Origin of the sequence: Streptomyces sp. NPDC006372, assembly GCF_040612515.1 — a bacterium.
Taxonomy (GTDB): domain Bacteria; phylum Actinomycetota; class Actinomycetes; order Streptomycetales; family Streptomycetaceae; genus Streptomyces.
The window spans coordinates 1-102,798 of the sequence record NZ_JBEXQJ010000028.1 but is presented as its reverse complement, the minus strand read 5'-3'; the positions used below and the strand labels follow the sequence as shown (position 1 = coordinate 102,798).

General features: G+C 70.4%; 96 protein-coding genes, 1 tRNA gene and 2 pseudogenes. 53 read left to right on the top strand and 46 right to left on the bottom strand.

Features of this window, described 5'->3' with window-relative positions; translation table 11 throughout:
- The 3 genes and pseudogenes from ABZ016_RS31840 to ABZ016_RS31830 form a co-directional block, all read right to left on the bottom strand.
- Positions 1 to 265, bottom strand: a pseudogene (locus ABZ016_RS31840) (two-component sensor histidine kinase); the annotation flags it as partial.
- Positions 262 to 1,002 carry a response regulator transcription factor gene (locus ABZ016_RS31835; protein ID WP_003992913.1) on the bottom strand — a complete coding sequence of 247 codons (741 nt, stop codon included), beginning with the start codon at positions 1,000 to 1,002 and terminating at the stop codon, positions 262 to 264. The pseudogene ABZ016_RS31840 and the gene ABZ016_RS31835, both read right to left, overlap by 4 nt.
- Before the next feature lie 133 nt (positions 1,003 to 1,135).
- On the bottom strand, positions 1,136 to 1,813 hold the full coding sequence (locus ABZ016_RS31830; protein WP_356920155.1) for a spermidine synthase: 678 nt from the start codon (positions 1,811 to 1,813) through the stop codon (positions 1,136 to 1,138).
- Between the two features lie 147 nt (positions 1,814 to 1,960).
- On the opposite strand from ABZ016_RS31830, the gene ABZ016_RS31825 reads away from it, so the two are divergent.
- The 3 genes from ABZ016_RS31825 (at position 1,961) to ABZ016_RS31815 (ending at position 6,106) form a co-directional block, all read left to right on the top strand.
- A complete protein-coding gene (locus tag ABZ016_RS31825; RefSeq protein ID WP_356920154.1) occupies positions 1,961 to 2,932 on the top strand; it encodes a rhomboid-like protein in 972 nt (323 codons plus the stop codon).
- Positions 2,933 to 3,023: 91 nt separating this feature from the next.
- Entirely contained in the window at positions 3,024 to 5,438 is a 2,415-nt protein-coding gene (gene lon, locus ABZ016_RS31820; RefSeq protein ID WP_356920153.1) for an endopeptidase La, read from the top strand.
- A 176-nt stretch (positions 5,439 to 5,614) separates the two neighbouring features.
- Positions 5,615 to 6,106, top strand: a complete 492-nt coding sequence (locus tag ABZ016_RS31815; RefSeq protein WP_356920152.1) for a MarR family transcriptional regulator — start codon at positions 5,615 to 5,617, stop codon at positions 6,104 to 6,106.
- Between the two features lie 46 nt (positions 6,107 to 6,152).
- Here ABZ016_RS31815 and ABZ016_RS31810 read toward each other — a convergent pair whose 3' ends face one another.
- Positions 6,153 to 6,938: a protein phosphatase 2C domain-containing protein gene (locus ABZ016_RS31810; protein WP_356920151.1), complete on the bottom strand. Its 786-nt coding sequence runs from the start codon at positions 6,936 to 6,938 to the stop codon at positions 6,153 to 6,155.
- A 368-nt stretch (positions 6,939 to 7,306) separates the two neighbouring features.
- Between ABZ016_RS31810 and ABZ016_RS31805 the strand changes: the two genes are divergently transcribed.
- From ABZ016_RS31805 to ABZ016_RS31785, 5 genes are read left to right on the top strand one after another with little or no spacing between them, the layout of a single operon-like run.
- Positions 7,307 to 10,306: a nitrate- and nitrite sensing domain-containing protein gene (locus tag ABZ016_RS31805; protein ID WP_356920150.1), complete on the top strand. Its 3,000-nt coding sequence runs from the start codon at positions 7,307 to 7,309 to the stop codon at positions 10,304 to 10,306.
- Positions 10,303 to 10,830, top strand: a complete 528-nt coding sequence (locus ABZ016_RS31800) for a roadblock/LC7 domain-containing protein (RefSeq protein WP_356920149.1) — start codon at positions 10,303 to 10,305, stop codon at positions 10,828 to 10,830. The genes ABZ016_RS31805 and ABZ016_RS31800 overlap by 4 nt, the downstream gene beginning before the upstream one ends.
- Entirely contained in the window at positions 10,827 to 11,246 is a 420-nt protein-coding gene (locus ABZ016_RS31795; RefSeq protein WP_356920148.1) for a DUF742 domain-containing protein, read from the top strand. Before ABZ016_RS31800 ends, ABZ016_RS31795 begins: the two co-directional genes overlap by 4 nt.
- Positions 11,227 to 11,874 carry an ATP/GTP-binding protein gene (locus ABZ016_RS31790; RefSeq protein WP_356920147.1) on the top strand — a complete coding sequence of 216 codons (648 nt, stop codon included), beginning with the start codon at positions 11,227 to 11,229 and terminating at the stop codon, positions 11,872 to 11,874. Before ABZ016_RS31795 ends, ABZ016_RS31790 begins: the two co-directional genes overlap by 20 nt.
- Positions 11,875 to 11,887: 13 nt before the next feature.
- Complete coding sequence (locus ABZ016_RS31785; RefSeq protein ID WP_356920146.1) at positions 11,888 to 13,150, top strand: styrene monooxygenase/indole monooxygenase family protein; 1,263 nt, start codon at positions 11,888 to 11,890, stop codon at positions 13,148 to 13,150.
- On the opposite strand, the gene ABZ016_RS31780 is transcribed toward ABZ016_RS31785, so the two are convergent.
- From ABZ016_RS31780 to ABZ016_RS31765, 4 genes are all read right to left on the bottom strand, one after another.
- Positions 13,114 to 14,328 (bottom strand): NlpC/P60 family protein, encoded by a 1,215-nt coding sequence (locus ABZ016_RS31780; protein ID WP_356920145.1) that lies wholly within the window; start codon positions 14,326 to 14,328, stop codon positions 13,114 to 13,116. The two genes, ABZ016_RS31785 and ABZ016_RS31780, sit on opposite strands and share 37 nt — an antisense overlap.
- Positions 14,329 to 14,434: 106 nt before the next feature.
- Entirely contained in the window at positions 14,435 to 14,734 is a 300-nt protein-coding gene (locus ABZ016_RS31775) for a hypothetical protein (protein ID WP_356920144.1), read from the bottom strand.
- 10 nt (positions 14,735 to 14,744) lie between these two features.
- Entirely contained in the window at positions 14,745 to 15,398 is a 654-nt protein-coding gene (locus ABZ016_RS31770; RefSeq protein WP_356920143.1) for a helix-turn-helix domain-containing protein, read from the bottom strand.
- 314 nt (positions 15,399 to 15,712) lie between these two features.
- Complete coding sequence (locus ABZ016_RS31765; RefSeq protein ID WP_356920142.1) at positions 15,713 to 16,651, bottom strand: diiron oxygenase; 939 nt, start codon at positions 16,649 to 16,651, stop codon at positions 15,713 to 15,715.
- A 123-nt stretch (positions 16,652 to 16,774) separates the two neighbouring features.
- Here ABZ016_RS31765 and ABZ016_RS31760 point away from each other — a divergent pair, with 123 nt between their 5' ends.
- Positions 16,775 to 17,887 (top strand): ferritin-like domain-containing protein, encoded by a 1,113-nt coding sequence (locus ABZ016_RS31760; protein ID WP_356920141.1) that lies wholly within the window; start codon positions 16,775 to 16,777, stop codon positions 17,885 to 17,887.
- Between the two features lie 27 nt (positions 17,888 to 17,914).
- Here ABZ016_RS31760 and ABZ016_RS31755 read toward each other — a convergent pair whose 3' ends face one another.
- From ABZ016_RS31755 to ABZ016_RS31730, 6 genes are all read right to left on the bottom strand, one after another.
- Positions 17,915 to 18,424: a DUF3291 domain-containing protein gene (locus ABZ016_RS31755; RefSeq protein ID WP_356920140.1), complete on the bottom strand. Its 510-nt coding sequence runs from the start codon at positions 18,422 to 18,424 to the stop codon at positions 17,915 to 17,917.
- A gap of 45 nt (positions 18,425 to 18,469) precedes the next feature.
- A complete protein-coding gene (locus tag ABZ016_RS31750; RefSeq protein WP_356920139.1) occupies positions 18,470 to 19,945 on the bottom strand; it encodes a penicillin-binding transpeptidase domain-containing protein in 1,476 nt (491 codons plus the stop codon).
- Positions 19,942 to 21,306: an FtsW/RodA/SpoVE family cell cycle protein gene (locus ABZ016_RS31745; RefSeq protein WP_356920138.1), complete on the bottom strand. Its 1,365-nt coding sequence runs from the start codon at positions 21,304 to 21,306 to the stop codon at positions 19,942 to 19,944. Before ABZ016_RS31745 ends, ABZ016_RS31750 begins: the two co-directional genes overlap by 4 nt.
- A 152-nt stretch (positions 21,307 to 21,458) precedes the next feature.
- On the bottom strand, positions 21,459 to 22,715 hold the full coding sequence (locus tag ABZ016_RS31740; RefSeq protein WP_356920137.1) for a HAMP domain-containing sensor histidine kinase: 1,257 nt from the start codon (positions 22,713 to 22,715) through the stop codon (positions 21,459 to 21,461).
- Positions 22,712 to 23,464, bottom strand: a complete 753-nt coding sequence (locus ABZ016_RS31735) for a hypothetical protein (protein ID WP_356920136.1) — start codon at positions 23,462 to 23,464, stop codon at positions 22,712 to 22,714. The genes ABZ016_RS31740 and ABZ016_RS31735 overlap by 4 nt, the downstream gene beginning before the upstream one ends.
- 130 nt (positions 23,465 to 23,594) lie before the next feature.
- Positions 23,595 to 24,098, bottom strand: a complete 504-nt coding sequence (locus ABZ016_RS31730; protein ID WP_356920135.1) for a dual specificity protein phosphatase family protein — start codon at positions 24,096 to 24,098, stop codon at positions 23,595 to 23,597.
- Positions 24,099 to 24,197: 99 nt separating this feature from the next.
- Here ABZ016_RS31730 and ABZ016_RS31725 point away from each other — a divergent pair, with 99 nt between their 5' ends.
- Positions 24,198 to 25,001, top strand: coding sequence for a nuclease-related domain-containing protein (locus ABZ016_RS31725; protein WP_356920134.1), 804 nt, complete (start codon positions 24,198 to 24,200; stop codon positions 24,999 to 25,001).
- A gap of 102 nt (positions 25,002 to 25,103) precedes the next feature.
- Here ABZ016_RS31725 and ligD read toward each other — a convergent pair whose 3' ends face one another.
- Positions 25,104 to 25,985: a non-homologous end-joining DNA ligase gene (gene ligD / locus ABZ016_RS31720; RefSeq protein ID WP_356920133.1), complete on the bottom strand. Its 882-nt coding sequence runs from the start codon at positions 25,983 to 25,985 to the stop codon at positions 25,104 to 25,106.
- A gap of 54 nt (positions 25,986 to 26,039) precedes the next feature.
- Here ligD and ABZ016_RS31715 point away from each other — a divergent pair, with 54 nt between their 5' ends.
- Complete coding sequence (locus ABZ016_RS31715) at positions 26,040 to 27,128, top strand: Ku protein (RefSeq protein WP_356920168.1); 1,089 nt, start codon at positions 26,040 to 26,042, stop codon at positions 27,126 to 27,128.
- A 293-nt stretch (positions 27,129 to 27,421) separates the two neighbouring features.
- Here ABZ016_RS31715 and ABZ016_RS31710 read toward each other — a convergent pair whose 3' ends face one another.
- Positions 27,422 to 27,901, bottom strand: a complete 480-nt coding sequence (locus ABZ016_RS31710) for an Asp23/Gls24 family envelope stress response protein (RefSeq protein WP_356920132.1) — start codon at positions 27,899 to 27,901, stop codon at positions 27,422 to 27,424.
- 108 nt (positions 27,902 to 28,009) lie between these two features.
- A complete protein-coding gene (locus tag ABZ016_RS31705) occupies positions 28,010 to 28,606 on the bottom strand; it encodes a TetR family transcriptional regulator C-terminal domain-containing protein (RefSeq protein ID WP_356920131.1) in 597 nt (198 codons plus the stop codon).
- Positions 28,607 to 28,704: 98 nt separating this feature from the next.
- Between ABZ016_RS31705 and ABZ016_RS31700 the strand changes: the two genes are divergently transcribed.
- Positions 28,705 to 28,956, top strand: a complete 252-nt coding sequence (locus tag ABZ016_RS31700; protein WP_356920130.1) for a hypothetical protein — start codon at positions 28,705 to 28,707, stop codon at positions 28,954 to 28,956.
- Positions 28,957 to 28,962: 6 nt separating this feature from the next.
- On the opposite strand, the gene ABZ016_RS31695 is transcribed toward ABZ016_RS31700, so the two are convergent.
- Together ABZ016_RS31695 and ABZ016_RS31690 are read right to left on the bottom strand one after the other, a co-directional pair.
- On the bottom strand, positions 28,963 to 30,087 hold the full coding sequence (locus ABZ016_RS31695; RefSeq protein WP_356920129.1) for a histidine kinase: 1,125 nt from the start codon (positions 30,085 to 30,087) through the stop codon (positions 28,963 to 28,965).
- The gene (locus ABZ016_RS31690; RefSeq protein ID WP_356920128.1) at positions 30,084 to 30,761 is read right to left on the bottom strand and encodes a response regulator transcription factor; all 678 of its coding nucleotides are present in this window, start codon (positions 30,759 to 30,761) and stop codon (positions 30,084 to 30,086) included. Before ABZ016_RS31690 ends, ABZ016_RS31695 begins: the two co-directional genes overlap by 4 nt.
- Before the next feature lie 453 nt (positions 30,762 to 31,214).
- Between ABZ016_RS31690 and ABZ016_RS31685 the strand changes: the two genes are divergently transcribed.
- Positions 31,215 to 32,300, top strand: coding sequence for a DUF418 domain-containing protein (locus ABZ016_RS31685; RefSeq protein ID WP_356920167.1), 1,086 nt, complete (start codon positions 31,215 to 31,217; stop codon positions 32,298 to 32,300).
- Between the two features lie 153 nt (positions 32,301 to 32,453).
- On the opposite strand, the gene ABZ016_RS31680 is transcribed toward ABZ016_RS31685, so the two are convergent.
- The 4 genes from ABZ016_RS31680 to ABZ016_RS31665 form a co-directional block, all read right to left on the bottom strand.
- Entirely contained in the window at positions 32,454 to 33,599 is a 1,146-nt protein-coding gene (locus ABZ016_RS31680; protein ID WP_356920127.1) for a DUF6596 domain-containing protein, read from the bottom strand.
- Complete coding sequence (locus ABZ016_RS31675; protein WP_356920126.1) at positions 33,592 to 34,014, bottom strand: YciI family protein; 423 nt, start codon at positions 34,012 to 34,014, stop codon at positions 33,592 to 33,594. The genes ABZ016_RS31680 and ABZ016_RS31675 overlap by 8 nt, the downstream gene beginning before the upstream one ends.
- A 215-nt stretch (positions 34,015 to 34,229) precedes the next feature.
- A complete protein-coding gene (locus tag ABZ016_RS31670; protein ID WP_356920125.1) occupies positions 34,230 to 34,814 on the bottom strand; it encodes a DUF6529 family protein in 585 nt (194 codons plus the stop codon).
- 31 nt (positions 34,815 to 34,845) lie between these two features.
- A complete protein-coding gene (locus ABZ016_RS31665; protein ID WP_356920124.1) occupies positions 34,846 to 35,205 on the bottom strand; it encodes a hypothetical protein in 360 nt (119 codons plus the stop codon).
- On the opposite strand from ABZ016_RS31665, the gene ABZ016_RS31660 reads away from it, so the two are divergent.
- Positions 35,204 to 35,395, top strand: coding sequence for a hypothetical protein (locus ABZ016_RS31660; protein ID WP_356920123.1), 192 nt, complete (start codon positions 35,204 to 35,206; stop codon positions 35,393 to 35,395). The two genes, ABZ016_RS31665 and ABZ016_RS31660, sit on opposite strands and share 2 nt — an antisense overlap.
- Before the next feature lie 311 nt (positions 35,396 to 35,706).
- On the opposite strand, the gene ABZ016_RS31655 is transcribed toward ABZ016_RS31660, so the two are convergent.
- From ABZ016_RS31655 to ABZ016_RS31630, 6 genes are all read right to left on the bottom strand, one after another.
- Positions 35,707 to 36,564, bottom strand: a complete 858-nt coding sequence (locus ABZ016_RS31655) for a hypothetical protein (RefSeq protein ID WP_356920122.1) — start codon at positions 36,562 to 36,564, stop codon at positions 35,707 to 35,709.
- Positions 36,565 to 36,777: 213 nt separating this feature from the next.
- Positions 36,778 to 37,848 carry a cysteine synthase family protein gene (locus ABZ016_RS31650; protein ID WP_356920121.1) on the bottom strand — a complete coding sequence of 357 codons (1,071 nt, stop codon included), beginning with the start codon at positions 37,846 to 37,848 and terminating at the stop codon, positions 36,778 to 36,780.
- Between the two features lie 288 nt (positions 37,849 to 38,136).
- Entirely contained in the window at positions 38,137 to 39,501 is a 1,365-nt protein-coding gene (locus ABZ016_RS31645; protein ID WP_356920120.1) for a hypothetical protein, read from the bottom strand.
- A complete protein-coding gene (locus ABZ016_RS31640; RefSeq protein ID WP_356920119.1) occupies positions 39,498 to 40,613 on the bottom strand; it encodes a glutathione synthase in 1,116 nt (371 codons plus the stop codon). Before ABZ016_RS31640 ends, ABZ016_RS31645 begins: the two co-directional genes overlap by 4 nt.
- A complete protein-coding gene (locus ABZ016_RS31635; protein WP_356920118.1) occupies positions 40,573 to 41,805 on the bottom strand; it encodes an ATP-grasp domain-containing protein in 1,233 nt (410 codons plus the stop codon). Before ABZ016_RS31635 ends, ABZ016_RS31640 begins: the two co-directional genes overlap by 41 nt.
- Before the next feature lie 208 nt (positions 41,806 to 42,013).
- Positions 42,014 to 42,823: a phytanoyl-CoA dioxygenase family protein gene (locus tag ABZ016_RS31630; RefSeq protein ID WP_356920117.1), complete on the bottom strand. Its 810-nt coding sequence runs from the start codon at positions 42,821 to 42,823 to the stop codon at positions 42,014 to 42,016.
- Positions 42,824 to 43,158: 335 nt separating this feature from the next.
- Between ABZ016_RS31630 and ABZ016_RS31625 the strand changes: the two genes are divergently transcribed.
- The 3 genes and pseudogenes from ABZ016_RS31625 to ABZ016_RS31615 form a co-directional block, all read left to right on the top strand.
- Positions 43,159 to 44,457, top strand: coding sequence for an MFS transporter (locus tag ABZ016_RS31625; RefSeq protein ID WP_356920116.1), 1,299 nt, complete (start codon positions 43,159 to 43,161; stop codon positions 44,455 to 44,457).
- A gap of 35 nt (positions 44,458 to 44,492) precedes the next feature.
- Positions 44,493 to 45,125, top strand: a complete 633-nt coding sequence (locus ABZ016_RS31620) for a hypothetical protein (RefSeq protein WP_356920115.1) — start codon at positions 44,493 to 44,495, stop codon at positions 45,123 to 45,125.
- A 95-nt stretch (positions 45,126 to 45,220) separates the two neighbouring features.
- Positions 45,221 to 45,956 (top strand): annotated as a pseudogene (locus ABZ016_RS31615) (IS701 family transposase); the annotation flags it as partial.
- An 83-nt stretch (positions 45,957 to 46,039) separates the two neighbouring features.
- Here the strand turns inward: ABZ016_RS31615 and ABZ016_RS31610 are convergent.
- Both ABZ016_RS31610 and ABZ016_RS31605 read right to left on the bottom strand, forming a co-directional pair.
- A complete protein-coding gene (locus tag ABZ016_RS31610) occupies positions 46,040 to 46,798 on the bottom strand; it encodes an HNH endonuclease signature motif containing protein (protein ID WP_356920114.1) in 759 nt (252 codons plus the stop codon).
- A gap of 189 nt (positions 46,799 to 46,987) precedes the next feature.
- Positions 46,988 to 47,059 (bottom strand) — tRNA-Arg (locus ABZ016_RS31605).
- Positions 47,060 to 47,174: 115 nt separating this feature from the next.
- Here ABZ016_RS31605 and ABZ016_RS31600 point away from each other — a divergent pair.
- The 26 genes from ABZ016_RS31600 to ABZ016_RS31475 all read left to right on the top strand — a co-directional run bounded on the left by ABZ016_RS31600 (position 47,175) and on the right by ABZ016_RS31475 (position 75,415).
- Positions 47,175 to 47,702 carry a response regulator gene (locus tag ABZ016_RS31600; protein ID WP_356920113.1) on the top strand — a complete coding sequence of 176 codons (528 nt, stop codon included), beginning with the start codon at positions 47,175 to 47,177 and terminating at the stop codon, positions 47,700 to 47,702.
- A gap of 358 nt (positions 47,703 to 48,060) precedes the next feature.
- Entirely contained in the window at positions 48,061 to 49,113 is a 1,053-nt protein-coding gene (gene nrtL / locus ABZ016_RS31595; protein ID WP_356920112.1) for an ArgS-related anticodon-binding protein NrtL, read from the top strand.
- A gap of 11 nt (positions 49,114 to 49,124) precedes the next feature.
- Complete coding sequence (gene lysA / locus ABZ016_RS31590; protein ID WP_356920111.1) at positions 49,125 to 50,516, top strand: diaminopimelate decarboxylase; 1,392 nt, start codon at positions 49,125 to 49,127, stop codon at positions 50,514 to 50,516.
- 147 nt (positions 50,517 to 50,663) lie between these two features.
- Positions 50,664 to 51,956, top strand: coding sequence for a homoserine dehydrogenase (locus ABZ016_RS31585; protein WP_356920110.1), 1,293 nt, complete (start codon positions 50,664 to 50,666; stop codon positions 51,954 to 51,956).
- Between the two features lie 6 nt (positions 51,957 to 51,962).
- Entirely contained in the window at positions 51,963 to 53,021 is a 1,059-nt protein-coding gene (gene thrC, locus ABZ016_RS31580; RefSeq protein WP_356920109.1) for a threonine synthase, read from the top strand.
- Between the two features lie 363 nt (positions 53,022 to 53,384).
- The gene (gene thrB / locus ABZ016_RS31575) at positions 53,385 to 54,314 is read left to right on the top strand and encodes a homoserine kinase (RefSeq protein WP_356920108.1); all 930 of its coding nucleotides are present in this window, start codon (positions 53,385 to 53,387) and stop codon (positions 54,312 to 54,314) included.
- 402 nt (positions 54,315 to 54,716) lie between these two features.
- Entirely contained in the window at positions 54,717 to 56,741 is a 2,025-nt protein-coding gene (gene rho / locus ABZ016_RS31570) for a transcription termination factor Rho (RefSeq protein ID WP_356920107.1), read from the top strand.
- A gap of 187 nt (positions 56,742 to 56,928) precedes the next feature.
- Positions 56,929 to 58,728 carry a trypsin-like serine protease gene (locus tag ABZ016_RS31565; protein ID WP_356920106.1) on the top strand — a complete coding sequence of 600 codons (1,800 nt, stop codon included), beginning with the start codon at positions 56,929 to 56,931 and terminating at the stop codon, positions 58,726 to 58,728.
- A gap of 209 nt (positions 58,729 to 58,937) precedes the next feature.
- A complete protein-coding gene (locus ABZ016_RS31560) occupies positions 58,938 to 60,074 on the top strand; it encodes an LCP family protein (RefSeq protein WP_356920105.1) in 1,137 nt (378 codons plus the stop codon).
- 170 nt (positions 60,075 to 60,244) lie between these two features.
- Complete coding sequence (gene rpmE / locus ABZ016_RS31555; RefSeq protein WP_003992975.1) at positions 60,245 to 60,466, top strand: 50S ribosomal protein L31; 222 nt, start codon at positions 60,245 to 60,247, stop codon at positions 60,464 to 60,466.
- Between the two features lie 107 nt (positions 60,467 to 60,573).
- Positions 60,574 to 61,650, top strand: a complete 1,077-nt coding sequence (gene prfA, locus ABZ016_RS31550; protein ID WP_356920104.1) for a peptide chain release factor 1 — start codon at positions 60,574 to 60,576, stop codon at positions 61,648 to 61,650.
- 43 nt (positions 61,651 to 61,693) lie between these two features.
- Entirely contained in the window at positions 61,694 to 62,539 is an 846-nt protein-coding gene (gene prmC / locus ABZ016_RS31545; RefSeq protein ID WP_003992977.1) for a peptide chain release factor N(5)-glutamine methyltransferase, read from the top strand.
- 70 nt (positions 62,540 to 62,609) lie between these two features.
- Positions 62,610 to 63,257: an L-threonylcarbamoyladenylate synthase gene (locus ABZ016_RS31540; protein WP_356920103.1), complete on the top strand. Its 648-nt coding sequence runs from the start codon at positions 62,610 to 62,612 to the stop codon at positions 63,255 to 63,257.
- Positions 63,254 to 63,934, top strand: coding sequence for a protein-tyrosine-phosphatase (locus ABZ016_RS31535; RefSeq protein ID WP_356920102.1), 681 nt, complete (start codon positions 63,254 to 63,256; stop codon positions 63,932 to 63,934). Before ABZ016_RS31540 ends, ABZ016_RS31535 begins: the two co-directional genes overlap by 4 nt.
- 127 nt (positions 63,935 to 64,061) lie before the next feature.
- A complete protein-coding gene (gene glyA / locus ABZ016_RS31530; protein ID WP_356920101.1) occupies positions 64,062 to 65,300 on the top strand; it encodes a serine hydroxymethyltransferase in 1,239 nt (412 codons plus the stop codon).
- Between the two features lie 129 nt (positions 65,301 to 65,429).
- Positions 65,430 to 66,776 carry an MraY family glycosyltransferase gene (locus ABZ016_RS31525; RefSeq protein WP_356920100.1) on the top strand — a complete coding sequence of 449 codons (1,347 nt, stop codon included), beginning with the start codon at positions 65,430 to 65,432 and terminating at the stop codon, positions 66,774 to 66,776.
- Between the two features lie 297 nt (positions 66,777 to 67,073).
- Positions 67,074 to 67,511, top strand: a complete 438-nt coding sequence (locus tag ABZ016_RS31520; protein WP_356920099.1) for a hypothetical protein — start codon at positions 67,074 to 67,076, stop codon at positions 67,509 to 67,511.
- A 273-nt stretch (positions 67,512 to 67,784) separates the two neighbouring features.
- Entirely contained in the window at positions 67,785 to 68,552 is a 768-nt protein-coding gene (atpB, locus tag ABZ016_RS31515; RefSeq protein ID WP_345660976.1) for a F0F1 ATP synthase subunit A, read from the top strand.
- Between the two features lie 69 nt (positions 68,553 to 68,621).
- Positions 68,622 to 68,861, top strand: a complete 240-nt coding sequence (locus ABZ016_RS31510; RefSeq protein WP_003992984.1) for an ATP synthase subunit C — start codon at positions 68,622 to 68,624, stop codon at positions 68,859 to 68,861.
- A gap of 38 nt (positions 68,862 to 68,899) precedes the next feature.
- Positions 68,900 to 69,448 (top strand): F0F1 ATP synthase subunit B, encoded by a 549-nt coding sequence (locus tag ABZ016_RS31505; RefSeq protein ID WP_345660200.1) that lies wholly within the window; start codon positions 68,900 to 68,902, stop codon positions 69,446 to 69,448.
- Entirely contained in the window at positions 69,445 to 70,260 is an 816-nt protein-coding gene (locus ABZ016_RS31500) for a F0F1 ATP synthase subunit delta (protein ID WP_356920098.1), read from the top strand. The genes ABZ016_RS31505 and ABZ016_RS31500 overlap by 4 nt, the downstream gene beginning before the upstream one ends.
- A 124-nt stretch (positions 70,261 to 70,384) precedes the next feature.
- Positions 70,385 to 71,974 (top strand): F0F1 ATP synthase subunit alpha, encoded by a 1,590-nt coding sequence (gene atpA, locus ABZ016_RS31495; RefSeq protein ID WP_356920097.1) that lies wholly within the window; start codon positions 70,385 to 70,387, stop codon positions 71,972 to 71,974.
- Between the two features lie 20 nt (positions 71,975 to 71,994).
- Positions 71,995 to 72,912, top strand: a complete 918-nt coding sequence (locus ABZ016_RS31490) for a F0F1 ATP synthase subunit gamma (RefSeq protein WP_356920096.1) — start codon at positions 71,995 to 71,997, stop codon at positions 72,910 to 72,912.
- Positions 72,913 to 74,349 carry a F0F1 ATP synthase subunit beta gene (atpD, locus tag ABZ016_RS31485; protein ID WP_356920095.1) on the top strand — a complete coding sequence of 479 codons (1,437 nt, stop codon included), beginning with the start codon at positions 72,913 to 72,915 and terminating at the stop codon, positions 74,347 to 74,349.
- Between the two features lie 111 nt (positions 74,350 to 74,460).
- A complete protein-coding gene (locus tag ABZ016_RS31480) occupies positions 74,461 to 74,838 on the top strand; it encodes a F0F1 ATP synthase subunit epsilon (RefSeq protein ID WP_356920094.1) in 378 nt (125 codons plus the stop codon).
- A 130-nt stretch (positions 74,839 to 74,968) separates the two neighbouring features.
- The gene (locus tag ABZ016_RS31475; protein WP_356920093.1) at positions 74,969 to 75,415 is read left to right on the top strand and encodes a DUF2550 domain-containing protein; all 447 of its coding nucleotides are present in this window, start codon (positions 74,969 to 74,971) and stop codon (positions 75,413 to 75,415) included.
- An 8-nt stretch (positions 75,416 to 75,423) separates the two neighbouring features.
- On the opposite strand, the gene ABZ016_RS31470 is transcribed toward ABZ016_RS31475, so the two are convergent.
- From ABZ016_RS31470 to ABZ016_RS31460, 3 genes are all read right to left on the bottom strand, one after another.
- The gene (locus tag ABZ016_RS31470) at positions 75,424 to 77,250 is read right to left on the bottom strand and encodes a glycoside hydrolase family 18 chitinase (protein WP_356920092.1); all 1,827 of its coding nucleotides are present in this window, start codon (positions 77,248 to 77,250) and stop codon (positions 75,424 to 75,426) included.
- A 119-nt stretch (positions 77,251 to 77,369) separates the two neighbouring features.
- Positions 77,370 to 78,020, bottom strand: coding sequence for a response regulator transcription factor (locus ABZ016_RS31465; RefSeq protein WP_356920091.1), 651 nt, complete (start codon positions 78,018 to 78,020; stop codon positions 77,370 to 77,372).
- Positions 78,017 to 79,210 (bottom strand): histidine kinase, encoded by a 1,194-nt coding sequence (locus ABZ016_RS31460; protein WP_356920090.1) that lies wholly within the window; start codon positions 79,208 to 79,210, stop codon positions 78,017 to 78,019. The genes ABZ016_RS31465 and ABZ016_RS31460 overlap by 4 nt, the downstream gene beginning before the upstream one ends.
- A 153-nt stretch (positions 79,211 to 79,363) precedes the next feature.
- Here ABZ016_RS31460 and ABZ016_RS31455 point away from each other — a divergent pair, with 153 nt between their 5' ends.
- Positions 79,364 to 79,945 carry a hypothetical protein gene (locus ABZ016_RS31455; protein WP_356920089.1) on the top strand — a complete coding sequence of 194 codons (582 nt, stop codon included), beginning with the start codon at positions 79,364 to 79,366 and terminating at the stop codon, positions 79,943 to 79,945.
- Entirely contained in the window at positions 79,942 to 80,130 is a 189-nt protein-coding gene (locus tag ABZ016_RS31450; RefSeq protein WP_356920088.1) for a DUF5708 family protein, read from the top strand. The genes ABZ016_RS31455 and ABZ016_RS31450 overlap by 4 nt, the downstream gene beginning before the upstream one ends.
- Here ABZ016_RS31450 and ABZ016_RS31445 read toward each other — a convergent pair.
- Genes ABZ016_RS31445 through ABZ016_RS31435 form a run of 3 tightly spaced genes read right to left on the bottom strand, consistent with a single transcriptional unit; the run spans position 80,127 to position 82,262 of the window.
- Complete coding sequence (locus ABZ016_RS31445; protein WP_356920087.1) at positions 80,127 to 80,699, bottom strand: cob(I)yrinic acid a,c-diamide adenosyltransferase; 573 nt, start codon at positions 80,697 to 80,699, stop codon at positions 80,127 to 80,129. The genes ABZ016_RS31450 and ABZ016_RS31445 overlap by 4 nt on opposite strands.
- Before the next feature lie 13 nt (positions 80,700 to 80,712).
- The gene (locus ABZ016_RS31440; protein WP_356920086.1) at positions 80,713 to 81,462 is read right to left on the bottom strand and encodes an ABC transporter permease; all 750 of its coding nucleotides are present in this window, start codon (positions 81,460 to 81,462) and stop codon (positions 80,713 to 80,715) included.
- Between the two features lie 17 nt (positions 81,463 to 81,479).
- Entirely contained in the window at positions 81,480 to 82,262 is a 783-nt protein-coding gene (locus ABZ016_RS31435; RefSeq protein WP_356920085.1) for an ATP-binding cassette domain-containing protein, read from the bottom strand.
- Between the two features lie 79 nt (positions 82,263 to 82,341).
- Here ABZ016_RS31435 and ABZ016_RS31430 point away from each other — a divergent pair, with 79 nt between their 5' ends.
- The 4 genes from ABZ016_RS31430 to ABZ016_RS31415 all read left to right on the top strand — a co-directional run bounded on the left by ABZ016_RS31430 (position 82,342) and on the right by ABZ016_RS31415 (position 87,183).
- Positions 82,342 to 82,983 carry a TetR/AcrR family transcriptional regulator gene (locus ABZ016_RS31430; RefSeq protein WP_356920084.1) on the top strand — a complete coding sequence of 214 codons (642 nt, stop codon included), beginning with the start codon at positions 82,342 to 82,344 and terminating at the stop codon, positions 82,981 to 82,983.
- Between the two features lie 126 nt (positions 82,984 to 83,109).
- Complete coding sequence (locus ABZ016_RS31425) at positions 83,110 to 83,958, top strand: 3-hydroxyacyl-CoA dehydrogenase family protein (RefSeq protein WP_356920083.1); 849 nt, start codon at positions 83,110 to 83,112, stop codon at positions 83,956 to 83,958.
- A gap of 149 nt (positions 83,959 to 84,107) precedes the next feature.
- A complete protein-coding gene (locus tag ABZ016_RS31420) occupies positions 84,108 to 84,431 on the top strand; it encodes an STAS domain-containing protein (protein WP_003993003.1) in 324 nt (107 codons plus the stop codon).
- A gap of 265 nt (positions 84,432 to 84,696) precedes the next feature.
- A complete protein-coding gene (locus tag ABZ016_RS31415) occupies positions 84,697 to 87,183 on the top strand; it encodes an ATP-binding protein (RefSeq protein WP_356920082.1) in 2,487 nt (828 codons plus the stop codon).
- A gap of 65 nt (positions 87,184 to 87,248) precedes the next feature.
- Here ABZ016_RS31415 and nucS read toward each other — a convergent pair whose 3' ends face one another.
- Positions 87,249 to 87,920, bottom strand: a complete 672-nt coding sequence (gene nucS, locus ABZ016_RS31410) for an endonuclease NucS (protein WP_356920081.1) — start codon at positions 87,918 to 87,920, stop codon at positions 87,249 to 87,251.
- Between the two features lie 256 nt (positions 87,921 to 88,176).
- On the opposite strand from nucS, the gene ABZ016_RS31405 reads away from it, so the two are divergent.
- Entirely contained in the window at positions 88,177 to 88,569 is a 393-nt protein-coding gene (locus tag ABZ016_RS31405) for an SCO5389 family protein (protein ID WP_030246492.1), read from the top strand.
- A gap of 81 nt (positions 88,570 to 88,650) precedes the next feature.
- Here the strand turns inward: ABZ016_RS31405 and ABZ016_RS31400 are convergent, their stop codons facing one another.
- On the bottom strand, positions 88,651 to 89,679 hold the full coding sequence (locus ABZ016_RS31400; protein ID WP_356920080.1) for an LLM class flavin-dependent oxidoreductase: 1,029 nt from the start codon (positions 89,677 to 89,679) through the stop codon (positions 88,651 to 88,653).
- 266 nt (positions 89,680 to 89,945) lie between these two features.
- On the opposite strand from ABZ016_RS31400, the gene ABZ016_RS31395 reads away from it, so the two are divergent.
- Complete coding sequence (locus tag ABZ016_RS31395) at positions 89,946 to 90,278, top strand: ATP/GTP-binding protein (RefSeq protein WP_356920079.1); 333 nt, start codon at positions 89,946 to 89,948, stop codon at positions 90,276 to 90,278.
- An 18-nt stretch (positions 90,279 to 90,296) separates the two neighbouring features.
- Here the strand turns inward: ABZ016_RS31395 and ABZ016_RS31390 are convergent, their stop codons facing one another.
- The 7 genes from ABZ016_RS31390 to mce all read right to left on the bottom strand — a co-directional run bounded on the left by ABZ016_RS31390 (position 90,297) and on the right by mce (position 100,214).
- Positions 90,297 to 91,193: an ABC transporter permease subunit gene (locus ABZ016_RS31390; protein ID WP_356920078.1), complete on the bottom strand. Its 897-nt coding sequence runs from the start codon at positions 91,191 to 91,193 to the stop codon at positions 90,297 to 90,299.
- Positions 91,190 to 92,521 carry an ATP-binding cassette domain-containing protein gene (locus tag ABZ016_RS31385; RefSeq protein ID WP_356920077.1) on the bottom strand — a complete coding sequence of 444 codons (1,332 nt, stop codon included), beginning with the start codon at positions 92,519 to 92,521 and terminating at the stop codon, positions 91,190 to 91,192. Before ABZ016_RS31385 ends, ABZ016_RS31390 begins: the two co-directional genes overlap by 4 nt.
- A gap of 130 nt (positions 92,522 to 92,651) precedes the next feature.
- Entirely contained in the window at positions 92,652 to 93,422 is a 771-nt protein-coding gene (locus ABZ016_RS31380) for an ABC transporter permease (RefSeq protein WP_356920076.1), read from the bottom strand.
- Positions 93,423 to 93,424: 2 nt separating this feature from the next.
- The gene (locus tag ABZ016_RS31375; protein WP_356920075.1) at positions 93,425 to 94,387 is read right to left on the bottom strand and encodes an ABC transporter ATP-binding protein; all 963 of its coding nucleotides are present in this window, start codon (positions 94,385 to 94,387) and stop codon (positions 93,425 to 93,427) included.
- Between the two features lie 85 nt (positions 94,388 to 94,472).
- Positions 94,473 to 95,408 carry a cellulose-binding protein gene (locus ABZ016_RS31370; protein WP_003993012.1) on the bottom strand — a complete coding sequence of 312 codons (936 nt, stop codon included), beginning with the start codon at positions 95,406 to 95,408 and terminating at the stop codon, positions 94,473 to 94,475.
- Positions 95,409 to 95,592: 184 nt separating this feature from the next.
- Positions 95,593 to 99,540 (bottom strand): polarized growth protein Scy, encoded by a 3,948-nt coding sequence (gene scy / locus ABZ016_RS31365; protein ID WP_356920074.1) that lies wholly within the window; start codon positions 99,538 to 99,540, stop codon positions 95,593 to 95,595.
- Positions 99,541 to 99,773: 233 nt separating this feature from the next.
- Entirely contained in the window at positions 99,774 to 100,214 is a 441-nt protein-coding gene (gene mce / locus ABZ016_RS31360) for a methylmalonyl-CoA epimerase (RefSeq protein ID WP_356920073.1), read from the bottom strand.
- Between the two features lie 148 nt (positions 100,215 to 100,362).
- Here mce and ABZ016_RS31355 point away from each other — a divergent pair, with 148 nt between their 5' ends.
- Both ABZ016_RS31355 and meaB read left to right on the top strand, forming a co-directional pair.
- Positions 100,363 to 101,565: an acetyl-CoA C-acetyltransferase gene (locus tag ABZ016_RS31355; protein WP_356920072.1), complete on the top strand. Its 1,203-nt coding sequence runs from the start codon at positions 100,363 to 100,365 to the stop codon at positions 101,563 to 101,565.
- 40 nt (positions 101,566 to 101,605) lie between these two features.
- Positions 101,606 to 102,562, top strand: a complete 957-nt coding sequence (gene meaB / locus ABZ016_RS31350; RefSeq protein WP_356920071.1) for a methylmalonyl Co-A mutase-associated GTPase MeaB — start codon at positions 101,606 to 101,608, stop codon at positions 102,560 to 102,562.
- The last annotated feature ends 236 nt before the right edge of the window (positions 102,563 to 102,798 follow it).

The following is a 102,798-nucleotide window of genomic DNA, read 5'->3' as shown; positions in this document are numbered from 1 at the left end:
AGCGGGCCACGGCCGTCATCTCGTCCAGCGGCGCGGTGAGCGAATGGGCCACGAACTGCGTGATGAGGAGTGTGGCGATCATCGAGAAGACCGTGATGAAGCGCAGCTCCGTCTTCGTGTGCACCGCTATCACCGACAGGCCCGTGGTGATCAGCACCGCGATGACGACCAGCGCACCCAGCTTGGTCTTGATCGAGAACGGGCTCACCCCGCCCCAGGGTTCCGGGTCCCCGGGGCCTCTCCGTGCGGCCGGCCCGCCGCTCATGGCGTCGGGGTCTCCAGGGCGTAGCCCACGCCGTGCACCGTACGGATCCGCTCCGCGCCGATCTTCCGGCGCAGCGCCTTGATGTGGCTGTCGACCGTGCGGGTGCCGGAGGCGTCCGCCCAGTCCCAGACCTCGGCGAGCAGCTGCTCGCGCGAGAGCACCGCGCGCGGGGTGTTCGCCAGGCACACCAGCAGGTCGAACTCGGTCGGGGTGAGGTGAACATCCTCACTCCGCACCCGCACCCGGCGCTGCGCGTGGTCGATCTCCAGCTCGCCGAGCCGCAGGATGCCGCTGCGCGGCGTCGCGGCGGCGAGCGCGGCCCGCTCCACGCGGCGCAGCAGCACGTGCACGCGCGCCGCCAGCTCCCGCATCGAGAACGGCTTCGTCATGTAGTCGTCGGCGCCGACCCCGAGCCCGACCAGCATGTCGGTCTCGTCGTCGCGCGCGGTGAGCATCATCACCGGCACCGGGCGGGCGGCCTGCACGCGGCGGCAGACCTCCAGACCGTCGAAGCCGGGCAGCATGATGTCGAGGATCAGCAGGTCGGGCTGCCAGGCCTCGGCCGTGTCGACCGCGGCCGGACCGTCACCCGCCGTTTGCACGAGGAATCCCTCGGCGCGCAGGCGGGTCGCGATGGCATCCACGATCGTGGCGTCGTCCTCGACGACGAGAACCCGGCGCTGTGCGCCCGGGGTAGCCGTCGCCGAACCGTTGTGGGAGGTGTGTGTCTGCTCCATCGCCCGCCCCTGGGGTGTGCTTTCCGGAATCAGTGGGGTGATTCCTGACTGGCTGTGCCTGCGCATGGTGTGCGATTGACGCTTGAATGATCGGCGTCAGAGGAGCAGCGTACGGGGAGTCAGCACACCTTTGCTATCCAGGGCTGATGCCGAGGTGTACGACGTCCGGAACGCCCCGGGCAACCGGGATCTCTTCGGTACGCACCTGTTGGAACCCGGCATTCCGCAAGGTTTCTTCGAATTCCGGAGACGGCTGGGCGGACCAGACGGCCAGCACCCCGCCAGGTCTCAACACCCGTGCGCAGCTTGCGAGTCCGGCTTCGCGATAGAGATTTTCGTTGCCCTCCGTGACCGTCCAGTCGGGGCCGTTGTCGATGTCGAGGCAGAGGGCGTCGTATGTGTCGGATGTCTCATTGACGTAGGCCACGAGATCGGTTTCGACGATTCTCGTGCGGGGGTCGGCGAGGGCTCGGGCGGAGATCTCGGAGAGCGGGCCGCCGCGATGCCATCCGACGATCGCGGACTCGCGTTCCACGACCGTGATCCCTCCCCAGCGCGGGTCGTCCGCCGCGTGCGCGAGGGAGAAGCCGACGCCGAGTCCGCCGATCAGCACGTCGGGGTGGGCCCGGCCGGCCAGGGCGTCCAGGGCCGCGTCGACCAGCCGCCGCTCGGAGCGGCCGTCGGAGGTGTCCATCAGGAAGCAGCCGTTCGCGATGATCTCCAGGCGGCCCTCGTGCCGCCGCAGTACGACCTCGCCGTGCGGGCCCTCGCGACGGTCCAGTACATGAGGAATGTCGTTCGAGGTGGGCATGGGAGCATCCTGGCAGGTGCGGGATGTGCGGCGCGGGGAATTTCCCCGTGGCCAGGAGGTTGCTGTGAAAGGGCCGTCGAGTGGCGTCCCTCACAGACAGGGGGACGAGGGTCGCGAAGGCTTTGCCGTGACGGAAGGAGCGCCGCCGTGGACCGCACCGCACCGGCCGACGCAGCGGCCACGCCGCCACCGGCGGACACACCCGTTTCCCGTGTTCCCGATGGGTTCGGGCTGCTGGACGGGGTGCCGCGCCAGCGCACCGGCGGGGCGGATGGCCGGGGTTCCACGGCGGACGGCGGTTCGGCAGCAGTGGACGCCGACCCCCAGGCCCCGGGTGCCGAGGTGCTCGGGAGCGGTGTACCGCTGCCGACGGACGGCGGGCCCTGGGCTGCGGGCACCGGCGTGCCCGAGCCGGAGGCCCCCGGTGGCTCGGTGTCGGCGTGGGGCTCGTGGCTCCGGCGTCGGCTCGGGGCCGTGCGGCCCTGGCGGCTGCTCCCCACCCCCACGGGCACGCCGTTCACGTTCGGGTACGCCCTCCTGCTCTGCGTCACCTCGCTGATCTCCGCCTACGCGGACCCCGCTCTGGTGCATGCCCTGCTGCAGGGGTCCAGTACCGATGTGGCGCACCTGGTGCGGGCGCCGGAGTTCGTGCTGGTGGGCAGTGCGCTGTGGGTCGCGGGTGGGGTGGCCTCGCCGTTCGCGATCGGGTTCGTGCTCGTGCTGACCGCGCTGGAACGCCGGGTCGGGGGCCTGCGCACGGCCGGTGTCTTCCTGCTCGGGCACGTCCTGGCCACCCTGGCGACCGAGGTCCCGGTGGGGATCGCGGTGCTGGCCGGACACCTGCCCGACAGCTCACTGCACCGGCTCGACTACGGCGTCAGCTTCGGAGTCGCCGCCGGCATCGGCGCGCTGGCCGGTCTGCTGCCGCTGTGGCTGCGCGTGCCGCTGCTCGCCGGCTTCGGCTGGATGCTGCTCCAGGACCTGCTCGCCTTCGCCGACCCGTTGACGAACTGGGGCCACCCGATCGCCCTGGCCATCGGTCTCGCGACCTGGCCGCTGCTGCGCCGCCGGCACCACGAGCAGGCCTCTCACCGCGGCAAACGCCCCGCCCCGTCCTAGATCGCTCACAGCGAACACGCGTCGGGGAACATCCGACCCCCTCCCGGGCATTGAGTCGGCATAGCTCAACTTGACTGCCGAAGGGGAGATCATGGCTTCGACGTCCACACCGCTCACCCTGCCCGTGCTGCCGCTCGACGACGAGGTCGTGCTGCCCGGGATGGTGGTCCCGCTGGACCTGAGCGATTCCGAGGTCCGCGCCGCGGTGGAGGCAGCCCAGGCCGCGGCCAAGACACAACCAGGAAAGCCGAGGGTGCTCCTGGTGCCCCGCGTCGACGGGACGTACGCGAACACCGGTGTCCTCGGCACCGTCGAACAGGTCGGCAGGCTCGCCGACGGTGACCCGGGTGCCCTGATCCGGGGCCGGAGCCGGGTCCGTATCGGTGCGGGGACCACGGGTCCCGGCGCGGCCCTCTGGGTCGAGGGCACCCGCCTCGACGAGACCGTGCCCGAGCCGCTGCCCGGCCAGGTCGTGGAACTGGTCAAGGAGTACAAGGCGCTCGCCACCGCCTGGCTGCGCAAGCGCGGTGCCTGGCAGGTCGTCGACCGAGTTCAGGCCATCGACGACGTCTCCGCGCTCGCCGACAACTCCGGCTACTCGCCGTTCCTGACCACCGAACAGAAGGTCGAACTGCTGGAGACCGCCGACCCGGTGGCCCGGCTGAAGCTCGCCACCCAGCAGCTGCGCGAGCACCTCGCCGAGCAGGACGTGGCCGAGTCCATCGCCAAGGACGTCCAGGAGGGCGTCGACAAGCAGCAGCGCGAGTTCCTGCTGCGGCGTCAGCTCGAAGCGGTCCGCAAGGAGTTGCGCGAGCTGAACGGCGAGGAGGAGGGCGAGGAGTCCGACGACTACCGCGCCCGCGTGGAGGCCGCCGACCTGCCCGAGAAGGTGCGCGAGGCCGCGCTGAAGGAGGTCGACAAGCTGGAGCGCTCCTCCGACCAGTCGCCCGAGGGCTCCTGGATCCGCACCTGGCTCGACACGGTCCTGGAGATGCCGTGGAGCGAGCGCACCGAGGACGCGTACGACATCCAGGGCGCCCAGGCGGTCCTCGACGCCGAACACTCCGGCCTGGAGGACGTGAAGGAGCGGATCACCGAGTACCTGGCGGTGCGCAAGCGGCGCACCGACCGGGGTCTGGGCGTGGTCGGTGGGCGGCGCGGCGGTGCCGTGCTCGCGCTCGTCGGGCCGCCCGGCGTCGGCAAGACCAGCCTGGGCGAGTCCGTCGCCCACGCGATGGGGCGTAAGTTCGTGCGCGTCGCCCTCGGCGGCGTCCGCGACGAGGCCGAGATCCGCGGTCACCGGCGTACGTACGTCGGTGCCCTGCCCGGCCGGATCGTCCGCGCCATCAAGGAGGCCGGGTCGATGAACCCGGTCGTGCTGCTCGACGAGATCGACAAGGTGGGTTCGGACTTCCGGGGCGACCCGGCCGCGGCCCTGCTCGAAGTGCTCGACCCGGCGCAGAACCACACCTTCCGGGACCACTACCTGGAGGTCGAGCTGGACCTGTCGGACGTGGTCTTCCTCGCGACCGCCAACGTCCTGGAGGCGATCCCGGAGGCCCTGGCCGACCGTATGGAGATCGTCCGCCTGGACGGCTACACCGAGGACGAGAAGGTCGTCATCGCCCGCGACCACCTGCTCCCGCGCCAGCTGGAGCGGGCCGGGCTCGGTCAGGACGAGGTGGCCATCGACGAGAGCGCCCTGCGCAAGCTCGCCGGCGAGTACACGCGCGAGGCGGGCGTCCGCAACCTGGAGCGGTCCGTCGCCAGGCTGCTGCGCAAGGTCGCGGCGCAGCACGAGCTGGGTGAGCGGGAGCTGCCGTTCACCGTCGCCGAGGGTGATCTGCGCGGCCTGATCGGCCGGCCGCACCACGTGCCCGAGTCCGCCCAGGACCCGGCCGAGCGGCGGACGTCGGTGCCGGGCGTGGCGACGGGCCTCGCGGTGACGGGCGCCGGTGGTGACGTGCTGTACGTGGAGGCGTCGCTGGCCGACCCGGAGACGGGCGCGGCGGGTCTGACCCTGACCGGTCAGCTGGGGGACGTGATGAAGGAGTCCGCGCAGATCGCGCTGAGCTTCCTGCGCTCCCGCGGCGCCGAGCTCGAACTGCCGGTGGGCGATCTGAAGGACCGGGGCGTGCACATCCACTTCCCGGCGGGCGCGGTCCCCAAGGACGGCCCCAGCGCCGGCATCACGATGACCACGGCCCTGGCCTCGCTGCTGTCCGGACGCCTGGTGCGCACGGACGTGGCGATGACCGGCGAGGTCTCGCTGACCGGCCGGGTCCTGCCGATCGGCGGGGTGAAGCAGAAGCTGCTCGCCGCGCACCGGGCCGGTGTCACCACCGTGATCATCCCCAAGCGCAACGAACCCGACCTGGACGACGTCCCGGCGGAGGTGCTGGACAAGCTCGACGTCCACGCCGTCACCGACGTCCGCCAGGTCCTGGAGCTGGCGCTCGCACCCGCCGCCGCGGGCGCGGCGCCGGAGGTTCCGGTGGCCGCGTGACGGAGGTCATCGGATGAGGGAAGGCCCGGGTCCCGTGAGGGAGGCCCGGGCCTTCACCGTGTGGTGGCCCTGTGTACACGGGCGCTGCACCCTGCGGAATACTTGCCGAGCTGCGCCGGCGGCGGCGGATGACGGAGAATTCCAGGTAGCGGGCGAGAACCGAGGCAGGGGCTGACGTGCACGAGGAAGGCAACGACGACGGACACCGGGACGCCGGTCTGGCCGGGAGCGGTGTGGACCAGCCCGCGTTCCTCGCGCTGGAGCGGGAGCTGACCGTGCTGTTGCGGCGGGCCCGGGCCAACCAGGGCGAGATGGCCCGGGAGGTCCACCCCGACCTGGAGTCGTCCGCGTACGGCCTCCTCGTCAGGCTCGACGAGTGCGGCAAGCAGCGGGCCACCGGACTGGCCGCCTACATCGGCGTCGGCAAGGCCACGATGTCCCGCCAGTTGCGCGCCCTGGAGGACCTCGGCCTGGTCGCCCGCGAGCCCGACCCCGCCGACGGCCGCGCCTGGCTCGTCGCCCTCACCCAGGAGGGCCACGACCGGGTCCGCCGGGTCCGCGAGGCCCGCCGCGCCCGCTACGCCGGCCGCCTGGCCGACTGGGACACCGGCGAGGTCACGGAACTGGCCCGGCTGCTGCACCAGCTCAACCGCGGCATGGAGAGGTGACACCCCGCGCCGATCGGGCGGTGTCCAGGCGCTGGGGGGCCTCCCCCTAGAACTCGACGAACACCGCCGTCGCGTCATCGTGTGTCTTGCTGCGGCGCAGGAACGTCCGCGCGGTGTCGGCACGTTCCAGCGTCCGGACGCGGTCGACCAGCGCCTGCGGCCCCTCCTTGCGGACGAGCTGGAAGCAGTCCGTCCAGTCGCCCTCCTGGAAGCGCTCCACCCAGCGTGCGGCGCCGTCCGTCAGCGCGGTCAGGGCGCGGACCTCGTGACGCGGAAGCGTTCCGGTCACCGCGCGCCGGGACACCGAGGGGTCGGCCGCCGCCGTGAAGAAGCCGCCCTCCTTGTTGCGGACCGTGGAGTCCACCAGCGCGTCCGTGGCCAGGGCGGAGCGGGGGAGCAGGGAGAGCCGGTCGTCCAGGAAAGGCGTCACCGCGCCGTCCGGCGACTCCACGAGGAGAACGGAGTCCGACAGGACCAGGTACTCCACCTTCGCGGGGGACCAGCGGGCGACCACCACCGTGGCCTGAGGTGTACGAGGGTGAGAAAGGTCACAGGTTGAAGCGTGCGCCTCGGCGGTACGCGCGATGGCCTGGGACAAGGCGTCGACCAGGGGAACATCGGGGAGTGAAACGGTCAGTTCGGTCAGGGCTCCGCCGAGGCGCGCCGTGAACCAGGGGACGGAATGCAGGCAGCCCGTCCCGTCCTTCGGTGGCGTGACACCGTCCAGGACGACGACCGAACCGCCCTGTCCGGAGGCCGGTAGTCCGACACTTGCGAAGTCCTCGTTGGGGCGGTCCGCGTCTCCGGGCTGCGAGGCGAGTTCAGTACGCATCCAGCCAGTCTGCACGAGCCCTTCACAAGGCCCGCAAAAGGCTGGCAATGATCGCAGGGCCGGTACAGCAATGCAGGTCAGGCGCCCCGTTTGGGATGGAATACTTTGTTCCGGGAAGACGTGGTGGCGAATACTGCCACCCCCCGACTCCGGCGTCCAACCGGCCTGCCGTGCAAGGCTCGTGCAAGGGCCAGCGGAACTTGCCCCTCAACTCTCCTCCGGGGTTCACTCCTTCGGGTGGCGGGTCAGGTGATGCGCGTGCGCTGTCCACCGGCGCTGGGAGGGTCGGGAAGTGTACCCGGAGTACGCGCCAGTTGACGGAGCGTCATCCGGGCCCAAGAGTTCACGAGTCAGGAATGCGAGCACCGGTGCAGAAGACGCGGCCTCGTCGCACAGGCAAGCAGACGGCCCCCGTTCAGGACGCTGAGTCGACGCCCCCCACCGGCAAGGGCCGCCCCACTCATGTGCGCAACCGGCTCATCGTGGCCGTGGCCGTGGTCGCCGCGGCCATCGCCGGTGCGGGCACCCCGTCGGTCCTCGCCGCCTCCGGACAACTCCACGACTCGCAGGAACTCGTGACGCTCGCGGAGCAGACGCAGGACGCCCTCGCCCTCGCGCACTCCCTCTCCGACGAGCGCGACGATGTCACCTCGTACATCGCGGCCGGCCGCCCCAAGTCCAAGGCGCCCTCCGAGCAGCGCAGCGCCCGCGTGGACCGGCAGGTCGAGGAACTGCGGTCGGACACCGACACCTCCGCCGCGCTCCGCTCCGACCTGGACGAGATATCGACGGTGCGCCGAGCGGCTCTCACCGGCAAGAGCAGCGCCCTCGAAGCGCACCAGGCGTACTCCACCGCCATCACCGAACTCCACCGGCTCGCCGAGCAGCTGGCGCAGCAGACGCCGCCCCGGGCCGGCTCCGGCAGCTACGCCCTGGCCGAGCTGGACTCCGCCGTCCAGCAGGCCGCCGCGGCCCGGGGGCTGCTGCTCGCCGCCCTGAGCGTGCCGCGCAGCACCGGAACGGGCATCGACCCCGTCACCGGCCTGCCGACCGAGACCTCCACCTCCTCCGACGCCGACGCCCGGCAGCGCGACGCCCTCAGCGCCGCCGCCCAGCAGGCCCGGCTGCGCTCCGACGCGGCTCTCGCCGACTTCCGCGGCACCGCGCCCAAGGAGGCCCGCGGCTCGTTCGACTCCACGGTCACCGGCACCGAGGTCAACTCCGCCGACAAGTACCTCGCCACCCTCACCGACCAGCCGACCCTCGCCGACGGCGACCTCTCCACCAGCACCAAGAAGGTGGACGCCGCCCTCTCCGCCCGGATCGACCTGATGCGCGGCGTGGAGTCCGCCCTCTACGACCGCCGCACCAAGGACCTCGAGGCGCTGCGCGACGACGACGTCACCGCGCTGGAGATCCGCATCGCCGTCCTCGGCGCCCTGATGCTGCTCGCCGTCGGCGTCGCCACGGGCATGGCGCGCAGCCTCACGCGTCCCCTCGCGGTCCTGCGCCTCGGTTCGAAGCGCCTGGCCGAGGCCGAGGACCCGGGGGCCGAGGAGCCGGTGAAGTTCACCGGCCGCAACGACGAGTTCGCCCAGGTCGTCCGCTCGGTCAACGCCCTGCACGCGCACGCGGCCGGACTCACCGAGCGGATCACCACGCTGGAGTCCGACCGCAAGCACCTCGTCGGCCAGCGGCAGAAGATGGCCGACGCGCGTGAGGAACTGCGCGGCGAACTCGCCGAGTCCGCGGCCCAGCTGGAGCGGCTGCGCACGGCCATCGGCGGCACCTTCGTCAACCTCGCGCTGCGCACCCTCGGACTCGTCGAGCGGCAACTGGCCGTCATCGAGAACCTGGAGGAGCGCGAGCAGGACCCGGACCGCCTCTCCACCCTGTTCAAGCTCGACCACTTCGCGACGGTCATGCGCCGGCACAGCGAGAACCTGCTGGTCCTCGCCGGCACCGAGCACGTCCAGCACGCCGCGGGGCCCGTGCCGCTGGTGGACGTCGTGCGCGCCGCGGTCAGCGAGATCGAGCGGTACGAGCGGGTCCGGATCGCCGCGCTGCCGCCGCACGCGCACATCGCCGGGTTCGCCGCGGACGACCTCTCCCACCTGCTGGCCGAACTCCTGGAGAACGCCACCTCGTTCTCCCCGCCCGACCTGCCCGTCGAGATCTCCGGCTGGCTGCTGGAGAACGGGGAGGTCATGCTCTCGGTCCAGGACGAGGGCATCGGCATGACCGAGGACCGGCTGGAGCGGCTGAACGCCCGCCTCGGCGACTTCGACCCGGAGGCGCCGTACGACCAGGAGGGCGAGGACGGTCTCGGCCTCGGCCTGTACGTCGTGGCCCGCCTCGCCCACCGCCACGGTGTGCGGGTGCAGCTGCGCGAGCAGAAGCAGGGCGGTGTCGCGGCGGTCGTCGTCCTGCCCCGCACCCTGCTCGCGGCGGCCACGCCCGCGGCGGTCCCGGCGTCCGGCCCGCTCTCGAGCACGACCCAGAGCTTCTCCCTCCCCGGTGCCGACGCCGAGGCCAACTCCAACGTCCTGTACGGCCGCGCGAGCGGTGGGGACCCGCTGGTGGCGCTGGCGGAGAAGGCGGTACAGCAGGACGAGGCCGCCGGGCCGGCAGCGTCCGCGGGGTCGATCGAATCCGCGGGGTCCGTCGAGACCGCCGGGCATCCGGAACCGGCGGACGAGGCCCGGCCGGCAGCAACGCCGCACGCCGAGGCAGGGACCGGACCGACCGCGCCCGCGGAACCCGCCCCCGCGGAAGCCGAAGCCCCGGTCGCCCCGCTGGAGACGCCCGCCGAGACCACGATGGAGCTGCTGATCCCGGCGCAGCAGACCGACTCGCCCACGGCGCCGCATGCGGCGACGGCATCCGAAGCACAGCGGGAACCCGCCCCGGCCCGGCAGGACGAGCCTGAGCCGGCGTGGCAGGCGCAGCCGCACCCGGCTCACCACCGCCCCGCAGCCGCCGACGGCGAGTCCGCCCCGCAGGCGCCACCCGCACACGACCACGAAACCCGCACGGGGGGTGCGGGTGGGAACGACCACGCCGAAGGCGAAGCCGAGGCGGAGGCCGACGTCGAACACGAACGCGTCACCGACAAGGGCCTCCCCAAGCGCACTCCGAAGATCACCGCCCAGACCACCGAACCACGCCGCCGCAGCGGCTCCGTGGACGCCGAAGCCCTCCGCCGCCGCCTCGGCGGCTTCCGCCAGGGCGCCCAGGCCGGCTACCGCGAGGTGGAGGCGGAGATCGCCGAGCAGACGGCCTCGCACAAGCGGCCGGCCACCGGCACATCAGGACCAGCTGAATCCGAAGAAGCCACGGGGGGCACAGTCGAGGAGGCAAGCAGTTGACCGCTCCCAGTACCTTCGGACTGATCGGACTGAGCAGTGAGGCCCGCAACCTGCACTGGCTGCTGACCAACCTCGTCGAGGAGGTCCCCGGCATCCTCTCGGTCGCGGTCGTCTCGTCCGACGGACTGCTCCTGCTGTCGTCCGACGACCACCGCAACAAGGAGGCGCGGGACGCCCTCCAGGCTCGCGGCACCAAGCGGAGCGGCCCGCGCGGCTCCGCCGCCGACCTGGCCACCATCGTCTCCGGCATCGGCAGCCTCACCGTCGGCGCCGCCAAGCTGATGGACTTCGGCGGGGTCAGGCACACGATGATCGCGATGGACGAGGGCAGCCTGTTCGTGATGTCCATCAGCGACGGATCGCTGCTCGGCGTCCACGGCAGCGCGGACTGCGACATGAGCGTGGTGGCCTACCACATGGCACTGTTCGTGGGCCGCGCCGGCCACGTCCTGACGCCCGAACTCCGCAGCGAACTCCGTAAATCCCTCGAGGATTCCCAGACGACGACGGGGAGGGCCCGATGAGTACGCCCAAGCATCATCTCCCGGTCCGCGGGGGTGACCGCAAACCCGCCCGGGTCCGCCCCTACTCGCTCACCGGCGGCCGGACCCGCTTCGGCCACGTCCTCCTCGTGGAGACGTTCGTGGCGAGCACGGCCGCGCTGGAGGCCCCGGAGGAGCGCCGGGAACTGACGAACGGCTCCCTCTCCACCCGCGTGATGCCGGAGCTCCAGGCCATCGTCGAACTGTGCCGCCGGATGCGTACGGTGGCCGAGATCGCCGCGCTGCTGAAGATGCCGCTCGGCGTGGTCCGCGTGCTCCTCAGCGACCTCGCGGACCAGGGAAAGATCCGTGTGTACGGAACGGGAACGGGCCATGGCACGGGCCGCCCGGACCGAGCTCTGCTGGAAAGGGTGCTGAGTGGACTCCGTCGTCTCTGACGCCGCTCACGGCGTCTCTGGTACAACCCCGTTCGTTCAGCCCGACGAGAACATGCACGCCTGGCAGACGGACCGCACCCGCGCTCCCATCGCCACGAAGATCGTGGTGGCGGGCGGTTTCGGCGTGGGCAAGACCACACTCGTCACCGCCGTCTCGGAGATCACGCCCCTGCAGACCGAGGCGCTGATGACCGAGGCGAGCGAGGCCACCGACGACCTCACCGCCACGCCGGGCAAGTCCACCACCACGGTGGCCATGGACTTCGGGCGGATCACGCTCGACGACGACCTGGTGCTCTACCTGTTCGGCACGCCGGGCCAGCAGCGGTTCTGGTTCATGTGGGACGACATCGTGCGCGGCGCCATCGGCGCCGTCGTCCTGGCCGACACGCGTCGTCTGAAAGACAGCTTCCCGGTACTGGACTACTTCGAGAGTTCCGGACTGCCGTACGTCGTCGCGGTCAACCATTTCGACGGCAGCGAGATGTTCGACGCGGAGGACGTGCGGGAGGCGCTGACCATCCCGCGACACATACCTGTCATGATCATGGACGCGCGTCGCCGGATCTCCGTGATCGAGACCCTCCTGGCCCTCGTGGGCCACGCGCTCGACGAAACCCCCGAGTAGAGGAAAGCCCCGCATGCGGAAGATACTCGTCGTCGGAGCCGGTCAGTCCGGGCTCCAGATCGCTCTCGGCCTCCAGACGCAGGGGTACGAGGTCACCCTGATGTCCAACCGGACGGCGGACGAGATCCGTACCGGCCGGGTCATGTCGACGCAGTGCATGTTCCACACGGCCCTGCAGCACGAGCGCGATCTCCAGCTGAACTTCTGGGAGTCCCAGGCCCCGAAGATCGAGGGGCTCGGCGTCTCGGTCGCCGCACCCGGCTCCTGGGCCGAGGGGCCCGCGGCCCGTGCGATCGACTGGCTGGGCCGGCTCGACGGGTACGCGCAGTCGGTCGACCAGCGGGTGAAGATGGCCGGCTGGATGGAGACGTTCGCGCAGCGCGGCGGGCAGCTCGTCATCCACGGCGCGGCCGTCGGCGACCTCGACTACTTCTCCCGCACGTACGACCTGGTGCTCGTCTCGGCCGGCAAGGGCGAGCTGGTCCAGATGTTCGCCCGCGACCCGGAGCGCTCCCCGTACAGCGAGCCGCAGCGCGCGCTGGCCGTGTCGTACGTCCACGGCCTCGGCCCGCGCCCCGAGCACCCGGACACCGAGGGGGTCCGCTGCAACCTCGTGCCGGGCGTCGGCGAGCTGTTCGTCATGCCGACCCTCACCACCTCCGGCCGCGCCGACATCCTGTTCTGGGAGGGCATACCCGGCGGCCCGCTCGACGTCTTCAACGGCGTCAAGGACCCGGCGGAGCACCTCTCCCTGACCCTGGAACTCATGGAGCGGTACGTCCCCTGGGAGTACGCGCGGGCCACCAAGGTCGAACTGACCGACGCCGGCGGCACCCTCGCCGGCCGCTACGCCCCCACCGTCCGCAACCCGATCGGCCGTCTCCCCGGCGGCGGGCTCGTGCTGGGCGTGGCGGACGTCGTCGTGGCGAACGACCCGATCACCGGGCAGGGCTCGAACTCCGCGTCCAAGTGCGCCGCCGCCTACCTCTCCTCGATCGTCGAGCACGGCGACAAGCCGTTCGACGAGGAGTGGATGCGGGCCACCTTCGACCGCTACTGGGACACCGCCCAGCACGTCACCAAGTGGACCAACGCGATGCTCGCGCCGCCGCCGGAGCACATCCTGAACCTGATCGGCGCCGCCGGCGAGCTCCAGCCGGTCGCCGACCGGTTCGCCAACGGCTTCAACAACCCGGCCGACTTCGAGAACTTCTTCTACGACCCGGAGAAGGCGCAGGCCTACCTGGTCGAGGTGTCCGGCGCGGGCGCCGCGTAGTCTCCGACCTCCGCGTATCCCTCGTCCGACCCGTCCGTGGCGCCCTCGGGAAGCTCCGGTGGCTCGAACCGCCGCAGGGGCTTCCCGTCCGGGTCGGGGCGTACCGCGCCCAGGACCGGGTTGGCCGCGATCGGTGACACCTTCACCGTCGCGCCCGGCCGGGGCGCCTGCACGACCATGCCGTTGCCGAGGTACAGCGCCACGTGCGTGGCCTCGGGGAAGTACACGACCAGGTCACCCGGGCGCAGCTCGGTCAGCGGGATCCGCTTCAGTTCCTTCCACTGCTCCTGGCTGGTCCGGGGGACGGGCGTCCCGGCGTCCGCCCACGCCTGCGAGGTCAGCCCCGAGCAGTCGTACGTCTTCGGGCCCTCCGCGCCCCACTCGTACGGCTTGCCGATCTGCCGCACGGCGTAGCGCAGGGCCCGGCCGCCCCCGGCCGTCGGTGTGCGGGCTCCGCTGAGCGCGCCGGACGCCATGAGCTCCTTCTGCGCCGTCCTGATCCCGTTCCTCTCGAACTCGGCGAGGGCGGCGAGCTGGTCCCGGTTGAGGGAGGCGAGCAGTTCCTCGACCTCCCGCAGACGGTCGCGGACCTCGTCCCGTTCCTTCCTGCGCTGTTCGGTGAGGGCGAGCTGCTGGTCCAGGGCCGTGCGGGCCCTGCGGGCCAGGTCGTGGGCCCTTTCCTCGTCACCGGTCAGCCGGCCGATGGTGTCCGCCCGCTCCTGCGCGAGCCGGCCGATCACATGCCCCTGGTCGATCGCGCGCTGGGGATCGCGGGCCAGGAGCAGTCGTACGTACGGGGAGATGTCGCTGCTGCCCTGGTACTGCTGCCGGGCCAGGCGGCCGGCCGCGCCCCGGCTGTCGTGCAGGGAGAGCCGGGCGCGCGCGAGGGCGCGGTCCAGGCGGTCGGTCTCGGCGCGCTGCTTCTCCAGCCGGTCCTCGGTGGTGTTGTAGGCCTCGGTGGCCTTCTCCGCCTCGCGGTAGAGCTTCTGAAGGTCTTTCAGGAGGCGGGCTACGGAAGCCGTGTCGGGGCCGGGGGCAGGGCTGGGGCCGGGGACGGCGGGGGCGGGTACGGGACCGGGACTGGGCTCGGGGACGGCAGTCGCGGGTACTGCGAGGACGGCTCCGGCTGCCGTCGCCGCGATGCAGGCCAGAGCCAGACGCCCGAGTTTTCCTGACATTCCATCACCTCCGATGCGAGGGTGGCCCTTTGCCACCGGACATCGTGAGGATCAGGGGTGTGCGAGCGGTGCGCGCGCCGAGTGTGCGCGGTTCGGCGCAACGAGGTCACCCGTCGGCGTCGTCCGGCTTGCCGGGCGGCGTGGCGTCTGGCTTTGACCAGGGCCAGTTGAGTCGCCGGGGCTGGACGCCCTCAGGGGCGTACTCGTACTTCCAGCGCTGGGTCATCCGGACCCTGCCCTCTTCCCGGGGTACGCGGCGGTAGACCAGGACGGTCGGCGGACCGCCCTCGGGGTCGGGGACAGGGATGCGGTACGTCTTCGGCGGGTGGCCGGTGACGCCGAGCAGGACGGGCAGGACCCTGCCGTCCATGGGGCCGCCCTCGAAGGGGGTGTCTTCGCTCTTCACGGGACCAGTGTCAGACATCCTCGGCGAGCGCCCGGACCAGGGCGTCGGTCCGCGGGTCGCGGCGGGCGGTCACGCTCAGCATGGCCACGAACTGCTCGACCAGCCAGTCGCGCAGGTCCGTGGCCGGCGGATCCTTGTCCTCGTCGAGCCAGATGAGTGACGAGGCCTCCACGGCGGTGATCCACATCCGGACGGTCATGCGCAGACGCGGGCCGGGCGCGGTGACGTCGAGGTGCTGGAAGATGTGCTCGGCGGCGACGCGGCGTACGCCGTCGACGATGGCGGTGGTGCGCGACGTCTCGACGACGCTGCCGCCCTGGAGGAGGGCGCTGAAGCCGGCGTCGTGCTCGTCCACGAAGCTGAGGTAGCGGTCCAGGGCGCGGGAGAGGCGGGGGAGGAGGGGGCCCTCGCGGGGTTCGTCGAAACAGTGCCGCAGCTCGTCGGCGGCGGACCTGAGGGCGGCCTCGTACAGCTGCTGCTTGCCGCCCGGGAAGTACCGGTACACCAACGGCCGCGACACCCCGGCCGCCTCCGCCACGTCGTCCAGGGACACGTCCTCCGGTGCCCGGTGCGCGAAGAGGTTCAGCGCCGCAGTGAGCAGCTGACTGCGACGCTCCTCGACACTGAGGCGCCGGTAGGCGGGGGTGGGGGCGGTTGGCGTCATGTCCGGCAGCGTAACCGTCCGCTGCCCGCCTGACCCGGGCGGTGGGTCGGGGCCGCGCCGGGGGGTGTCCGTCCTCGGAACGGCGCGATGGACTCGGACACCGACTGACTCCCCGTTGACGCGCCAACCGCTGCGGGCGGACACCCCCCGACACGTCCCCTTCCGTGCGTACGCGAATGCGGGTGCATCGTGGTCGCTCTGGCTGCGGGCCGCCGTCCCGCCTAGCTGCGGGCAATCGTGCCGCTGGGGCGGCACGCAACAACACCGAGCTCCGGAACCCGGCAGCACAGAACCCCGGCCCAAGCGACGCAGTCCTACCCCAGCAACCCCGACGACTTCCACAACCGCCGCCCCACCCCCCGCAGCACCCCGATGTCATCCAGAAAGTCGGTCAACCGCTTCGACCCCGTCTGCATCACCTCACGCCGATGCCCACTCTCCCGCACCTGCGCGAGCGCCTCCCGCTTGTCCAGCCCCACGTTCGTGTACACCTCGGGATTCACGAACGCCACCGAGAAGACACGGGCGAACTCCCCGGACGTGACCCGCGTGAACTCCTGGGACCACCTGGGCGCCGTCACCATCTGGCGGCGCAGTTCCTCCCGGGCGTAGCGCACGTGCCGGGCCTCCTCCACGACGTGGATGCGGGTGACACCGCGGATCAGCGTCTGGACCCGCTCGTCGGGGAACGTCAGGCGCTGCATCCAGTCGAGCACCTCCTCCCCGAGCAGCGTGGCCGTGAAGGAACCCGGTGTGGTCGAGATCGTCTTGAAGAGACGGCCGAGGTGCTGGTGCACACGGCTCACCGGGTACCAGGGCGTACCGCCGCGGGATATCAGCCGGGCGAACATCTTGGAGTGCCGGCACTCGTCCTCGATCTCGGTCAGCGCGTAACGCACGTGCGCGCTCGTCGCCGCCTTGTCGTAGATGTGACGGACCAGCAGCTGCATGAGGATGATCTCGAACCAGATGCCGAGCGACGCCAGCGCCGCGGCCTCGTGCTGGGACAGCAGGATGCGCTGTTCCTCGCTCATCCGCTTCCACAGCGGGGTGTCGTACAGCGACACCAGCTCCGGCGGCCAGAACCACTTGCCCTCCTCGAAGGGCGCGTCCCAGTCCAGCTCCTCGTCCGGGTCGAAGGAATGCTTGGCGGAGGAGTCGAGCAGCCGCTGGGCCACCTGCTCCCGGTCCTTGAGCAGGCCCAGGGCATCGAGCAGGCCGTCGAGCGCGTCGGCTTCCGTCAGGGTCGTCATGGCTGCCCACCTCGTTGTGCACACGTCACCGTCCCTCCTTATGAGACTGCCTGTCAGCAAGCTCGTCAATCCCTCGCGCGCCACTTGTTGACCCGGCGTCTACTACCTGTGAACCTGCGGGACATGCCGACCTTCGACGTGTACTCCGAAGTACCGGAAGAGCCCGTTTGGCGGGTTCCGGCGACCGGCGCGGCCCGTTTCAACTGGGAGTACGACGACGGCCGTGACCGCCTCCTGGCCCTCTACCAGAAGGGCAAGGACAAGCAGTGGGACGGCCAGAAGCGGATCGACTGGGAGCTGGAGGTCGATCCGTACGATCCGCTGGGGACCCCGGACGAGGCGATGTCCCTCTACGGCACCCGGCACTGGGCGAAGCTCTCGGACCGGGACAAGGGCGAACTGCGCCGGCACTACGCCTCCTGGCAGTTCAGCCAGTTCCTGCACGGCGAGCAGGGCGCGATGATCTGCGCCGCCCGGATCGTGGAGTCGGTCCCCAACCTGGACGCCAAGTTCTACTCGGCGACCCAGACGATGGACGAGGCCCGGCACGCCGAGATCTACGGCCGTTTCCTGCACGAGAAGATCGGGCTGCTGTACCCGATCAACGACAACCTCCAGGCCCTGCTCGGCGACACCCTGCGCGACTCGCGCTGGGACATGCCCTACCTCGGGATGCAGGTCCTGATCGAGGGGCTGGCGCTCGCCGCCTTCGGGATGATCCGGGACACGACCGACAAGCCCCTTCCCAAGCAGATCCTCGCCTACGTCATGCAGGACGAGGCCCGGCACGTGGCCTTCGGGCGGATGGCCCTGCGCGACTACTACAAGCAGCTCACCGATGCCGAGCTGCGTGAGCGCGAGGAGTTCGTGATCGAGGGCTGCTATCTGATGCGCGACCGGCTGCGCGGGGTCGAGGTGCTGGAGAACTTCGGCATCCCCAAGGCCGAGGCGGAGGCCTGCAGTGAGCAGTCCGAGTTCCTCGCCCTCTTCCGCAAGCTCCTCTTCAGCCGCATCGTCCCCTGCGTCAAGGACATCGGCCTGTGGGGCAGACGGCTCCAGCAGGCCTACGTCGACATGGGCGTCCTGGAGATGGGCGACTCCGACCTTGACCTGCTGATGTCCCGGGACGAGGAGATCGCCGAGAAGCTGGACGCCGAGCGGTTCGCGGCGGAGGAGCGGGAGCGGGTGGCGGAGGTGCGGGGGGCCATCGAGGCCGGAGAGCGGCTCGACGGTTGAGGGTCCGTTCGGTCACATGGCAGGACCTCAGACCGAACAGCCCAGCCCCTCCGGCACCTCGCGGAGCAGCGGCGTCGCCCCCTGGGGCGGGAACGACGTGCGCAGGGTGAAGGCGTACGGGGTCGGGCCGTGGGTGCGCAGGTGCAGGAGGCGGGACTCCGCCTCGGCGACCGTGGGGCGGTGACCCGCCGGGACCCACCAGAGCGTGGCCATGGCCTCCTGGACGCGCTCGAACCACTCACGGCGACGGGCCAGCATCTCCCGGTGCCTGCCTCGGTACATGAACGCGGTCAGGGCGTCGGTGTCGCGCCAGACCGACATGTTGATGATGAGCCAGGAGTCACCGAAGACCGAGATGTCGGTGGCGTCGCCGTTGTCGTCCTGCAGGCGCCAGACGAAGCCGTCGGCCGCGTCGGCGTCCGCGTTGACCGGGTCGAGGCTGTCGACGAAGTCCTTCAGCAGCGGGGTGTCCAGCGGCGCCTTGAGGCGGGCGATGTTGACCTGGGCGAGCTCGTACGCGGCGGCAGAATGGGTCATGGACCGAACGGTAGGTCGGGAGATCCCTGTCGCGGTACCCCCGTCTCACGAACTGGGCACCCGTTCCCGGGAGTTGAGTACCGCCTTCATCACCGCCCGTGCGATCGGCGCCGCGTCGCCGCCGCTGATGTGCCCGCGGTCCGACCTCGCGTCCTCCAGGACCACCGCGACCGCCACCCGCGACGCCGCTTCGTGGTAGCCCTGCGCCCAGGCGACGAACCAGGCGTACGGCGTACCGGAGTTGCCGGGGCCGTGCTGGGCCGTGCCGGTCTTGCCGCCGACCTTGGCGCCGGGGATCGCCGCGACGCGTCCCGTGCCGTTCCTGACCACGTCCCGCATCAGCGCGCGCAGCCGGCCGGCGGTCGAGGAGGACATCGCCCGGCGGACCGGGCGCGAGCCGGCCGTGGCGAGGGTGCTGCCGCCCGGCCGGGTCGTCCGCTCCACCAGATACGGCTCCCGCACCTCACCACGGTTCGCGACGGCGGCCGCGACCATCGCCATCTGGAGCGGTGTGGCGCGCGTGTTGTACTGGCCGATCGACGACAGCGCGAGCTGCGCCCGGTCGAGCGAGGAGTCGAAGGTGGACCGTGCCACCGGGAAAGGAACTCTCAGCACGTCGTTGTTGAAGCCGAAGGCGTGTGCCTTGGCCGCCATCCCCGTCGCGCCCACCTCCACGCCGAGCTTCGCGAACACCGTGTTGCAGGAGAACGTGAACGCCTCCCGGACCGTCGCGTCCCTGCAGCGCCTGGACTCGTTCGTCAGGCGCGTCCTCGTCCCGGGCAGGGTGTAGGGGTCGGGGGAGCCGGTCGGCGCGTCCAGGTTCGTGATCAGGCCGGCGTCCAGCGCGGCCGCCGCGGTGACGACCTTGAAGGTCGAGCCCGGTGGGTACGTCTGCCGTACCGCCCGGTTGAGCATCGGGCGGTCCCGGTCGGCGTTCAGCCGCCGCCACGCCCTGGACGCCGCGGTTCCGTTGCCGGACAGGGGCTGGGGGTCGTAGGACGGGGCGGAGACCAGGGCCAGGATCCGGCCGGTCGACGGATCCAGTGCCGCCACCGCGCCCTTGCGCCCGGCGAGCCCTCGGTACGCCGCCTGCTGTGCGGCCGGGTCGAGGGTCGTCACGACGTCGCCGCCCCGGTACCGCGCCCGCGTGAAGTCGTTCCACAGCGGGAACGGCACCAGCATCGGATGCGTGCCGGAGAGCACGTCGTCCTCGGCGTTCTCCAGGAGCGTCGTCCCGTACAGCTGGGAGGCGAAGCCGGTGACCGGGGCGTACAACGGGCCGTCGGCGTAGGTCCGTTCGTAGCGGAGGTGCTCGCGGGTGTCCTTCGAGCCGGTGACGGGCCGGCCGCCGACCAGGATGTCCCCGCGCGGCTGCTCGTAACGGGCGATGTCCGGGCGCCGGTTGGCGGGGTTGCCGTCGTACGCCGGGGCCTGGACGACCTGGACGCGGGCGGCGTTGAGCAGCAGGGCCACCAGCAGCAGGGCGCAGAAGAACCCGGCGTGCCGGATGTGCCGCGTCACGGGGTGCCCCGCCCGTCGTGCTGTCGCCGGGCCGAGTCGCTCACCCGGACCAGCAGGGCCACGATCGCCCAGTTGGTGACCACCGACGAGCCGCCCTGTGCCAGGAACGGCATCGCCATGCCGGTCAGCGGGATCAGACCGGTCACGCCGCCCGCGATCACGAACACCTGGAGCGCCACGAGCGAGGCGAGGCCGACCGCCAGCAGCCGTCCGAAGGGCTCGCGCAGGGCGAGGCCGGCCCGGTAGCCGCGTTCCACCAGCAGACCGTAGAGGAGGAAGATCGCGGACAGGCCCGCGAGGCCCAGCTCCTCACCGGCGGTGGCCAGAATGAAGTCCGACTTCACCGCGAAGCCGATCAGGACCGAGTGGCCGAGGCCCAGGCCCGTACCGAGGAGACCGCCCTCCGCGAAGGCGAACAGCGACTGGGCGAGCTGGTTCGCGCCCTCGCCCGACTCGATGGAGGCGAAGGGGTGCAGCCACGTCTCGATCCTGCTGTGCACGTGCGGCTCCAGCCGGCCCACGGCGACCGCACCCAGCGCGGCCAGCAGCAGACCGACGGCGATCCAGCCGGTGCGGCCGGTCGCGACGTAGAGGAGGACGACGAACAGCCCGAAGAACAGCAGCGACGTGCCGAGGTCGCGTTCCAGGACCAGGACGCCGACGCTCACCAGCCAGACGGCGAGGATCGGGCCGAGGACCCGCCCGGTGGGCAGCTGGAGTTTCCAGACGCGGCGGCCGGTGTAGGCGAGGGCGCTGCGGTTCGCGGCCAGGTACGCGGCGAAGAACACCGCCAGCAGCACCTTCGCGAACTCGCCCGGCTGAATGGAGAACCCGGCGACCCGGATCCAGATGCGGGCGCCGTTCACCGCTGGGAACAGGATCGGCAGGGTGAGCAGCACGAGCGCGGCGACGACACAGACGTACGTGTAGCGCTGGAGCACCCGGTGGTCGCGCAGCAGCAGGACGACCAGGATGAACAGCGCCACGCCCAGCGTCGACCACACCAGTTGGGCCGGTGCCGCCCGGTCGCCCGGGGTCTCCAGGTCGAGCCGGTAGATGAGCACCAGGCCGAGCCCGTTGAGCAGCACGCCGATGGGCAGGAGCAGGGGGTCGGCGTAGGGCGCCCGCAGGCGTACGGCCAGATGCGCCAGGAGCGCGAGCACGCCTAGCCCGGCGCCGTAACCGGCGGCACCGGGCGGGAGGGTGCCGTGCTGGGCGAGGCCGACGGCGCAGTAGCCGTACACGGACAGCAGTACGGCCAGGACGATGAGGGCGAGTTCGACGCCACGGCGCCGGGGGAGGCGGCGGACGGCGGGCGCCGGCGGGCCCGCCGTCGCCACGGTGATTCCGACCTTGCTCATGCCCGGAATCTACATAAATGAGGCGCATTGTGTGCTTTGATCTGGCCGAGTGTCAGCACCGGCGCACAGAGGGCGTCCTGAAGGGGAGCGGGGAACTGCGCGAACAACCACGACCGGCCCGCGGCCGGAGGACGGTTCGCGGTCCCGAGCTCCTACCGCCCTTCCAGCGTCAGCGTCGCCACCGCCCCGCCGTCCGGGGCATTGGCGAACAACAGCCGCGCCCCCAGCACCTCCGCCTGTCCCAGGGCGATGGTCAGCCCCAGCCCATGCCCCTTCGCACCCCCCTCCGTCCGGAACCGCTGCGGCCCGTGCGCCACCAGGTACTCCGGAAAACCGTCCCCGTGATCGCGCACGGTGACCACCGGTCCGTCCACCGTCAGAACGACCGGCCCCCGCCCGTGCTTGTGCGCGTTCGCCACGAGATTTCCCAGCACTCGCTCCAGCCGGCGCCGGTCCGTCTCCACGGACACGTCCCGCACGACCCTGACCTCCGTGCCCTTGCCCGTGCCCCGCACCACCCGCTCGGCCAGCGGCCCCAACCGCTCGGTGTCCAGCTCCAGCCGTTCCCGGCCGGTGTCCAGCCGGGAGATCTCCAGCAGGTCCTCGGTGAGCGTGCGCAGTGCCGCGACCCGGTCCCGCACCAGCTCCGTCGGGCGGCCCGCCGGCAGCAGTTCGGCCGCCGCGTGCAACCCGGTCAGCGGGGTCCGCAGCTCGTGCGCCACGTCCGCCGTGAACCGCTGCTCGGCGAGCAGCTTGCTCTGCAACGACGACGCCATGGAGTCCAGCGCCGCGGCGACCGCGGCCACCTCGTCCTGCGGGCGCGCCGGAACCCCGGAGCGCGGCCGCGTACGAGGATCGTTCACACGTGCGTCCAGGTCACCCGCGCTGATCCGCCGGGCCACCAGAGCCGTGGTGTGCAGGCGCCGCGTCACACGGGTCACCGCGAAGGCACCGACCAGCAGCGTCGCCCCGATCGCCAGGCCCGACGACCACAGGATCGCCCGGTCCAGGCCCTCGATGGTGCGCGCCTGCTGGGAGTAGTCGACCGCCACCGCCAGGGCCCGGTCGCCGTCGGCGGGCCCTGCCGCCCACATCGTGGGGCGCCCCGCGAAGTCGGCGACCATCGTGCCGTGGTCCCCGGCGACCGCCAGCTCCCGCAGCTGCCGGGGCAGGCCCGGGGGATCCAGCCCGGCACCCCGCCTGAGCGGGTCGCCGGCCTCGTACCGCTCCGTCGTCATCGCCAGCCGCTGCAGCGCCTGGTCACGGGCCTGGCCGACGGTCTGGTTCGTCACCTGCACGTGCACCAGGACGCCGAGCAGGGCGGCCAGCGCGCAGCACATCACCGTGATGAAGGCGGCGGCCTTCGCGGCGAGCGTCCCGGACCACCGGGGGAGGGCGGGTCGTCTCATCCGGTACTCGCCGAGGGGGAGGCAGAGGGCGAGGCGGCGGGTGGGACGGAGGGGTGGTGGGAGTGTTTCCGCGGGCCGGTGCGCAGCATCTCGTCGTGAGTGAGGAGCATGGCCCGCTCCTCCCGGTCCCAGGTCCACTGCAGGCGGTACTCGTAGCCGGCGACCTCGGACGGCGAGCGGATGACGAGCGAGCGCCCGGCCAGCTCGACGCCGCTCAGCGCGTCCTCCCACGCCATGACCTGCATGAGCCGGTGCTTCTCGACGGTGTAGACGCGCACCGCGGTGGTCTTGCCGGGCAGCAGCGGGAAACCCAGCGTCAGGTCGTCGTGCCCGTCGCCGGTCAGGTCCCGGTAGTACGGCCTGAGGACCGGGCACCGGCCGTGCCCCGGCCCCTCGCGGCAGTCGGCCATCCGCCGGGCCGTGTCCCGGTAGGGCGCCTTGCCGCCCTCGTAGTCGCCCGCGTGCGCGGCGATCTCGGCCCGGACGATCCTGACCGGGTCCACGTCGCGGATGTCGTCGTCGCGGGGGACGGTGACACCCTTGACCACCTCGGTGTTCACCTCGCCGATCTCGAAGGCGGGACTGGACGCCGGGGTCAGCTCCGGCCAGAGCCGGGCCGGACCGACCGCCGTCGGGGTCGCGCCGGCGCCCTCGAGACCGCCGGCGTCCCCGCAGCCGGCCGCGCAGGCCAGCAGGAGGGCGAGGACGGCGGCGCGGCGGGCGGCTCTTCCGGGGCGGCGGGCGGGCACTGGACTCCTGCGGTTCGAGAGTGATCACACGACTCGGACCGACCGTCGGCCCCGTTCACCTTATTCGTACGGAAGTCCCATTTGCGCGCGAGGGAGCCCCTTCATGCACGCGAGGGGCCCGTTCGCCGCGCTAATCGGTCAGCTCCTCCAGCAGCCGGGCCGTGGCCAGTCCGGCCCGCAGATAGTCGACGAACAGGTCGTTGTGCAGCGCCCAGGGCGAACGGCGGTCCCGGATCAGCCGGATCGCCGCGTCTGCGGAGTGCCCCTGGCGCATCAGCGCGTGCGCGACGACCAGGCCGGAGCGGTTGTACCCGTGGTAACAGCGAACGAGGACCTTGCGGCCCGCGTCCAGCGCCTCGCACGCGGCCTCGGCCAGCCGGATCACCCCGGCGAGCTGCGTCCCGTCGAGAGGTCCGTCGGGGATGGGCCAGACGTGGTGCGCGACGCCCGGATCGGGCCCGTGCCCGGGCAGCCGCAGCAGCGTCTGCACGAGATCGAACTCGTCCCGTACGATCGCGAACTCCAGCCGGCCCACGCCGGCCGCGTACTCGTGGCCGCCCATCCACAGCCCGGGGACCACCTCGTTCCACGGGCTCTGCGGAGCCGGCACATCGGGTTTCCTGCGGGTACGCAACGGCGCCTCCCCAGCATCACCGCCCAACTCCTTCCAAAGGTAACCGGGTTCTTGCCCCCGCAGCACCCCGCCTGTTCCCATGGACTGGGGTGATGGTGCATGGACGGACTGCGCGTCATACCGACCTGGCGACAGGGCCAGGAGCGGCTGTACGTCTGCCTCCCGGACGGCCGGAACATCGCCTGGTACGACCGGGAGGCGGCCCGGGTCAACCTGCTCGGCGAGGACCGCCAGGACGACGTGCTCCGGGCCCTCGGGCCCTTCATCACCGGCTCGGTGACGGTGGGACCGCCCCCGGTGCCGACCCCCGCCGAACTCGCCCGGCTGGCCCTGCACCCCGACGACGACCTGGCCCCCAACCGCCCCGGCGAGGCCCTCCTCGTCGCCCTCGACCGCGATCCCGGCCCCACCCGCCGGCTGCGCCCCGACCCGCGCCGCAGGGCCCTGGAGGCCGAGCAGGCCGTCGGGGAGGCCCTGGACCGCCTGGACGGCGCCGGCTGGCACGCCCTGCACTCCGTCCCGCTGCCCGGCGGCAGCCGCATCCACCACCTGCTGATCGGCCCCGGCGGGTTGTTCGCCCTGCACACGCTGTACGCACGCAAGCAGCGCGTGACGGTGGCCGACCCCATGGTCACCCTGGGTCGCCGCATGTCCGACCCCCTGCTCAGCCGCCTCCGCGCCGACGCCGACCGCGCCTCGTACGCCCTGACGGCGGAGGTCCGCCCGGTGCTCACCCTGGTGGAACCGGCGTCCGTGTCGGTCCCGGCCGCACCGCGTGAGGTCCGTGTCCTGACCGATCCGGACGTCCCGGCCCTGGCCGGCCACGGCGGTGTCCTGAAACCGGCGGACGTGGAGGCGCTGCACGCGATGGCACGGGACCGGAACACCTGGATGCGGGTGTGAGGCACGCCCCCGGGGGCGCGGGAACTGCGCGATCAGCCACGACGCACCCCGCGGCCGCCCCATGACCCTCACCCCCGAGCCACTGGGCGCTCAGCCTGCTTCCTACGGCAGTCGCCCCGCCCGATCCGGATCCAGCAGCGGGGCGAGCAGGTCCCCGTAGTCCTGCACCCGGGGTGCGATGTCCGTCGCCCGGAGATCCAGACGGCCCGGTGAGCGGCACTCCTCGACCTCCTCCCAGGTCACGGGGGCCGAGACGGTCGGTTCGGGGCGGGCCCGAAGGGTGTAGGGGGTCGCCGTGGTCTTCCGCGCGGCGTTCTGGCTCCAGTCGACGAACACCTTCCCCGGCCGCAGGCTCCGGGTCATGCGGTGCAGCGCGAGCCGGGGCATGGCCTGCTCCGCCTCGACGGCCAGCGCCTTGGCGTACTCGGACACCCGCTCCGAGGACGCCCCGCGCACGGCGGCGAGCAGGTGCAGGCCCTTCGAGCCGGAGGTCTTGGCGTGGGCCTCGATGCCGTCCGCGGCCAGCCGTTCCCGCAGCCACAGCGCGACCTCGCAGCACTGCACGATGCCGGCGGGCGCCCCCGGATCGAGGTCGAAGACGATCCGGTCGGCCTCGTCCGGCGTGCCGACGAGCCACTGGTGGGTGTGGAACTCGGTCACCAGGTTCGCCGACCACATCAGGCTCGGCAGGTCCTGCACCAGGACCATCCGCGAGGGCCCCTCGACCCGCGGCACCTCGGCGGTGGTGACCCACTCGGGCGTACCCGGGGGGACGTTCTTCGTGAAGAACACCTGGCCGTCCGGCCCGTCCGGGTAGCGCAGGAAGGACACCGCCCGGTCCCGCAGGTGGGGCAGCAGGACCTCGGCGACGGTCGCGTAGTAGTGCAGCACCTCGCCCTTGGTGAAGCCGGTGGCGGGATACAGCACCTTCTCCAGATTGCTGAGCGCGAGCCGTCGCCCCTCCACCTCTGTGATAGGCGCCATACGATAAGAATCCCACGCAAATCATGACGAACGCTCCCGACAGTGACCGGAAGGGTGCTGCACGTGAGATCCATCTGGAACGGCGCCATCTCCTTCGGCCTGGTCAGCATTCCGATCAAGCTGGTGAACGCCACCGAGAGCCACTCGATCTCGTTCCGCCAGATCCACACCGAGGACGGCGGCCGCATCCGCTACCGCAAGTTCTGCGAGCTGGAGGACCGCGAGGTCACCCAGGGGGAGATCGGCAAGGGCTACGAGGACGCGGACGGCACGATCATCCCGATCACCGAGGAAGACCTCTCCAGCCTGCCGATCCCGACGGCCAAGACGATCGAGATCGTCGCCTTCGTCCCGGCCGACCGGATCGATCCGCTGCAGATGGACGCCGCGTACTACCTCCAGGCGAGCGGCGCCCCCGCGGCGAAGCCGTACACCCTGCTCCGGGAGGCGCTGAAGCGCAGCAACAAGGTGGCGATCGCGAAGTTCGCCCTGCGGGGGCGGGAGCGCCTGGGCATGCTCCGTGTGGTCGGTGACGCCATCGCCATGCACGGCCTGCTGTGGCCGGACGAGGTCCGCGCCCCCGAGGGACTGGCCCCCGACGCCGACGTCACGGTCCGCGACAAGGAACTGGATCTGGCCGACGCCCTGATGGACACCCTCGGCGAGGTCGACCTGGAGGACCTGCACGATGAGTACCGCGAGGCGGTGGAGGAGGTCATCGCCGCGAAGGCCGCCGGCGAGACACCGCGCCAGGCCCCGGAGCCGGCGACGGGCGGCAAGGTCCTGGACCTGATGGCGGCCCTGGAGAGCAGCGTCCGCGCGGCACGCGAGTCCCGGGGCGAGGAGGCCGACGAACACGCCGAGGTCAAGTCGCTCCCGCAGCGCAAGACGGCCCGCGCGGCCCCCAAGCAGACCGGCGGCAAGAAGTCGACGTCCACCGCGAAGAAGACGGCGGCCAAGAAGACCACGGCGGCGGCGAAGAAGTCGACCGCCAAGTCGGGGCAGGGCACGAAGAAGACCGCGTCGAAGAGCACCACGGCGAAGAGCACCGCGGCGAAGAGCACCGCGGAGAGCACGACGAAGAAGACGACCGCGAAGAAGACGACCGCGAAGAAGACGGCCTCCCGCAAGCGCTCGGCCTGACTCGCCCCCCCCGCTACGGTCCCGCACCGATCGCCCGCACGCCTGCCGACCCGCCGCCCCGGCCCTCACCGAGAGGCCCGCCTGCGCCGGCCCCCGGCCGCTCGGCCCGGCAACTCGGGCCCCCGGCTACTACTCGGCGGCCCCTGGCGAAGCTGCTCGCCCGGCGCAGCGCGTCATTCCTCGTCGTGCCGTAGCGGCGTCGTCGTGCCGAAGTGACGCCGGCGAGCACGACGGCCAGACACGGCTCGCGGGCGTCCCGCGAACCGGCGTCCGGGCTGCCCGCCCCGCAGGGCTCAGGCCACGCGCCGCTGCTCCGGTTCGGACTCGTCCTCCTCGTCCGGCAGATGGACGTCGTCGACGGCGATGTTGACCTCCACGACCTCCAGGCCGGTCATCCGCTCGATCGCGTTGACGACATTGGTGCGGACGTCCGCGGCGGTGTCGGTGATGGCGGCGCCGTACTCGACGACCACGTCCAGGTCGACGGCGGCCTGACGCTCACCGACCTCCACCTTCACTCCCTGCGTGACGCCGGTGCCGCCACCGGGCACGCGCTGGCGCACGGCCCCGAAGGCCCTGGTCATCCCTCCGCCGAGGTTGTGAACCTCGGGTACCTCCCGGGCCGCCATGCCCGCGATCTTCGCTACGACGGTGTCCGCGATCGCGGTGTTCCCGCGGGTCTCCGCGGGTCCGCCCGCATCACGGCGTGGGGCCCCGTCCTGCTTGCCCGTCGTGGAGGTTGTGGTGTTTCTGCGCTGTGTGGTCTCCGTCATGACCGTCACCTCGATGATCGGTGCGGGATATGAGCAGCGTCGTTCCTAACCACCGTAGAACAATGGTACGCAGGGGGCGAAAGTGGTGGGAAATTCATGAACCGGTACTTATCGAAACAGGCGGTCGACGTGGTGCTGCAACACGGCCAGAGCCGCCTCCGGGGACTGGTGCCCCGCGACGACGTGCACGGTGAGGCCGTCGGCCACGGCGAGCAGGGAGTGCGCCTCCTGGGTGGGGTCGAGGTGCTGTGGGATCTCCCCGGTGTCCTGGCCGTACCGGACGAGCCACGTGACGAGGTCGTGCAGCTTGCCGTAGGTGTCGCGCAGGACGGCCGCCAGTCTCTCGCCCGCCGGGGCATGGCTGACGAAGGCCAGCCAGACATGCGCCTGCGTCCTCGACTCCTCGTCCAGCAGGGCGAGTTCGGTGAGGGTGTGGGTCAGCAGGGTGGATGCGGCCTGTGGGGCGGAGGTCGCGGCGATGCGCTCCTCGGCGCGTTCGCCGACCCGCCGTGAGATGTGCTCCAGTGCGAAGAGCAGCATCTCCTCCTTGCTGCGGAAGCACCGCTGTACGGCCCCCATGGACACGTCGGCCTCGGTGGCGACGTCACGCAGGCTGACGGCCTCCATCCCCGACCGTGCGATCAGGGCGCAGACCGCGTCGGCGATCCGCAGCCGCCGTGCCTCGTAGTCGACCTGTTTGGGCACGCTCCGCTCCTCCCGCTTTTCCGATGCACTTGCATCGTATCCCTTTTCGCTGCACGATGTGATGCGACCGCATCGAAAAAACGCGAGGGGAAGTTCTCATGCCGAAGCAGCAACTCAAGAAACCGGACACCAGCCCGGGCCAGGGCCTGCTCTGGTTGTTCGGCACCCTCCTGGCCGTTCAGGGCTTCGGCTCGGCCGTCACGGAGGCCGGCTGGAACACCAGCTTCGGCGTCGCGGGCCTCCTGCGCGCGGCCCACGTACCGGAATGGGGGAACCTCCTGGTCGGCTGCGCGGGCACCGTCCTGCTGACGGTGGCGGCCCGCCGTCACTTCACGAAGAGCCACCGGTGAGGTCGTTCACCCCGTGCGGTCCGGGATGCGGAGCCGCACCTCATAGCCACCGTCGGCGGTGGGGCCGGACTCGAGGATCCCGTCGAGGAGTTCGGCGCGTTCCCTGAGACCTACGAGACCCTGGCGGGAGCCGGGCAACGGCAGGGAAGGCCGGGTGGCCGGGGTGTTGGTGACGGTCACGCCGAAGGCGGCGCCGCCACCGTCCCGCCAGAGCCGCACGGTCGCGGAGGCGCCCGGCGCGTGCTTGCGCACGTTGGTCAGCCCCTCCTGCACCGTGCGGTAGATCGCGCGCTGGGCCGGGGTACCGATGTCGTGCGGGAGTTCACCGACCAGGTCCGCCTCGATACCACTGGTGGTCACCAGCCGGTGCAGATCGGCGAGAGTGGGCTGGGGCGTGAGTTCGGTGGCCCGGCCGCCGGAGGCCCGCAACAGGGTCACCATGTGGCGCAGTTCGTCCAGCGTGTCGACGCTGAGCGTGCGGATGGTGCGCGCGCCCTCTCTGAAGTCCGGGTCCGTGGCCGCCACTTGGAGCGCACCGGCCTGGACCGCGATCAGGCTGACCTGGTGGGAGACCACGTCGTGCATCTCGCGGGCCAGCTGGGCGCGTTCACGGGCGAGCACGGCCTGCGAGTGCAGCAGCCGCTCGTGCTCGCGCGCCTCCTCGATCTGGACCAGCCGCCGCGCCAGGTCCTGCCGTGCCTGCACGAGCTGGCCCAGCAGGACGGGGGCAGCGGCCGTGGCGAGCGTGTAGAAGAAGTAGACGACGGTCCAGGTGCGGTCGTGCGGGGAAAGGTCGTCCAGCGGCCAGGGCGCGGCGGAGGCGACCGCGAACAGCAGCGCGCACAGCACCAGCAGACGGCGGTCACGGGATCGCTCGGCCAGCGTGAACAGCGCGGCGAACGGCGCGAACACGATGTCCAGCATGAGGCTGGCGGGCAGGGTGAGCGCGAAGACCGTCAGCGGGAAGCGCCGGCGCACGGCGAGCGCCCCACAGGCGACCGCGGCCAGGGCCTGCGCGCTACGGCTCGCCTCCCCCAGGCTGAGCAGGACGTCCACGACGGCGACCGCGACGACCACGGCGTCGACAACGGGATGGGGAATCCGCGCCCGCCATGCCCGGGCCGCGGTCATCGCCAGGGCTCCGCGCGCCGCGGCCCGTCGTCGAGCAGTCCCGCCCGCTGCGCGAGCAGCGCCGCCTGCACCCGGCTACCGACCCGCAGCTTGGCGAGGATCGCGCTGACGTGGTCCTTGACCGTGCCCGCGCTCAGATGGATCCGGCCGCCGATGTCGGCGTTGGACAGTCCCTCGGCGATCAGCACGAGCACCTCGCGCTCCCGTTCGGTCAGCCGTCCGACCCGGGTCGCCTCGACGTCGTCGACGGCCACCGCGGCACCGGGGTGCCCCTGCCACACCACGCGCGACGCCTTCGGCGACATCACCACCCCACCGGCCGCCAGCGTCCGTACCGACTGGGCGAGTTGCTCGGGCTCGGTGTCCTTGAGCAGGAATCCGGCCGCGCCGGAACGCAACGCGGTCACGATGTACTCGTCGGCGTCGAACGTCGTCAGCATCGCCACCACCGGCGGCTCCGGAAGGGCGCGCAGCCGCCGCAGCACGGTCAGCCCGTCGACGTCCGGCATCCGGATGTCCAGCAGCACGACGTCGGGACGCTCCCGCCGCACGGTCTCGACCGCCGCGCCGCCCGCCGTCGTCGCGACGACCTCGACGTCGTCGGCCGCGTTCAGGATGAGCTTGAAGCCGGACCGCACCAGGGCCTCGTCGTCCACCACCACTACCCGGATCACGTGCGTTCCGCCCTGTCGTCGTCGCGCGCACGCCGCCCTCCGCCACGCGCCGTGCCGATTGTCACCGCTTTGACGGTAGAACGGGGAATCCGTCACCAGGCGGCCCGACGGGACACTCCAGCCACCCGGGGGGAGGACTCCCGCCGTACGGGGGGAGGCGGCTCCCGGGCGGCGGGTGGCACCGGACAGGTGCCGGGTGAGGACCGGACACTCGCCGGATACTCCGCTTCCGGGGCGCTCTCCAGCCTCGGAGGCATGACCCAGAACGCAGACGACACGGCAGCACCAGCGGCATCACTGGCGGCACTCGGGGCACCCGCCGGGCCCGCGGGGCCGCCGACGGCCCGCCACGGGACGGCGGAGAACGAGGGGACCGCGGCCCGGGAAACCGGCCGAGCCCCGGTGGGACGCCTGATCGGCGTGGACCTGGCCCGAGGCCTGGCCGTCTTCGGCATGTACGCGGCCCACGTCGGCCCCGACCCGTCCCAAGGTGGCGTCACCGGACACCTCATGGAACTGGCACACGGCCGCGCCTCCGCCCTCTTCGCCTTCCTGGCCGGCTTCTCGATCGTCCTGATCACCGGCCGCAGCACCCCGAAGACCGGCCGCGCGGGCCGCCAGGCGGCGGCCAAGGTGGTGATCCGCGCGCTCGTCCTGCTGGCCCTGGGCACCGCGCTCACCCTGACCGACACCCCCGTCGAGGTGATCCTCGCCTTCTACGGCCTCTACTTCCTCCTCGTCCTGCCGCTGTACCGGCTGACCGCCCGCCCCCTGGCGATCACCGCCGCGGCGAGCGCGCTGCTCCTGCCCCAGGCCCTGTACGCCGTTCAGCAGACCCTCCCGGACGAGGGCGCGACAGGCGTCTGGGCCTGGCCGTCGAACGCCGACGGCATCGTCTCGCTCCTCTTCACCGGCAGCTACCCGGCCCTGGCCTGGATCCCGTTCGTCATCGCGGGCATGTCGGTGGCCCGCCTGGACCTGACCGCGACCGCCGTCCGCACCCGCCTGGCGATCACCGGTGTCGCACTGGCCGCCCTCGGCCACGGCGGCTCCTTCCTCGCCCTGCGCCTCGTCCCCGGCGCGCTCGACGCGGTCGGCGCCGCCTCCTGGGGCGACGCCGGTTCCGCCGCCTCCGCCTGGTGGTCCGACACCTGGGGCTACCCCGACGGCAGCACCCCGGCCGCGCTCCTGGTCGCCTCACCACACAGCGAGACGACCCTGTCGATCGTGGCCAACGCCGGTGTGGCGACCGCGGTCCTGGCCGGCTGCCTCGCCGCCGTCGACACCTTTCCCCGCCTCCACCGTCTCGCCCGCCCGGTGATCGCGGTCGGCTCGATGTCCCTGACCGCCTACGTCTTCCACATCGCCGGCATCCGCGCCCTCGGCATCGAGGAACTCCCCGGCTCCACGCTCCACGTCCTGCTCGGCTTCATCGTCGCCGTCACCGGCTTCGCGACGCTCTGGTCCCACTACTTCCGCCGCGGCCCCCTGGAGTGGCTGCTGGGCAAGGCGACGAAGCCCGCGGAGCTGGTTCGCTGAGCTGCCTGTCAGGGGGAGCGCACGGGCAGCCTCACCGAAGCCGAAGCCGAAGCCGAAGCCGAAGCCGAAGCCGAAGCCGAGCGCGCCCGTTCAGCGATGTTGCTCAGCGAATCAGCTCCGCATCAGCTCAGCGGTCCTTGGCGGCGCTTTCTCTCAGCGCCTCCGACGGGAATTGAGCCGGGCGGCCTGGCGCGTGAGATGGTCGCGCTCGGCGAGGCCGGTGGCCTTCCGGGCGGCCTCGGCGTAGAGCCGCGCCGCCGTGGTCAGGTCGCCGTCGCGCTCATGGAGGTACGCCGCCACCGCGGTGTGACGCGGCAGCCCGGCGTCGACCGCCGCGAGCGCCGCCAACCCGGCGCGCGGCCCGTCGGCCTCACCGACGGCGACCGCGCGGTTGAGCCGGACGACAGGGCTGTCGGTCAGCCGCACGAGCTCGTCGTACCACTCGACGATCTGCACCCAGTCGGTCTCCCCGGCCGTGGGCGCGTCGGCATGCAGTGCCGCGATGGCCGCCTGGGCCTGGAACTCGCCCAGCCGGTCCCGGGCGAGAGCCGCCTGCAGAATCCCGACACCCTCGGCGATCGACGCCGTGTCCCACAGTCCGCGGTCCTGCTCGGCGAGTGGAACCAGACTGCCGTCGGGCGCGGTCCGGGCAGCACGCCGGGCGTGATGCAGCAGCATGAGGGCGAGCAGCCCGGACACCTCGGGGTGGTCGATCCGGTCCGCGAGCTGCCGGGTGAGCCGGATGGCCTCGGCGGCGAGGTCGACGTCCCCGGAGTAGCCCTCGTTGAAGACCAGATAGAGGACGCGCAGCACGGTGGCGACGTCGCCGCGCTGCTCGAACCGTATGCCCGAGACGGTGCGCTTGGCCCGGCTGATGCGCTGCGCCATGGTCGCCTCGGGCACCAGGTAGGCCTCGGCGATCTGGCGGGTGGTGAGTCCGCCGACCGCGCGCAGGGTGAGGGCGACGGCGGAGGACGGGGTGAGCGAGGGATGGGCGCAGAGGAAGTAGAGCTGGAGGGTGTCGTCCACGGCGGGCGTGGGGCCGGGCCCCGGTTCCTCGTCGACCCGTTCCTCACGGCGGCGGCGTGCGCTGTCGGCGCGGGTCTGGTCGAGGAACTTCCGCCAGGCCACGGTGACCAGCCAGCCCTTCGCGTCCCGGGGCGGATCGTCCGGCCAGACCCGGATCGCCTCGACGAGCGCGTCCTGGACGGCGTCCTCGGCCGCCGCGAAGTCTGCTCCGCGGCGGACGAGGACGGTCAGCACGCTCGGCGTGAGGCTTCTGAGCAGCGCCTCATCCACCGGAGTGGCAGTCCGTGACGGTGGGCGACGGGGCGAGGAACGGGCGCAGCTCCAGCCACTCGTGGATCGGCTTCCCGCCCGCCCCGGGGGCGGCCGACAGCTCCCCGGCCAGCTCGACGGCACGCTCGTAGCTGTCGACGTCGATCACCATCCACCCGGCGACGAGGTCCTTCGTCTCGGCGAACGGCCCGTCGGTCACCGGCGGCCGCCCCTCCCCGTCGTACCGCACCCAGGCCCCCTCGGCCGCCAGCGCCTGACCGTCGACGAACTCGCCGGTCTTCTCGAGCCGGTCCGCGAAGTCCCGCATGTACTGCATGTGCGCGGAGATCTCCTCCGGCGTCCACTGGTCCATCGGCACGTCGTTCACCGCAGCGGGTGCGCCACGGTAGTGCTTCAGCAGCAGGTACTTGGCCATGATGCCTCTCCTCAGTGCTGGTGCAGCCATTCTGGCCGCTCTCACCCCTGGGACGGAGCAGGCTTCGGCTTCTCGACATCGCCGTCGAGGCCGTGACCTTCTTGTTATCTCAGGGGGGTCCGGGCGGCGAGGACGGCCAGAGAGGCAGCACTGAGCATGGCGTCAGCGGCGTACTCGTGGCCGCGCCGGCCGTTGCCGCACAGCCCCGGCCGTCGCTACAGACCGGGAGCGGCGAAACCGTTGATGGCCCACAGCGCGGCCGAGTACCACAGCACCCCGATGGCGGCGAACAGCGCGCCGCCGGCGGCGGGAAGCGTCCAGCCGGGCAGGTGGCGGCTGCGTACCACCAGCACCTTGGCGACGAAGGCTCCATAGAGCGCGCAGCCGGCCACCGAGTGCAGGAAGACCCGGGTGTTCGTGGTTTCCACGCCATAGGTGCGGACGCAGTGGAAGGCGATGGGCACCGACAGCAGGAAGGCCGCCCATCCCACCACGCGGTGTGAGATGCGGACGCCGCGGGACGTGCCGGTGAGGCCGGGAAGCCGCCCGTACATCCACAGGGCCAGCAGAAGCTGGACGACCGCGAGGCCGAACAGCGCTGTGCCCAGGCGGGCCTTGAGGGTGACCGCATCGGCGCCCTGGGCACCGAAAAGGCTCGTGGTGTACTCAGGGCTGTGGTGACGGCCGGTCACCCAGATCGCCACCGCCGTAGCCACCGGCAGGGCGGCGCCGAGCGCGAAGGCGGCGGCCCGCGCCGGAGAGTGCCGGCGGTGGCTTCGGTGACGGCTCTTCTCCGTCACGCCGATTGCCTTTTCATTCGGTCGTCACCGATCAGTCCAGGTCGACCTTGTCGCCGCCGGCGTTGAGCACGTACCACTCGGCGCCGAACTGGTCGAGCCCCTGACCGTTCGTGTCGCCCGGCGCGGCGTCTCCCGCGTACCTGTAGAGCGGATGCCCGTGGTAGGTGACCTGCTCCTTGCCGTCGGACCGCTTCGACGTGCCCAGCAGACCGGACTGCGCCGAGCCACCGGCCGACGGTGCCCCGGACGTCAGCAGCGGTGGCCAGGCCGCGGCGCACGCCCCCGAACAGGTCGAAGTCGTCGACTTGTCCGCCTCGAACAGGTAGAGGGTACGGCCCTTCCCGTCGACCAGGATCGTGCCGAGCTTGCCGGCCGAGGCGGTCTTCACCATGGCCGGCGCGGCAGACGGCGTGCTGCTCGTAGGCGTTTTCGACGGCGTCGCCGTCGTCGGGGTCGAGGAACCACCGCCGTCGTCGGAGCATCCACTCGCGGCAGCGATCGTCACAAGCGCGACCGTCCCCACGACGGCCAGGCGGAAACGCCTCATCACAGCTCCACAACTCGTGAAGCCCGATGTCTGAAGGGCCGATGAGACGCATACTTTCTGATCACGGGTTCTCTACAGCCCACGCCCGCCCATGGCCGCCGCGAGATTCACCGAGATGGCGGTGAAAGAAGAAGGCGGAGCGAGTCGGAGTGAGGGTCTCGACGTCACCTGACGAAACATCATGCGGCGCGATCCGCACCGACGGCCGCGCTGCTGGACCGCACCCGGGCCACCGCGCACGGCCGCGAGGACGACTCACGGGTGCGGACCGGCGGTGCGTCGTGGGCGATGGCCTCCCTGCGAATCCGGCCATCGGCGCGCTCGCCTGGCGAAAAGGCAGATAAGTCACTGCCAGGGGCGTCGCCGACACGCTCCCCATGTGGCGAGCCCCAGCCGCTCGGCGTGTAGGTCGGTCAGCTTGATCAGGTCGGTGCGCAGTCGGGCCACACGGTCGCGGTAGGCATTCACGGTGCCCATGGTCAATTCGTACTCGGGCGGGTTGACGATGCCGACCCTGGCTACGTCAGGGTCGGCATCGCTGCGCCTGTATCCCTTGTCGTAGTGCTGCACCATTTCGACGGATTCGCCGATCATCAGCCATCGAGCGTCGCTGGTGGATTGGTGCAGCCAGTGCATGACGCGCCCGGGGGACCGGACGTGGAACGGAACCCGCAGACGGCGACGGACCGCCCTGAGATCCCTCTTCAGTTCTGCCCAGGCTGCATCCAGCGCATCACAGCGGTCTCTTTGTTGTTCAAAAATGGGATCGTGGTAACGGCCGCTCTGGGGGTAGGGTAATTCGGCCTTGGGCCGCCATTCCTCGACGGTGGAAGGCTGCCAATCCGGCATGGGTAAGCCGGCCGGGACAGCACGCAGCACGCCGTCCTGGGCGTGGGTAGCCGTCTGCGGGGAGGGTGCGGTGACGAAGACGGGAACGGCGTCGGCCGACTCGTTCAGCAAGCGTTGCGCCTGACGGCGCAGGACCTCGTTTTCACGCAGCAGGGCCGTGACGATGTCTTGCCTGCCGATGAGGTCCCGCTCCAACTCCCGACCGTAGGCGGCGGCATGCTCTAGCCGATGCCGCTGGCTCTCAACCTGGTCCGCCAGACAATCCCGGTCTGCTTCCGCGGCCTCTGCCCTGGTCCGGGCCTCCGCAAGTAGGGCTTGAACAACGGTCAGCTGTGTGCGCAGCATGTCGAGCACGTCTGGGTGGGCAACTGACTGACCAGGTAAGGACCGGCAGGAAGCCGACCCGCCACGCTCCTCTTCCGGGCCCATTTCATCCTCCGGCATCGGCCCCCCGCCGCGTGCAGCCTCTCCCGCACACAGGGAAGAGCAACCAGTGAAAGATTCTTGCACGCCACCGCCCGGACGGAGCGTGTTTCGTCGGCCAAAGGCCGCCCGCCGGGGCGACCGTCACGCCTTGGTGGCTGTTTCCACGGAGGCCGGGGCGTCATCGACAGCTCTGGGTAAGGACATGGGCGGGTGCACGGGACAACGAGCGTGGCGCAGGATGTCTTCGGGCGTCAGCGACAGCACCTCGGGCGGGGTGCCTTGCTCGCGCAGCCATTCATCGTCGTAGGACTCATACAGGTAGTTGGCACCCGAGTCGGGGGCGATGGCAAGCACCGGCTTCCCCGGGTGTGCGGTCGCGTAGGTGAGAGCAGCGAAGACGGCCGCCCCGCCGGACTCACCGAGCAGGATCCCCTCTTCGGCGGCGAGCACGCGGCACAGTGACAACGCCTCGGTGTCGGCGACCCGGTGAAGCGAGTCCACGCACTCCGAGCGGAGGTTGCCGGGAGTCCAGCTGAGACCGATACCACGCATCTTGTACGGGGAGAACGGGTGCCCGAAGGCCGCAGATCCGACCGCGTCGACCGCGCGGACGTGCAGTTCCGGAAAGCATTCCTTGAGCGCCATGCCGAGGCCGCTGAGATGACCGCCGGTGCTCACGGTGGCGATCAGTGCTCCCAGCTCGTCGAAGTCCTTGGCGATCTCCGGCGCGGTGTGGGTGGCGTGCGCCTGCGGGTTGTCGGGGTTCTCGTACTGATTCAGGGTGATGGCGCCCGGGATCGATCCGGCGAGTTCGCGCACCCGGCGGAGCCTGGCCGGCTGGTATCCGCCCTGAGGGTCCGGCTGGGTGACCATGTCCAGTTCCGCACCGAGACTGGTGGCATAGGACAGCACCGACCGCGGTGTCTTCGGATCGACGACCAGGATGATGCGGTAACCCTTGACCGCGCCGATGAGGGCGAGCGCCTTGCCGAGATTACCCGAGGTCGACTCGACGATCGTGGAGCCCGGCACCAGTCTGCCTCTGCTCTCCGCCTGCTCCACCATGTGGAGAGCGGCACGGTCCTTGATGCTGTTCGACGGGTTGCTTCCTTCGAGTTTGACGAAAATGCGGTCCTCCGGGCGGGGCAGCAGTCTGCGCAGCCGCACGACAGGCGTGTCGCCGAGCGTCTCCAGTACGTTCTCGTAGATCACCGTGACTCCTTGTGGAAGATCGGGACAGAGGCTGAGGCCGGAAACTCGGGACAGAACGATCGGATCACCCCGACCGTGCAGCAGGCGGCCTCGATGTGCGTGTCACCGCGGCCGGGATCGCGCGTTGCTGTCCACCGCGTGGCCAGGACGGTCGGGAAGGGGCCGCGGACCTCCGCCCCGAGCCGTGTCTGCGGCAGGCCAGCCGAGCGGCGGTGTGGCCGCCCGGCTCTCCGGGGCGGAGTTCTTCCCGCAGCGCCGCCGTGCCGGAGCCACGTCGACGCCCGTCGTTCACCGCCTCGCCGGGGACGCGGTCAGCAGCCCTCCCGCCTCCGCGCCCTGCTTGACGTTGATGACACGATTGCCACTCTCCGTATCGGCCCAGCGGACGAGGGTGCCGGCGTACTCGCTGCCGAACACCAAGGGACCGAGGCAGACGTGATAGTCCCTGCGACGACCGGTGGCGTCGACTCCCGGACAGCGCCACGGCCGAGCCAGTAACTGCTGGCACACATGGCCGGCGCCGTACGCCGCCGCGGTCACCGCCTGCGTCCATTCGCCGCGTGAGACGGACGGCCCGAAGACGATGCCCCGGCCGCCGTACTCGGAGGCGGGCTTGAGAACCAGTTCGCTCTGCCCGGAGAGCGCCTCCGCCAGGGTCTCGTCCGTCAGCCGGAAGGTTCTCGGGAGGTAGACGTCGACGAATTCACGCTCGGCCGCGGTGAAATACCCGGAGAAGGCGGGGGAGGTGAGGATCTCAAGGTTGGACTTGCTGTTGTACAGGGCGGCGGTCGGCGGCCCCACGAAATCCACGAGCCCGGCGGCGTCCGCGTCGGAGAGCGCGATGGTCGTCTCGGGCGGCACGAACCGGCGGGTCTCCAGCCAGGTGTACATGGTGAAGACGACATCGATGTGCCGTCCTTGGTGGAAGACGCCGTCATCCCGGATGTCCAGGTCCTGCACCATGCCGCTGACGCAGTCGAATCCGAACGAGCCGACCAGTTCCTCGAAGGCCCTGCGGCCGGTATTCATGTCGTTCTCGTCGGCGATCGCCTCGAAAACCACCGGACGTCGCTCCACCGGGGCCTGCCGGACGAGGCTCCGAAACGCCTTCCCCCATATCGCGGTCATATCGGGGGCGGTGGTCTCGTAGCCGAGCCTGCGCAGGAACCGGTGGTAACCGGATGTCCTGAACTGCCGCACGTACGGGTCATGCGTCATCATTCCGCCCATCGGCGCCGAGACGTTCACCTCGACGATCCTGAGCCCTTCCTCGGTAAGGAGGAAGTCGGGCCGGGCGAACTGGTGTGCCGTCACCACAGCGCGCTCCGAGTGCGTGCGGAGCAACAGCGCGGCGTCTTCCTCGGGAATGCCCTGAAAGGACATCCAGGCCGCCACGTCGCCGCCGAAGACCCGTTGAGGAATCGAGTACAGCAGGTCCATCACCGACCGGGCAGCGTTCGCGAGTTCGTCCGCGAAGGAGAGGGAGAACAGCGGGGGCGGGAAGATGTGCGTCCATCCCGCGCGGTGAACACCGGCATGGAAAGCCTCGGCGTCCTGTCGGGCGGCATCCGGTCCGACGGCCTTCTCGTAGTCCTGCCAGCCGTCCGCCGGTTCGGCGGTGAGCAGGCCGGATCCGTGCCGGGCCGTCGTCATATCGAGCGGCCCTTCAGCCGACCGTCCCGCTCCAGGGCGGTCAACAGGTGCTCCACGACCTCCGGGGTCTTGTCCACTCCCGTGGACCGGATGGTCCAGTTGATCGCGCCCGGATTCTCGAGGTTGAGCTCCAGGACGTAGGGATACGCCAGGTCCACCCCGGCGAAGTAGATTCCCTGACTCATCAGCGACTTCCCCAGCGCGCGGCAGAACGCATCCTCGTCGGGTGTCAGGACCAGTTCCGAGAACTTGTTGCCCAGCGTCGCGTTGGCGCGATGGTCGTCGTCGTTGTGGTACCGGCGGAAGCCGCACACGGGGACGCCTCCGGCGAGCAGGACCCGCTTTTCGTTGTCCGGGACCGTGGGAATGTACTCCTGCATCGTGACGTACTTGCTGGAGAGGCCCACGGATTGGCGCCCGTAGTTCTCATAGCGGGACACCTCGTTTCCGGTCGCCGACTGCAGCAAGGCCCTGAAGTTCTTCTCCCGGGCGTTGACGAAGTAGATGTCGGCACCACAGCCCTCGTTGCCCGGCTTGAGGATCCACGACCTGTCGGCGGACTCCGTGACGACACTGTTCAGCTCGTCGAAGCTGTTCGACACGTAAGAGGTGGGCAGATGTTCCGGGTCGATAGCGGCCGGGAGGCAGTTCTTGCTGTTGAGGAACAGCACCGCGCTCGCGTCGTTCACGAACGGCACCCGCTGGTTGAGTACCCAGAGCAGCTGGTAGGTGTCGAGGAACAGGTTCGGGTGCGGGCTGGTCAGCAACCAGACGAGTTCGAAGTCCTCGGCGCTGCGCCTGGTGAGCTTCATGTCAGGGAAGGGAACTCCCTGGTTGTACTCGCGATCCAGTCGAAACATGTCGCACATCACGGTGCCTGCGCTGATTCCGAGCGTCTCGATGTCGGCCACATGCACTTCCTGCCCGCATCGGAGCAGTCCGTTCGGGATCAGGGAATGGTTGTCGAGCCGGTACTCCTGCATACGGGAGATCAGCACAAGAACCTTGTAACCCATGGAAAAATCCTCCGGATACGTGGTGAGTTCTACCGGTCGCTGTTCGGCGCGTGCGTCATCGCCGCGCTGTCTTCCCGAGATCGCGCGCCAGCGCATCGAGGTCCTCGCGGACGGCCTGGTCCGGTCCCGCCAGCAGGACGTAGCCGATGCGGTCGTAGTTGCTCCGGGCGTCCTGGCCGGCTGACCAGGCGTCTGGCCGGACCTGGCCGCGCTGATGTGTGGCCAATCGTGTCAGGAGGGTTCTGAGCCCATGAGGGGTCAGGTCGTCGGACACCTCGTCGGGCATCACGAACCGGCTGGCGGCCGCGGCGAACTGCGGCTTGGGCTCCGGCGCTGCGATCTTGTCGCGCAGATGGCAGTCGAGGTAGCGGGCGACCATGTCGATGCCCGTACACCACTTCACCAACTGGGTGATATGGCCACCCGGAAGCCGGGGGTTGATCTCGATGAGGTGGACGTCGCCGGCGTGGACACGGAGTTCGATATGGGCGGCCCCGCCGCGCAGCCGGATGGCCTCCACCCATCGCAGCGCCTGCGCACCGATCTGCCGCGCGAGCGGAGCAGGCAGCGGGGCCGGGAAGACGTGGCCGCGTTCGACGAAGTGAGGGGGGCCGCCGAGGAACTTCTGCGTGATGCCGGCGACGCACCAGCCCTGTTCCGCGTCCCAGTAGAGCTCGCAGCTGTACTCGTCGCCTTCGATGAACTGCTCCAGGAGCACGGTCCTTCGCGGGCGGTATCCGCGCACGTTGACCACGTGTGCGCGGTACAGGTCGGTCACCGCTCTGACATCGGCCGGGGTGTGGCAGAGCCGGACGGAGACACTGCCGCTCTCGTCGACCGGCTTCACGACCAGCGGGTACGTCAGAGACTCCAGGTCGGTCTTGCCGATCTCGTCCTCAGGCACCGTCTGGAACCATGGGGTGTTGCCGGGGTCGCCCGTCAGCTCACGGGCCATGTCCTTGTACCGTGCCGCCACCAGTCCGGGGACGTCCGCGTGCGGCAAGCCGAGCACCATGGCACAGAGCGCGGCCGTCACGAGGTGGTAGTCGTCGAACGAGATGACCGCTTCGACGTCGATATGCCGGATGGCGCTGAGGACCTCACTGACGTTGAAGCTGTCGCAGACGGTGATGACCGCGCCGCAGAGCTCCATGGGGTTGTCCGGAAGTGTTTGGTAGAACTCCTGCTGCATGGTGACGAACACCAGGTCGTATCCGTACTCGATGGCGAGTCGCATCGCATCCGAAGTGGTGCCCGTGTTGTTCGCCTCAAGAAATATGATCGCCACGCCACTCGTTTTCTTCCAGCTGTGGGAATGAGAAATTCGCGGATGCAGCACCGGTATGGCCGTGAGGCTGGCACGCGAATCCGGGCAGTCGCGCGCCGGACACGACGAAGCCGCGGAACGGTGTGCTGTACGGCAGCGAACGGTCTGCCCTGAGAATGTGCGACGTTCGGGCGACGCTCTAAATTCATTCAGAGCGTTCCGAGGACGTTCAGAGAACGTCGTCCTCCACGGGCGTCACCCGAGAGGTGTCCCGGCTCACGAGGAATTCCGGCCGGGGAGAGGAAGCGGGCGCGTTGCTCACGGCGTTGTACGTGATCAGCAACAAGGCCCGGCGGTCCGCCGATCGGTTGTCGGACGAGGAATGGACGATGCTCGGGTGGAAGGCGTAGATCGTGCCCGCGGGCCCGACCGCCAACTGCTTCGGCGTCTTCCGCGTCAGTGCGTCGACCTCGGCCTGCGGAACGGTGTACTCGAGGTCGGACGCCACGTGGTTGCGCCAGTCACCGCTGCGTTCGCGCTGCTCGTCGGAGTCCGACTCGATGAGGCCAAGTCGGTGGCTGCCCGGCAACACCTGGAGGGGACCGTTGGCCTCATGGGTGTCGTCCAGGAACAGGGCGATGTTGACCGCGCTGGGCGCGGTCATGCCGTCTTCGTTCTTCCAGAAGGCGAAGTCCTGGTGCCAGGGCCAGGCCGCTCCCTCGTGCGGCTGCTTCAGATTGACCTTGAACTGGTAGACGTACACCGGTTCGCCGATGAGCGCCTCGGCCAGACCGACGAGCATCGGCAGCCGGACGAGCCTGGCGCAGGTCTCGTCGAACAGGTGACATCCGTGGAGGGCGCGGACGGTTTTTCCGTCTGTCTCGTGGACGACTTCAGGGCGCTTCTGCCGGCTGATACTCTCGACGCTCTCGCGGAGCTTCTTTATGCCGACTTCCTCGAATCGCGAGGGAAGTCTGAACCAACCGCTCTCGTTGTACTCCGCCTTTGCCGACTGTAATAAATCGTCTTGGGCCTGCATGTCTATTCCTTTCGGCAAGAAGGGTATGCCGGAGTGACACCGAGAGGCGACTCTAGCATCACCCCAAGACGTTTCCTAGTGAATATTTTTCGTCCGCAAGGTTGCCGAGCGATTTTGACATATCGGGAAGTAACCGGCGGGGGTATGTTGAATTTCAGCCATATCAATGCGGGCGACCGTTCAGTATGGCTGTTACCCGCCGCAGGGGTGAGTAATATGCGTGCGGGCAGTGCGCCGCTTACTCGTGCGGCTCGGTGCGCCTCTTCCGCGTCTTTCACGTCCTTATCTCTCTCGATCCGGGGGGTCTGGTGTTACGCCTGTCACGCCCAGCGCCTGTGCGCGCCATCAAAGACACCATGGGCGGCCTGCCGAGTCGGTTCTGGTGGCTGTGGGCGAGCACACTGATCAACCGGCTCGGCGGCTTCGTCACGACGTTCCTCGCGCTGTATCTGACGGTGGACCAGGGCCTCTCGGCGAGCTTCGCCGGGCTGGTGGCCGCGCTGTACGGGATAGGAGGCACAGTCGCGGCCGTCGTGGCGGGGGTCCTGGCCGACCGCCTCGGGCGGCGCCCCACGCTTCTGGTGTCCCAGCTGGCCACGGCCGCCGCCATGGCGATCCTCGGGTTCAGCCGGCAACCTGTGCTGATCGCGGTGGTCGTCACCGTTCTGGGCGTCACGGCCAACGCCGCACGCCCGTGCATCCAGGCCATCATCGCCGACCTGGTGTCGGACAAGGACCGGGTCCGAGCTTTCTCCCTCAACTACTGGGCGGTCAACATCGGCTTCGGTGTGGCCTCAGCCGCGGCCGGGCTGATCGCCGAGCAGGGATACCTGCTGTTGTTCCTCGGCAACTCGGCATCCGTCCTGCTGTGCGCCATCGTCATCTTCCTGAAGGTGCCCGAGACCAGGCCGCAGGATCCCCCTTCCGCAGACCAGACCCCTTCCGCAGACCGCGACACGGCTGTCGAGCAGACGACGGACGACGAACCCAGTAGCTCCGCGCCGGGGCTGGGTGCGGTGCTGCGGGACGGGCGGTTCATGGTTGTGGTCTTCCTGGCCTTCCTGGTCGCCATGGTGCTCATGCAGTACACCACCTCGCTGCCGGTCAGCATGGGCAAGGAGGGCTTCTCCAGTGCCGACTACGGCTTCGTGATCAGCATGAACGGACTCATGGTCGTCCTCGCCCAGATCCCTGTCACCAGACTGCTGAAGGACACCAGGCCCGTCACCGTCCTCGTCGTCGCATCCCTGCTCGCCGGCTTCGGCTTCGGGCTCACTGCCCTGGTCCACTCCGTGCCCCTCTACATCATGACGGTCTGTATCTGGACCATCGGCGAGATCATGCACAACCCGACCAGCATGGCTCTGGCTGCGGGGCTCTCCCCGGCCCACATCCGAGGCCGCTACCAGGGCATCTACACGCTGTCCTGGTCCGGAGCCACCTTCGCGGGGCCTCTGCTGGGCGGGATCGTCATCGACCGTTTTGGATCCGACACCCTGTGGGCGGGGTGCGCCGTCGTCGGCGTGATCGCCGCTGTGGGGTACGGGGCCCTGGCCAAGCCGCTGGGCCAGGTGATCGCCCCTGCCGCACCGACCAGTACACAGCAGGAACGGGAGCCCGAAACTCAAGGGTGAGGGATGAGCCATGAAGCAGGGCGGGTAATCGTCCGATGCGCCGCATGCATGTGTCGCCGACCTTCGAGGAGACGCTCATGAACCTTTCTGCGACGTCCAGTTGGCAGATACGGGTGGAGGAACGTCACAGTCTGACCATCGGCTTATATGCCCGGGACGCCGCCGGCCTGCGGTCATGGACGGATTGCGACATACCTCCCTTGACGCCTGCCGTGGGCATCCGCTCCGACCTCGCCCACTTGGCCGGGCCGGAGACGTCGGCCGAGTGGGACAGGTGGTGGCGCCGGGAACTGTTGCAGCAGGACGAGACCGGCCCGGGGCTGTACCCCCCGCATTTTCCGGCACTTCAGGGCAGTCCCCGGCTTGCCGCGCTCATCCGCGCGTGTTTCGAAGATGCGGTGGCGTGGAACGCCCGGCGGTACCAACAGCGAAGCGCCATTTCGGCCGGTGACGAGTCATGCGCCCCTGAGGGGGACCTGGTGGGCAGGGTGGAGGCGGAGATCGGCCGGAAGGCACGTCCGTTCCGCCTGCTTGTCACCCGCCTGCCGGTCGCTGGGGACACCGGGTGGCGGGTTGCGCCCGACCACGTCCTTGTGAGCGAGGCCCGGCGCGACAACCCGTCGGCCTACGGCGCATGGCTCACGCCCGTGATCCGCGAGTTGGCCTGACACGGCGGAGCTCCGCTGACAGCTCGGCCCGTGGTTCTTCACTGCCCCGGGCCGTCTTACGGCCCACCGGGCTTTGGGCCGCTGGGTGCTCAGGCCAGGTACGCGACGACCTGCGCGACTACGTGGTCGAGCACCCGCACGATGACCAGGCGGTGCTGGTGGTCGACGAGACCGGAGACGTGAAGAAGGGCACCGGCACGGTCGGCGTCAGCGCCAGTACACCGGCACCGCGGGCAGGATCGAGAACGCTCAGGTCGCCGTCTACCTGGTCTACGCCGGCCGGCGCGGGCACGTGGCAGTGGACCGGGAACTGTACGTCCCGCGCTCCTGGACCTCCGCCCCCGACCTCTGCCGCGCCGCCGGGCTCGGCGGGGAGACTCCCTTCGCCACCAAACCGGAGCTGGCCGCCCGCATGGTCGCCGGGGTTCCTGGACGCCAGCCGTCAGGCCGCATGGGTCGCGGTCGACGAGGTCAACGGCGGCAACCCCAAGCTGCGAGACGCGCTGGAGAAACGTGGCACCGGCTACATCCTCGCGGTGGCCTGCTCGCACGAAGTCACCACCAGCGCGGGGAAGTTCCGTGCGGACACGCTGGCCAAGCAGGTGCCCAAACGGGCCTGGCAGAAGCTCTCCGCCGAGGCCGGAGCCAAGGGCCACCGCTTCTACGACTGGGGCCGTCATCGACCTCGCCGACCCAAGGCCCGGCAGTCGCCAACTGCTGATCCGCCGCAACCGCAGCACCGGCGAACTCGCCTACTAGCGCTGCTACTCGCCCACACCGGTGCCCCTGACCACGCTGGTGCGAGTCGCTGGATCAAGATGGCGAAAAGACCATGGGGTGGGAGTCATCGAGTGGCACGTGAGCCCTCGCGTGGCTCAAGTACGGCCATGCCGGAGCTTCAGAGAGGGCGGGAGTCAGTGAATGTGGCTTCCGCCCATTCTGCCGGCAGCATCGCCGTGATGCTGGTATGCAAGGGTGCCCAGCGGGCGTGGCTGCGGAGAGGCGGAATCCTCCTCTCGGAGAGGCAACTCACTGAATTCCAACCCGAGTGCTTCGGCGACGGCCAAGTGAAGCTCAAGAAGGGCCTCGTGGAGCGTCTGGAATTCACCTTTTCGCTCCTCTCTCGACTGAGAGTAGTCCGGCCACTTCATGTCAACAGTGCTACTCGCCCAGTGAACGAACCAGTCATAAATGAAGTCGGTTAGGGGCTCGATTATGTCATCGCCGACGGACTTTAGGTCGGCGGCCGCTGCATGGGCTAGGCCCGCCTCATGCTCACATGCGCTGCGAGCCTGCAGAATGTAATCAAAATCGGGAGCGGAAGCCACATGAGCGCGTGCGAGAATCGCGATGGATTTACTCCAGCGGTCCAGGGCTTCCTGCAACGTGCGGTACGCGCTGATGGTTCTTGCTGTCGCGCCCCCGGAGCCGAGTTCCGCCTTGTACTGAAGCATTGATAGCCGGTCGATCTCCCCCTTGTCGAAGCGAGTGTGGCAGTTGGGGCAGAGGGCGATCATGTTGTCGAAGTCATGCGCCCGGGTTTTGGCCCAGGGGGTGATGTGGGCGAGCTCGAGGGTGGTGGCACGACAGGTCGGGATAGCGCACCTGTGCCCGGCCTCGACGAGCAGGTCGCGAGCTAACTGGCGCGGTACTGCGGGACGGTTGTCAGGCATGGAGGGATCGTAGGCGGCGGCACTGACGAGAGGGTTCGCCAGCGGGTGAGGAGGGTGTGGCCCACACGCTCCTCACACGCGAACCGTGAGAGACAACGAGAGAGGGCGGGAGTCAGTGAGACTGACTCCCGCCCTCTTCTGTCGGCATCCGCCCTGGTCAGCGCTTGATTTCTGCTGATCCTTGGCGAGTGCCCCCGGCAGGATTCGAACCTGCGCACACGGCTCCGGAGGCCGTTGCTCTATCCCCTGAGCTACGGGGGCGTGTCGGTCGCGTTGCTCGCGGCGACGGGTAGAACACTACCAGCTCCCTCGGGGTGGTCATGAACGGGTTTCCGCTGTCGAGGGCGGGTGTGTGGGTCGCCCGTGCGGGGTGGAAGTGGGGAAAACCCGGACGCGGTGGCCGGGGCCGACCTACTCTCGAGTTGTGCCAGGCGCGTCGGGCCGGGTGCTTGTTGTGGACGACAACAAGGTCATCCGGCAGTTGATCAGGGTCAACCTCGAGCTGGAGGGGCTGGAGGTCGTGACCGCGGCCGATGGTGCCGAGTGTCTTGATGTCGTTCATCAGGTGCGGCCCGATGTTGTGACCCTCGATGTGGTGATGCCCCGGCTGGACGGGCTCCGTACAGCCGCACGCCTGCGGGCCGATCCGCGCACCCGTGACGTGCCCCTCGCCATCGTCAGTGCGTGCAGCCAGCACGAGGTCGAGTCCGGGCTGGAGGTGGGCATCGACGCCTTCCTTGCCAAGCCGTTCGAGCCGGCCGAACTCGTCGGGATGGTGCGGCAGTTGATCGAGCGGGAGCGGCGAGATCGGCGGGAGCCGCGTGGGGGCCGACAGGGCGGTGGTTCCGGCGCTGATGGTGACGGTGCTCAGACGCCGGCTGCCGATCAGCCGGCCGTGCCATGACCGAGCCGTGCCATGAGCCAGCCGTGCCATGAGGCCGAGGCGACAGCCGATCGGCCGACCGTCCCGTAACTGACCCGACAGCCGATCAGCCGACGCAGCCCTAGCCGAGTCCGTAGCCGATCATCCGACCGCACCCCTGGCCGAGTCCGTAGCCGATCATCCGACCGCACCCCTGGCCGAGTCCGTAGCCGATCATCCGACCGCACCCCTAGCCGAGCCCGTAGCCGATCAGCCCCGTACCGTGGCCGACCAGCACCCACACGACCCCACCCCCTGCCCCGCGCCCCCGCGTCCACATCCCGGACCCCACCCAAACCGGCTCGCATACCCACCCCCCTCCTCCCATACGCTTGTCCCCGTGACCCCCGCCGAGCTCTCCCGCACCGTGCTGCACGCCGTACGGCGTGCTGTCGACGATGGTGAGCTCAGCGTGACCGTGCCGGAGCGGGTCGTGGTCACTCCGCCGGGGCCCGGGGGCTGTGGCGACTACGCCACCAACATCGCGCTGCAGCTGGCCGGCGAGGCGGGGCAGCAGCCGCGGCGGGTGGCGGAGATCCTGCGGGCGCGGCTCCTCGGCGAGTGCCGGTTCACCGATGTCGTCGTCACGGGGCCCGGGTTCCTCAACGTCAGCCTGCAGAGCACCGCCTCCGCCGACCTCGTCGCGGAGATCCTGCGGCGTGGGCGGCGGTACGGTCACGTGACGACCGGGTTCAGCGGGACCGCCGTCCGCCTCCGGTGTCCGGCAGAGGTGCGTGCCGTCGTGGTCGCGGACGCCTTGGCCCGGGTGCTGCGGAGCCAGGGGGACTTCGTCCGGATCGAGTGCGACGGTCGGCCCGCCCCGGAGTGGGAGTCGGTCCTGGGAGTGGACGTCACCACCCGGGGGCCGCGTCTCATCACCGACGGGGTCCTCACCGTGAGCCCGGTCCCGGCTCCCGCCGACCCCCTGCCCCTGGGGCGTGACGCCGCCCGCTGGGCGCTGCTCCACCCGGCCGCCCACGACCGGCCCCGGATCACCGGGGAGCATCTGGTCCAGCGGGAGACCAACCCTCTCTTCCGCGTCCGCTACGCCCACGCCCGTACCCGGGCCCTCCTGCGCAACGCCGCCGACCTGGGCTTCGCACCCGAGTCCGGGCCGGTGCACGCGAGTGACACGGCGCCGCTGCTCGCCGCGCTCGGTGACCACCCGCGCATCCTCGCCGCCGGCGCGACGCACCACACCCCCGACCGTCTGGCCCGGCACCTCGTCACCGTCGCCGACGCCACGCTGCCGGTGCTTCCCGCCGTGCTGCCGCTCGGCGAGGAGAAACCCTCGGCCGCCCACCGTGCCCGGCTCGCGCTCGCCGAAGCCGCCGGGACGGTGCTGGCCGGCGGCCTGTCCCTGCTCGGCATCGACGCACCCGATCACCTCTGAAAGACACGAACATGAGCCGTTCCGCACACCCCGCCGGGCCCCGTCACGCCGATGTCCTCCCCGAGGGCCACTACTCCGCCCCGCCCGCCGACCTCAATGCCCTCGACCCCAAGGTCTGGGCGCAGACCGTGACGCGTGACGCTGACGGTGTCGTCACCGTCGGCGGGATTCCGGTCTCGCGGCTCGCCGAGGAGTTCGGCACCCCCGCCTACGTCCTCGACGAGGCCGACTTCCGCGCCCGGGCCCGGGCCTGGCGCACCGCCTTCGGTCAGGACGCCGACGTGTTCTACGCCGGCAAGGCGTTTCTGTCCCGTGCCGTCGTGCGCTGGCTGCACGAGGAGGGGCTGAACGTCGACGTCTGCTCCGGCGGTGAGCTGGCGACCGCCCTCTCCGCCGGGATGCCCGCGGAGCGCATCGCCTTCCACGGCAACAACAAGTCCGTCGACGAGATCACCCGGGCCGTCGAGGCCGGCATCGGGCACATCGTGCTCGACTCCTTCCAGGAGATCGCCCGCGTCGCCCACATCGCGCAGAGCCTCGGGAAGCGGCAGAAGGTCCTGATCCGGATCACCGTCGGCGTCGAGGCGCACACCCACGAGTTCATCGCCACGGCCCACGAGGACCAGAAGTTCGGCATCCCGCTGGCCGGCGGGCGGGCCGCCGAGGCCGTGCGCCGTGCCCTGCAGCTCGACGGGCTCGAGCTGGTCGGCATCCACAGCCACATCGGCTCGCAGATCTTCGACATGTCCGGCTTCGAGGTCGCCGCCCACCGGGTCGTCTCGCTGCTCAAGGACGTCCGCGACGAGCACGGCGTCGAACTGCCCGAGATCGACCTCGGCGGCGGGCTCGGCATCGCGTACACCAGCGACGACGACCCCCGCGAGCCGCACGAGATCGCCAAGTCGCTCACCGAGATCGTCACGCGGGAGTGCGAGGCCGCGAAGCTGCGCACGCCGCGCATCTCCGTGGAGCCGGGGCGCGCCATCGTCGGGCCGACCGCCTTCACGCTCTACGAGGTCGGCACCATCAAGCCGCTCGACGGGCTGCGGACGTACGTCTCCGTCGACGGCGGCATGTCGGACAACATCCGCACCGCGCTGTACGACGCCGAGTACAGCGTGGCGCTGGTCTCCCGCACCTCCGACGCCGCGCCGATGCTCGCCCGGGTCGTCGGCAAGCACTGCGAGAGCGGGGACATCGTGGTCAAGGACGCGTTCCTGCCGGCCGACCTGGCACCGGGTGACCTCGTCGCCGTGCCGGCCACCGGCGCCTACTGCCGGTCCATGGCCAGCAACTACAACCACGTGCTCCGGCCGCCGGTCGTCGCCGTACGCGACGGTGAGGCCCGGGTGATCGTCCGCCGGGAGACCGAGGAGGACCTGCTGCGTCTCGACGTCGGCTGAGCCGAACCGGCGGCGGGGTGGAAGATCTCCTGTCCGCCACCCCGGTACAAATGAAATCGATGTCTCACGATCCGGACGAAGGGCAGAAACTCCCGTCCGGTGAGTGAGACTGGTGCAACCGTAGACGGTATGAGGAAACGAGGTCGGATGATGCGTACGCGTCCGCTGAAGGTGGCGCTGCTGGGCTGTGGAGTGGTCGGCTCAGAGGTGGCGCGCATCATGACGACGCACGCCGACGACCTCACGGCCCGGATCGGGGCCCCGGTGGAGCTCGCGGGCGTGGCCGTACGGCGGCCCGACAGGGTGCGCGAGGGCATCGCCCCCGAGCTCGTCACCACCGACGCCACCGCCCTCGTCAAGCGCGGCGACATCGACGTCGTCGTCGAGGTGATCGGCGGGATCGAGCCCGCGCGGACCCTCATCACCACCGCCTTCGAGCACGGCGCCTCCGTCGTCTCCGCCAACAAGGCGCTGCTCGCCCAGGACGGGGCCGCGCTGCACGCCGCCGCCGACGAGCACGACAAGGACCTCTACTACGAGGCGGCCGTCGCCGGTGCCATCCCGCTGATCCGGCCGCTGCGCGAGTCCCTCGCCGGCGACAAGATCAACCGGGTGATGGGCATCGTCAACGGCACCACCAACTTCATCCTCGACAAGATGGACTCGACGGGCGCCGGCTACCAGGAGGCGCTCGACGAGGCCACGGCGCTCGGGTACGCGGAGGCCGACCCGACCGCCGACGTCGAGGGCTTCGACGCCGCCGCCAAGGCCGCGATCCTCGCCGGTATCGCGTTCCACACGCGCGTGCGCCTCGACGACGTCTACCGCGAGGGCATGACCGAGGTCACCGCGGCCGACTTCGCCTCCGCCAAGGAGATGGGCTGCACCATCAAGCTGCTCGCCATCTGCGAGCGGGCCGCGGACGGCGCGTCCGTCACGGCGCGCGTGCACCCGGCCATGATCCCGCTGAGCCACCCGCTGGCCTCCGTGCGCGGCGCCTACAACGCCGTGTTCGTCGAGTCCGACGCCGCCGGGCAGCTCATGTTCTACGGCCCCGGAGCGGGCGGTTCCCCGACGGCGTCCGCCGTGCTCGGCGACCTCGTCGCCGTCTGCCGCAACCGGATCGGCGGCGCGACCGGACCGGGTGAGTCCGCCTACGCGGCCCTGCCGGTGTCGCCGATGGGCGACGTCATCACGCGGTACCACATCAGCCTCGACGTGGCCGACAAACCGGGTGTTCTCGCCCAGGTCGCGACCGTCTTCGCCGAGCACGGAGTCTCGATCGATACGGTTCGCCAGTCGGGGAAGGACGGCGAGGCCTCCCTCGTCGTCGTCACGCACCGTGCGTCCGACGCCGCCCTCACCGGGACCGTCGAGGCGTTGCGCAAGCTCGACACCGTGCGTGGTGTCGCCAGCATCATGCGGGTTGAAGGAGAGTAACCAGCAATGACCCACCAGTGGCGCGGAATCATCGAGGAGTACCGGGACCGGCTGCCCGTCTCCGACACCACGCCGGTCGTGACGCTTCGCGAGGGCGGCACGCCCCTCGTGCCCGCGCAGGTGCTCTCCGAGCGCACGGGCTGCGAGGTCCACCTCAAGGTGGAGGGCGCGAACCCGACCGGCTCCTTCAAGGACCGCGGCATGACCATGGCCATCACGCGGGCCAAGGAGGAGGGCGCGAAGGCCGTCATCTGCGCCTCCACCGGCAACACCTCGGCCTCCGCCGCCGCGTACGCCGTGCGGGCCGGGATGGTCTGCGCCGTGCTGGTGCCGCAGGGCAAGATCGCGCTCGGCAAGATGGGCCAGGCCCTCGTCCACGGCGCGAAGATCCTCCAGGTCGACGGCAACTTCGACGACTGCCTCACGCTCGCGCGCGGCCTGAGCGACAACTACCCCGTGGCGCTGGTCAATTCGGTCAACCCGGTACGTATCGAGGGTCAGAAGACGGCTGCCTTCGAGATCGTCGACATGCTCGGCGACGCGCCCGACATCCATGTGCTGCCGGTCGGCAACGCGGGCAACATCACGGCCTATTGGAAGGGCTACCAGGAGTACGCCGCCGACAGCGTCGCCTCCCGGACCCCGCGGATGTGGGGTTTCCAGGCTTCCGGCAGTGCGCCGATCGTGCGCGGTGAGGTCGTCAAGGACCCGTCGACCATCGCCACCGCCATCCGCATCGGCAACCCGGCCTCGTGGCAGTACGCGCTCGCCGCGCGGGACGAATCGGGTGGTTCCATCGACGAGGTGACGGACCGTGAGATTCTGCGCGCCTACCGGCTGTTGGCCTCGCAGGAGGGGGTCTTCGTCGAGCCCGCGTCCGCCGCGTCGGTCGCCGGTCTGCTGAAGGCCGCCGAGCAGGGCAAGGTCGACCCGGGGCAGCGGATCGTGTGCACCGTCACGGGCAACGGCCTGAAGGACCCCGACTGGGCCGTCGCCGGTGCCCCGCAGCCGGTCACCGTACCCGTCGACTCGGCGGCCGCGGCGGAGCGCCTGGGCCTCGTCTGAGGGGCGCCCCGGACCGGCCCGACGTGCGCCGACGCACCGAGCGCCGGTGCAGTGCCCGGCACGGTCCGGCGTAAGACGGCGCTTGGCCGGGGGGCTTCCCTACGGGGGGTGCACAGGGGGCTTACGACACGCATCGTGCGCCTCCTGTGCGCCCTATGTCGCCACAGAACCTTCCTTCGATAGGCTGTACTGAACCCGCCCGCCGCATATGCCTCAGCACAGGGCTCGGCGCCGCGCCGTCTCCACGGCCGGTACAGCGGCCGGCCTCCCCGGCCGGCAGCGGCCCCCAGGGTTCTCGTACGCCATCGAATGTCCGTCCCACGTCATTCGACAATCACGCAGCTCAAGGAGAGTCATCGAGCGATGGCCGGTCCAGCGTTCCGCGCCGCCGCCGTCCGGGTGCGCGTCCCCGCCACCAGCGCCAACCTCGGCCCGGGCTTCGACGCCCTCGGCCTCGCGCTGGGCTTGTACGACGACGTCGTCGTCCGGGTGGCCGACTCCGGGCTGCACATCGACATCGCGGGAGAGGGCAGCGAGACCCTCCCGCGCGACGAGCAGCACCTCCTCGTCCGTTCCCTGCGCACCGCCTTCGACCTGCTGGGCGGACAGCCCCGCGGCCTGGAGATCGTCTGCGCGAACCGCATTCCGCACGGCCGGGGCCTCGGCTCCTCCTCGGCCGCCATCTGCGCCGGAATCGTCGCCGCCCGCGCCGTGACCATAGGCGCCGAGGCCAAGCTCGACGACACCGCGCTGCTCGAGCTGGCCACGGAGATCGAGGGCCACCCGGACAACGTCGCGGCGTGTCTGCTCGGTGGCTTCACCCTGTCCTGGATGGAGGGCGGCGCGGCCCGCGCGATCAGGATGGACCCCGCCGATTCCATCGTTCCGGTGGTTTTCGTCCCCGGAAAGCCGGTACTCACCGAGACGGCGCGCGGCCTGCTCCCGCGCACCGTTCCGCACGTCGACGCTGCCGCCAACGCCGGCCGGGCCGCCCTGCTCGTCGAGGCCCTGACCCGTCGCCCCGAGCTGCTGCTGCCGGCCACCGAGGACCGTCTGCACCAGGAGTACCGCGCCCCGGCCATGCCCGAGAGCGCGGCGCTCGTGGAGCGGCTGCGGTCCGAGGGCGTCCCCGCGGTCATCTCCGGTGCCGGACCGACGGTCATGGCGCTGGCCGACGCGGGCACCGCCGACAAGGTCCAGGCCCTGGCGGGCGCGGACTGGGCGGCGAACCGGCTGCACCTCGACCAGCAGGGCACGAGCGTGCTTCCGCTCGCGGCCTCCAGCGACATCTGAAAGCACACGGTTGCCGGATTTGGAGAGGGGGAATGTTTGTTGGATCCGGTAGTGTTAACCTCAAGTCTGCACCCGACCTCACCATGGCGAGGTGCCTCGTGTCCCCGTCCGGGACAGACATTCTTCCGGGAGCTCCCCAAGCCGCACTGTGTTCTGTACGTCGGACCGTACGCCGTACACGGCCACTGAGCGGGGCGCAGGGCACGCTCCGGAACCGGTGTGACCACGCCGCCTGACACTGACACTGGGTGCCACGGCACAAGGAAGCGCCATCACCAGATTCCTCCGCCGCTTAGGCGGACCACCGCCCCGGCACGGTTCACACCACACGGACCGAAGCCGGACAGCACAACCGGTCGCCGAGCCAGACAGGCCGACGTCCGCTCCAGGGAAGGACCCTTCGTGAGCGACACCACCGATCTGATGGGCGCACGTGTCGAGGAGACCGCTGCCGCGCCCGCCACGGACGCCTCCGCGCCTGCCAGCGGTGCCGGCTCCCGGCGGCGCCGCGGTACCGGCCTCGAGGGCATGGTGCTGGCCGAGCTGCAGCAGGTCGCATCCGGCCTCGGCATCAGGGGCACCGCGCGGATGCGCAAGAGCCAGCTGATCGAGGTCATCAAGGAGGCGCAGGCGTCCGGCGGCGCCGCTCCGGCCGCGAAGGCCGACGCCCCCGCCGAGGCCAAGCCGAAGCGCCGCGCCACCTCCCGGGCCCGTACGGGTGACAACGCGGAGAAGGCCGACAAGAAGGCGGACGCGAAGCAGGCCTCCGAGGCTCCCGCCGAGAAGGCCGAGAAGGCCACGGCGCAGCAGCAGATCGAGATCCCCGGCCAGCCCGCCTCCGACGACGCCCCTTCCGAGCGCCGTCGTCGCCGTGCCACCGCCGACGCCGGAGCCCCGGCCTCCGCTCCCGAGACCGTCGCCGCCGAGGCGAAGAACGAGTCCAAGGGCGAGGCGCCTGCGCAGCAGCAGTCCCAGCAGCAGTCCCAGAACAAGGACAACGACGCCAAGTCCGACTCCGGTGACGGTGGCGAGGGCCGCCGTCGCGACCGCCGTGACCGCGGCCGGGACCGCGACCGCGACCGTGGACGGGGCAACAAGGGCGACGACCAGCAGGGCGGCGGCCAGCGCGGCCAGCAGCAGAACCAGGGTGGCGGCGGCCGTCAGGACCGCGGCCAGCAGGACGACGACGACTTCGAGGGCGGCCGTCGTGGCCGTCGCGGGCGTTACCGCGACCGCCGTGGCCGTCGCGGCCGCGACGACGTGCAGGAGCCGCAGATCGCCGAGGACGACGTCCTGATCCCCGTCGCGGGCATCCTGGACATCCTCGACAACTACGCCTTCATCCGCACGTCCGGCTACCTGCCCGGCCCGAACGACGTGTACGTCTCCCTCGCCCAGGTCCGCAAGAACGGCCTGCGCAAGGGCGACCACATCACCGGCGCGGTCCGTCAGCCCAAGGAAGGCGAGCGGCGCGAGAAGTTCAACGCGCTGGTCCGCCTGGACTCCGTCAACGGCATGGCTCCCGAACACGGCCGTGGCCGCCCGGAGTTCAACAAGCTGACGCCGCTGTACCCGCAGGACCGGCTCCGCCTGGAGACCGACCCGGGCGTGCTCACCACCCGCATCATCGACCTGGTCTCGCCGATCGGTAAGGGGCAGCGCGGTCTGATCGTGGCCCCGCCGAAGACCGGTAAGACCATGATCATGCAGGCGATCGCCAACGCGATCACGCACAACAACCCCGAGTGCCACCTGATGGTCGTCCTCGTCGACGAGCGTCCGGAAGAGGTCACCGACATGCAGCGGTCGGTCAAGGGCGAGGTCATCTCCTCGACCTTCGACCGCCCGGCCGAGGACCACACCACGGTCGCCGAGCTCGCCATCGAGCGTGCCAAGCGCCTGGTCGAGCTGGGCCACGACGTGGTCGTGCTGCTCGACTCGATCACCCGTCTGGGCCGCGCCTACAACCTGGCGGCCCCGGCCTCCGGCCGCATCCTGTCCGGTGGTGTCGACTCGACGGCGCTGTACCCGCCGAAGCGCTTCTTCGGTGCCGCGCGGAACATCGAGGACGGCGGCTCGCTGACCATCCTCGCCACCGCCCTGGTGGACACCGGGTCCCGCATGGACGAGGTGATCTTCGAGGAGTTCAAGGGCACCGGCAACATGGAGCTCAAGCTCGACCGGAAGCTCGCCGACAAGCGCATCTTCCCGGCGGTGGACGTCGACGCGTCCGGCACCCGCAAGGAAGAGATCCTGCTCGGCAACGAGGAGCTCTCCGTCGTCTGGAAGCTCCGCCGTGTCCTGCACGCCCTGGACCAGCAGCAGGCGATCGAGCTGCTCCTCGACAAGATGAAGCAGACCAAGTCGAACGTCGAGTTCCTGATGCAGATCCAGAAGACGACGCCGACGCCGGGGAACGGTGACTGAGCGCCGCCGAGGTTCGGCTGTCCGCCGACTGCGGCTTCGTCGTAGCCGGTCGCGCAGCTCCCCGCGCCCCTGAGGGACGCAAGGGCCGCCCCCCGTTCAGAAGTGAACGGGGGGCGGCTCTTTGTGAGGGTTGGGCGGGTTAGGATCACGCTCTCTTCGAACTTGTGATCCCAAGGGGGGGACATACATGGGTACAGCCATGCCTGGGGGCGGGCGCCACAGACGTCGGATACGGATCGCGCTGCCCGTCGCCGCGGCCGGTGCCGCCGCCGCCGTGGCCGCCGCGCTGCTGACGACGTCCGCCGATGCGGCCACCCCGTTGCCGCAGCCGACGGTCAAGCCCGCCACCAGCTCACCGTCGCTCGCCGAACTGGAGAAGCGGGTCGCCGGGGCCATGGCCGGTGACGACGTCGCCGGTAAGACGAGCAAGGCGTCGCTCAGCGCGAGCACGGGCACCAGCCGCATCGACCCGAAGATCATCGGCGGCAACGAGACCACCATCACCTCGGCCCCGTGGATGGCGCAGCTCCACTACTACGACGACCGGGGCACCTCCACCGAGAGCGACGACATCGGCTTCTTCTGCGGTGGCGCCGTCGTCGCGCCGACGAAGATCCTCACCGCCGCGCACTGCGTCAAGGGCTACGACTGGAAGGCCAACGGCGCCGTCGTCACCGGCACCTCCCAGCTCCCCTCGGACGGCGGCACCGACCTGCACGGCGGCACCGTCACCGGCGTCTGGCGGCAGTGGAACCACACGTCGTACAACGCGACGACCATCGACAACGACATCGCGGTGCTCACCCTGCCCGTCCCGGTCAAGGCGACGCCGATCCGCATGACGACGTCCGGCGACACCACCTCGTACCAGGCCGGCACCAGCGCCAAGGTCTACGGCTGGGGCCGCACCAGCTCCACCAGCGACGACATCTCCGAGACGCTGAAGACGGCCACGCTGCCCGTCCAGTCCGACACCACCTGCGCCGGCGCCTACGGCAGCGACTTCGTCAAGGGCCACATGGTCTGCGCGGGCAAGCCCGCCACCGGCAGCGACACCGGCACCACCACCGCCTGCAACGGCGACTCCGGCGGCCCGCTGGTCGTGAACAACCGGATCGTGGGAGTCGTGTCCTGGGGCGTGACGGACTGCGTCGAGAAGGGCGCCTACGGCGTCTTCAGCAAGGTCAGCACGTATGTCGGCGCCGCCTACCCGCGCCTCGACGACACCAACGTCAGCGGCGACCACAAGGCCGACCTGTGGGTGCGCAACGCCTCGACGAAGACGGGCTACTCCAAGGACTCCAAGGGCACGTCGTTCGCCGCCCGCGAGTCCTGGGGCGACTGGAACGGCGTCAACGTCGTCCTCCAGACCGACCTCGACCGCGACGGCTACCAGGACCTGGTCTACCGGCGCAGCAGCGACGGCGACGTCTTCTGGACCCACTACGTGATCTCCAGCGGCACCTGGTCCACCAAGCAGATCGCCGACAACTGGAAGACCCGCACCCGCATCATCACCCCGGGTGACGTCACCGGCGACTACCTGCCCGACCTGCTCTCGGTCGACTCCGCCGGCGTGATGTGGATCTACCCGGGCAAGGGCAACGGCACGTTCGCCGCCCGGGTGAAGGTCGGCTCCGGCTGGAACCAGTACAACTCCGTGCGCGGCAAGGGCGACTTCAACGGCGACGGCAAGACCGACCTGATCGCCCGCAGCAAGTCGGGCAGCGCCCTCTACCTCTACAAGGGCACCGGCAAGGCCGGCTCGGGCGCCTTCTCGGCCCGGGTCAAGGTCCGCACCTGGGCCGACTACAACGCCTTCGACGCGCCCGGCGACGTCACCGGCGACGGCAAGGCCGACTTCCTTGCCCGCACCCCGGGAGGCACGCTCTACCTGTACGCGGGCACCGGGAAGGCGACCAGCGAGATTTTCGCCACAAGGAAGTCAGTCGGTACCGATTTCAAGCAGTACGACATCTTCGGCTGAAATTGCAGGTGAGCGGGGTACGCCCCGCTACGTCCGAACACGCACTGTGCCCACCGCCGCACGCGGTGGGCACAGTCCGTTGTGCAACCCTTTCCCGAGTTTCTCCGTCTGACCAGGTGGAGCGACGATGGTGCCAGGGGAAGTCCCCGACCGAGCACGCCTGGCGCTGACAGCAGGGGGTAACCGACCGTAGACGAGCTGAGGAGCACATGTCTGCCGAGAGCACGCCGGGTCCGGGCATACCGGACGGGACCGGCACCAACGGATCGCGCCACCGCGCCAAGGGCCGACGTCGCAAGCCGCGCAAGCGTCACAAGGGCATGATGGTCATGGCCTGGACCGCCGCGGGCATCGTCGTCCTCGGCGGCACCGGGGCGGGGTACGTGTACTTCAAGCTCAACGGCAACCTCAAGAGCGTCGACATCGACCAGGCACTCGGCACCGACCGGCCGAAGAAGGCCGACAACGGCTCCGAGAACATCCTCGTCCTCGGCTCCGACACCCGCGCCGGCGGCAACAAGAAGATCGGCGGCGGCACCGACGACGGCAGCGCCCGCTCCGACACGGCGATGATCGTGCACATCTACAAGGGCCACAAGAAGGCCAGCGTGGTCTCCATCCCGCGCGACACCCTCATCGACCGGCCCTCCTGCACCGACACCAAGGGCGAGCAGCACCCCGCCGCGAACGGCGTGATGTTCAACTCCGCGTACTCCACGGGCGGTGCCGCCTGCGCCGTGAAGACCGTCGAGTCGATCACCGACCTGCGGATGGACCACTACCTGGAGGTCGACTTCGCCGGCTTCCAGAAGCTCATCGACGACCTCGGCGGCGTCGAGGTCACCACCACCAAGAGAATCGACGACCCCGACAGCCACCTGAAGCTGCCGGCCGGCACCCACAGACTCGACGGTGAGCAGGCCCTCGGCCTGGTCCGCACCCGCCACGGCGTCGGCGACGGCTCCGACCTCGGCCGCATCCAGCTCCAGCAGGCCTTCATCAAGGCCCTGCTGAACCAGGTCAAGGACGTCGGCGTCTTCAGCAACCCGAAGAAGCTGCTCGACCTCGCGGAGACCGCGACCAAGACGGTGACGGCCGACTCCGACCTCGGCTCGGTCAACAAGCTCGCGTCCTTCGCGGACGGACTCAAGGGCATCAGCCCGTCCCACATGCACATGGTCACGATGCCGGTGGCCTACGACCCGGCCGACCCCAACCGCGTCCTCCTCCAGAAGAAGAAGGCACAGGAGATCTGGACCGCCCTGGAGCAGGACAAGCCCATCCCGAAGTCGGCGACGTCCGGCTCGGCCTCGGGCGAGGCCAAGGGTGTCGTGAGCGCCCCGTAGGGGCGCGGGGAACTGCGCGAGCAATCCACCACCGGCCGCAGGGAACAAACAACGGCAGCCCCCGGTTTTGGGAGTAGGCCCCAGTCCTGGCAGACTGGTACGTCGGCTCCGGTTCACGCTCCCGCATCCCGCGGCGGCGACCCGGCGCCCTCCCGAAACTAGGAGACACCTTGAAGCGCGACATCCACCCCGAGTACGTCGAGACGCAGGTCAGCTGCACCTGCGGCGCGTCGTTCACCACCCGCAGCACCATCGAGTCCGGCACCATCCGCGCCGATGTCTGCTCCGAGTGCCACCCGTTCTACACGGGCAAGCAGAAGATCCTCGACACCGGTGGCCGTGTGGCCCGCTTCGAGGCCCGCTTCGGCAAGGCCGCCGGCTCCAAGAAGTAGCGAGCCTCAATTCGCCGGTCCACGGCCGCGCCCCCTTCACCGGGCGCGCCGGGACCGGCGTTTTTGGTCGCCCGCCCTTCACCCCCGTCCGTACACAGGAGCCCAAGATGTTCGAGGCCGTCGAGGAACTCGTCGCCGAGCACGCCGACCTGGAGAAGAAGCTCGCCGACCCGTCGGTCCACGCCGACCAGGCCAACGCGCGCAAGCTGAACAAGCGTTACGCCGAGCTCACCCCGATCGTCGCCACGTACCGCTCCTGGACGCAGACGGGCGACGACATCGAGACCGCGCGCGAACTGGCGGCCGACGACCCCGACTTCGCGGCCGAGGTCAAGGACCTGGAGCGGCAGCGCGAGGAGCTCACGGAGAAGCTGCGCCTGCTGCTCGTCCCGCGCGACCCGAGCGACGACAAGGACGTCATCCTCGAGATCAAGGCGGGCGCGGGCGGCGACGAGTCGGCCCTGTTCGCCGGCGACCTGCTGCGCATGTACCTGCGGTACGCCGAGCGCGTCGGCTGGAAGACCGAGATCATCGACGCCACCGAGTCCGAGCTCGGCGGCTACAAGGACGTCCAGGTCGCGGTGAAGACCAAGGGCGGCCAGGGTGCCACCGAGCCCGGGCAGGGCGTGTGGGCGCGACTGAAGTACGAGGGCGGCGTGCACCGCGTGCAGCGCGTCCCGGCGACGGAGTCCCAGGGCCGTATCCACACCTCGGCGGCCGGTGTCCTCGTGACGCCCGAGGCCGAGGAGGTCGACGTCGAGATCAACCCCAACGACCTCCGCATCGACGTCTACCGGTCCTCCGGACCCGGCGGACAGTCCGTCAACACCACCGACTCCGCCGTGCGCATCACGCACATCCCGACCGGAGTCGTCGCCTCCTGCCAGAACGAGAAGAGCCAGCTGCAGAACAAGGAGCAGGCACTGCGTATCCTGCGCTCCAGGCTGCTCGCGGCGGCGCAGGAGGAGGCGGAGCGGGAGGCCGCCGACGCCCGCCGCAGCCAGGTCCGCACCGTCGACCGCTCCGAGAAGATCCGCACCTACAACTTCCCGGAGAACCGCATCTCGGACCACCGCGTCGGCTTCAAGGCGTACAACCTGGACCAGGTCCTGGACGGCGACCTGGGCGCGGTGATCCAGGCCTGTGTCGACGCCGACTCGGCGGCGAAGCTGGCAGCCGCGTAGGACGCGTAGGAGACGCAGGAGTACTGAGTACCGGAGGACTTACGTGAATCTGCTGCTCGCGGAGGTGGCCCAGGCCACCCAGCGGCTCGCCGACGCCGGCGTGCCCTCGCCGCGCACCGACGCGGAGGAACTCGCCGCGTTCGTGCACGGCGTCAAGCGCGGCGAGCTGCACTCCGTCCGGGACTCCGACTTCGACGCCCGCTACTGGGAGGTCATCGCCCGTCGCGAGGCCCGCGAACCGCTCCAGCACATCACCGGGCGGGCCTACTTCCGGTACCTGGAACTCCAGGTCGGCCCCGGGGTGTTCGTGCCGCGGCCGGAGACCGAGTCCGTGGTCGGCTGGGCCATAGACGCGGTACGGGCCATGGACGTCGTCGAGCCGTGCATCGTCGATCTGTGCACCGGCTCCGGCGCCATCGCGCTCGCCCTCGCCCAGGAGGTGCCGCGCTCGCGCGTGCACGCGGTGGAGCTGTCCGAGGACGCCCTTCAGTGGACCCGCAAGAACGTCGAGGGGTCCAGGGTCGAGCTGCGGCAAGGGAACGCCCTGACGGCGTTCCCGGACCTGGACGGCCAGGTCGACCTGGTCATCTCCAACCCGCCGTACATCCCGCTCACCGAGTGGGAGTACGTCGCTCCCGAGGCGCGGGACTACGACCCGGACATGGCCCTGTTCTCCGGCGAGGACGGCCTCGACCTCATCCGGGGTCTGGAGCGCACCGCGCACCGGCTGCTGCGCCCCGGTGGCGTCGTGGTCGTGGAGCACGCCGACACCCAGGGCGGCCAGGTGCCGTGGATCTTCACCGAGGAGCGGGGCTGGGCCGACGCGGCCGACCACCCGGACCTCAACAACCGCCCGCGTTTCGCCACGGCCCGCAAGGCGCTGCCGTGAGCACACCGAGCGCACCGCGGTCTTCGCGGACTTCATCCCAGCAGCACGTGTACGAGGAGGCCAGCTAAAGATGGCACGGCGATACGACACCAATGACGCGACCGACCGTGTGACCGGTCTGCGCGAGGCAGCGTCCGCCGTCCGCCGTGGCGAGCTCGTGGTGCTGCCGACGGACACGGTGTACGGCATCGGCGCGGACGCGTTCTCCTCGGAGGCCGTCGGTGACCTGCTGGAGGCCAAGGGCCGGGGCCGCACCATGCCCTCGCCCGTCCTCATCGGCTCCCCGAACACCCTGCACGGCCTGGTGACGGACTTCTCCGAGCTGGCCTGGGAGCTGGTGGACGCCTTCTGGCCGGGCGCGCTGACGCTGGTCGCCAAGCACCAGCCGTCCCTCCAGTGGGACCTCGGGGACACCCGTGGCACGGTCGCCGTGCGCATGCCGCTGCACCCGGTCGCCATCGAGCTGCTCACCGAGGTGGGCCCGATGGCCGTGTCGTCCGCCAACCTCACCGGCCACCCGGCTCCGGAGGACTGCGACGCCGCGCAGGAGATGCTCGGCGACTCGGTCTCCGTCTACCTGGACGGCGGCCCGACTCCCGGCAACGTCCCGTCGTCGATCGTCGACGTGACCCAGGAGGTGCCGCGGCTGCTGCGGGCGGGCGCGATCTCGGCGGACGAGCTGCGAAAGGTCGTACCCGACCTCGAGGTGGCGAATTGACGGCCCCTGGAGCGGGGCGTGGCATAGGCAACGGGGAAAGCGCGGCGGAGATCACGACGACGTTCGTGGGGCTTCCGCGTGACAGCTTCCGCATCCTCCACGTCAGCACCGGCAACGTGTGCCGCTCGCCCATCACCGAGCGGCTGACCCGCCATTTCGTGCGGGAGCGGCTCGGCATCCTGGGCGGCGGGCTGATCGTGGAGAGCGCCGGCACCTGGGGCCACGAGGGCGCGCCCATGGAGTCCCACGCGGAGACGGTCCTGGCCGACTTCGGCGCGGACGCCTCCGGCTTCACCGGACGCGAGCTCCTCGACGAGCACGTGATCCGCGCCGACCTGGTGCTGACCGCCACCCGGGACCACCGGGCGCAGGTCATCTCGATGGGCCACTCGGCGGGCCTGCGGACCTTCACGCTGAAGGAGTTCACCCGCCTGGTGAAGGCCATCGACCCGGCGACCCTGCCGCCCCTGGAGGAGGGCGTGGTCATCCGTGCCCGGGCGCTGGTGCGCGCCGCGGCGGCTCTACGCGGGTGGCTGCTGGCGCCGAACGCCGAGGCGGACGAGGTGTACGACCCGTACGGGGCGCCCCTGACATTCTTCCGTTCCATCGGGGACGAGATACACCTGGCCCTCGACCCGGTCGTCACGGCCCTCACGGGTGTCCCCGCACGGACGTAACAGCCGAGCGCCCCAGGAGCCCCGGGCCTACATTGGACGTACGTCACCCCGGCGCGTGAGCCGAAGGACCGACTCAGGCGCCCCGGAGGCGAACCGCCCAGAAATGCGCCGCCGCCCGGAGCCCACCATGACGGTCACCCCTGCCATCGAGGCCGGCCTCCTGCGCCACCAGGACCCGGAGCTCGCCGACATCCTGCTCGGGGAGCTGGAGCGGCAGTCGACGACGCTCCAGCTGATCGCCGCGGAGAACTTCACCTCACCGGCCGTACTGGCGGCCCTCGGCTCGGCGCTCGCCAACAAGTACGCCGAGGGCTACCCGGGAGCGCGGCACCACGGCGGCTGTGAGATGGCCGACGTCGCCGAACGCCTCGCGGTGGACCGGGCCAGGGCGCTGTTCGGCGCCGACCACGCCAACGTCCAGGCGCACTCGGGCTCTTCGGCGGTGCTGGCCGCCTACGCCGCGCTGCTCCGCCCCGGTGACACGGTCCTCGCCCTCGGCCTGCCCCACGGCGGCCACCTCACGCACGGCTCGCCCGCCAACTTCTCCGGCCGCTGGTTCGACTTCGTCGGGTACGGCGTGGAGGCCGAGTCCGGGTTCATCGACCACGAGCAGGTGCGGACCCTCGCCCGTACGCGCCGGCCCAAGGCGATCGTGTGCGGCTCGATCGCCTACCCCCGCCACATCGACCACGCGTTCTTCCGCGAGGTCGCCGACGAGGTGGGCGCGTATCTCATCGCGGACGCCGCGCACCCCATCGGGCTGGTCGCCGGGGGAGCGGCGCCGAACCCGGTGCCGTACGCGGACATCGTCTGTGCGACGACTCACAAGGTGCTGCGGGGGCCGCGCGGCGGCATGATCCTGTGCCGCGCGGAGCTGGCCGAGCGGGTCGACCGGGCCGTGTTTCCTTTCACACAGGGCGGTGCGCAGATGCACACCATCGCCGCCAAGGCGGTGGCGTTCGGGGAGGCGGCAACACCGGCGTTCGCCGCGTACGCCCATCAGGTGGTCGCCAATGCGAGGGTTCTCGCGGCCCGGCTGGCCGCCGAGGGCCTGATCGTCACCACCGGCGGCACGGACACCCACCTCATCACCGCCGACCCGGCACCGCTCGGCGTCGACGGACGCACCGCCCGGGGCCGGCTCGCAGCCGCCGGCCTGGTCCTGGACTGCTGCGCGCTGCCGCACGGTGACGGCCGGGGGCTCAGGCTGGGCACGGCCGCGGTCACCACGCAGGGCATGGGTGAGGCGGAGATGGCGCGGATCGCCAAGCTGCTCACCGGGGTGCTCAGAGGCGTGACGGAGACCTCAAGGGCCCGTGAAGAAGTGCGGGAGCTGGCCGGTGGATTTCCGCCGTATCGGGCGTGAGTCGGGGTAAGCGCACCAGGGTGCACACCTACTCGTGCAACCATCGTCGCTACCCGGAAGTCCCCACACATATGCGCGCATCGCTAGTGTGTGGGGCTGAGATGGCCAGCGAGACCTGTGGGGAAGCCTGTGCGTGAATACCTGCTGACGCTCTGCATCACGGCCGCGGTGACGTATCTGCTGACAGGGCCGGTACGGAAGTTCGCGATCGTGGCAGGAGCGATGCCGGAGATCCGGGCACGTGACGTGCACCGGGAACCCACTCCGCGGCTCGGCGGTATCGCGATGTTCTTCGGGCTGTGCGCGGGTCTGCTGGTCGCGGACCACCTGACCAACCTCAACCAGGTCTTCGAGACGTCGAACGAACCCCGGGCCCTGCTGTCCGGGGCGGCGCTGATCTGGCTGATCGGTGTGCTGGACGACAAGTTCGAGATCGACGCCCTGATCAAGCTGGGCGGGCAGATGATCGCCGCCGGTGTGATGGTCGTGCAGGGTCTGACGATCCTGTGGCTGCCCGTGCCGGGCGTCGGCTCGGTCGCCCTCACCCAGTGGCAGGGCACCCTGCTGACGGTCGCGCTGGTCGTCATCACCATCAACGCGGTCAACTTCGTCGACGGTCTGGACGGCCTCGCGGCCGGCATGGTCTGTATCGCGGCCACCGCGTTCTTCCTGTACGCGTACCGCATCTGGTACTCGTACGGCGTCGAGGCCGCCGCCCCCGCCACCCTCTTCTCGGCGATCCTGATGGGCATGTGCCTGGGCTTCCTGCCGCACAACATGCACCCGGCGCGGATCTTCATGGGCGACTCGGGCTCGATGCTGATCGGGCTGGTGCTGGCCGCCGGTGCGATCTCCATCACGGGCCAGGTCGACCCGGACGCGCTCAACCTGTACGTGGGCTCCGAGAAGGAGGCCGTGCACCAGACGGTCCCGGTCTACATCCCGCTGCTGCTGCCGCTGACGATCATCGCGGTGCCGGCCGCCGACCTGATCCTGGCGATCGTGCGCCGTACCTGGCGCGGCCAGTCACCGTTCGCCGCCGACCGCGGCCACCTGCACCACCGGCTGCTGGAGATCGGCCACTCGCACAGCCGCGCGGTGCTGATCATGTACTTCTGGTCGGCGCTGATCGCCTTCGGGGCGCTCGCCTACTCGGTCAACTCCGCGTCCATGTGGATCGTCCTCGGTGTGGTGTTCCTCAGCGCGATCGGCCTGGCCCTGCTCCTGCTGCCGCGCTTCACGCCGCGTGCCCCGCGCTGGATGGAGCGCTTCGTGCCGCCGCGCTACCGGCGTCGTGGCGGGGTCGTGGCGCTGTCCCCCGACGCCTCGACGCCCGCGTCCGCCGCCGAACAGCCGGCGTCCGTCGCGCACGAGAACCGCACGCCGGTCGTGTCCGGAGTCGCGGGCGTCAACGGCGCGACCGCCATCGGCCCCCGTTCGCGTCTTGCGGAACGGGGCCGGGCAGGCACAAGGTAAGAATCTGACTAGAGCATTGCCAAGTCGTGGGGTTGTGATGGGGGAATGAAGCACCCCAATACCAGACAAGTCGGCGCCGTTCACGCGCAGACGTGCAGCTTCACTCTCATGTGTGACAGCCCGCACACCCCCAGGTAAAGACTGCATCAAATAGTTTGTGATACGGTTCACGAGAACCCCCGGATAGAGCCGAAGGACCGCAGTGCGACGGTCCATTGGTGTGAGGTCTCCACTCAGCCCGGGACTACGCTCGTCCATGACGACACCCCTGCCCCCTGCGAAAGCGGAGTTGCCGCCATGCCGTCCAATGACGCCCGGAATCTCCTGCAGTGCGCTGTGCCCACAGCCGCTGCCGGTGTGGTCGTGGTCGCCGTCAGTGGCGTGGTGGCCGGAGGCAAGGGAGCAATCGGAGCCGCTGTCGGTGCGGCGCTCGCCATCCTTTTCATGGGGGTCGGTCTTTTCGTCCTCCAGTGGACGGCAAAAACGCTCCCGCAGTTGTTCCAGGCCATGGGCCTGATGCTCTACATGGCGCAGCTCCTGCTGCTCCTTCTCTTCGTCGCCCTCTTCAAGGGCACCTCTCTCTTCAACCCGAAGGCGTTCGCCGCCGGGATCGTCGTCGCGACCGTCGTGTGGATGGCTGCGCAGGCTCGTGCGCACATGAAGGCCAAGCTCTTCTACATCGACCCGGACTCCGCGAAGAGTGAGAAGCCGGAGAAGACCGGGCCGTCGTCGTGACGAGTAGGGGCGCGATAAAGAGCACGGGGAACTCCTGCTATCGTCCGGTGCCAACTGCGGCATCGCGGGCGCGGGCATCTGAGCTGACGCCTGCTCGAACGCGAGGCTCGATGCCCCCCAGCCGCCCTCACATCCGTAACACCAGTCCGGTGCCGATCCGCGGCTGCGCGCCGCGCCGACACAACGAGGTTGCCGTACCCATGCGTCACACCGAAGGAGCCCGCGGTGAGTGCTGACCAGACCCAGCTCGCCTTTGACTGGAGCTGTCGGATCATGTCCGACGGGTGTGGTTTTCCGGCACCGGGCCTGCACTCGTTCCTCTTCAAGCCGATCGCCACGGTTGGAGGGTTCGAGTTCAACAAGGTGATGCTGCTCGCCATCATCACCACCATCCTCGTCATCGGCTTCTTCTACGCCGCCTTCGGCAAAGCCAAGGTGGTGCCGGGCAAGCTGCAGATGGTCGGTGAGGCGGGCTACGACTTCGTCCGCCGCGGCATCGTCTACGAGACCCTCGGAAAGAAGGAGGGCGAGAAGTACGTCCCCCTGATGGTCTCGCTGTTCTTCTTTATCTGGATCATGAACATCTGGTCCGTGATCCCGCTCGCGCAGTTCCCGGTCTCGTCGATCATCGCGTTCCCGGCGGTCCTGGCCGCGATCGTCTACGTGACGTGGGTCTCGCTGACCTTCAAGCGGCACGGCTTCGTCGGGTTCTTCAAGAACGTCACCGGCTACGACAAGTCGCTCGGCCCGGTGCTGCCGCTCGTCATGGTCATCGAGTTCTTCTCGAACCTGCTCGTCCGTCCGTTCACGCACGCGGTGCGACTCTTCGCCAACATGTTCGCCGGGCACCTGATGCTGGTGATGTTCACCGTCGCCTCCTGGTACCTGCTGAACAGCTGGATGATCCCGGCGGCGGGCGTCTCCTTCGTGATGACCATCGCCATGATCGGCTTCGAGCTTTTCGTGCAGGCCGTCCAGGCGTACGTCTTCGTACTCCTCGCCAGCACGTACATCCAGGGCGCTCTGGCTGAGCACCACTGAGCCCCACCCCACCCCCATGTCGTCCGGTGGCCAACCCCCACCGGTCCGTTAAGAGAAGGAAGATTCAGCATGGCTGCCACTGAGACCCTCGCCGCTGTCTCCGGTTCCATCGGTTCCGTCGGTTACGGCCTCTCGGCTATCGGCCCCGGCATCGGCGTCGGCATCATCTTCGGTAACGGCACCCAGGCCCTCGCTCGTCAGCCCGAGGCCGCCGGCCTGATCCGCGCCAACCAGATCCTGGGCTTCGCCTTCTGTGAGGCGCTCGCCCTCATCGGCATCGTCATGCCGTTCGTGTTCGGTGTGAAGTAAGACTTCTCAACCGACACGTTTCGACGAAAGGCACTGATGTGATCGCCAACCTGGTACAGCTGGCGGCCGAGGAGGAGCAGAACCCGCTCGTTCCTCCGGGCCCCGAGCTGCTCGTCGGCACCATCGCCTTCGCCATCGTGTTCTTCTTCTTCTGGAAGAAGCTGCTTCCGAACATCAACAAGGTTCTGGAGGAGCGCCGCACGGCGATCGAAGGCGGTATCGAAGAGGCCGAGACCATGAAGGTCGAGGCCCAGAGCGTCCTTGAGCAGTACAAGGCACAGCTCGCCGAGGCCCGGCACGAGGCCGCGCGTCTGCGCCAGGAGGCGCAGGAGCAGGGTGCCGCCCTCATCGCCGAGATGCGGGCCGAGGGCCAGCGGCAGCGCGAGGAAATCGTCACCGCAGGTCACGCCCAGATCGAGGCCGACCGCAAGGCCGCCGCGTCCGCGCTTCGCCAGGACGTCGGCAAGCTCGCCACCGACCTGGCCGGCAAGCTCGTCGGCGAGTCCCTCGAGGACCACGCCCGCCAGAGCCGCGTGATCGACCGGTTCCTCGACGAGCTCGAGGAGAAGGCCGAGGCCGGACGATGAACGGAGCGAGCCGCGAGGCCCTGGCAGCCGCACGAGAGCGTCTCGACGCGCTGACGGACTCCACGTCCGTGAACGCGGGCTCGCTCGCCGACGAGCTGGCCGCCGTCACCGCGCTGCTCGACCGCGAGGTGTCGCTGCGTCGGGTCCTGACCGACCCGGCGCAGGCCGGCGAGGCCAAGGCCGAACTGGCCCAGCGCCTGCTCGGCACCCAGGTCAGCGGCCCGGCCGCCGACCTGGTGGCCGGCATGGTGCGCTCCCGCTGGTCGCAGTCGCGCGACCTGGTCGACGCGCTGGAGGAGCTGGCGGGCACCGCCGACCTCACCGCCGCCCAGCAGCGGGGCAAGCTCGACGACGTCGAGGACGAGCTGTTCCGGTTCGGCCGGATCGTCTCCGGCAGCACCGAGCTGCGCGCCGCGCTGACCGACCGCAAGGCCACCACCACGGCCAAGGGCGAGCTGCTGCGCAGCCTGCTCGGCGGCCGGGCGCAGTCGGCCACCGAACGTCTGGTGACGCGCCTTGTGACCGCGCCGCGGGGACGTAGCCTGGAGGCGGGACTGGAGTCCCTGTCCAAGCTCGCCGCCGAGCGCCGGGACCGCATGGTGGCCATCGTCACCTCGGCGGTTCCGCTGAGCGACCCGCAGAAGCAGCGCCTGGGCGCCGCCCTCGCCAAGCTCTACGGCCGCCAGATGCACCTCAACCTGGACGTGGACCCCGAGGTCCTCGGCGGAATCCGGGTGCAGGTCGGCGACGAGGTCATCAACGGCTCCCTCGCGGACCGGCTGGACGACGCGAGCCGCCGCCTGGCGAGCTGAGCAGCAACTCAATAGGCAACACGTACTTACGACGGCCCTGGTTGGGCCGTGCAGAAGAATCCTGGGGGTCGCCCCCAGACCCCCTAAGAAACTTCGGGCCCAACAAGGAGAGCAGGGAACCCAGATGGCGGAGCTCACGATCCGGCCGGAGGAGATCCGGGACGCGCTGGAGAACTTCGTCCAGGCGTACAAGCCGGACGCGGCCTCGCGCGAGGAGGTCGGTACGGTCACCTTTGCCGGCGACGGCATCGCGAAGGTCGAGGGTCTTCCCTCGGCCATGGCCAACGAGCTGCTGAAGTTCGAGGACGGCACCCTCGGCCTCGCCCTCAACCTCGAGGAGCGCGAGATCGGTGCCATCGTCCTCGGTGAGTTCAGCGGCATCGAGGAGGGTCAGCCGGTCTCGCGTACCGGTGAGGTTCTCTCCGTCGCGGTCGGCGAGGGCTACCTCGGCCGCGTGGTCGACCCCCTCGGCAACCCGATCGACGGCCTCGGCGAGATCGAGTCCGAGGGCCGCCGCGCCCTCGAACTGCAGGCCCCCACGGTCATGCAGCGCAAGTCGGTGCACGAGCCGATGGAGACGGGCTACAAGGCCGTCGACGCGATGACCCCCGTCGGCCGTGGCCAGCGTCAGCTGATCATCGGTGACCGCCAGACCGGCAAGACCGCCCTGGCCGTCGACACGATCATCAACCAGCGCGACAACTGGCGTTCGGGCGACCCGAACAAGCAGGTCCGCTGCATCTACGTCGCCATCGGCCAGAAGGGCTCCACGATCGCCGGTGTGCGCGGCGCTCTGGAGGAGGCCGGCGCGCTGGAGTACACGACCATCGTCGCCGCCCCGGCGTCCGACCCGGCCGGCTTCAAGTACCTCGCGCCGTACACCGGTTCGGCCATCGGTCAGCAGTGGATGTACGAGGGCAAGCACGTCCTGATCATCTTCGACGACCTGTCGAAGCAGGCCGACGCCTACCGTGCCGTGTCGCTGCTGCTGCGCCGCCCGCCGGGCCGTGAGGCCTACCCGGGTGACGTCTTCTACCTGCACTCCCGTCTGCTGGAGCGCTGCGCCAAGCTCTCCGACGAGATGGGTGCCGGCTCGATGACCGGTCTGCCGATCGTCGAGACCAAGGCCAACGACGTCTCGGCGTTCATCCCGACCAACGTCATCTCCATCACCGACGGCCAGTGCTTCCTGGAGTCGGACCTGTTCAACGCCGGTCAGCGCCCCGCGCTGAACGTCGGTATCTCCGTCTCCCGAGTCGGTGGTTCCGCCCAGCACAAGGCGATGAAGCAGGTCTCCGGCCGTCTTCGCGTGGACCTCGCCCAGTTCCGTGAGCTGGAGGCGTTCGCCGCCTTCGGTTCGGACCTGGACGCCGCGTCCAAGGCGCAGCTGGAGCGCGGTCAGCGCATGGTCGAGCTGCTGAAGCAGTCGCAGTACCAGCCCATGGCCACCGAGGACCAGGTCGTCTCCGTCTGGGCCGGCACCACCGGCAAGATGGACGACGTCCCCGTCGCCGACATCCGCCGCTTCGAGAAGGAGCTGCTGGAGTACCTGCACCGTAAGGAGCAGGGCCTGATGACCTCCATCCGCGAGGGCGGCAAGATGTCCGACGACACCCTTCAGGCCGTCGCCGAGGCCATCGCGGAGTTCAAGAAGCAGTTCGAGACCTCCGACGGCAAGCTGCTCGGCGAGGACGCCCCGGCTGCCGGCAAGTGACGACGGAAGGGACCTGACTCATGGGAGCCCAGCTCCGGGTCTACAAGCGTCGCATCCGATCCGTCTCCGCGACCAAGAAGATCACCAAGGCGATGGAGATGATCGCCGCCTCGCGCGTCGTCAAGGCGCAGCGCAAGGTGGCGGCCTCCACCCCGTACGCGAACGAGCTCACCCGCGCGGTCACGGCGGTCGCCACCGGATCCAACACCAAGCACCCGCTGACGACGGAGGCCGAGAACCCGACCCGTGCCGCGGTCCTGCTCCTCACGAGCGACCGCGGTCTGGCCGGCGCCTTCAACTCCAACGCCATCAAGGCCGCCGAGAAGCTCACGGCGGAGCTTGAGGCCGAGGGCAAGGAGGTCGTCAACTACATCGTCGGCCGCCGCGGTGTGGCCCACTACAACTTCCGCGAGCGCAAGATCGCGGAGTCGTTCACGGGCTTCACCGACGACCCGTCGTACGCGGACGCCAAGAAGGTCGCGGCTCCGCTGATCGAGGCCATCGAGACGGAGACGGCCGAGGGCGGCGTGGACGAGCTCCACATCGTCTACACCGAGTTCGTGTCGATGATGACGCAGACGGCGATCGGGGCCCGGCTGCTGCCGCTCAGCCTCGACGAGGTGGCCGCGGAGGCCGCGCCCAAGGGCGAGATCCTTCCGCTGTTCGACTTCGAGCCCTCGGCGGAGGACGTCCTGGACGCCCTGCTGCCGCGTTACGTGGAGAGCCGGATCTACAACGCGCTGCTCCAGTCGGCCGCCTCCAAGCACGCCGCCACGCGGCGCGCGATGAAGTCGGCCACCGACAACGCCGGTGAGCTCATCGAGACGCTCACCCGGCTTGCCAACCAGGCCCGCCAGGCCGAAATCACCCAGGAAATCAGCGAGATCGTCGGTGGTGCCAGTGCCCTGGCCGACGCGACCGCGGGGAGTGACCGATAAATGACCACCACTGTTGAGACGGCCACGGCGACGGGCCGCGTCGCGCGGGTCATCGGCCCGGTCGTCGACGTGGAGTTCCCCGTCGACGCGATGCCGGAGATCTACAACGCCCTTCACGTCGAGGTCGCCGACCCGGCGCTGGCGGGCGAGAAGAAGACGCTGACCCTGGAGGTCGCCCAGCACCTGGGTGACGGCCTGGTCCGCGCCATCTCCATGCAGCCCACCGACGGCCTGGTCCGCCAGGCCCCGGTGACCGACAGCGGCGCGGGCATCACCGTCCCGGTCGGCGACTTCACCAAGGGCAAGGTGTTCAACACCCTCGGTGAGGTGCTGAACAGCGACGAGACCCACGAGGGCGAGCGCTGGTCCATCCACCGCAAGGCCCCCGCGTTCGACCAGCTCGAGTCGAAGACCGAGATGTTCGAGACGGGCCTGAAGGTCGTCGACCTCCTCACCCCGTACGTCAAGGGCGGCAAGATCGGTCTGTTCGGCGGTGCCGGTGTCGGCAAGACCGTGCTGATCCAGGAAATGATCATGCGTGTCGCCAACCTCCACGAGGGCGTCTCCGTCTTCGCGGGCGTCGGTGAGCGCACCCGTGAGGGCAACGACCTCATCGCGGAGATGGAAGAGTCCGGCGTTCTGGACAAGACCGCCCTGGTCTTCGGCCAGATGGACGAGCCCCCGGGCACCCGTCTGCGCGTGGCCCTGGCCGGCCTGACGATGGCGGAGTACTTCCGTGACGTCCAGAAGCAGGACGTGCTGTTCTTCATCGACAACATCTTCCGCTTCACCCAGGCCGGTTCCGAGGTGTCGACCCTGCTCGGCCGTATGCCCTCCGCGGTGGGCTACCAGCCGAACCTGGCCGACGAGATGGGCACCCTCCAGGAGCGCATCACCTCGACCCGTGGTCACTCGATCACCTCGATGCAGGCGATCTATGTCCCCGCGGACGACCTGACCGACCCGGCCCCGGCCACCACCTTCGCCCACCTCGACGCGACGACGGTTCTCTCCCGTCCGATCTCCGAGAAGGGCATCTACCCGGCCGTGGACCCGCTGGACTCGACGTCCCGCATCCTCGACCCGCGGTACATCTCGGCGGAGCACTACAACGCCGCGATGCGCGTGAAGAACATCCTGCAGAAGTACAAGGACCTGCAGGACATCATCGCGATCCTCGGTATCGACGAGCTCGGCGAGGAGGACAAGCTCGTCGTCCACCGTGCCCGTCGCGTGGAGCGCTTCCTGTCCCAGAACACCCACGCCGCCAAGCAGTTCACCGGTGTGGACGGTTCGGACGTGCCGCTGGACGAGTCGATCGCCGCGTTCAACGCGATCTGCGACGGCGAGTACGACCACTTCCCGGAGCAGGCGTTCTTCATGTGCGGTGGTCTTGAGGACCTGAAGAACAACGCCAAGGAGCTGGGCGTCTCCTGAGCCCCGCGCTCGTCGGAGGGGGCGGGGCTCGTCCCGCCCCCTCCGTCACGCCTACTAGACTTGTAACCAACACCCGGCACTCCCGCCGGGTGGTGACCCGAGGAGCCACCCTTGGCTGCTGAGCTGCACGTCGCGCTGGTCGCGGCCGACCGTGAGGTCTGGTCCGGCCAGGCCACCCTGGTCGTCGCGCGCACCACGTCCGGCGACATCGGCGTCATGCCCGGTCACCAGCCGCTGCTCGGTGTGCTGGAGTCGGGCCCGGTGACCATCCGTACGAGCGATGGCGGGACGGTCGTCGCCGCGGTCCACGGCGGATTCATCTCGTTCGCGGACGACAAGCTCTCGCTGCTCGCCGAAGTGGCCGAGCTGTCGGACGAGATCGATGTCCAGCGCGCGGAGCGGGAGCTGGAGCGTGCGAAGGCGGAGGACGACGCGGAGGCCGAGCGCCGCGCGGACGTCCGTCTGCGGGCGGCCACGGCGGCGCGCTGACCCCGCCCGTCGTGTGATGACGTCACTCAGCCGCGGCTGGGTACCGGAGTGATCCGGACCCAGCCGCGGCTGAGGTGGATGTGGGTGTTTTTTACGTTCCGTTACCTAGGAGACGAGGAGGTCGGTGCCGATGGTCCTCGCTCTGACTGTGTGCGGAATCTTCGTGGCCCTCGTGGTGGTGGGCCTCTTCGTCTTCGGTCTGCGCCGCAGGCTCATCCAGCGTTCGGGCGGCACCTTCGACGCCAGCCTGCGCTGGGACGCCCCGGAGAAGGGCGACACCAACGGCAAGGGCTGGGCGTACGGGGTGGCCCGGTACAACGGTGACCGGGTCGAGTGGTTCCGTGTCTTCTCGTACTCGCCCCGCCCGCGGCGCATCCTGGAGCGTTCCGCGATCGAGGTGGCCGGCCGCCGGGTCCCGGCCGGCGAGGAGGAGCTGGCGCTCCTCTCCGACCATGTGATCCTGGCCTGTCTGCACCGGGGCTCGCGTCTCGAACTCGCGATGAGTGAGGACGCGCTGACCGGTTTCCTCGCGTGGCTGGAGGCAGCCCCGCCCGGACAGCGCGTCAATGTTGCTTAGTACTTCTCCTACTTGAGCCCGTTGTCGATGGCCGTCACCAGCTCACCGTTGCCGGTGTCGCCGCTGAACTCCCAGAAGAACGCGCCGCCCAGGCCCTGGTTCTTGGCCCAGGTCATCTTCCCGGCGATCGTCGACGGGGTGTCGTACGACCACCAGTTGCTGCCGCAGTAGGCGTACGCGGTGCCGGCGACGGTGCCGGTGACCGGGCAGGAGTTCTTGAGGACCTTGTAGTCCTCGATGCCGGCCTCGTACGTGCCCGGAGCCGCGCCGGTCGCGGAGCCGCCCGGGGCGGACTGGGTGACGCCGGTCCAGCCGCGGCCGTAGAAGCCGATGCCGAGCAGCAGCTTCCTGGACGGCACGCCCTTGGACTTGAGCTTGGCGATCGCGTCGGCCGAGTTGAAGCCCGCCTGTGGGATGCCGGGGTACGAGGTGAGCGGGGAGTGCGGGGCGGTGGGGCCGTCCTTGTCGAAGGCGCCGAAGTAGTCGTACGTCATCACGTTGTACCAGTCGAGGTACTGGGAGGCGCCGCCGTAGTCGGCCGCGTCGATCTTGCCGCCGGACGAGCCGTCGGCGGTGATGGCCGCGGTGACCAGGTAGTTCGGGCCGAACTCCGTGCGCAGCGCGGACATCAGGTTCCTGAAGGCGGCCGGGCCGGACGTGTCGCAGCTCAGGCCGCAGGCGTTCGGGTACTCCCAGTCGATGTCGATGCCGTCGAAGACGTCGGCCCACCGCGGGTCCTCCACGACGGCCTTGCAGGACTTGGCGAACGCGGCCGCGTTCTGCGCGGCCTGGCCGAAGCCGCCGGAGTAGGTCCAGCCGCCGAACGAGTACAGCACCTTGATGTGCGGGTACTTGGCCTTGAGCTGGCGGAGCTGGTTGAAGTTGCCGCGCAGCGGCTGGTCCCAGGTGTCGGCGGTGCCGCTGACGGACTGGTCGGCGGTGTACGCCTTGTCGTAGGCGGCGTAGGTGTCGTCGACGGTGCACTGGCCGTTCTTGACGTTGCCGAAGGCGTAGTTGATGTGCGTGATCTTCGACGCCGAGCCCGAGGTCACCAGGTTCTTCACGTGGTAGTTGCGGCCGTAGACGCCCCACTCGGTGAAGTAGCCGAGCTTGACCTTGTCGCCGGTGGGCGGCGGCTCGGTGGTGCCGCCGGTGGTGCGCACCGCGCGGGCGCCGCTGACCGGGCCGGTCTGGTCGGCGGTGTCGCGGGCCCGGACGGAGTAGGAGTAGTCGGTGCCCTTGGTCAGGCCGCTGTCCGTGTACGAGGTGGTCGTGACCGTGGCGACCTTCGTGCCGTCGCGCAGGACGTCGTAGTCCTTGACGCCCTTGTCGTCGGTGGCGGCGGACCAGGACAGCTTCACCGAGGTGTCGGTGATGTCGGAGGCGGTCGGGGTGCCGGGGGCGCTGGGTGCGTTGTCGCCGGGTTCCGTGGTGCCGCCGTCGCAGCTGCCGCCGTTCAGCTTGCAGTTGGCGGGCGAACCGGTGCCGGTGCCGTTGAAGCCGAAGGAGACGGAGGCGCCGGGGGCGAGGGTGCCGTTCCAGGACTTGTTCTTCGCGGTCCAGTGGGTGCCGGAAGAGGTGACGTCGGCGTCCCAGGCGGAGGTGACGGACGTGCCGGAGGGGAAGTCCCACTCGACGGTCCAGGAGCTGAGGGCCGTGGTCCCGGTGTTCTTCACCGTCCACTTGCCTTCGAAGCCGGAGCCCCAGTCCTGCGTCTTGGCGTAGGTCGCGGTGGCGGACGTGGCCGCCTGGGCGGGTGCGGCGAGGCCGACCAGTGCGGCCAGCGGGAGCAGCAGGGCGGCGAAGCCTGCCGCGGCTCTGTGTCTGAAGCGCATGCTGCGCCTCCTTGTGGGGTTGTGGGGGCGTGGCTGAGCCTCACGCCCCACATGGTGCGGTGAGAATAGAAAGGTCTGGACCACCGGTCAATAGGTCTGGACCACCGCACTCGTCCCGGTCAGATCCCCAACTCCTGCGCCAGCACCGCCGCTTGCACCCGACTGCGCAGCTCCAGCTTCGCCAGCAGCCGGCTGACATGGGTCTTCACGGTTGCCTCGGCCATGTCGAGCCGCTCGGCGATCCCCGCGTTGGACAGGCCCTGACCCAGGCAGGACAGCACCTCGCGCTCGCGCGGGGTCAGCCGGTCCAGCACGGACGGGTCGGCGGTGGGCTCCCGGGTGGGCTTCGCGGCGAACTCCGCGATCAGCCGCCGTGTGACGGCAGGGGAGATGAGACCTTCCCCGCGGGCCACCGTCCGTACGGCCTCCAGCAGTTGCCCCGCCTCGGTGTTCTTCAGCAGGAAGCCGGACGCACCCGCCCGCAGCGCCCCGAAGACGTACTCGTCGAGATCGAAGGTGGTCAGCACCAGCACGTCGGCGAGCCGGTCCGCGACGACCTGCCGGGTCGCCGACACCCCGTCCAGACGCGGCATCTGCACGTCCATCAACACCAGGTCCGGCCGCAGCTCCCGGGCCAGTGCCACCGCCTGCTCGCCGTCCGCCGCCTCACCGACCACCTCGATGTCGGGAGCGCTGCGCAGGATCAGGACCAGCCCTGCGCGGACGGCGGACTGGTCCTCGGCGACGAGGACCCGGACGGTCCGGCTCATGCGGTGTCTCCTTCGGCGGTGTCGTTGACGGGCAGGGTGGTGCGCACGGCCCAGACCTTGCCCTCGGGCGAGTCCTCGGGGCCGGCCGCGAAGGTGCCGCCCAGCAGGGCCACGCGTTCTTCCATGCCGACCAGGCCGGCGCCGGACCCGGGGGCGCGCGGGCCGTCCCGGTCGCCGTACGGGCTGGTCACGTCGACGACGAGCGAGCCGTCCCGCCGGGCGAGGGACACCGAGACCCGGCCCGGGGCGGCGTGCTTGAGCGCGTTGGTCAGCGACTCCTGCACGATGCGGTAGGCCGCGAGTTCGACGGGCGCGGGCACCTCGGCCTGCTCGGCCTCCAGGGTGACGTCGAGGCCGTTGGTGCGGGCGTTCTCCACCAGCGAGCCGAGGCCGTCGAGGGTCGGGGCCGCGGCCGGTTCCACATCGCCGCTGCTGTCGCGCAGGATGCCGATCAGCCGCCGCATCTCGGCGAGCCCCTCCACGCTGTTCTCGCGGATGACCACCAGTGCGTCCTGCGAGGTCTTCGGGTCGTCGAGGGAGAGGGCGGCGGTGGAGTGGATGGCGATCGCGGACAGGTGGTTGGCGACCATGTCGTGCAGTTCCCGGGCCATCCGGGCGCGTTCGGCGGTGACGGCCTGGGTGCGGTCCATCTCGGCGAGCAGCGCCGTCTGTTCGGCACGCAGCCGGGCCGCGTCGGCGGCCTCGCGGTGGTTGCGGACGATCAGGCCGGTGGAGGCGGGCCCGAAGGACACGAGGCCGGTGACCACGCCGATCAGCAGAGCCTCGGGTTCGCGCCAGACCGCGAACGGCACCACCGCTCCGGCCACCGAGAGCAGCCCGGTGATCCGCGGGATGCGGTGGGCTGATGCGGGCGGGCCGTACAGGACGGCCGCGTACATGAGGTCGGTGTACATCAGGATCGAGACCAGGTTGCCCTGCGTGACGACGTCCAGGACGATCGCGGCCGTGCCGATCAGCAGGCCGGTGCGCGGGGCGGTCCGGCGCAGCAGCTCGCAGCCCGCGAGGACGAACAGTGGCAGCAGGACCGGCCAGCGCCCCGGCAGCAGCACGTACACCTCGGTGCGCGGTCTGGTGGCCAGGCCGGCACCCCACAGCAGCAGCCCGCCGAGCAGGCCGCCCAGGGCGACGTAGACGTCGAAACGACGGGGGCGGGGGAGTCGTGCGGCCATGGCTCCATCCAACACGGCCGGTCGCGCCTCGCGCATGATCCCCGCGTAGGGGCTCGGGCTGCATCTTTCGATGTACCCGGGGTTCGTCAGTCGCGACGACGATTCCGGACGCACCGCACGGGAGCCTGAAAAGGTGACCGAGAGGAGCGAACCGTGATCGTCGCATTGATCGCCGCCTGCGAGATCGGCTTCTGGGTGCTGCTGGCGGCGGGCCTGAGCGCCCGGTACCTGCTGCGCATGCCACGGCTGGGACTCGGACTGCTGCTGTGCGAGCCGCTGCTGGAGGTCGTCCTGCTGGTCGCCACCGTGCTGGACCTGAGGAGCGGTGCCGAGCCGAACTGGACGCACGGGCTGGCCGCGCTGTACATCGGCTACACCGTCGGCCACGGCCACCGCACCGTGCAGTGGCTCGACGGCCACGCCGCCCACCGGCTGGGCGGTGCGCCGCCCCCGCCGGGGCCCCCGCGCTACGGCATGCCCCGGGCACGCCACGAGATCAAGGTCTGGCTGGGCACGCTGGTGGGCGCCGTCGTCGCGACCGTGCTCCTCCAGCTCGCGATCTGGTACGTGGACGACCCGAGCCGCGTGACCTCCCTGGAGAGCTGGCGCCACACGGCCTGGCGGGTGACCGGGATCCACGGACTGATCGCACTGAGTTATCTGATCTGGCCGCGGAAAGCCCCTGCGGGTGAGCCGGAAGCGGTCACGACATCGAAGGAAAGGACGCACTCGTGAACAAGGCGAAGCAGTATCTGTCCGAAGGCGTCGTCACCTTCCTGATCGGCCTGCTGCTGTGGCGGTTCACCGGTGACGTGGACGTCCCCGTCGTCACCCTCACCAAGGTCGGCATCGTGATGATGATCGTCGGCGGGGTCCTCTCCGCCAGCGGCCTCTGGCACGCCGCGAGAGGGAAGACCTAACGTTCGCCGCCCGGGACCCACAGCACGTCTCCGACCTCCTTGTTCGCCGTCCTCGCCAGGATGAACAGGAGGTCGGAGAGGCGGTTGAGGTAGGTGGCCGTCAGGGGGTTCATCGTCTCGGCGTGGGTCTCCAGGGCCGACCAGGTCGAGCGTTCCGCCCGGCGGACGACCGTGCAGGCCTGGTGGAGCAGGGCCGCGCCCGGCGTGCCGCCCGGGAGGATGAAGGAGCGGAGCTTCTCCAGTCCTTCCAGGAAGCGGTCGCAGTCCGCTTCCAGTTTGTCGATGTAGGACTGCTCGACCCGCAGGGGCGGGAACTCGGGGTTCTCCACCACCGGCGTCGACAGGTCCGCACCCACGTCGAACAGGTCGTTCTGGACACGGGTGAGGACCTTGACGATCTCCTCGTCCAGGCCGCCCAGCGCCACCGCCGTGCCGATCGCCGCGTTCGCCTCGTTGGCGTCGGCGTACGCGGAGATCCGCGGGTCGGTCTTGGCGACCCGGCTCATGTCGCCGAGGGCGGTGGTGCCCTGGTCGCCGGTCCTGGTGTAGATGCGCGTCAGATTGACCATATGGCCAGCGTAGTTACGCTCCGGCGGTTCGGAACACGCGTGTGCCCACCGTCACGGCCAGTGCGGTGAAGCCGACGGCCACCAGGACGCCGTACAGCATGTGCGAGGTGGCGTACGAGCCGACGTAGGCGTCCCGGACCGCGTCCACCAGATAGCGGAACGGTACGAAGTGGGAGAGCACGTCCAGCCACTTCGGCCCCAGCGTCATCGGGAGCATCAGGCCGGACAGGAGCATCATCGGCATCGTCATGGCGTTGATCGCCGGGCCGAACTCCTGCGGGGTGCGGACCTTCATCGCCAGCGCGTACGACAGCGCGGCCAGCGACACCGTCAGCAGCGCGACGAACGCGAAGCCGATCAGGACGCCGGCGAGCGGGGCCCGAAGCCCCATCGCCAGTGCCGCCAGCACCAGCAGCACCGCCTGGAAGACGAACACGGTGGCGTCCCGCAGGACTCGCCCCAGCAGCAGGGCGAGGCGGCTGACGGGCGTCACCCGCATCCGCTCCACCACTCCGTGGCCCTTCTCGATGATGATCGCGAAGCCCGCGAAGGACGCCCCGAACAGTCCGAGTTGGAGCAGCAGCCCGGGCACCAGCACCTGCCACGAGCTGCCCTGCCCGCCCAGCGGCAGATCCGTCAGCAGCGGGCCGAAGAACAGCAGGTACAGCAGCGGCATCAGAACGCCGAAGAGCAGCGCGAAGCGGGAGCGCAGGGACTGGCGGAGATAGCGCCCGTAGATGAGCGCCGTGTCGTGCAACAGCATCGTGAGTCCTCTGTTCCCTATACGGCGACGGGGGTCTGGTCGGCGGGCGCGGCGCTGCGGCCGGTGATGGCGAGGAAGGTGTCCTGGAGCGAGGCGTCGATCGAGCCGCCCCACTCCAGCTTCAGCGCGCCCGGGGTGCCCTCGGCGACCACCACGCCCCGGTCGACGATCACCAGCCGGTCGGAGAGGGCGTCGGCCTCGTCGAGGTAGTGCGTGGTCAGGAAGACCGTCGTGCCGTGCTCGTCGCGCAGCCGGCGCACCAGGTCCCACAGGCCGGCCCGGCTGCCCGGGTCGAGCCCGGTCGTCGGCTCGTCGAGGAACAGCACCTTCGGGCGGTGGGCGAGCGCCAGCGCGATGTCCAGGCGGCGCCGCTGTCCTCCGGAGAGCGCGGCGCACTTGCGGTCGAGCAGTTCGGTGAGGTCCAGGTCGCGAGCCAGCTCCCCCGCGCGCTCGGCGGCCTGCCGCTTCGTCAGCCGGTACAGCCGCCCCTGGGTCACCAGCTCCTCCCGCACGGTGATCTGCGGGTCCACCCCGCCGGACTGCGCGACGTAGCCGCAGGCCCGCCGCACCCCGGCCGGGTCGGTGGCCAGGTCGCAACCCGCGACGGTGGCGGCGCCGCCGGTCGGTGCCAGCAGGGTCGTCAGCATCCGCAGGGTCGTGGTCTTGCCGGCCCCGTTCGGGCCGAGGAAGCCGAGGATCTCGCCCTCGCGGACGGTCAGGTCGATACCGCGCACGGCCTCCACGGGGCCGCTCTTCGTCCGGAAGGTACGGGCCAGTCCGGCCGTACTGATGATGGTCATGGGCCCAGAAAAACAGAGTCTCTTAAATTTTGCAACGACCCCAAGTTTTCAGGGGCTCCAAGGAAGCTAGGATTCGGACATGGCTGAGGGGCTCAGGGAACGGAAGAAGCGCGAGACCAGGCAGCGCATCTCGGACATCGCCACCGGGCTGTTCCTGGAGCGCGGCTTCATGACGGTGACGATCGCGGACGTGGCGGAGGCGGCCGACGTCTCCGTGAACACCGTCTACAACTACTTCCCGGCCAAGGAGGACCTCTTCTTCGACCGCTCCCAGGGCGTCGTCGACCGGCTCTCCCGCTGGGTGCGCGGCCGGGACGCGGGGGAGTCGGCCGCCCGGGCGGTGCTGCGCGAGCTGCGCGCCGAGACCGAGGCGGTCTCGCCCCACATGGGCCTCATCGAGGGCTACGACCGCTTCATGCGCTGCATCGAAGAGGCGCCGCCGCTGCGCTCCCGGCTGTGGAGCATGCAGCAAGAACTCCAGGACAACCTGGAGGCGACCCTCCGTGAGGAGACCGGCGCCACCGCCGGCGACCGGCTGCCCGGGCTGATCGCCGGTCAGATCTGCTGGGTTCACGGCACCCTTTTCGTCGCCATCGGCCGTGAGATGGTCAAGGGGCGCAATCCGGACGAAGTGTCCCGGGAGATGCTCGTGTTCCTCGACGACATCGAGGAGCTGTTGAGTGAGGAGGTGCTCAACTACGCCGTACGAGGCGCCGAATGACCCGGCCCGGTGTGATGTCCGTCATGTGAGACGTGACGCGCATTACTTACTGGTCACACAGCCCCTCACGAGCGCTAGTGTCCGCCCGAGAGTCAGACATGAACAGCGCGTCAGGGGAGTCGCACAGTGGCACGGAAGCTCGCCGTCATCGGAGCCGGCCTCATGGGATCCGGCATCGCCCAGGTCTCCGCACAGGCGGGGTGGGAGGTCGTCCTGCGTGACGTCACCGATGAGGCGCTGAAGCGCGGCACCGACGGCATCAAGGCCTCGTACGACAAGTTCGTCGCCAAGGGCAAGCTGGAGGCGCATGACGCCGACGCCGCCCTCGCCCGCATCACCGCGACCACCGACCTGGACGCCGTGGCCGACGCGGACGTCGTCGTCGAGGCCGTGTTCGAGAAGCTGGAGATCAAGCACGAGATCTTCCGCGCGCTCGACAAGATCGTGAAGGACGAGGCGATCCTCGCCTCCAACACCTCCGCCATCCCGATCACCAAGATCGCCGCCGCCACGGAGCGCCCGGAACGGGTCGTCGGCACGCACTTCTTCTCGCCGGTGCCGATGATGCAGCTGTGCGAACTCGTCCGCGGCTACAAGACCAGTGACGAAACCCTGGCCACCGCCCGAGAGTTCGCCGAGTCGGTCGGCAAGACCTGCATCGTCGTCAACCGTGACGTCGCCGGCTTCGTGACGACCCGTCTCATCTGCGCCCTGGTCGTCGAGGCCGCGAAGCTGCAGGAGTCGGGCGTGGCGAGCGCCGAGGACATCGACCTGGCCTGCAAGCTGGGCTTCGGCCACGCCATGGGCCCGCTGGCGACGGCGGACCTGACGGGCGTCGACATCCTGCTGCACGCCACGAACAACATCTACACCGAGTCCCAGGACGAGAAGTTCGCGGCTCCCGAGTCGATGCGCCGGATGGTTGACGCCGGTGACATCGGCCGCAAGAGCGGGCAGGGCTTCTACAAGCACTGAAACCGCACACGCCCCGGGGTCATCACACCCCGGGGTGAATTCGGTATCGGTTCGCTTACAAGAAGCAACCTCTGTGTCCTCCACGCAGTCAGAGGTTGCATCACCCATATCAGAACGCGGAGCACGAAACGCACGCACGGGGAGCGCATATGCACATCAGGGGCGACCACGCCGAGCTGGTCGTCGGGGGCCGCCTCGACGTCCGGAGCGCGGCGGACGCCCGTACGGTCCTGCACTCGGCCGTCGACGACGGAGTCGGCGACCTGGTACTGGACCTGTCCGAACTGGACTCCTGGGACGCCACCGGACTGGGCGTGATCATGGGGGCACACCGGCGGGCCGGCCGCTGCGGCCGGCGCCTGGTCCTGCGCGGCGTGCCGCCGCAGATGCAGCGCCTGCTGGTCGCCACCCGCCTGCACCGGATCCTGGCGATCGAGGGGGGCATCGGGGTGGAGACACTGCCCCGCGTGTGACGATTCGTGCGGGTGTGAACCGGGCGACCGGGGAGACCCGGACGGACATCGTCCGATCGTGCGATGAGCGCAATCCTCACGAGATCGTGACGTCTCGGACGACACGGCGCCCCGGACTGTCGTAGATACTGTGCGAAGGTTTAGGGTTCGGCTGCCCGCTGCCTTGACACCCTTCGAGCGGGCCCGGACCAGAAGCGACAGCGCGGTGTGCAGCAAGGCCGGGAGGGGCTTCACAGCACACACACGCTTTTGGGGGGCTTGACCTATGGACCCGAACACCCCGGGACCCGAGGAGTACGGCCACGACGGCGACGGCCAGGGGCCGCGCCAGCGTCCGCCCCGGGAATCCCTCACGCCCGACTTCGGCCAGCACGCGCCCGCGCTCGCCCGCACGGTGCAGCTCGTCTCCGGCGACTTCCTGCTGACCGTCAACCCCGTCGACGGCAGTGAGATAGAGGTCTGCCCGCCCGCCGAACGGCCCGCCCGTCCCGTCAAACTCGGCACGGCCGAGCGCGCCGAGGCCGAACGCGCCGCCCTGCCGCCCGTCCCGCCCGGCCCCGCGCAGCCCGCCCTGCCCCTGCTGGCCCGCCAGGACGAGCGCGAGCAGCTCGTGCGGCTGCTCGCCCGCGGCCGCACCGTTCGTCTCACCGGCCCCGCCGGCTCCGGCCGCACCCGCCTCCTCGACCTCGTCGCCGAGGACTGCTCGGACCTCGCCCCCGACGGCGTCGTCCGCCTGAACGGCTTCGGCCGCACCTCCGGCGAACTGCTGTACGACCTCTTCTACGCGGTGTACAAGGCCCCCCTGCACCGCCCGGACCGGGACGAACTGCTGACCCACGTCCGTGAGATCGGCGCGGTCGTCGTCCTCGACGACCTCGAGTTCGGCGGGGCCGCGCTCGACGAGCTGCTGGACGCCACCCCCGAGTGCGCCTTCCTGCTCGGCACCACCCCGGACGTGCCGGCGCCCTCGGCGGACGCCGCCGTCGAGGAGGTCACCCTCGGCGGGCTCGACCGCGCGGCCGGACGCGAACTGCTGGAGTACGCCGTCGGCCGGTCCCTCACCGAGGAGGAGTCCAACTGGGCGGGCGACCTCTGGTTCGAGTCCGAGGGCCTGCCCCTGCGCTTCGTGCAGGCCGGGGCCCTGCTGCGGCAGCGGGACCGGCTGCGCGCCGGTGCCGGCGCCGTCGACGAGTTCGGCGTCGTCGAGGACGCGCCCCCGGCCGAGACGTACGACGCCGCCGACGGCGACGAGATCTCGCTGCCCTCGCTCGGCGAGGCAGCCGCCCCCGCACCCCTGCTCGCCGCCCGGCTCAGCGCCTCCGCCCGCGCCACCCTGCGGTTCGCCGTCGCCCTCGGCGGCGAGGTCCCGCACCAGGCCCACCTGCCCGCCCTGGTCGGCGACACCCACGCCGACGCCGCCCTCGGCGAACTGGCCGCCTGCGGCCTGGTCTCCGCGGTCGGATCCCGCTACCGGCTCGCCGCCGGTGTCCCGGCGCAGCTGGAAGCCGCCGGCTACGCCGAGGAGGCCGAGGCCGGTGCGCGCAGCGCCGCCCAGCACTACTCCTGGTGGGCCGGGCACCCCTCGGTCACGCCGGAGCGCGTGAGCGCCGAGGCCGACGCGCTCCTCGCCGCCCTGGCGGTCCTCGGCCCGCTCACCGTGCCTCCGGCCGAGGGCGAGGAGAGCCCGGCCGTGCACCTGGCGCGCACCGCCGCACCCGCGTTCGCCGCCGGGCTGCACTGGAGCGCCTGGGAGCGGACCCTGCGGGCCGGCGCCGAGGCCGCCCGGCTCGCCGGGGACGTCGCCGAACAGGCCTACTTCCACCATGAGCTCGGCATCCTCGCCCTGTGCGGCGGACAGCTCGACCGGGCCCGCGCCGAACTGGAGGCCTCCGTCGGCCTGCGCGGCGCCCTCTCCGACAAGCGCGGCACGGTCGCCGGCCGCCGCGCCCTCGCCCTGGTCGCGGACCGTTCGGGCACCCCGCTGAGCCTCGGGCCGACCGCGGGGGAGGAGGTGCCCGACGCCCGGTACGAGGAGTCGGCATCCCCGGCCGAGGGCGTTCCGGCGGCCTTCCCGACCCTGCAGAAGCCCGTCTCCCCGACCCTGGTCACCCACCGCTCCACGCCCGCGCCCTCGCGGGCGGCCCGGGGCGGCCTCAAGGGCCTGGCCCGGCGCAACCTGGTGGCCGCGGGCGCCGGCGCCCTCCTCGTCGCCGTGCTCGGCACGGTGGTGACGCTCGGCGCCACCTCCGACAACGACCCGAACCCGCCGTCCGACCAGGTCGGCGTCAAGCCTTCGGCCAGCCAGGGTCTGAGCGGCGGCAGCCTGGGCGCCGACCGTCCGGCGGACGACGGCAACGGCGACCCGGGTGCGGCGACGAGCCGCCCGACCGACCCGGGCCCGGACGGCACACCGGGCACGGCGGACGATCCGACACCGACGGGCGAACCGAGCGGTTCGCCGAGCCCCGGCGCCTCCGGGTCCGCGTCGAAGCCGCCGACGACCTCGAAGCCGCCCACGACGTCCAAGCCGCCCACCTCTTCGAAGCCCCCCACGTCCTCGAAGCCGCCGACGACCTCGAAGCCGCCGACCTCACAGCCGCCCACGTCCGAGCCGCCGACCTCACAGCCGCCGACGACGACTCCGCCGACGACCAGCCCGAGCACCTCGGACACGGCCAGCGGCCCGGCGTCGAGCAGCCCGGCCACCACGTCCGCGAGCGCGTCGCAGAGCAGCGCGGACCGGGTGATCTGACACCCGTGCACGCAGCAGGGCCGGGTCCGTTCCGCGGACCCGGCCCTCTTCGTCGTGGGGGTGTGTCAGAACAGCCGCAGCTTGTCGTCCTCGATGCCCCGCAGCGCGTCGTAGTCGAGGACCTGGCAGCCGATGCCCCGGTCGGTCGCGAGGACGCGGGCCTGGGGCTTGATCTCCTGCGCGGCGAAGACGCCGCGGACCGGGGCGAGATGGGGATCGCGGTTCAGCAGCTCCAGATAGCGGGTCAGCTGCTCCACGCCGTCGATCTCACCGCGCCGCTTGATCTCCACCGCGACGGTCTTGCCGTCGGCGTCCCGGCACAGGATGTCGACCGGCCCGATGGCCGTCGGGTACTCGCGGCGGATCAGGGTGTAGCCGTCGCCGAGTGTCTCGATGCGGTCGGCGAGCAGCTCCTGGAGGTGCGCTTCCACGCCGTCCTTGATCAGACCGGGATCCACGCCCAGTTCGTGCGAGGAGTCGTGGAGGACTTCCTCCATCGTGATGATGAGCTTCTCGCCCGCCTTGTTGATGACGGTCCAGACGCCCTCGTCCTCGCCGGTGCCCTCCTTCAGCGTGCAGGGCGGCGACATCCAGTTCAGGGGCTTGTAGGCCCGGTCGTCGGCGTGGATCGAGACGCTGCCGTCCGCCTTCACCAGGATCAGGCGCGGGGCCGAGGGAAGGTGGGCGGTGAGCCGCCCGGCGTAGTCCACGGAGCAGCGGGCAATGACGAGACGCATGGTCGGCAACGCTACTCGACAGGCACCTGTGGACGCGATTCGCCCTGGAAAACGCGTGTTCAGTAATGGCCGATTGTGAGCATGGTGTGCTCATTGAGAGTGTGCCATCTGCGCATTCTCCTGGTGCCGTCACCGTCGGTTGCTTACCGTATGAACGGGAGGTCGCGACGTGTGTACGCAGCGTGTCCGGTATCGCGAACTCCCTTATCTGTCCGGCAACCCCTGCCCGCCGGGCGGGGGTGCGAGAGGAGAACTCATGTCGCTCGACGTCTCACCGGCCCTACTCGAACAGGCCGAGCGAGGCGAGGTCGACGAAGCGGAATTCGTCGACTGCGTCCGGACCTCCCTGCCCTATGCGTGGGAGATGATCAGCTCCCTGGTGGCCCAGCTGAAGGTGGACGGCGGTGCGTTCGCCGACAACCAGACGCCTCCGCCGGACGAGCAGGCACGCGGTCAGTTGCTGCGTGCGCTTGCGAGTGACGCGATACGCGGCGCGCTGCAACGGCACTTCGGTGTGCGGCTGGCCTTCCAGAACTGCCACCGGGTGGCCGTGTTCCCGCTTGACTCCTCGGTCGACGAGAAGCTGGGCCGTTTCACATCGGTCCGCAGCCAGGTGCTGAACCAGTCGCCCGAGTTCCGCGACTGCTGAGGCGCCGCCTGCTTGCCGCTCCGTACGCGGGAGGTGCGCTTTTGTACCGGAGCGGCAAGCCCCCAGGAATCCACCGCGCTCTCAGACGAGTTGGGGGAGCACCTCGGCCCCCAACCGCCGTACGTTCTCCTCGGTCGCCGCCAGATCTCCGGAGCCCTCCACGAGCAGGGCGAAGCGGGAGATGCCGGTCCGCTCGCTGGTCGCCGCCAGCCGGTCGGCGCACAGGCGCGGGGTGCCCACCGGGTGCAGCCCGCAGAGCAGTTCGGTGTAGGCCAGCGGGTCGCGCATCCGGCGCGTCCGCCCGTCGACCGTGACGTGCGCCTCCAGGCCCTGCTTCAGCCAGCCGGGCATCGCCTTCGTCAGCGTCTCCGCCGCGTCGTCCCGCCGGTCCGCGATCTGGCAGACGCCCGCCGACACATGGGACGCGCCGAGGATCTCCTCGGCCGGCCGGCCGCAGGCCCGCGCGTGCTGCCGCCACAGGGCCACCATCTCGGCCTTCTCCTCGTCCCCCACGTGCATCCCGAGCAGCATCGACAGGCCGCGCTCGGCCGCCAGCCGCACGCTCGCCGGCGAGGTGCAGGCGACGACCAGTTCCGGTCCCGGGACCTCGCCCAGAGCCTCCGACGGCCGGGGAACCACCGGCACTTCACGGAAGCGGAAGCGCTCCCCGTCGGCCGCCACGGACGGCTCGCGCAGCCAGCGCACCAGGAGGTCCAGGGCCTCCGGGAACCCCTTCTCGTACGCCTCCAGACCCGCGCCGAACACCTCCAGGTCGACCCACGGGCCGCCCCGGCCGACACCGAGCGTGAAACGGCCGCCGCTCGTGTGGTGCAGCAGCGCGGCCTGTTCGCCGAGGGCCACGGGGTGGGCGGTGGGCAGGACGCTGACCGCCGTACCGACCCGGAGGCGGCGGGTGCGGCCCAGCAGCAGGGCGGCCAGGGTGACGGCCGACGGGCACGTGCCGTAGGGCACGAAGTGGTGCTCGGCCAGCCAGGCCGTGTCGAGCCCGGCCTCCTCGGCCACCTCGGCCGAGCGGACCGCGCGGTGCAGCGCTTCTCCCTCGCCCTGACCGGGGAACTGGGCCGCCAACACGAAACTTCCAACGCGCATTGCTTTCCTGCTTCCTTGGCTCCGACACGGAGCTCCCCCACAGGGCATAACCGTCTGACACGTGCCGAGGACACGGCCGGGCGGAGTATTTTGCGGATTGTCTGCAGAATGCGGCGTTCCGTGCGGAGCCCGGGGGAGTCCCGGCGGGGAGTCCGCCTCGCCCGGCGAGGGGCTTGTGGCGATTGGTGCCGTACGCGTACCCCCGTCCGCGCCGCGTAGGCTGAGAGGACGGCCCGTGCTTCCTGTATAGCCCCGAGAGGTGTCCCGTGTCTCCGCGTCGCAACCGACTCAACAGCGCCGGTTCTTCCGGCCGGAGCGCCGAGGACGACCGCCCCGGCCGTTACGGCGGCTGGCAGGCCTCGCAGGACTGGCAGGGCGAGAACTGGAACGTGCGGCACGTGGCCGGCGCGAGCGCGCAGGGCAAGTCGTACCGCTGCCCCGGCTGCGACCAGATGATCCCCGACGGTGTGCCGCACGTGGTGGCCTGGCCCGAGCACGCGGGCGTCGACGACCGCCGGCACTGGCACAAGGCCTGCTGGAACGCGCGGGACCGCCGCACCCCCGGGGTGCGGCGGTCCCGTAACGCGCCGAGATTCTAGGCCGCTCGCGGCCCGCGACTACACGTCCCGCTTCTCCAGCAGGGCGAAGGCGCCGCCGAACGCCACGGCCGTGACGCCCAGGATGATCCACAGCGGGTCCCAGCCGGACGGGCCGGACTGGCTGAGCGAGTTGGCGTAGAACACGCTGAGCTGGTTCGGGATCGAGTACTCGAGCAGGGCGTCGCGTACGGCCGACAGGGACTCCGAGAACATGAACAGCGCGATCACCAGCGGGGCGAGCAGCGCGCCGATCATGATGGTGATGGCACCGGCCGAGTGCCGGATGATCGACCCGACGGCGAGCGAGAGCAGGCCCAGCAGCGCCAGGTAGAGCGCGACGCCGACCGTGGCCTTCAGCCACTCACCACCGGTGGGGTCCTTGGCGCCGGCGTCCTGCAGCATGCCCACGTGCATGAACGCGACGACGGAGCTGGACACCAGCGTCACCACGAACGCGACCAGGAAGAACACGACCGCCTTCGCCGCCAGCACCCGTCCGCGGCTCGGGCAGGCGACCGTCGTGGTGCGGATCATGCCGGTGCCGTACTCCGAAGCCGTGGTCAGCACGCCCAGAGTGATGAGGCACATGCTGCCGAGCAGCAGCCCGAAGAAGCCCAGGGACAGTGCGTTCTGGCCGGACGCGTCCGCGGGGGAGCTGGAGTTCGACACCACCAGGCCGGTCAGCAGTCCGATGCCGACGACGAGCAGGACGAACACGCCGAGCGTCCACATGGTGGAGCGCACCGACCTGATCTTCGTCCATTCGGAGGCGATGGCATGCCCGAGGTGCGTGCGCACGACCGGGATCGGCGAGGTGTAGCCGGGGTACGGCGAGCCGGAGGGGGCCTGCGCGGCACCGGGTGCCGCCTCCCAGCTGGGTGCGGCCTGCGGCATCTGGGGCTGGGGGCTGCTCATCGGGCGTCCTCGGGCTTGGTCAGGTCGGAGGTCGGGACGGGAGCGGCGGCGGGCGCCGCAGGGGTCTGGGGCGCCGGGCCCGCGGGCTGTGCGGGCGTATGCGGTGCCTGGGGCGCGCCCTGCGCGGGTGCCTGCGGCGGCCGGCCCGCCGGCTGCGCGTACGGGTTGGGCGTGCCCGCTCCGGAGGCGTCGGGGGCGCTCGGAGCGGTCGCCGGAGCGCCCGGGACACCAGGTGCGCCGTACGGACCCGACGGCGCCTGCCCCGGTGCCCCCTGCGGCGGCATCCCGAACGGCAGGCTGCCCTGCTGGGGCGGCGGCGGGGCGTACCAGCCGGGCTGGCCCTGGCCCGGCACCGGCATCGGCGGCTGCGCGCCCGGCGGCAGCGGCTGCTGGAGGCCTTCCCTCTGGTCGATGGTCGAGCGGTAGTCGACCGCGCCTTGCGTCATCCGCATGTACGCCTCCTCCAGCGAGGCCTGGTGCGGCGACAGCTCCCACAGCCGTACGTCGGTGCCGTGCGCGATGTCGCTGATGCGGGGCAGCGGCAGCCCGGTCACGCGCAGCGCGCCGTCCTGCTCGGGCAGCACATGACCGCCCGCCTCGGTGAGGGCGGCCGACAGCTTCTCGCGCTGCTGCGGCTCGGTGTCGGGCGTCCGGACGCGCGCGAAGTCCGCGGAGTTCGCGGAGATGAAGGCCGTCACGCTCATGTCGGCGAGCAGCTGTCCGCGCCCGATGACGATGAGGTGTTCGGCGGTCAGCGCCATCTCGCTCATCAGGTGGGAGGAGACGAAGACCGTACGGCCCTCCGCGGCCAGGGCCTTCATCAGGTTGCGCACCCAGAGGATGCCCTCGGGGTCGAGGCCGTTGACCGGCTCGTCGAACAGCAGCACCTGCGGGTCGCCGAGCAGCGCGGCGGCGATGCCGAGCCGCTGCCCCATGCCGAGGGAGAAGCCCTTGGACCGCTTCTTGGCCACGTCCTGGAGGCCGACGACCCCGAGCACCTCGTCCACCCGCCGGGCCGGGATGCCCGACAGCTGGGCGAGGCTCAGCAGGTGGTTGCGGGCGGCCCGGCCGCCGTGCACGGCCTTGGCGTCCAGCAGGGCGCCGACCTGGCGGGGGGCGTTGGGCAGCTTGCGGTACGGGTAGCCGCCGATCGTCACGTGCCCGGACGTCGGGTTGTCCAGGCCGAGGATCATCCGCATCGTCGTCGACTTGCCCGAGCCGTTCGGCCCGAGGAAGCCGGTGACGGCTCCGGGCCGCACCTGGAAGGAAAGGTTGTACACAGCGGTCTTGTCGCCGTAGCGCTTCGTCAGGCCGACTGCTTCGATCATGCTCCGCACCCATCGCAAGGTTCAGGACAGCGGGGCACACGCCCCCGTAAGGGTTAGGAGCTTATCGACGAGCTGACGGTTCCACCCAAATCAAAGTAAAGGGTGGGGCGCGACACCCGGGCACACTCCCCTAGGCATCACGCTTCTTCAGCAGTACGTACCCGCCGGCGAGTGCCGCGAGGACCCACAGCCCCATGATCCCGAGGCCGCCCCACGGTCCGTACGGGGTGTCGTCGTCGATGGGGGTGACCACCTGCATGATCTTGCTGCCGGCCTGGTCCGGAAGAAACCGGCCGACCTTTTTCGTCGCGTCGACGTTGCCGAGGATGTTGGAGATCAGGAAGAAGAACGGCATCAGGATGCCCAGCGACAGCATCGGCGAGCGCAGCATCGCGGCGACCCCCATCGAGAACATCGCGATGAGGGCCATGTAGAGGCCACCGCCGATCACGGCCCGCAGCACACCCGGGTCACCGATCTCCGCCCGGTGCTCGCCGAGCATCGCCTGCCCGAGGAGGAACGCGGCGAAGCTGGTGACGAGGCCGACCAGCAGGGCCAGCCCCGTGGCCACCGCGATCTTGCTGAACAGGAAGGAGCCGCGCTGCGGCACCGCGGCCAGCGAAGTGCGGATCATGCCCGTGCTGTACTCGTTCGACACCACCAGCACGCCGAAGACGATCATCGCGAGCTGACCGAGACTCATCCCCGCGAAACTGATGAACGTCGGGTCGAACTGCGCCCGGTCCCGCGCGCTCATGGTGTCGAACTCGTTCTTCGACAGGGCCGAGATGAGCATGCCGAGGGCGACCGTCACGACCACCACCAGCGAGAGCGTCCACACCGTGGACGCCACCGACCGGATCTTGGTCCACTCCGACCGTACGACCTGGGTCGTCGCCATGCTCAGCCCCTCTTCCAGCCCTCGCCCCACTGCTGCTGCAGTGCGGGCTCGGGGCTCGTCTCGCTGTGTGCGTGGTACTCCACCGACCCTGCCGTCAGCTGCATGAACGCTTCCTCCAGCGACGCCTGTTGCGGACTCAGCTCGTGCAGCGTGATGCGGTGCTGCGCCGCCAGCTCACCGATGTGCTCGGCCTTGCCGCCGTCCACCTCCAGCACCCCGTCACCGCTCTCGACCGCCACGATCCCGGCCTGGTGCAGCACGTCGAGCAGCCGTTCCCGCTGCGGGCTGCGGACCCGGACGTACGACCGTGAGTTGCGCGCGATGAAGTCGGCCATGGAGGTGTCCGCGAGCAGCCGGCCCTGCCCGATGACGACGAGGTGCTCGGCCGTCAGGGCCATCTCGCTCATCAGATGGGAGGAGACGAAGACGGTCCGGCCCTGCGCGGCCAGCGACTTCATCAGGGTGCGGATCCAGTGGATGCCCTCGGGGTCGAGACCGTTCACCGGCTCGTCGAACATCAGGATCCGCGGATCACCGAGCAGCGCGGCCGCGATACCGAGCCGCTGCCCCATGCCCATCGAGAAGCCCTTGGTCTTCTTCTTCGCGACCCCCGTCAGCCCGACGGTGTCCAGCACCTCGCGCACCCGGTGGGTCGGGATGCCGTTGCTCTGCGCGAGGCACAGCAGGTGGTTGTAGGCGGTACGCCCGCCGTGCCAGGCCTTGGCCTCCAGCAGGGCGCCGATGTACGTCAGCGGGTCCTTGAGCTGCTGGTAGCGCTTGCCGTCGATCCGGACGTCACCGGCGGTCGGGTGGTCGAGACCCAGGATCATCCGCATGGTCGTGGACTTGCCCGCGCCGTTGGGCCCGAGGAAGCCCGTGACGATACCTGGTCTGACGGTGAAGGACAGGTTGTTGACCGCCACCTTCTCGCCGTAACGCTTGGTCAGCCCCTCGAGCTCAATCATGCGGCCACGCTAGAACGTGACAAAGCCCTCTGCCACCCGAGCGGCAGAGGGCTTTGCGGAGATTCAGACTCCGTATGCCGGGCTGTTACCGGGACTGCTGCGCCGGAACCCCACGGGAGATCGGCTCGTCCTCGGCCGGCGTACCGGCGGCGGCCACCGCGGCACCCGTGAGCGTGGCGAGCATCTCGCGGACGTTCGTCAGCTGGGCGTTGATGCTGTCGCGGCGGTTGGTGAGGGCCGCGAGCTCACGCTCGGACTCCGAACGGATGCGGTCGGCCTTGGCATTGGCGTCGGCCACGATGTCCTCGGCCTGACGCTGGGCCGTCTCCACCGTCTGGCGGGCGCGGCGCTCGGCGTCGGTGCGCAGCTTCTCGGCCTCCAGACGCAGCTGCTCGGCGCGGTGCTCGATCTCGGCGAGGCGCTTCTCGGCCTTGGCCTGACGGGACGCCAGGTCGCGCTCGGACTGCTCGCGGCGCTTGGCGAGGTTCGTCTCGAAGTCCGCGGCGGCCTGCGCGGCCTTGGCGCGGGTCTCCTCGAAGAGGGCGTCCGCCTCCTCGCGCTTGGACTGCGCGTCCTTCTGCGCCTCGGAGCGCAGCTGGGAGGCGTCACTCTTGGCCTTCTCGACGATCCGCAGACCCTCGTCCTCGGCCTTGGCCTTGCGCTCCGCCGAGTACGCCTCGGCGTCGTTGCGCACCTGCTGGGCCGCCGACTCGGCGAGCTCGCGGTGCTGCTCGGCCGCGCGCCGGGCCTCCTCGCGCAGGTCCTTCGCCTCTTCCTCGGCGAGGCGGAGGATCTTCTCCACACGCGCACCGAGACCCGCGTACGACGGCTCGGCGTCGTTGACCTGGGCTTGGGCGTTCTGCGTCTCGAGGTGGAGCTCTTCGATGCGCTTTTCCAGAGCGGTGATGCGGGCGAGAGCGCTGTCACGGTCGGAGACGAGCTTGGAGATACGTTCGTCCACCTGAGCGCGGTCGTACCCACGCCGCACAAGCTCGAAGCCGTAGGGGGAAGTGTCGCTCATGGGGTTCCTGTCGAAAGAGACCGGTGAGGTGATAGGTGGAATCCTAGGGGCCGAAACGGTGTGTCATCGAGCGGATGCGCGTTTGATCTGGAAAATGACACCCCTTTTGGGTGGCTCCCCGCAGGACTGCTTGCCAAAGACTCAGTCAAAGGCCCCCAGCAGACACCGGAATCGCCCTGGTCCGCTACCCCTCCGAGGACTTGCCACCCGAACGGGGTGCGCCGACCGTCGCCCCTGCCTTGACTCCGTTGTCCTTCGCCGGTGACGGAGCCTCGAAAGATTCCAACGCCTCCAGGACGTCCTGGACACGGGAGATCTCGGCGTTGATGTCCTCGCGGCGGCGGACCAGGACCTCCAGCTCGCGCTTGCCCTCCTCGACCGTGCGCTTGGCCTCGCGGATCGCCTCGGCCTTGAGCTCCTCGGCCTCCCGGACCAGCGTGGTCTTCTTCTGCTCGGCCTCCTTGAGCAGCCCCTCCGCCTTCTTCACCGCGGCGATACGGACCTTGCCCGCCTCGGAGTTGGCCTCCGAGACGATCTCCTTGGCCTTGGCCTGTGCCTTCGCGAGCTGCTCCTCGGCGGCCTTGACGAGCGCGTCGCAGCGGTCGCCCGCCGTCTTCATCGCCTCCGCCGACTCCCGGCGGGCCCGCTCGTGCAGCTCCTCGATCTCCCCGGTGATGCGGTCCCGCAGCTCCTCCGCGCGCTCCCTGATCTGCGTGGCGTCCCGGCGCGCGCCGACCAGCAGGTCGTCCGCGTCCGTACGGGCCTTCTCGACCAGCGAGTTGCCCTCGACGGTCGCCTCGGAAACCAGCCGGTCGGCCTCCTTGCGGGCCGCGCCCACCATCGTGTCGGCCCTCGACTCGGCCTCAGCGGTGGTCTTGTGCGCCTGCTGCTGAGCCTCGGTCAGCAGCTTGTCGGCCTCGGCCGTGGTCTCCGTGATGAGCTTGTCGACCTGCTCGGCCGCCTCGGAGCGCCGCTTGTTGGCGTCCTTGCGGGCTTCGTCCAGTGTGCGGTCGGCCTCCTCGCGCGCGGACGTGACGAGCCGCTCCGCCTCGGCCTCCGCGTCGGCCTTGACACGGTCGGCCTCGTCGCGCACCCGCTCGGCGTGCTGCTGCGCCGAACCGACCGTCTCGGCGGCCTCGGCCCGCAGCCGCTCCGCCTCGCCCGTCGCCTCGCTGACCAGCTGCTCGGCCTTGGCGACCGACTCGGCCCGTACCCGATCGGCCTTCGCGGCCGCCTCGGACCGGACGCGCTCGGCCTCGGAGAGGGCCTCGGTGCGGACCCGCTCGGCCTCGGTGACCGTCTCCATCCGCAGCCGGTCGGTCTCCTGGACCGTCTCGGTGGTGAGCCGCTCCGCCTCGCTGCGCGCCTCGGTGATGAGCGTGTCCGCCTGCGTCGCCGCGTCCGAACGGATGCGGTTGGCGTCCTCACGGGCGTCCGCCCGGGTGCGCGAAGCGCTCTGCTCGGCCTCGGCGATGGCGTCCGCCGCCTCCGTACGCGCCCGCTGGGCGTGCTCGGCGACGTCCGCGCGGATCCGCTCCGCCTCCGTGATCGCCTCGGACATCGTCCGCTCGGCGAGCGTCTTGGCGGCCTCGGTCTCCTCGTGCGCCTCGCGACGCAGCCGGGCCGCGTCCTCGCTCGCCCGTTCCCGCTCCGCGTAGGCGTCCGAGCGGACCCGGTCCGCCTCCTCCTGCGCCTCCCGCCGCGTACGGTCCGCCACGTGCTCGGCGGCGCTGCGCAGCCCGGAGATCTCCTCCTGGGCCTGCTCGTGCAGTCCGGCGACGGAGTCCCGGACCTGCTGGGCGTGCTGCTCCGCCGCGGACACCATCTCCGTGGCCCGCCGGTCGGCCTCCTCGACCAGCCGTACGGCCTCGGTCTGCGCCTCCTCCACGCGCTTGCGCGCCGAGGCCAGCAGTTCCTCGCTCTGCTCGCGGGCCCGCTCGCGCTCCTGGTCGGCCTCCTGCCGGGCGCTGCCGAGGAGTTCCTCGGCCTCACGCCGGCGCCGGTTGGCCTCCTCCTGGGCGGCGGCCAGCGTCTCGGACGCCTCGGTGGCCAGCCGCTCGGCGGCGGCCTGCGCCTCCGCGCGCACCCGGTCGGCGCTCTCCTGCGCCTCCGACTTCAGCCGTTCGGCCTCGTTCGCGGCCTCCGACCGCAGGCGTACCGCGACGGCCTCGCCCTCGGCACGCGCGGCGGACGCGTCCGACGCGGCCTCGTCGCGCAGCCGCTCCGCCTCCGCCTCGGCCTGCTGCTGGAGCGTACGGATCCGCTCGGCGGCCTCCGACCGCAGCCGCTCGTTCTCCTCGCCGGCCTCGCGACGGATCCGGGCGGCCTCCTCACGGGCCTCCGACAGCGCCTGCTCGGCCGCGGTCAGCCGCTCCTCCGCCTCCGTCTGGAGCCGCGTCAGCTCCTCGGCGGCCTCGGTACGGCGGGCCTCTATGGCGCGCTCGGTCTCCTCGTGGAGCTCCAGCACCGCGCGCTCGGCGTCCGCCTTGAGGGACTCGGCCTGCTCGATGACCTCCTCGCGGTGCCGCTCGGCCTCCTGCCGGGTGCGCTGGAGGGTCTCCTCGGCCTGCCGGCGCAGGGTCGTCGCCCGCTCGATGGCCTCCGTACGGACCTTCTCGCTGTCCGTCTGGGCCGTCGTCCGCAGCTCGTCCGCGTCCGCCTTGGCCTTGGCGAGCAGCTCCTCGGCGGACCGCGCCGCCTCCTCGATCTGCGCCACGGCCTCCTTGCGGGCCTCGGCGCGGATCTTCTCGCCCTCCTCGACCGCGTCCGCACGCAGCTGCTCGGCCTCACCGCGCAGTCGGCGGGCCTCCTCCTGGAGCTCGACGGTCTTGGCGCGGTATTCCTTGGTGTCGTCCTTCGCCGCGCCCTTGAGCTCCTCGGCGATGTCGTGCGCCTCGGCGCGCAGCCGGTCCGCCTCGGCCTCGGCCTCCCTGCGGATCCGCTCGGCCTCCTCGGCCGCGGCCCTGGTGGTCTTCTTGGCGTCCTCCGACGCCTTGTTGAGGACCTCCTCGGCGGTTCGGGCCGCCTTGGACAGCTGGGTCGCGGTCTCCTCGGCGGTGAGCGTACGGGCCTTCTCGGAGGCCTCCGCGACGATCTTCTCCGCCTCGGCGCGGGCGTCGGCGACCAGCTGCTCGGCCTCGGACTTGGTGTTCTCGGCCTCCTTCGTGGCCTCCTCGACCAGCCGGGCGACCTGCTCCTTGGCCGTGCGCGTGCGCGTCTCGTTCGCGGACTCCGCGCTCGCCAGGGCCTTGGCGGCGGCCTCCTTGGCCTCCGCGACCATCTTGTCCGCCTCGGACTGCGCCTTGCGCAGCGCCTCCTCGGCCTCGGCCATCCGCTGCTCGGCGGCCTTGCTCAGCTCCTGGGCCTCGCGGCGCGTGGACTCCGACTCGCTGGCCGTCGACGTGCGCAGCTGCTCGGCGTGGTCCGTGGCCTCCTGCGCCTGCGTGGAGGCGGCGTTCAGGAGCCGCTCGGCGTCCGCGCGGGCACGCCGCAGGATCTGCTCGGCCTCGGCACGGGCCTCCTCGGCGGCGCTCGTCAGCCGCTGCCGGGCCTCGTTGGCGAGTCGCTCGGCCTCCGCGCGGGCGGTGGCCAGGGACTGCTCGGCCTCGGCCCGGGACTCGTCCAGCAGCCGGCGGGCCTGCTGCTCGGTGCGGGCCCGCAGCTGCTCCGCCCACGCCACGTTCTCGTTGACGTGCGACTCGACCGTCTGGCGGCGCTCGGACAGCTCCTGGTCCAGCTGCTGGCGCCGGGTCACCGCCTCTTGATGCAGCTCCGCCTGGAGCCGGGCCGCCTGCTCGGCGTGCTCCTGGAGGATCCGCTGGGTCTGGGCTCGGGCCTCGCTCAGCTCGCGGTCGGCGTCCGCGCGGATCTGGTCGGCCTGCACCTGGGCGTTGCGCAGCAACTGCTCGGCCTGCCAGCCGATGTCGCCCCCGTCGAAAGAGGGCCGGGTCATGATGGTGCGGCGCGCCTCGTGCAGCTTGGCGCGCAGCACCTCGACCTGGTAGCCGAGGTCCTCGGCGTGCTGAATCGCCTTTTCCCGCTCGGTCTTCAGCCGCTTCATCTCGGCTTCGAACCGAGAGAGGTGGTCGACGTCAGCCGCCGGCTCTCGCTCCTGGCTCTCGTAGCCCCGCACTGCGCGGTCCCATCCGTCCCCTGGTCGCAACTCTTACCGAACGAGCTCCGTCCATACGCCGAACGGGGCCCCCGGGGAATGGTGTCAGATCATCGGCGGAGCACGGGCTGCTGCCCCGACGCTCGTCCCCCGAAACCCGGACCCCGGTAGTCCTGCCGTCGCACGGCGGGACCGCGGTCACCCTGGACTGAGCGGCGACCGGACCCAACCCTACCGGCCCTTATGTACGAGGGTCAGTGCTCAGGTGACTCAACGGGCGCCGAAGTGACCAGTTCTGTCAGTACGCCATGACAGTCCTTCGGGTGCAGGAAGGTGATCCGTGACCCCATGGAACCGCGTCGGGGCTCTTCGTACAGCACGCGTACGCCCTTGTCCTTGATGTCCGCGGCCTCCGCGTCGACGTCCGCCGTACCGAAAGCGATGTGGTGGACGCCCTCCCCGTTCTTCGCGAGCCACTTCGCGACGGTGGAGTCCTCGCGGGTCGGCTCCAGAAGCTGCAGGTAGGAGGCCCCTCCGTCGGAGGTTTCGTTGATCTTGAGCATGGCCTCGCGCACGCCCTGCTCCTCGTTGACCTCGGAGTGGAACACCTCGAAGCCATAGGTGGCACGGTAGAACTCGACAGTCTTGTCGAGGTCGAAACAGGCGATCCCGATGTGGTCGATTCGCGTCAGCATGAATTCAGTGCAGCGCCCCGGAGGTGGTTACGCAACGTGCGCGCGATCACACCGACGGCCCGATGACGGCACGGAGTGCCACTCAGTACATTCGAAGTAAACCCTCGTTCACTCCTCGGCAGTGCAGCCGGTAAGGGGATCGCAGCTCATGTCTGGATCGAACAGCACGACCTCGGTGATCGTCGCGGGCGCGCGTACGCCCATGGGGCGGTTGCTCGGATCGCTGAAGTCCTTCTCCGGGGCCGACCTCGGCGGCTTCGCGATCAAGGCCGCCCTCGACCGTGCGGGAATCGGTGGCGACCAGGTGCAGTACGTGATCATGGGGCAGGTGCTCCAGGCCGGGGCGGGGCAGATCCCGGCGCGCCAGGCCGCGGTGAAGGCCGGCATCCCGATGAACGTGCCGGCGCTGACCATCAACAAGGTGTGTCTGTCCGGTCTCGACGCCATCGCGCTCGCCGACCAGTTGATCCGTGCGGGTGAGTTCGACGTGGTCGTCGCCGGTGGTCAGGAGTCCATGACCAACGCCCCGCACCTGCTGCCCAAGTCCCGTGAGGGCTTCAAGTACGGCGCGGTCGAGATGCTCGACGCCATGGCGTACGACGGGCTGACCGACTCGTTCGACGGGGTCGCCATGGGCGAGTCGACCGAGAAGCACAACACCCGGCTGGGCATCGCCCGGCCGGAGCAGGACGAGATCGCCGCGCTGTCGCACCAGCGTGCGGCCGCCGCCCAGAAGAACGGGCTCTACGAGGCCGAGATCACCCCGGTGGAGATCCCGCAGCGCAAGGGTGACCCGGTGCTGTTCAGCAAGGACGAGGGGATCCGGGGCGACACCACCGCGGAGTCGCTCGGCAAGCTGCGTCCGGCGTTCGCCAAGGACGGCACGATCACGGCCGGTTCGTCCTCGCAGATCTCCGACGGCGCCGCCGCCGTCGTGGTGATGAGCAAGGCCAAGGCGCAGGAGCTCGGCCTGGACTGGATCGCCGAGATCGGGGCGCACGGGAACGTGGCCGGGCCGGACAACTCGCTCCAGTCCCAGCCGGCCAACGCGATTCAGCACGCTCTGAAGAAGGAGGGGCTGGGCGTCGAGGACCTCGACCTCATCGAGATCAACGAGGCGTTCGCGGCGGTCGCCGTGCAGTCCATGAAGGACCTCGGAGTGTCCACCGAAAAGGTGAATGTCAACGGTGGTGCCATCGCGCTGGGTCACCCGATCGGGATGTCCGGTGCGCGACTCGTGCTGCATCTGGCGCTGGAGCTGAAGCGGCGCGGCGGTGGCGTGGGCGCGGCCGCGCTGTGCGGTGGCGGTGGGCAGGGTGACGCGCTGATCGTGCGGGTACCGAAGGCCTGAGCACCGGTTTTCGGACCTCCTTTTCAAGAACGGAGCTGTGATGCAGGACGTCTCCACGCTGGTGGCCCAGGCCAGGGAGGGCCGGCCGCGGGCCGTGGCCCGGTTGATCTCCCTGGTGGAGGGGGCGTCCCCGCAGCTGCGGGAGGTCATGGCGGCGCTCGCGCCGCTCACGGGCGGGGCGTACGTGGTGGGTCTGACCGGCTCGCCGGGGGTCGGCAAGTCCACGTCGACCTCGGCGCTGGTGACGGCCTATCGCAAGCAGGGCAAGCGGGTCGGCGTGCTGGCCGTCGACCCGTCGTCCCCGTTCTCCGGGGGTGCGCTGCTCGGTGACCGGGTGCGGATGTCCGACCACGCGTCCGACCCGGGCGTGTACATCCGGTCGATGGCGACCCGGGGGCATCTGGGCGGGCTCGCGTGGGCCGCGCCCCAGGCGATCCGGGTGCTGGACGCGGCGGGGTGCGACGTGATCCTCGTCGAGACGGTGGGGGTGGGGCAGTCCGAGGTGGAGATCGCCTCGCAGGCGGACACGTCCGTGGTGCTGCTCGCGCCGGGGATGGGGGACGGGATCCAGGCGGCCAAGGCCGGGATCCTGGAGATCGGTGACGTGTACGTCGTGAACAAGGCGGACCGGGACGGGGCCGACGCGACGGCTCGCGAGCTGAACCACATGCTGGGGCTGGGGGAGGCCCGGGGGCCGGGGGACTGGCGCCCGCCGATCGTGAAGACGGTCGCGGCGCGGGGGGAGGGCGTGGACGAGGTCGTCGAGGCCCTGGAGAAGCACCGGGCGTGGATGGAGGAGCGGGGGGTGCTCGCGGAGCGGCGTGCCGCCCGTGCGGCGAGGGAGGTCGAGACGATCGCGGTGACGGCGCTCCGGGAGCGGATCGGGGACCTGCACGGGGATCGCCGCCTCGGGGCGCTGGCGGAGCGGATCGTCGCCGGGGAGCTGGATCCCTATCGGGCGGCTGATGAGCTGGTGGCGGGGCTGACCGAGGGGTGATGCCTGCGGCGGCCTGTGCTGCTTCGGTGGGGTGCGCGTAGCGCCTATGCGTGGGGTGGTGGGTCGGGGCCGCGTCGGGGGGTGTCCGTCCTCGGAACGGCGCGATGGGGTCACCTACCGACTGACTGGCGTTGACGCGCCAACCGCTGCGGGCGGATGCGCGTCGGCGACAAGGGCGGCCAGCCGGCCGAAGGGCAGGCCGCCGCCGAACACGTCGGTGTCGGGCAGGCCGGCCC

Coding starts and splice junctions, on each gene's coding strand:
- ABZ016_RS31835 (WP_003992913.1), bottom strand. CDS start 1,002: ATGGAGCAGACACACACCTCCCACAACGGTTCGGCGACGGCTACCCCG.
- ABZ016_RS31830 (WP_356920155.1), bottom strand. CDS start 1,813: ATGCCCACCTCGAACGACATTCCTCATGTACTGGACCGTCGCGAGGGC.
- lon (WP_356920153.1), top strand. CDS start 3,024: ATGGCTTCGACGTCCACACCGCTCACCCTGCCCGTGCTGCCGCTCGAC.
- ABZ016_RS31810 (WP_356920151.1), bottom strand. CDS start 6,938: ATGCGTACTGAACTCGCCTCGCAGCCCGGAGACGCGGACCGCCCCAAC.
- ABZ016_RS31795 (WP_356920148.1), top strand. CDS start 10,827: ATGAGTACGCCCAAGCATCATCTCCCGGTCCGCGGGGGTGACCGCAAA.
- ABZ016_RS31785 (WP_356920146.1), top strand. CDS start 11,888: ATGCGGAAGATACTCGTCGTCGGAGCCGGTCAGTCCGGGCTCCAGATC.
- ABZ016_RS31780 (WP_356920145.1), bottom strand. CDS start 14,328: ATGTCAGGAAAACTCGGGCGTCTGGCTCTGGCCTGCATCGCGGCGACG.
- ABZ016_RS31770 (WP_356920143.1), bottom strand. CDS start 15,398: ATGACGCCAACCGCCCCCACCCCCGCCTACCGGCGCCTCAGTGTCGAG.
- ABZ016_RS31765 (WP_356920142.1), bottom strand. CDS start 16,651: ATGACGACCCTGACGGAAGCCGACGCGCTCGACGGCCTGCTCGATGCC.
- ABZ016_RS31760 (WP_356920141.1), top strand. CDS start 16,775: ATGCCGACCTTCGACGTGTACTCCGAAGTACCGGAAGAGCCCGTTTGG.
- ABZ016_RS31755 (WP_356920140.1), bottom strand. CDS start 18,424: ATGACCCATTCTGCCGCCGCGTACGAGCTCGCCCAGGTCAACATCGCC.
- ABZ016_RS31745 (WP_356920138.1), bottom strand. CDS start 21,306: ATGAGCAAGGTCGGAATCACCGTGGCGACGGCGGGCCCGCCGGCGCCC.
- ABZ016_RS31740 (WP_356920137.1), bottom strand. CDS start 22,715: ATGAGACGACCCGCCCTCCCCCGGTGGTCCGGGACGCTCGCCGCGAAG.
- ABZ016_RS31725 (WP_356920134.1), top strand. CDS start 24,198: ATGGACGGACTGCGCGTCATACCGACCTGGCGACAGGGCCAGGAGCGG.
- ligD (WP_356920133.1), bottom strand. CDS start 25,985: ATGGCGCCTATCACAGAGGTGGAGGGGCGACGGCTCGCGCTCAGCAAT.
- ABZ016_RS31710 (WP_356920132.1), bottom strand. CDS start 27,901: ATGACGGAGACCACACAGCGCAGAAACACCACAACCTCCACGACGGGC.
- ABZ016_RS31700 (WP_356920130.1), top strand. CDS start 28,705: ATGCCGAAGCAGCAACTCAAGAAACCGGACACCAGCCCGGGCCAGGGC.
- ABZ016_RS31695 (WP_356920129.1), bottom strand. CDS start 30,087: ATGACCGCGGCCCGGGCATGGCGGGCGCGGATTCCCCATCCCGTTGTC.
- ABZ016_RS31685 (WP_356920167.1), top strand. CDS start 31,215: ATGTACGCGGCCCACGTCGGCCCCGACCCGTCCCAAGGTGGCGTCACC.
- ABZ016_RS31675 (WP_356920126.1), bottom strand. CDS start 34,014: ATGGCCAAGTACCTGCTGCTGAAGCACTACCGTGGCGCACCCGCTGCG.
- ABZ016_RS31660 (WP_356920123.1), top strand. CDS start 35,204: ATGGCCGGCGCGGCAGACGGCGTGCTGCTCGTAGGCGTTTTCGACGGC.
- ABZ016_RS31665 (WP_356920124.1), bottom strand. CDS start 35,205: ATGGTGAAGACCGCCTCGGCCGGCAAGCTCGGCACGATCCTGGTCGAC.
- ABZ016_RS31645 (WP_356920120.1), bottom strand. CDS start 39,501: ATGACGACGGCCCGGCACGGATCCGGCCTGCTCACCGCCGAACCGGCG.
- ABZ016_RS31640 (WP_356920119.1), bottom strand. CDS start 40,613: ATGCGCTGGCGCGCGATCTCGGGAAGACAGCGCGGCGATGACGCACGC.
- ABZ016_RS31630 (WP_356920117.1), bottom strand. CDS start 42,823: ATGCAGGCCCAAGACGATTTATTACAGTCGGCAAAGGCGGAGTACAAC.
- ABZ016_RS31620 (WP_356920115.1), top strand. CDS start 44,493: ATGCGCCGCATGCATGTGTCGCCGACCTTCGAGGAGACGCTCATGAAC.
- ABZ016_RS31610 (WP_356920114.1), bottom strand. CDS start 46,798: ATGCCTGACAACCGTCCCGCAGTACCGCGCCAGTTAGCTCGCGACCTG.
- lysA (WP_356920111.1), top strand. CDS start 49,125: ATGAGCCGTTCCGCACACCCCGCCGGGCCCCGTCACGCCGATGTCCTC.
- ABZ016_RS31585 (WP_356920110.1), top strand. CDS start 50,664: ATGATGCGTACGCGTCCGCTGAAGGTGGCGCTGCTGGGCTGTGGAGTG.
- thrC (WP_356920109.1), top strand. CDS start 51,963: ATGACCCACCAGTGGCGCGGAATCATCGAGGAGTACCGGGACCGGCTG.
- thrB (WP_356920108.1), top strand. CDS start 53,385: ATGGCCGGTCCAGCGTTCCGCGCCGCCGCCGTCCGGGTGCGCGTCCCC.
- ABZ016_RS31565 (WP_356920106.1), top strand. CDS start 56,929: ATGGGTACAGCCATGCCTGGGGGCGGGCGCCACAGACGTCGGATACGG.
- ABZ016_RS31560 (WP_356920105.1), top strand. CDS start 58,938: ATGTCTGCCGAGAGCACGCCGGGTCCGGGCATACCGGACGGGACCGGC.
- prfA (WP_356920104.1), top strand. CDS start 60,574: ATGTTCGAGGCCGTCGAGGAACTCGTCGCCGAGCACGCCGACCTGGAG.
- ABZ016_RS31540 (WP_356920103.1), top strand. CDS start 62,610: ATGGCACGGCGATACGACACCAATGACGCGACCGACCGTGTGACCGGT.
- glyA (WP_356920101.1), top strand. CDS start 64,062: ATGACGGTCACCCCTGCCATCGAGGCCGGCCTCCTGCGCCACCAGGAC.
- ABZ016_RS31520 (WP_356920099.1), top strand. CDS start 67,074: ATGCCGTCCAATGACGCCCGGAATCTCCTGCAGTGCGCTGTGCCCACA.
- atpB (WP_345660976.1), top strand. CDS start 67,785: ATGTCCGACGGGTGTGGTTTTCCGGCACCGGGCCTGCACTCGTTCCTC.
- ABZ016_RS31510 (WP_003992984.1), top strand. CDS start 68,622: ATGGCTGCCACTGAGACCCTCGCCGCTGTCTCCGGTTCCATCGGTTCC.
- ABZ016_RS31500 (WP_356920098.1), top strand. CDS start 69,445: ATGAACGGAGCGAGCCGCGAGGCCCTGGCAGCCGCACGAGAGCGTCTC.
- atpA (WP_356920097.1), top strand. CDS start 70,385: ATGGCGGAGCTCACGATCCGGCCGGAGGAGATCCGGGACGCGCTGGAG.
- ABZ016_RS31490 (WP_356920096.1), top strand. CDS start 71,995: ATGGGAGCCCAGCTCCGGGTCTACAAGCGTCGCATCCGATCCGTCTCC.
- atpD (WP_356920095.1), top strand. CDS start 72,913: ATGACCACCACTGTTGAGACGGCCACGGCGACGGGCCGCGTCGCGCGG.
- ABZ016_RS31475 (WP_356920093.1), top strand. CDS start 74,969: ATGGTCCTCGCTCTGACTGTGTGCGGAATCTTCGTGGCCCTCGTGGTG.
- ABZ016_RS31470 (WP_356920092.1), bottom strand. CDS start 77,250: ATGCGCTTCAGACACAGAGCCGCGGCAGGCTTCGCCGCCCTGCTGCTC.
- ABZ016_RS31465 (WP_356920091.1), bottom strand. CDS start 78,020: ATGAGCCGGACCGTCCGGGTCCTCGTCGCCGAGGACCAGTCCGCCGTC.
- ABZ016_RS31460 (WP_356920090.1), bottom strand. CDS start 79,210: ATGGCCGCACGACTCCCCCGCCCCCGTCGTTTCGACGTCTACGTCGCC.
- ABZ016_RS31445 (WP_356920087.1), bottom strand. CDS start 80,699: ATGGTCAATCTGACGCGCATCTACACCAGGACCGGCGACCAGGGCACC.
- ABZ016_RS31440 (WP_356920086.1), bottom strand. CDS start 81,462: ATGCTGTTGCACGACACGGCGCTCATCTACGGGCGCTATCTCCGCCAG.
- ABZ016_RS31435 (WP_356920085.1), bottom strand. CDS start 82,262: ATGACCATCATCAGTACGGCCGGACTGGCCCGTACCTTCCGGACGAAG.
- ABZ016_RS31430 (WP_356920084.1), top strand. CDS start 82,342: ATGGCTGAGGGGCTCAGGGAACGGAAGAAGCGCGAGACCAGGCAGCGC.
- ABZ016_RS31420 (WP_003993003.1), top strand. CDS start 84,108: ATGCACATCAGGGGCGACCACGCCGAGCTGGTCGTCGGGGGCCGCCTC.
- ABZ016_RS31415 (WP_356920082.1), top strand. CDS start 84,697: ATGGACCCGAACACCCCGGGACCCGAGGAGTACGGCCACGACGGCGAC.
- nucS (WP_356920081.1), bottom strand. CDS start 87,920: ATGCGTCTCGTCATTGCCCGCTGCTCCGTGGACTACGCCGGGCGGCTC.
- ABZ016_RS31405 (WP_030246492.1), top strand. CDS start 88,177: ATGTCGCTCGACGTCTCACCGGCCCTACTCGAACAGGCCGAGCGAGGC.
- ABZ016_RS31400 (WP_356920080.1), bottom strand. CDS start 89,679: ATGCGCGTTGGAAGTTTCGTGTTGGCGGCCCAGTTCCCCGGTCAGGGC.
- ABZ016_RS31390 (WP_356920078.1), bottom strand. CDS start 91,193: ATGAGCAGCCCCCAGCCCCAGATGCCGCAGGCCGCACCCAGCTGGGAG.
- ABZ016_RS31385 (WP_356920077.1), bottom strand. CDS start 92,521: ATGATCGAAGCAGTCGGCCTGACGAAGCGCTACGGCGACAAGACCGCT.
- ABZ016_RS31380 (WP_356920076.1), bottom strand. CDS start 93,422: ATGGCGACGACCCAGGTCGTACGGTCGGAGTGGACCAAGATCCGGTCG.
- ABZ016_RS31375 (WP_356920075.1), bottom strand. CDS start 94,387: ATGATTGAGCTCGAGGGGCTGACCAAGCGTTACGGCGAGAAGGTGGCG.
- ABZ016_RS31370 (WP_003993012.1), bottom strand. CDS start 95,408: ATGAGCGACACTTCCCCCTACGGCTTCGAGCTTGTGCGGCGTGGGTAC.
- mce (WP_356920073.1), bottom strand. CDS start 100,214: ATGCTGACGCGAATCGACCACATCGGGATCGCCTGTTTCGACCTCGAC.
- ABZ016_RS31355 (WP_356920072.1), top strand. CDS start 100,363: ATGTCTGGATCGAACAGCACGACCTCGGTGATCGTCGCGGGCGCGCGT.
- meaB (WP_356920071.1), top strand. CDS start 101,606: ATGCAGGACGTCTCCACGCTGGTGGCCCAGGCCAGGGAGGGCCGGCCG.